This is a genomic window from Enterobacter sp. 04-C-12-SI-ECC, assembly GCF_047530715.1.
Taxonomy (GTDB): Bacteria; Pseudomonadota; Gammaproteobacteria; order Enterobacterales; family Enterobacteriaceae; genus Enterobacter; species Enterobacter bugandensis.
Genome location: NZ_JBLKDI010000003.1, coordinates 223,566 through 335,696, shown reverse-complemented (window position 1 = coordinate 335,696; position 112,131 = coordinate 223,566). Strand labels below are relative to the sequence as shown.

The 112,131-nt window shown below is 55.4% G+C and carries 115 protein-coding genes, 2 tRNA genes and 2 pseudogenes (2 of these 119 running past the window's edge); 67 read left to right on the top strand and 52 right to left on the bottom strand.

Features of this window, described 5'->3' with window-relative positions; translation table 11 throughout:
- From ACMWL8_RS07620 to uspE, 7 genes are all read left to right on the top strand, one after another.
- Positions 1–1,264: the 3' portion of a M20 family metallo-hydrolase gene (locus ACMWL8_RS07620; protein WP_045261471.1), read on the top strand. The gene continues 47 nt to the left of window position 1, outside the view; the window shows 1,264 of its 1,311 coding nt (coding positions 48–1,311); its start codon lies off the left edge, out of view; it ends in the stop codon at positions 1,262–1,264.
- Entirely contained in the window at positions 1,264–2,709 is a 1,446-nt protein-coding gene (locus ACMWL8_RS07615) for a M20 family metallopeptidase (protein ID WP_045261472.1), read from the top strand. The genes ACMWL8_RS07620 and ACMWL8_RS07615 overlap by 1 nt, the downstream gene beginning before the upstream one ends.
- A gap of 41 nt (positions 2,710–2,750) precedes the next feature.
- Positions 2,751–4,277, top strand: a complete 1,527-nt coding sequence (gene abgT, locus ACMWL8_RS07610) for a p-aminobenzoyl-glutamate transporter (RefSeq protein ID WP_045261473.1) — start codon at positions 2,751–2,753, stop codon at positions 4,275–4,277.
- Positions 4,278–4,287: 10 nt separating this feature from the next.
- On the top strand, positions 4,288–4,803 hold the full coding sequence (gene ogt, locus ACMWL8_RS07605; protein ID WP_045261474.1) for a methylated-DNA--[protein]-cysteine S-methyltransferase: 516 nt from the start codon (positions 4,288–4,290) through the stop codon (positions 4,801–4,803).
- A gap of 183 nt (positions 4,804–4,986) precedes the next feature.
- Positions 4,987–5,739: a fumarate/nitrate reduction transcriptional regulator Fnr gene (gene fnr / locus ACMWL8_RS07600; RefSeq protein WP_006174991.1), complete on the top strand. Its 753-nt coding sequence runs from the start codon at positions 4,987–4,989 to the stop codon at positions 5,737–5,739.
- Positions 5,740–5,885: 146 nt separating this feature from the next.
- A complete protein-coding gene (locus ACMWL8_RS07595) occupies positions 5,886–6,068 on the top strand; it encodes a hypothetical protein (protein WP_224224379.1) in 183 nt (60 codons plus the stop codon).
- A gap of 109 nt (positions 6,069–6,177) precedes the next feature.
- Complete coding sequence (gene uspE, locus ACMWL8_RS07590) at positions 6,178–7,128, top strand: universal stress protein UspE (protein ID WP_028012944.1); 951 nt, start codon at positions 6,178–6,180, stop codon at positions 7,126–7,128.
- 40 nt (positions 7,129–7,168) lie between these two features.
- Here the strand turns inward: uspE and ACMWL8_RS07585 are convergent, their stop codons facing one another.
- The 3 genes from ACMWL8_RS07585 to pntA all read right to left on the bottom strand — a co-directional run bounded on the left by ACMWL8_RS07585 (position 7,169) and on the right by pntA (position 11,313).
- Positions 7,169–8,278: a mechanosensitive ion channel family protein gene (locus tag ACMWL8_RS07585; protein WP_045261475.1), complete on the bottom strand. Its 1,110-nt coding sequence runs from the start codon at positions 8,276–8,278 to the stop codon at positions 7,169–7,171.
- A 106-nt stretch (positions 8,279–8,384) separates the two neighbouring features.
- Positions 8,385–9,773, bottom strand: a complete 1,389-nt coding sequence (gene pntB, locus ACMWL8_RS07580; RefSeq protein WP_045261476.1) for a Re/Si-specific NAD(P)(+) transhydrogenase subunit beta — start codon at positions 9,771–9,773, stop codon at positions 8,385–8,387.
- A 10-nt stretch (positions 9,774–9,783) separates the two neighbouring features.
- Positions 9,784–11,313, bottom strand: coding sequence for a Re/Si-specific NAD(P)(+) transhydrogenase subunit alpha (pntA, locus tag ACMWL8_RS07575; protein WP_028012942.1), 1,530 nt, complete (start codon positions 11,311–11,313; stop codon positions 9,784–9,786).
- Between the two features lie 535 nt (positions 11,314–11,848).
- Here pntA and ydgH point away from each other — a divergent pair.
- The 3 genes from ydgH to folM all read left to right on the top strand — a co-directional run bounded on the left by ydgH (position 11,849) and on the right by folM (position 15,122).
- Entirely contained in the window at positions 11,849–12,793 is a 945-nt protein-coding gene (ydgH, locus tag ACMWL8_RS07570) for a DUF1471 family protein YdgH (protein WP_028012941.1), read from the top strand.
- A gap of 184 nt (positions 12,794–12,977) precedes the next feature.
- Entirely contained in the window at positions 12,978–14,360 is a 1,383-nt protein-coding gene (locus tag ACMWL8_RS07565) for an amino acid permease (RefSeq protein ID WP_028012940.1), read from the top strand.
- 39 nt (positions 14,361–14,399) lie between these two features.
- Complete coding sequence (gene folM, locus ACMWL8_RS07560; protein ID WP_045261477.1) at positions 14,400–15,122, top strand: dihydromonapterin reductase; 723 nt, start codon at positions 14,400–14,402, stop codon at positions 15,120–15,122.
- Here folM and ACMWL8_RS07555 read toward each other — a convergent pair.
- The gene (locus tag ACMWL8_RS07555) at positions 15,119–15,454 is read right to left on the bottom strand and encodes a GlpM family protein (RefSeq protein WP_014883596.1); all 336 of its coding nucleotides are present in this window, start codon (positions 15,452–15,454) and stop codon (positions 15,119–15,121) included. The genes folM and ACMWL8_RS07555 overlap by 4 nt on opposite strands.
- 128 nt (positions 15,455–15,582) lie before the next feature.
- Here ACMWL8_RS07555 and rstA point away from each other — a divergent pair, with 128 nt between their 5' ends.
- Positions 15,583–16,299: a two-component system response regulator RstA gene (rstA, locus tag ACMWL8_RS07550; RefSeq protein ID WP_028012938.1), complete on the top strand. Its 717-nt coding sequence runs from the start codon at positions 15,583–15,585 to the stop codon at positions 16,297–16,299.
- Positions 16,300–16,543: 244 nt separating this feature from the next.
- Positions 16,544–16,804, top strand: coding sequence for a hypothetical protein (locus ACMWL8_RS07545; RefSeq protein WP_045261478.1), 261 nt, complete (start codon positions 16,544–16,546; stop codon positions 16,802–16,804).
- Positions 16,805–16,979: 175 nt separating this feature from the next.
- Here ACMWL8_RS07545 and ACMWL8_RS07540 read toward each other — a convergent pair.
- Positions 16,980–17,126 (bottom strand): annotated as a pseudogene (locus ACMWL8_RS07540) (AraC family transcriptional regulator); the annotation flags it as partial.
- Positions 17,127–17,452: 326 nt separating this feature from the next.
- Here ACMWL8_RS07540 and ACMWL8_RS07535 point away from each other — a divergent pair.
- Positions 17,453–17,839 (top strand): hypothetical protein, encoded by a 387-nt coding sequence (locus ACMWL8_RS07535; RefSeq protein ID WP_045261479.1) that lies wholly within the window; start codon positions 17,453–17,455, stop codon positions 17,837–17,839.
- 42 nt (positions 17,840–17,881) lie between these two features.
- Here ACMWL8_RS07535 and ACMWL8_RS07530 read toward each other — a convergent pair.
- Positions 17,882–18,055: pseudogene (locus tag ACMWL8_RS07530) on the bottom strand (KilA-N domain-containing protein); the annotation flags it as partial.
- Between ACMWL8_RS07530 and ACMWL8_RS07525 the strand changes: the two are divergent.
- From ACMWL8_RS07525 to tus, 3 genes are all read left to right on the top strand, one after another.
- Positions 18,052–18,342: a tyrosine-type recombinase/integrase gene (locus ACMWL8_RS07525; RefSeq protein ID WP_082071024.1), complete on the top strand. Its 291-nt coding sequence runs from the start codon at positions 18,052–18,054 to the stop codon at positions 18,340–18,342. The pseudogene ACMWL8_RS07530 and the gene ACMWL8_RS07525 sit on opposite strands and share 4 nt — an antisense overlap.
- Before the next feature lie 29 nt (positions 18,343–18,371).
- Entirely contained in the window at positions 18,372–19,670 is a 1,299-nt protein-coding gene (gene rstB / locus ACMWL8_RS07520) for a two-component system sensor histidine kinase RstB (RefSeq protein WP_028012933.1), read from the top strand.
- 73 nt (positions 19,671–19,743) lie between these two features.
- On the top strand, positions 19,744–20,673 hold the full coding sequence (gene tus / locus ACMWL8_RS07515) for a DNA replication terminus site-binding protein (protein WP_045261482.1): 930 nt from the start codon (positions 19,744–19,746) through the stop codon (positions 20,671–20,673).
- Here tus and fumC read toward each other — a convergent pair whose 3' ends face one another.
- Entirely contained in the window at positions 20,674–22,068 is a 1,395-nt protein-coding gene (gene fumC / locus ACMWL8_RS07510) for a class II fumarate hydratase (RefSeq protein ID WP_028012931.1), read from the bottom strand.
- 137 nt (positions 22,069–22,205) lie between these two features.
- Positions 22,206–23,852, bottom strand: a complete 1,647-nt coding sequence (gene fumA, locus ACMWL8_RS07505) for a class I fumarate hydratase FumA (RefSeq protein WP_028012930.1) — start codon at positions 23,850–23,852, stop codon at positions 22,206–22,208.
- Positions 23,853–24,051: 199 nt separating this feature from the next.
- Between fumA and manA the strand changes: the two genes are divergently transcribed.
- Both manA and ACMWL8_RS07495 read left to right on the top strand, forming a co-directional pair.
- A complete protein-coding gene (gene manA, locus ACMWL8_RS07500) occupies positions 24,052–25,227 on the top strand; it encodes a mannose-6-phosphate isomerase (protein ID WP_028012929.1) in 1,176 nt (391 codons plus the stop codon).
- Between the two features lie 99 nt (positions 25,228–25,326).
- Positions 25,327–26,859 carry a YdgA family protein gene (locus ACMWL8_RS07495; RefSeq protein WP_045261483.1) on the top strand — a complete coding sequence of 511 codons (1,533 nt, stop codon included), beginning with the start codon at positions 25,327–25,329 and terminating at the stop codon, positions 26,857–26,859.
- Positions 26,860–26,896: 37 nt separating this feature from the next.
- Here the strand turns inward: ACMWL8_RS07495 and ACMWL8_RS07490 are convergent, their stop codons facing one another.
- Both ACMWL8_RS07490 and ACMWL8_RS07485 read right to left on the bottom strand, forming a co-directional pair.
- Positions 26,897–27,751, bottom strand: coding sequence for an alpha/beta fold hydrolase (locus tag ACMWL8_RS07490; protein ID WP_045261484.1), 855 nt, complete (start codon positions 27,749–27,751; stop codon positions 26,897–26,899).
- Between the two features lie 15 nt (positions 27,752–27,766).
- Positions 27,767–28,747: an MBL fold metallo-hydrolase gene (locus ACMWL8_RS07485; RefSeq protein WP_045261485.1), complete on the bottom strand. Its 981-nt coding sequence runs from the start codon at positions 28,745–28,747 to the stop codon at positions 27,767–27,769.
- Positions 28,748–28,854: 107 nt separating this feature from the next.
- Between ACMWL8_RS07485 and ACMWL8_RS07480 the strand changes: the two genes are divergently transcribed.
- Positions 28,855–29,751: a LysR family transcriptional regulator gene (locus ACMWL8_RS07480; protein ID WP_045261486.1), complete on the top strand. Its 897-nt coding sequence runs from the start codon at positions 28,855–28,857 to the stop codon at positions 29,749–29,751.
- A 1-nt stretch (position 29,752) separates the two neighbouring features.
- Here the strand turns inward: ACMWL8_RS07480 and ACMWL8_RS07475 are convergent, their stop codons facing one another.
- Positions 29,753–30,781 (bottom strand): Mal regulon transcriptional regulator MalI, encoded by a 1,029-nt coding sequence (locus ACMWL8_RS07475; RefSeq protein WP_028012924.1) that lies wholly within the window; start codon positions 30,779–30,781, stop codon positions 29,753–29,755.
- A gap of 177 nt (positions 30,782–30,958) precedes the next feature.
- Here ACMWL8_RS07475 and malX point away from each other — a divergent pair, with 177 nt between their 5' ends.
- The 3 genes from malX (at position 30,959) to add (ending at position 34,870) form a co-directional block, all read left to right on the top strand.
- Positions 30,959–32,551, top strand: a complete 1,593-nt coding sequence (gene malX, locus ACMWL8_RS07470; RefSeq protein ID WP_045261487.1) for a maltose/glucose-specific PTS transporter subunit IIBC — start codon at positions 30,959–30,961, stop codon at positions 32,549–32,551.
- Between the two features lie 48 nt (positions 32,552–32,599).
- A complete protein-coding gene (locus ACMWL8_RS07465) occupies positions 32,600–33,772 on the top strand; it encodes a MalY/PatB family protein (RefSeq protein WP_045261488.1) in 1,173 nt (390 codons plus the stop codon).
- 96 nt (positions 33,773–33,868) lie between these two features.
- On the top strand, positions 33,869–34,870 hold the full coding sequence (add, locus tag ACMWL8_RS07460) for an adenosine deaminase (protein ID WP_045261489.1): 1,002 nt from the start codon (positions 33,869–33,871) through the stop codon (positions 34,868–34,870).
- Between the two features lie 54 nt (positions 34,871–34,924).
- On the opposite strand, the gene ACMWL8_RS07455 is transcribed toward add, so the two are convergent.
- On the bottom strand, positions 34,925–35,965 hold the full coding sequence (locus ACMWL8_RS07455; protein WP_045261490.1) for an oxidoreductase: 1,041 nt from the start codon (positions 35,963–35,965) through the stop codon (positions 34,925–34,927).
- A gap of 241 nt (positions 35,966–36,206) precedes the next feature.
- On the opposite strand from ACMWL8_RS07455, the gene blr reads away from it, so the two are divergent.
- The 12 genes from blr (at position 36,207) to gstA (ending at position 46,374) form a co-directional block, all read left to right on the top strand.
- The gene (blr, locus tag ACMWL8_RS07450; RefSeq protein ID WP_414751577.1) at positions 36,207–36,332 is read left to right on the top strand and encodes a division septum protein Blr; all 126 of its coding nucleotides are present in this window, start codon (positions 36,207–36,209) and stop codon (positions 36,330–36,332) included.
- Between the two features lie 233 nt (positions 36,333–36,565).
- Positions 36,566–36,781 carry a transcription modulator YdgT gene (gene ydgT, locus ACMWL8_RS07445; protein ID WP_013096896.1) on the top strand — a complete coding sequence of 72 codons (216 nt, stop codon included), beginning with the start codon at positions 36,566–36,568 and terminating at the stop codon, positions 36,779–36,781.
- Positions 36,782–36,867: 86 nt separating this feature from the next.
- The gene (locus ACMWL8_RS07440; protein ID WP_023311379.1) at positions 36,868–37,308 is read left to right on the top strand and encodes a DUF2569 domain-containing protein; all 441 of its coding nucleotides are present in this window, start codon (positions 36,868–36,870) and stop codon (positions 37,306–37,308) included.
- A gap of 76 nt (positions 37,309–37,384) precedes the next feature.
- Complete coding sequence (gene rsxA, locus ACMWL8_RS07435) at positions 37,385–37,966, top strand: electron transport complex subunit RsxA (protein ID WP_028012919.1); 582 nt, start codon at positions 37,385–37,387, stop codon at positions 37,964–37,966.
- A complete protein-coding gene (rsxB, locus tag ACMWL8_RS07430) occupies positions 37,966–38,544 on the top strand; it encodes an electron transport complex subunit RsxB (RefSeq protein WP_008500565.1) in 579 nt (192 codons plus the stop codon). Before rsxA ends, rsxB begins: the two co-directional genes overlap by 1 nt.
- On the top strand, positions 38,537–40,558 hold the full coding sequence (gene rsxC / locus ACMWL8_RS07425) for an electron transport complex subunit RsxC (RefSeq protein ID WP_045261491.1): 2,022 nt from the start codon (positions 38,537–38,539) through the stop codon (positions 40,556–40,558). The genes rsxB and rsxC overlap by 8 nt, the downstream gene beginning before the upstream one ends.
- Entirely contained in the window at positions 40,559–41,611 is a 1,053-nt protein-coding gene (rsxD, locus tag ACMWL8_RS07420) for an electron transport complex subunit RsxD (RefSeq protein WP_028012916.1), read from the top strand.
- A gap of 10 nt (positions 41,612–41,621) precedes the next feature.
- Positions 41,622–42,242, top strand: a complete 621-nt coding sequence (gene rsxG, locus ACMWL8_RS07415) for an electron transport complex subunit RsxG (protein ID WP_045261492.1) — start codon at positions 41,622–41,624, stop codon at positions 42,240–42,242.
- 2 nt (positions 42,243–42,244) lie between these two features.
- A complete protein-coding gene (locus tag ACMWL8_RS07410; protein ID WP_023617347.1) occupies positions 42,245–42,931 on the top strand; it encodes an electron transport complex subunit E in 687 nt (228 codons plus the stop codon).
- Complete coding sequence (nth, locus tag ACMWL8_RS07405) at positions 42,928–43,563, top strand: endonuclease III (RefSeq protein WP_028012914.1); 636 nt, start codon at positions 42,928–42,930, stop codon at positions 43,561–43,563. Before ACMWL8_RS07410 ends, nth begins: the two co-directional genes overlap by 4 nt.
- 591 nt (positions 43,564–44,154) lie before the next feature.
- A complete protein-coding gene (gene dtpA / locus ACMWL8_RS07400; RefSeq protein ID WP_028012913.1) occupies positions 44,155–45,663 on the top strand; it encodes a dipeptide/tripeptide permease DtpA in 1,509 nt (502 codons plus the stop codon).
- A gap of 105 nt (positions 45,664–45,768) precedes the next feature.
- Entirely contained in the window at positions 45,769–46,374 is a 606-nt protein-coding gene (gene gstA / locus ACMWL8_RS07395; RefSeq protein WP_028012912.1) for a glutathione transferase GstA, read from the top strand.
- 60 nt (positions 46,375–46,434) lie between these two features.
- Here gstA and pdxY read toward each other — a convergent pair whose 3' ends face one another.
- The 5 genes from pdxY to anmK all read right to left on the bottom strand — a co-directional run bounded on the left by pdxY (position 46,435) and on the right by anmK (position 51,017).
- On the bottom strand, positions 46,435–47,295 hold the full coding sequence (pdxY, locus tag ACMWL8_RS07390) for a pyridoxal kinase PdxY (RefSeq protein ID WP_041910326.1): 861 nt from the start codon (positions 47,293–47,295) through the stop codon (positions 46,435–46,437).
- 66 nt (positions 47,296–47,361) lie between these two features.
- Positions 47,362–48,636 (bottom strand): tyrosine--tRNA ligase, encoded by a 1,275-nt coding sequence (gene tyrS / locus ACMWL8_RS07385; protein WP_028012910.1) that lies wholly within the window; start codon positions 48,634–48,636, stop codon positions 47,362–47,364.
- Between the two features lie 125 nt (positions 48,637–48,761).
- Entirely contained in the window at positions 48,762–49,418 is a 657-nt protein-coding gene (gene pdxH, locus ACMWL8_RS07380) for a pyridoxamine 5'-phosphate oxidase (protein WP_028012909.1), read from the bottom strand.
- Positions 49,419–49,475: 57 nt separating this feature from the next.
- Complete coding sequence (mliC, locus tag ACMWL8_RS07375) at positions 49,476–49,799, bottom strand: C-type lysozyme inhibitor (RefSeq protein WP_045261493.1); 324 nt, start codon at positions 49,797–49,799, stop codon at positions 49,476–49,478.
- Between the two features lie 93 nt (positions 49,800–49,892).
- A complete protein-coding gene (gene anmK / locus ACMWL8_RS07370) occupies positions 49,893–51,017 on the bottom strand; it encodes an anhydro-N-acetylmuramic acid kinase (RefSeq protein WP_045261494.1) in 1,125 nt (374 codons plus the stop codon).
- A 255-nt stretch (positions 51,018–51,272) separates the two neighbouring features.
- On the opposite strand from anmK, the gene slyB reads away from it, so the two are divergent.
- Together slyB and ACMWL8_RS07360 are read left to right on the top strand one after the other, a co-directional pair.
- Positions 51,273–51,740, top strand: a complete 468-nt coding sequence (gene slyB, locus ACMWL8_RS07365; RefSeq protein ID WP_028012906.1) for an outer membrane lipoprotein SlyB — start codon at positions 51,273–51,275, stop codon at positions 51,738–51,740.
- Between the two features lie 196 nt (positions 51,741–51,936).
- A complete protein-coding gene (locus ACMWL8_RS07360; protein ID WP_047368413.1) occupies positions 51,937–53,298 on the top strand; it encodes a GGDEF domain-containing protein in 1,362 nt (453 codons plus the stop codon).
- A gap of 37 nt (positions 53,299–53,335) precedes the next feature.
- Here ACMWL8_RS07360 and slyA read toward each other — a convergent pair whose 3' ends face one another.
- Positions 53,336–53,776 carry a transcriptional regulator SlyA gene (slyA, locus tag ACMWL8_RS07355; RefSeq protein ID WP_045261496.1) on the bottom strand — a complete coding sequence of 147 codons (441 nt, stop codon included), beginning with the start codon at positions 53,774–53,776 and terminating at the stop codon, positions 53,336–53,338.
- 186 nt (positions 53,777–53,962) lie between these two features.
- Here slyA and ACMWL8_RS07350 point away from each other — a divergent pair, with 186 nt between their 5' ends.
- Genes ACMWL8_RS07350 through ACMWL8_RS07340 form a run of 3 tightly spaced genes read left to right on the top strand, consistent with a single transcriptional unit; the run spans position 53,963 to position 57,095 of the window.
- On the top strand, positions 53,963–54,199 hold the full coding sequence (locus ACMWL8_RS07350; RefSeq protein WP_028012903.1) for a DUF1656 domain-containing protein: 237 nt from the start codon (positions 53,963–53,965) through the stop codon (positions 54,197–54,199).
- Positions 54,200–54,201: 2 nt separating this feature from the next.
- Positions 54,202–55,062 (top strand): HlyD family secretion protein, encoded by an 861-nt coding sequence (locus ACMWL8_RS07345; RefSeq protein ID WP_045261497.1) that lies wholly within the window; start codon positions 54,202–54,204, stop codon positions 55,060–55,062.
- Positions 55,062–57,095, top strand: a complete 2,034-nt coding sequence (locus tag ACMWL8_RS07340; RefSeq protein ID WP_045261498.1) for an FUSC family protein — start codon at positions 55,062–55,064, stop codon at positions 57,093–57,095. The genes ACMWL8_RS07345 and ACMWL8_RS07340 overlap by 1 nt, the downstream gene beginning before the upstream one ends.
- On the opposite strand, the gene sodC is transcribed toward ACMWL8_RS07340, so the two are convergent.
- The 3 genes from sodC to ACMWL8_RS07325 form a co-directional block, all read right to left on the bottom strand.
- Complete coding sequence (sodC, locus tag ACMWL8_RS07335; RefSeq protein ID WP_028012900.1) at positions 57,074–57,592, bottom strand: superoxide dismutase [Cu-Zn] SodC; 519 nt, start codon at positions 57,590–57,592, stop codon at positions 57,074–57,076. The genes ACMWL8_RS07340 and sodC overlap by 22 nt on opposite strands.
- A gap of 80 nt (positions 57,593–57,672) precedes the next feature.
- Positions 57,673–58,569: an aldo/keto reductase gene (locus ACMWL8_RS07330; protein WP_045261499.1), complete on the bottom strand. Its 897-nt coding sequence runs from the start codon at positions 58,567–58,569 to the stop codon at positions 57,673–57,675.
- A 48-nt stretch (positions 58,570–58,617) separates the two neighbouring features.
- Positions 58,618–58,857, bottom strand: coding sequence for a DUF1289 domain-containing protein (locus ACMWL8_RS07325; protein WP_028012898.1), 240 nt, complete (start codon positions 58,855–58,857; stop codon positions 58,618–58,620).
- Between the two features lie 149 nt (positions 58,858–59,006).
- On the opposite strand from ACMWL8_RS07325, the gene eptA reads away from it, so the two are divergent.
- The 5 genes from eptA to rnt all read left to right on the top strand — a co-directional run bounded on the left by eptA (position 59,007) and on the right by rnt (position 63,678).
- Entirely contained in the window at positions 59,007–60,632 is a 1,626-nt protein-coding gene (eptA, locus tag ACMWL8_RS07320) for a phosphoethanolamine transferase EptA (RefSeq protein WP_045261500.1), read from the top strand.
- Between the two features lie 41 nt (positions 60,633–60,673).
- Positions 60,674–61,273 (top strand): TetR/AcrR family transcriptional regulator, encoded by a 600-nt coding sequence (locus ACMWL8_RS07315; RefSeq protein WP_028012896.1) that lies wholly within the window; start codon positions 60,674–60,676, stop codon positions 61,271–61,273.
- Positions 61,274–61,326: 53 nt separating this feature from the next.
- Complete coding sequence (locus ACMWL8_RS07310; protein ID WP_045261501.1) at positions 61,327–62,424, top strand: alkene reductase; 1,098 nt, start codon at positions 61,327–61,329, stop codon at positions 62,422–62,424.
- A 100-nt stretch (positions 62,425–62,524) separates the two neighbouring features.
- Positions 62,525–62,932 carry a lactoylglutathione lyase gene (gloA, locus tag ACMWL8_RS07305; RefSeq protein WP_013096923.1) on the top strand — a complete coding sequence of 136 codons (408 nt, stop codon included), beginning with the start codon at positions 62,525–62,527 and terminating at the stop codon, positions 62,930–62,932.
- 95 nt (positions 62,933–63,027) lie between these two features.
- Positions 63,028–63,678 carry a ribonuclease T gene (gene rnt, locus ACMWL8_RS07300; protein ID WP_028012894.1) on the top strand — a complete coding sequence of 217 codons (651 nt, stop codon included), beginning with the start codon at positions 63,028–63,030 and terminating at the stop codon, positions 63,676–63,678.
- 44 nt (positions 63,679–63,722) lie between these two features.
- Here the strand turns inward: rnt and grxD are convergent, their stop codons facing one another.
- Positions 63,723–64,070, bottom strand: coding sequence for a monothiol glutaredoxin 4 (gene grxD, locus ACMWL8_RS07295; protein WP_003832760.1), 348 nt, complete (start codon positions 64,068–64,070; stop codon positions 63,723–63,725).
- Positions 64,071–64,408: 338 nt separating this feature from the next.
- Between grxD and ACMWL8_RS07290 the strand changes: the two genes are divergently transcribed.
- Both ACMWL8_RS07290 and sodB read left to right on the top strand, forming a co-directional pair.
- Positions 64,409–65,182: a C40 family peptidase gene (locus ACMWL8_RS07290; RefSeq protein WP_045261502.1), complete on the top strand. Its 774-nt coding sequence runs from the start codon at positions 64,409–64,411 to the stop codon at positions 65,180–65,182.
- 122 nt (positions 65,183–65,304) lie between these two features.
- Positions 65,305–65,886: a superoxide dismutase [Fe] gene (sodB, locus tag ACMWL8_RS07285; protein WP_028012892.1), complete on the top strand. Its 582-nt coding sequence runs from the start codon at positions 65,305–65,307 to the stop codon at positions 65,884–65,886.
- A 37-nt stretch (positions 65,887–65,923) separates the two neighbouring features.
- Here the strand turns inward: sodB and ACMWL8_RS07280 are convergent, their stop codons facing one another.
- Together ACMWL8_RS07280 and ACMWL8_RS07275 are read right to left on the bottom strand one after the other, a co-directional pair.
- A complete protein-coding gene (locus tag ACMWL8_RS07280; RefSeq protein WP_045261503.1) occupies positions 65,924–67,090 on the bottom strand; it encodes an MFS transporter in 1,167 nt (388 codons plus the stop codon).
- Between the two features lie 163 nt (positions 67,091–67,253).
- Positions 67,254–67,343 (bottom strand): YnhF family membrane protein, encoded by a 90-nt coding sequence (locus ACMWL8_RS07275; RefSeq protein ID WP_020688313.1) that lies wholly within the window; start codon positions 67,341–67,343, stop codon positions 67,254–67,256.
- A gap of 297 nt (positions 67,344–67,640) precedes the next feature.
- On the opposite strand from ACMWL8_RS07275, the gene purR reads away from it, so the two are divergent.
- Positions 67,641–68,666 carry an HTH-type transcriptional repressor PurR gene (gene purR, locus ACMWL8_RS07270; protein WP_008500597.1) on the top strand — a complete coding sequence of 342 codons (1,026 nt, stop codon included), beginning with the start codon at positions 67,641–67,643 and terminating at the stop codon, positions 68,664–68,666.
- A gap of 17 nt (positions 68,667–68,683) precedes the next feature.
- Here the strand turns inward: purR and punR are convergent, their stop codons facing one another.
- A complete protein-coding gene (gene punR / locus ACMWL8_RS07265; protein ID WP_028012890.1) occupies positions 68,684–69,595 on the bottom strand; it encodes a DNA-binding transcriptional activator PunR in 912 nt (303 codons plus the stop codon).
- A gap of 114 nt (positions 69,596–69,709) precedes the next feature.
- On the opposite strand from punR, the gene punC reads away from it, so the two are divergent.
- Complete coding sequence (gene punC, locus ACMWL8_RS07260; RefSeq protein WP_126300210.1) at positions 69,710–70,900, top strand: purine nucleoside transporter PunC; 1,191 nt, start codon at positions 69,710–69,712, stop codon at positions 70,898–70,900.
- A gap of 297 nt (positions 70,901–71,197) precedes the next feature.
- Positions 71,198–72,346 carry a cyclopropane fatty acyl phospholipid synthase gene (gene cfa, locus ACMWL8_RS07255; protein ID WP_045261535.1) on the top strand — a complete coding sequence of 383 codons (1,149 nt, stop codon included), beginning with the start codon at positions 71,198–71,200 and terminating at the stop codon, positions 72,344–72,346.
- 31 nt (positions 72,347–72,377) lie between these two features.
- On the opposite strand, the gene ACMWL8_RS07250 is transcribed toward cfa, so the two are convergent.
- Positions 72,378–73,019 (bottom strand): riboflavin synthase, encoded by a 642-nt coding sequence (locus ACMWL8_RS07250; RefSeq protein WP_028012887.1) that lies wholly within the window; start codon positions 73,017–73,019, stop codon positions 72,378–72,380.
- Positions 73,020–73,244: 225 nt separating this feature from the next.
- Between ACMWL8_RS07250 and mdtK the strand changes: the two genes are divergently transcribed.
- The 4 genes from mdtK to ACMWL8_RS07230 all read left to right on the top strand — a co-directional run bounded on the left by mdtK (position 73,245) and on the right by ACMWL8_RS07230 (position 76,643).
- Positions 73,245–74,618, top strand: a complete 1,374-nt coding sequence (mdtK, locus tag ACMWL8_RS07245; protein ID WP_045261536.1) for an MdtK family multidrug efflux MATE transporter — start codon at positions 73,245–73,247, stop codon at positions 74,616–74,618.
- 153 nt (positions 74,619–74,771) lie between these two features.
- Positions 74,772–74,848 (top strand) — tRNA-Val (locus ACMWL8_RS07240).
- 4 nt (positions 74,849–74,852) lie between these two features.
- A tRNA-Val gene (locus ACMWL8_RS07235) sits at positions 74,853–74,929 on the top strand.
- Between the two features lie 118 nt (positions 74,930–75,047).
- Positions 75,048–76,643 (top strand): FAD-NAD(P)-binding protein, encoded by a 1,596-nt coding sequence (locus ACMWL8_RS07230; protein WP_045261537.1) that lies wholly within the window; start codon positions 75,048–75,050, stop codon positions 76,641–76,643.
- Between the two features lie 28 nt (positions 76,644–76,671).
- Here the strand turns inward: ACMWL8_RS07230 and ACMWL8_RS07225 are convergent, their stop codons facing one another.
- Together ACMWL8_RS07225 and ACMWL8_RS07220 are read right to left on the bottom strand one after the other, a co-directional pair.
- Complete coding sequence (locus ACMWL8_RS07225; protein WP_028012884.1) at positions 76,672–77,307, bottom strand: carbonic anhydrase; 636 nt, start codon at positions 77,305–77,307, stop codon at positions 76,672–76,674.
- Between the two features lie 72 nt (positions 77,308–77,379).
- Complete coding sequence (locus ACMWL8_RS07220; protein ID WP_045261538.1) at positions 77,380–78,162, bottom strand: MBL fold metallo-hydrolase; 783 nt, start codon at positions 78,160–78,162, stop codon at positions 77,380–77,382.
- A 125-nt stretch (positions 78,163–78,287) separates the two neighbouring features.
- Here ACMWL8_RS07220 and ACMWL8_RS07215 point away from each other — a divergent pair, with 125 nt between their 5' ends.
- A complete protein-coding gene (locus ACMWL8_RS07215) occupies positions 78,288–78,428 on the top strand; it encodes a hypothetical protein (RefSeq protein ID WP_003857665.1) in 141 nt (46 codons plus the stop codon).
- Positions 78,429–78,464: 36 nt separating this feature from the next.
- On the opposite strand, the gene ACMWL8_RS07210 is transcribed toward ACMWL8_RS07215, so the two are convergent.
- The 3 genes from ACMWL8_RS07210 to ACMWL8_RS07200 form a co-directional block, all read right to left on the bottom strand.
- Positions 78,465–78,644 carry a LuxR C-terminal-related transcriptional regulator gene (locus ACMWL8_RS07210; RefSeq protein ID WP_045261539.1) on the bottom strand — a complete coding sequence of 60 codons (180 nt, stop codon included), beginning with the start codon at positions 78,642–78,644 and terminating at the stop codon, positions 78,465–78,467.
- Positions 78,645–78,660: 16 nt separating this feature from the next.
- Positions 78,661–80,067: a DUF1996 domain-containing protein gene (locus ACMWL8_RS07205; protein WP_045261540.1), complete on the bottom strand. Its 1,407-nt coding sequence runs from the start codon at positions 80,065–80,067 to the stop codon at positions 78,661–78,663.
- A 144-nt stretch (positions 80,068–80,211) separates the two neighbouring features.
- Positions 80,212–80,379, bottom strand: coding sequence for a hypothetical protein (locus tag ACMWL8_RS07200; protein WP_052683041.1), 168 nt, complete (start codon positions 80,377–80,379; stop codon positions 80,212–80,214).
- Between the two features lie 241 nt (positions 80,380–80,620).
- On the opposite strand from ACMWL8_RS07200, the gene ACMWL8_RS07195 reads away from it, so the two are divergent.
- Genes ACMWL8_RS07195 through ACMWL8_RS07180 form a run of 4 tightly spaced genes read left to right on the top strand, consistent with a single transcriptional unit; the run spans position 80,621 to position 83,685 of the window.
- Positions 80,621–81,451, top strand: coding sequence for an ABC transporter substrate-binding protein (locus ACMWL8_RS07195; protein ID WP_071993779.1), 831 nt, complete (start codon positions 80,621–80,623; stop codon positions 81,449–81,451).
- Positions 81,452–81,453: 2 nt separating this feature from the next.
- On the top strand, positions 81,454–82,269 hold the full coding sequence (locus ACMWL8_RS07190; RefSeq protein ID WP_045261541.1) for an amino acid ABC transporter ATP-binding protein: 816 nt from the start codon (positions 81,454–81,456) through the stop codon (positions 82,267–82,269).
- Positions 82,269–83,015 carry an amino acid ABC transporter permease gene (locus ACMWL8_RS07185; protein WP_045261542.1) on the top strand — a complete coding sequence of 249 codons (747 nt, stop codon included), beginning with the start codon at positions 82,269–82,271 and terminating at the stop codon, positions 83,013–83,015. The genes ACMWL8_RS07190 and ACMWL8_RS07185 overlap by 1 nt, the downstream gene beginning before the upstream one ends.
- Positions 82,999–83,685: an amino acid ABC transporter permease gene (locus tag ACMWL8_RS07180; RefSeq protein ID WP_045261543.1), complete on the top strand. Its 687-nt coding sequence runs from the start codon at positions 82,999–83,001 to the stop codon at positions 83,683–83,685. The genes ACMWL8_RS07185 and ACMWL8_RS07180 overlap by 17 nt, the downstream gene beginning before the upstream one ends.
- On the opposite strand, the gene fumD is transcribed toward ACMWL8_RS07180, so the two are convergent.
- From fumD to ACMWL8_RS07160, 4 genes are all read right to left on the bottom strand, one after another.
- Positions 83,666–83,875, bottom strand: coding sequence for a fumarate hydratase FumD (fumD, locus tag ACMWL8_RS07175; RefSeq protein WP_028012876.1), 210 nt, complete (start codon positions 83,873–83,875; stop codon positions 83,666–83,668). The two genes, ACMWL8_RS07180 and fumD, sit on opposite strands and share 20 nt — an antisense overlap.
- 109 nt (positions 83,876–83,984) lie before the next feature.
- Positions 83,985–84,797, bottom strand: coding sequence for a MetQ/NlpA family ABC transporter substrate-binding protein (locus ACMWL8_RS07170; RefSeq protein WP_028012875.1), 813 nt, complete (start codon positions 84,795–84,797; stop codon positions 83,985–83,987).
- 23 nt (positions 84,798–84,820) lie between these two features.
- Entirely contained in the window at positions 84,821–85,489 is a 669-nt protein-coding gene (locus tag ACMWL8_RS07165; protein WP_028012874.1) for a methionine ABC transporter permease, read from the bottom strand.
- Positions 85,482–86,504: a methionine ABC transporter ATP-binding protein gene (locus ACMWL8_RS07160; RefSeq protein WP_045261544.1), complete on the bottom strand. Its 1,023-nt coding sequence runs from the start codon at positions 86,502–86,504 to the stop codon at positions 85,482–85,484. Before ACMWL8_RS07160 ends, ACMWL8_RS07165 begins: the two co-directional genes overlap by 8 nt.
- Before the next feature lie 400 nt (positions 86,505–86,904).
- On the opposite strand from ACMWL8_RS07160, the gene ACMWL8_RS07155 reads away from it, so the two are divergent.
- From ACMWL8_RS07155 to lpp, 4 genes are all read left to right on the top strand, one after another.
- A complete protein-coding gene (locus ACMWL8_RS07155) occupies positions 86,905–88,275 on the top strand; it encodes a pyridoxal-phosphate dependent enzyme (protein ID WP_045261545.1) in 1,371 nt (456 codons plus the stop codon).
- 11 nt (positions 88,276–88,286) lie between these two features.
- Complete coding sequence (locus ACMWL8_RS07150; RefSeq protein ID WP_045261546.1) at positions 88,287–89,432, top strand: trans-sulfuration enzyme family protein; 1,146 nt, start codon at positions 88,287–88,289, stop codon at positions 89,430–89,432.
- Between the two features lie 377 nt (positions 89,433–89,809).
- Positions 89,810–91,222, top strand: coding sequence for a pyruvate kinase PykF (pykF, locus tag ACMWL8_RS07145; protein ID WP_014883536.1), 1,413 nt, complete (start codon positions 89,810–89,812; stop codon positions 91,220–91,222).
- 309 nt (positions 91,223–91,531) lie between these two features.
- Positions 91,532–91,768: a murein lipoprotein Lpp gene (lpp, locus tag ACMWL8_RS07140; protein ID WP_001082307.1), complete on the top strand. Its 237-nt coding sequence runs from the start codon at positions 91,532–91,534 to the stop codon at positions 91,766–91,768.
- 60 nt (positions 91,769–91,828) lie between these two features.
- Here lpp and ldtE read toward each other — a convergent pair whose 3' ends face one another.
- The 9 genes from ldtE to ACMWL8_RS07095 form a co-directional block, all read right to left on the bottom strand.
- A complete protein-coding gene (gene ldtE / locus ACMWL8_RS07135; RefSeq protein ID WP_028012870.1) occupies positions 91,829–92,842 on the bottom strand; it encodes a L,D-transpeptidase LdtE in 1,014 nt (337 codons plus the stop codon).
- 97 nt (positions 92,843–92,939) lie between these two features.
- The gene (gene sufE, locus ACMWL8_RS07130) at positions 92,940–93,356 is read right to left on the bottom strand and encodes a cysteine desulfuration protein SufE (RefSeq protein ID WP_045261547.1); all 417 of its coding nucleotides are present in this window, start codon (positions 93,354–93,356) and stop codon (positions 92,940–92,942) included.
- A 13-nt stretch (positions 93,357–93,369) separates the two neighbouring features.
- A complete protein-coding gene (gene sufS / locus ACMWL8_RS07125; RefSeq protein ID WP_028012868.1) occupies positions 93,370–94,590 on the bottom strand; it encodes a cysteine desulfurase SufS in 1,221 nt (406 codons plus the stop codon).
- Complete coding sequence (sufD, locus tag ACMWL8_RS07120) at positions 94,587–95,858, bottom strand: Fe-S cluster assembly protein SufD (protein ID WP_045261548.1); 1,272 nt, start codon at positions 95,856–95,858, stop codon at positions 94,587–94,589. The genes sufS and sufD overlap by 4 nt, the downstream gene beginning before the upstream one ends.
- A complete protein-coding gene (sufC, locus tag ACMWL8_RS07115) occupies positions 95,833–96,579 on the bottom strand; it encodes a Fe-S cluster assembly ATPase SufC (protein WP_041910384.1) in 747 nt (248 codons plus the stop codon). Before sufC ends, sufD begins: the two co-directional genes overlap by 26 nt.
- 9 nt (positions 96,580–96,588) lie before the next feature.
- A complete protein-coding gene (gene sufB, locus ACMWL8_RS07110; protein WP_028012865.1) occupies positions 96,589–98,079 on the bottom strand; it encodes a Fe-S cluster assembly protein SufB in 1,491 nt (496 codons plus the stop codon).
- 8 nt (positions 98,080–98,087) lie between these two features.
- The gene (sufA, locus tag ACMWL8_RS07105) at positions 98,088–98,456 is read right to left on the bottom strand and encodes a Fe-S cluster assembly scaffold SufA (protein WP_041910386.1); all 369 of its coding nucleotides are present in this window, start codon (positions 98,454–98,456) and stop codon (positions 98,088–98,090) included.
- 312 nt (positions 98,457–98,768) lie between these two features.
- Complete coding sequence (locus tag ACMWL8_RS07100) at positions 98,769–99,497, bottom strand: MerR family transcriptional regulator (RefSeq protein WP_045261549.1); 729 nt, start codon at positions 99,495–99,497, stop codon at positions 98,769–98,771.
- A gap of 188 nt (positions 99,498–99,685) precedes the next feature.
- Entirely contained in the window at positions 99,686–100,906 is a 1,221-nt protein-coding gene (locus ACMWL8_RS07095; protein WP_045261550.1) for a diguanylate phosphodiesterase, read from the bottom strand.
- A 338-nt stretch (positions 100,907–101,244) separates the two neighbouring features.
- On the opposite strand from ACMWL8_RS07095, the gene ycgZ reads away from it, so the two are divergent.
- The 4 genes from ycgZ (at position 101,245) to fdhF (ending at position 104,456) form a co-directional block, all read left to right on the top strand.
- Positions 101,245–101,484 (top strand): regulatory protein YcgZ, encoded by a 240-nt coding sequence (gene ycgZ / locus ACMWL8_RS07090; protein WP_008500634.1) that lies wholly within the window; start codon positions 101,245–101,247, stop codon positions 101,482–101,484.
- 4 nt (positions 101,485–101,488) lie between these two features.
- The gene (locus ACMWL8_RS07085; protein ID WP_045261551.1) at positions 101,489–101,809 is read left to right on the top strand and encodes a hypothetical protein; all 321 of its coding nucleotides are present in this window, start codon (positions 101,489–101,491) and stop codon (positions 101,807–101,809) included.
- A gap of 29 nt (positions 101,810–101,838) precedes the next feature.
- Positions 101,839–102,117, top strand: coding sequence for a biofilm/acid-resistance regulator YmgB/AriR (locus ACMWL8_RS07080; protein ID WP_045261552.1), 279 nt, complete (start codon positions 101,839–101,841; stop codon positions 102,115–102,117).
- Between the two features lie 188 nt (positions 102,118–102,305).
- Positions 102,306–104,456, top strand: a complete 2,151-nt coding sequence (gene fdhF / locus ACMWL8_RS07075; protein WP_045261553.1) for a formate dehydrogenase subunit alpha — start codon at positions 102,306–102,308, stop codon at positions 104,454–104,456.
- Between the two features lie 67 nt (positions 104,457–104,523).
- On the opposite strand, the gene ACMWL8_RS07070 is transcribed toward fdhF, so the two are convergent.
- The 8 genes from ACMWL8_RS07070 to ACMWL8_RS07035 form a co-directional block, all read right to left on the bottom strand.
- Positions 104,524–105,165 carry a LuxR C-terminal-related transcriptional regulator gene (locus ACMWL8_RS07070; RefSeq protein ID WP_045261554.1) on the bottom strand — a complete coding sequence of 214 codons (642 nt, stop codon included), beginning with the start codon at positions 105,163–105,165 and terminating at the stop codon, positions 104,524–104,526.
- 3 nt (positions 105,166–105,168) lie between these two features.
- A complete protein-coding gene (locus tag ACMWL8_RS07065) occupies positions 105,169–105,855 on the bottom strand; it encodes an EAL domain-containing protein (RefSeq protein WP_045261555.1) in 687 nt (228 codons plus the stop codon).
- A gap of 42 nt (positions 105,856–105,897) precedes the next feature.
- Positions 105,898–106,407, bottom strand: a complete 510-nt coding sequence (locus ACMWL8_RS07060; RefSeq protein WP_045261556.1) for a fimbrial protein — start codon at positions 106,405–106,407, stop codon at positions 105,898–105,900.
- 12 nt (positions 106,408–106,419) lie between these two features.
- A complete protein-coding gene (locus tag ACMWL8_RS07055; protein WP_072049707.1) occupies positions 106,420–106,929 on the bottom strand; it encodes a fimbrial protein in 510 nt (169 codons plus the stop codon).
- Between the two features lie 11 nt (positions 106,930–106,940).
- Positions 106,941–107,867, bottom strand: a complete 927-nt coding sequence (locus ACMWL8_RS07050) for a spore coat protein U domain-containing protein (RefSeq protein WP_072049708.1) — start codon at positions 107,865–107,867, stop codon at positions 106,941–106,943.
- Positions 107,868–107,875: 8 nt separating this feature from the next.
- Entirely contained in the window at positions 107,876–110,416 is a 2,541-nt protein-coding gene (locus ACMWL8_RS07045; RefSeq protein WP_045261557.1) for a fimbria/pilus outer membrane usher protein, read from the bottom strand.
- A gap of 40 nt (positions 110,417–110,456) precedes the next feature.
- Positions 110,457–111,134: a molecular chaperone gene (locus ACMWL8_RS07040; protein WP_028012853.1), complete on the bottom strand. Its 678-nt coding sequence runs from the start codon at positions 111,132–111,134 to the stop codon at positions 110,457–110,459.
- A 61-nt stretch (positions 111,135–111,195) separates the two neighbouring features.
- On the bottom strand, positions 111,196–111,714 hold the full coding sequence (locus tag ACMWL8_RS07035) for a fimbrial protein (RefSeq protein WP_028012852.1): 519 nt from the start codon (positions 111,712–111,714) through the stop codon (positions 111,196–111,198).
- A gap of 407 nt (positions 111,715–112,121) precedes the next feature.
- Here ACMWL8_RS07035 and ACMWL8_RS07030 point away from each other — a divergent pair, with 407 nt between their 5' ends.
- On the top strand, positions 112,122–112,131 hold the 5' end (the start) of the coding sequence (locus ACMWL8_RS07030) for a winged helix-turn-helix transcriptional regulator (protein WP_028012851.1). Its footprint extends 653 nt past the window's final position; the window shows 10 of its 663 coding nt (coding positions 1–10); its start codon is at positions 112,122–112,124; its stop codon lies off the right edge, out of view.

Here is a 112,131-nt window from a genome sequence, read left to right as displayed (position 1 = left end):
CGCATGGCGTCGCGATTTTCACCATTTTGCGGAATCCGGCTGGGTAGAGTTCCGTACCGCCGCAAAGGTCGCGGAAACTCTTGACTCCCTGGGCTACGAACTGGCGATGGGTCGCGACGTGATCGATGCCGAAAGCCGTATGGGGCTGCCCGATGACGCCACCCTTTCGCGAGAGTTTGCCCGTGCGCGGTCACAGGGCGCGCCTGAGAAATGGCTGGCACCGTTTGAAGGCGGATTTACCGGCATTGTGGCGACCCTGAATACCGGACGACCGGGCCCGACGCTGGCGTTTCGCGTCGACATGGATGCCCTTGATTTAAGCGAAGCGCTCGACGACAGCCATCGCCCGTTCCGCGACGGTTTTGCCTCCTGCAACGCGGGAATGATGCACGCCTGCGCGCACGACGGCCACACCACCATTGGCCTGGGGCTGGCAAAGGTGCTTAAGCAGAACGAAGCGCAGCTCAACGGTACCGTCAAGCTGATCTTCCAGCCTGCCGAGGAAGGCACCCGCGGCGCGCGCGCCATGGTCGCCGCCGGGGCGCTGGACGGCGTGGACTATTTTACCGCCATCCATATTGGTACCGGCGTCCCTGCCGGAACGGCGATCTGCGGCAGCGATAACTTTATGGCAACCACCAAGTTCGACGTGAACTTTACCGGCGTTGCCGCACACGCGGGCGGCAAACCGGAGGATGGACGTAACGCCCTGCTTGCCGCCGCGCAGGCCGCCCTCGCCCTGCACAGCATCGCCCCGCACAGCGAAGGCGCTTCCCGCGTCAACGTCGGCGTGATGCAGGCGGGTAGCGGCCGCAACGTGGTGCCCGCAAATGCACTGATTAAGGTTGAAACCCGCGGCGAAAGCGAAGCAATAAACCAGTATGTCTTTGAACGTGCGCAGGCTGTCATTACCGGCGCGGCCGCGCTCTATGGCGTGAGCGCGGAGATGCGCCTGATGGGGGCCGCCACCTCCAGCGCGCCGACGCCGGCCTGGGTTGATTACCTGCGTGAACAGGCGAGCCAGGTATCGGGAATTGTGCACGCAATCGATAAGGTGAAAGCGCCAGCAGGCTCTGAAGACGCCACGCTGATGATGGCCCGCGTGCAGCAGAACGGCGGCATGGCGTCGTATATGGTGTTCGGCACGGATTTGAGCGCCGGACATCACAACGAAAAATTCGACTTCGATGAGCAGGTCATGGCTGTCGCCATTGAAACGCTGGCGCGAACTGCGCTCAATTTCCCGTGGACGCGAGGTGTGTAATGCAGGAGAACTACGCTTTTATTGCCGATGCCATCGACACGCGATGTCAGACGCTAACCGATATTGCCGACGCGATTTGGGATCATCCCGAAACCCGCTTTGAAGAGTTCTGGTCCTCCAGACGGCTCGCTGACGAGCTGGAAGCCGAGGGCTTTACGCTGACCCGCGAGGCAGGCGGTATCCCAAATGCCTTTATCGCCAGCTTCGGCAGCGGAAAACCGGTTATCGCTCTGCTGGGCGAGTACGACGCGCTGGCCGGGCTAAGCCAGCAGGCGCACTGCGCGACGGCGCAATCCGCCACGCCGGGGGCGAACGGCCACGGCTGCGGGCATAACCTGCTGGGTACCGCGGCGCTTGCGGGCGCGGTGGCGGTAAAAAGCTGGCTGGAGCAGCACGGCGGCAGCGGAACGGTGCGTTTTTACGGCTGTCCCGGTGAGGAAGGCGGCTCCGGGAAAACCTTTATGGTACGTGAAGGTTTGTTTGATGACGTTGATGCCGCCGTCACCTGGCACCCGGAGGCCTTTGCCGGGATGTTTAACGTCAGCACGCTCGCCAACATTCAGGCGGCCTGGCGTTTTCACGGCGTGGCGGCGCATGCGGCCAACTCGCCCCATTTAGGGCGCAGCGCGCTGGACGCCGTGACGCTGATGACTACCGGCACCAACTTCCTTAACGAGCACATCATAGAGAAAGCGCGCGTCCATTACGCCATCACCGACACCGGCGGGATTTCGCCCAACGTGGTGCAGGCGCAGGCTGAAGTGCTGTACCTGATCCGCGCCCCGGAGATGGCCGACGCGCAGCAGATCTACCAACGCATCGAAAAAATTGCCCAGGGCGCGGCAATGATGACCGAAACCACCGTCGAATGCCGCTTTGATAAAGCCTGCTCCAGCTACCTGCCGAACCGCACGCTTGAGGCTGCGATGTACCGCGCGTTGCAGCACTACGGCACGCCGGAGTGGACCGATGAAGAGCGCGACTTTGCCCGCGAAATCCGCGCCACGCTGACGCCAAACGATCTGCAGAACAGCCTGAAAAACATTGCCGCCACGGGGGGAGAAGCAGGCAAAGCTTTTGCCCGCCGCCATCAGGAGACGCTGCTGGTGGATGAAGTCGCGCCCTATGCCATCACCGATAACGTGCTGGCGGGTTCAACAGACGTGGGTGACGTCAGCTGGAAAATGCCGGTCGCCCAGTGCTTCAGCCCCTGCTTTACCGTCGGCACGCCGCTGCACACCTGGCAACTGGTGGCGCAAGGACGAACCTCCATCGCCCACAAAGGCATGCTGCTGGCCGGGAAAGTGATGGGCGCAACCGCACTCAATCTGCTGCAGGATGCAGACCTGCTGAAAACATGCCGTGAAGAGTTCGAACAACAAATAGAAGAAAAACCGTACGCGTGTCCGATCCCACCGGGCGTGACTCCGTCACCTTTAAAATAAAAAAACACAACACAACAACACAACACTCCCGAGGAACGCCCATGAGTATGTCATCCATACCTTCGCATTCCCCATCCGGTAAGCTCTATGGCTGGGTTGAAAGGATCGGCAATAAAGTGCCGCACCCTTTCCTGCTGTTTATCTATCTGATTGTGATTTTGATGGTTGCCACCGCCGTGCTCTCGGCCTTTGACGTCAGCGTGCGCAGCCCGGCAGACGGCAGCCTGGTGGCGGTGAAAAACCTGCTTAGCGTTGACGGGCTGCACTGGTTTTTACCGAACGTCATCAAAAACTTCAGCGGTTTCGCTCCGCTGGGGGCCATTCTGGCGCTGGTGCTGGGCGCCGGGCTGGCTGAACGCGTGGGCTTGTTACCCGCGCTTATGGTAAAAATGGCGTCCCACGTCAGCGCGCGCTATGCCAGCTACATGGTGCTGTTTATCGCCTTCTTCAGCCACATTTCATCCGATGCCGCGCTGGTGATTATGCCGCCGATGGGGGCGCTGATCTTCCTCGCCGTCGGGCGCCATCCCGTGGCGGGTCTGCTGTCGGCCATTGCGGGCGTGGGCTGCGGGTTTACCGCCAACCTGCTGATCGTCACCACCGACGTGCTGCTCTCGGGCATCAGCACGGAGGCGGCGAAAACCATTGATGCGGCCATGCACGTCAGCGTGATCGACAACTGGTACTTTATGGCCAGCTCGGTGATTGTCCTGACGATTGTCGGCGGGCTGATAACCGATAAGATCGTCGAGCCGCGTCTGGGCAAATGGGAAGGCCGTAGCGATGAAAAGCTGGAGACGCTGAGCAAAGAGCAGCGCTTCGGCCTGCGCGTGGCCGGGCTGGTCTCGCTGGCGTTTATCGCGCTGGTGGCGCTGATGGTGGTGCCGGAAAACGGCATACTGCGCGATCCGGTTAAGCATACCGTCCTGCCGTCGCCGTTTATTCAGGGCATCGTGCCGCTGATTATTCTCTTCTTCTTTGTCGTTTCGCTCGCCTACGGTATCGCTACCGGCAAAATCCGCCGTCAGGGCGATCTGCCGCAGCTGATGATCGAGCCAATGAAAGAGATGGCGGGCTTTATCGTGATGGTATTCCCGCTGGCGCAGTTTGTGGCGATGTTTAACTGGAGCAACATGGGCAAGTTTATGGCCGTGGGCCTGACCGACGCGCTGGAGGCTGCCGGATTAAGCGGCGTACCGGCGTTTGTCGGCCTGGCGCTGCTGTCATCCCTGCTGTGCATGTTTATTGCCAGCGGCTCCGCCATCTGGTCAATTCTGGCGCCGATCTTCGTGCCGATGTTTATGATGCTCGGGTTCCACCCGGCGTTTGCCCAGATCCTGTTCCGCATCGCGGACTCCTCGGTGATCCCGCTGGCGCCCGTCTCACCTTTCGTTCCGCTGTTTTTAGGCTTCCTGCAGCGCTATAAGCCCGAGGCCAGACTGGGTACCTACTATTCGCTGGTTTTACCCTACCCGCTTATCTTTTTAGGGGTATGGCTGGTGATGCTGGTGGCATGGTATCTTGTCGGCCTGCCGATTGGGCCGGGGATATACCCGAGGCTAAATTAAAGGATTGAAAATGCTGAGATTACTCGAAGATAAAATTGCGACGCCGCTCGGGCCGCTGTGGGTGATCGCGGACGAGCAGTTCTGCCTGCGCGCCGTTGAGTGGGAAGAGCACAGCGACCGCATGGAGGAACTGCTTGATATTCATTACCGCGCACAAGGTTATGAACGCATCAGCGCCACCAACCCGGGCGGGCTGAGCGACAAGCTGGCGGCGTATTTTGAAGGCGATCTCAGCATCATTGACACTCTGCCAACCGCCACGGCAGGTACCCCTTTTCAGCGCGAAGTGTGGCGGGCGCTGCGGTCGATTCCGTGCGGGCAGGTCATGCATTACGGCCAGCTCGCGGAGCAGCTAGGCCGCGCAGGCGCCGCACGCGCGGTGGGTGCCGCCAATGGCTCTAATCCGGTCAGCATTGTGGTGCCCTGCCATCGGGTCATTGGCCGTAACGGCACCATGACCGGCTATGCCGGTGGCGTGCAGCGTAAGGAGTGGTTACTACGTCACGAAGGGTATCTCTTGCTGTAGATCCCAGGCTTTTTGTGCTTAATTTTCTTCCGGTTAGGCTAAAAATCCATAATCAAGCTGTGGAATTTCAAGAAGATGGCAACACGTTGCCGTCTCTTGTCCTTATTGAGGGTTTGTCAGGCTTACGTACTTACCAAAAAGATGTTAAAATTGACCAATATCAATTAAGGCTTGAGCAAACCTATGATCCCGGAAAAGCGAATTATACGACGCATTCAGTCTGGCGGTTGTGCTATCCATTGCCAGGATTGCAGCATCAGCCAGCTCTGTATCCCGTTTACCCTGAATGAGCATGAACTCGATCAGCTTGATAATATCATCGAGCGCAAAAAGCCGATTCAGAAAGGGCAGACGCTGTTTAAAGCGGGAGACGAACTGAAATCGCTCTATGCTATCCGCTCTGGCACCATCAAGAGCTACACCATCACCGAACAGGGTGACGAGCAGATCACCGGCTTCCACCTGGCAGGCGATCTGGTGGGCTTTGATGCCATCGGCACTGGTCACCACCCGAGCTTTGCTCAGGCACTCGAAACCTCGATGGTTTGCGAAATTCCGTTTGAAACCCTGGACGATCTGTCCGGTAAGATGCCTAACCTGCGTCAGCAGATGATGCGTCTGATGAGCGGTGAGATCAAAGGCGATCAGGACATGATTCTGCTGCTTTCCAAAAAGAACGCAGAAGAGCGCCTGGCCGCGTTTATCTACAACCTCTCCCGCCGCTTCGCCGAGCGCGGTTTCTCGCCGCGTGAGTTCCGTCTGACCATGACCCGTGGCGATATCGGTAACTACCTGGGCCTGACCGTTGAGACCATCAGCCGTCTGCTGGGTCGTTTCCAGAAGAGCGGAATGCTGGCCGTTAAGGGTAAATACATCACTATCGAAAACGGCGAAGCGCTGGCCGTTCTTGCCGGACACGCCCGCAACGTGGCGTAACTCTCCGCCTGTTGATAACCAGACTGATAAATTCACGTGATTTATTGGTCTGGTATCATCGCTTCCGCTTTAAGACATTTTCACCGTAGCACGTCCCCATACAGCGCCTGAAAGGTTGTCGTTGAGGTTATGAATTGAGAGAAAGTTTGTTTTTCGTTTCAGTCGTGATCGCCTCAGTGACCTTTATCTTCATCTGGATCATGCTTGTCGGTCCGATGAAGGGGGAGGAAAAAACCTACGTTCAGGATTCCACGACCTTTGCGATAGCGGTGATGGTGCTGCTGTTCATTGCGTTTATCGCGGTGACATCCACCGTGCTTTTCCTCTGATAAATTTTCATGAATTATTGATCTGGCAAAAGCTCCCCTCTGTTTCATTCAGGATATATAGGTTACTCTTTTAATTACAGACTGTGGTGACAGTAGTAAGGAGACCTGTATGGCCAAGTATCAAAACATGCTGGTAGCTATCGATCCGAATCAGGACGATCAGCCGGCATTACGACGTGCTGTGTATTTACATCAACGGATTGGTGGCAAAATCAAAGCGTTTTTGCCGATCTATGACTTCTCGTATGAGATGACCACCCTTCTGTCGCCTGACGAGCGCACCGCTATGCGTCAGGGCGTCATCAGCCAGCGTACCGCGTGGATCCGTGAACAGGCGAAGTATTACCTGGAAGCGGGCGTGCCTATTGATATTAAAGTGGTCTGGCATAACCGACCTTTTGAGGCCATTATCCAGGAAGTGGTTGCCGGTGGGCACGACCTGCTGCTGAAGATGGCGCACCAGCACGACAAGCTGGAGTCCGTAATCTTCACTCCGACCGACTGGCATTTGTTGCGTAAATGCCCTTGCCCGGTCTGGATGGTGAAAGACCAGCCGTGGCCTGAAGGCGGGAAAGCCGTTGTGGCGGTGAATCTCGCGAGCGAAGAGGATTATCACAATTCGCTCAACGAGAAGCTGGTGAAGGAGACCATCCAGCTTGCCGATCAGGTTAACCATACCGAAGTGCATCTGGTGGGCGCCTATCCGGTTACCCCGATCAATATCGCCATTGAGCTGCCGGAATTTGACCCTAGCGTCTATAACGACGCGATCCGCGGTCAGCACCTGCTGGCGATGAAAGCGCTGCGCCAGAAGTTCAGCATTGACGAGAACATGACGCACGTGGAAAAAGGGCTGCCTGAAGAGGTGATCCCGGATTTAGCCGAACATCTGCAGGCCGGGATTGTGGTGCTGGGCACCATTGGCCGGACCGGTATCTCTGCTGCCTTCCTCGGCAATACCGCCGAACAGGTGATCGACCATCTGCGCTGCGACCTGCTGGTCATCAAGCCGGATGAGTATCAGACGCCGATTGAGCTGGACGACCCGGAAGACGATTAACGTAAACATCAAAGCCCGCCGCTCCGGCGGGCTTTTCTCATCAGCTCTCCATTACCGGCTTCGGCTGTTCACCTGACTCATCCTGCATCCACGGCGCGTGCAATACCATGCTGGGCAGCGCCAGCTTAATCTCCTGGGCGTTCAGCCCTTCAAGAATACGGATATTGATCTCCTGCTGGATGTCCATGTATTTATTGTAATCCGCGGTATTAACGATATGGACGACTTCAAACGTCAGGCGGTCGCGGTCAAATCCCAGAAAATGGGCACGATCGAATTTTGTCTCGCCGACATCGGTAATGATCTGCCGGACCATATCCCCCACGTAGCGCAACTTATCGGGCGGCGTGTCGCTGGCTACGCCAAAGGTAAAGACGATGCGACGCGTCTGCATGCGTTTGTAGTTGTGAAGCGTCTGCTGAAGCAAAATGGCGTTACCGCAGACGATCTGCTCCCCGCTCAGGCTGCGGATGCGGGTCGTTTTCAGGCCAATGTGCTCTACCGTCCCCGCCACGTCGTTGAACACCACAAAATCGCCAATTTCAAACGGCTTATCAAAGCCAATAGAGAGCGAGGCAAACACGTCGCTGAGGATCGTTTGTACGGCGAGGGCGATGGCAATACCCCCTACCCCAAGGCTGGCAACCAGAGCAGTGATGTTGACGCCCGCGTTAGCAAGGATAGACAGCAGCATCACTGACCAGACGATGGCACGGAGAATAAGCCCCGTGATCACCAGCGTGACCGGGTTTTTATGGCTTCCGGGCGCCAGCATGACGTGACGAAGCCACGACACCACCCCCTGATCCATCCACAGCGCCACCTGGATGGCGAAAACCAGGAACCAGGCGTGGCTCACGGTGCCAAAGAGATGATCCGGCAAGTCAACGAAACGCAGGCTGAAGAGCAGCGCCACCACAAACAGCAGGAAGCGGCTGGTGCGGTTAAGCATATCGGTCAGGATAAAACGCATCCGGTTGGTGGTCGGGTGCTTGTCGCCCCAGGTGGTGATGCCTTTCTTAACGAATGCGATCAGGCGCGTTAGCAGCCAGTACACCAGCAGCGTCACAAAGACAACCGTGGCGGCGCCTATCCAGAATGTCGGCGTCATCATCAGCGCGATGATGTCGAAGCGGGACAGAAATTGCATTACACCTCCTCGTATTACACAAAGGGTAAAGTATAGACAGAGGAGAAACGCTGGCCGCAGAAATAGGAAAACCGCCCCGAAGGGCGGTTTGTCAGGAGAAAGCGAATTACAGCGCTTTCAGAATCGCATCCACGCTGGCTTTGGCGTCGCCAAATAGCATATGGGTATTCTCTTTGAAGAACAGCGGGTTCTGCACGCCAGCATAGCCGGTGTTCATCGAGCGTTTGAAGACAATGACGTTCTGCGCCTTCCACACTTCCAGAACCGGCATCCCGGCGATTGGGCTGCGCGGATCGTCCTGTGCCGCCGGGTTAACGGTGTCGTTAGCACCAATTACCAGCACGGTGTCGGTGTCGGCGAAATCATCGTTGATCTCGTCCATCTCCAGCACGATGTCGTATGGCACCTTCGCTTCCGCCAGCAGTACGTTCATGTGGCCCGGCAGACGTCCGGCCACCGGGTGAATACCAAAGCGAACTTTGATACCGCGCGCGCGCAGCTTCTCGGTGATTTCCGCCACCGGATACTGCGCCTGCGCCACCGCCATACCGTAGCCTGGGGTGATGATCACAGAATGCGAGTTTTTCAGCATTTCTGCGGTGTCTTCCGCGCTGATCTCACGGTGTTCACCCACTTCTTCGTCAGTGCCGGTAGAAGAACCGTCAGAACCGAAGCCACCGGCGATAACGCTGATGAACGAACGGTTCATCGCCTTACACATGATGTAAGACAGGATGGCACCGGAAGAACCGACCAGCGCACCGGTGACGATCAGCAGGTCGTTGCTCAGCATAAAGCCCGCAGCCGCCGCTGCCCAACCGGAGTAGGAGTTCAGCATCGAGACAACCACCGGCATATCCGCACCGCCGATGGACGCCACCAGATGCCAGCCAAACGCCAGCGCGATGATGGTCATCACCAGCAGCGCCAGTACCTGCAGGCCCACGCTTTCGGTACGCACGAAGACCACCAGGAGCACAAACGACACCACCAGCGCCGCCAGGTTCAGCTTGTGACGGTTAGGCAGCATCAGCGGTTTAGAAGAGATCTTACCGCGCAGCTTGCCGAACGCCACGATAGAACCGGTGAAGGTTACTGCACCGATGAAGATACCGAGGAACACTTCGGTCAGATGAATGTTGACCAGAATCGGCTCCATGCCCGGTTCGTGATACAGGTAGCTGTTGAAGCCCACCAGCACCGCCGCCAGGCCCACGAAGCTGTGCAGAATCGCCACCAGCTCCGGCATCTCGGTCATTTCAACGCGCTTCGCCAGGCGAATACCAATCGCGCCGCCGATGATCATCGCCACCAGGATCCACGCCACGTTGCCGGTATCCGGCCCGAAGATGGTGGCAATCAGCGCAATCGCCATCCCGGCGATACCAAAGTTATTTCCCTGCTGAGACGTTTCGTGTTTGGAAAGCCCCGCCAGACTGAAAATAAACAGGATTGCAGCAACAATGTATGCGGCTGTAACTAATCCTCCAGACATATGCTACCCCTTAGCCTTTACGAAACATTTTCAGCATGCGCTGAGTCACGGTGAAACCACCGAAAATATTGATACTGGCGATCAGCACCGCGATAAAGCTCAGGAAGCTGATCCAGCCGCCGTGTCCAATCTGCAGCAACGCCCCTACCACGATGATCCCGGAGATAGCGTTGGTCACCGACATTAGCGGTGTATGCAGCGCATGGGAGACGTTCCACACCACGTAGTAACCCACAACGCACGAGAGTGCAAAGACGGTAAAGTGGCCGAGGAACTCTTTCGGCGCGACGTCAGCCAGCCAGCCGAACAGAATAATGACCAGCGCCATGATGGCGTATTTGCGCCACGGAGAAGCCGGTTTAGCCGGTTCTTTTGGCTCGGGTGCCGCTTTCGGCGCAGCCTGGGGCTGGGCTGAAACCTGAATAGGCGGCGCAGGCCAGGTAATTTCACCTTCGCGAACGACGGTGACGCCGCGCACCACCACATCGTCAAAATCGACGGTGATGTTGCCGTCTTTCTCTTTGCAAAGCAGTTTCAGCAGGTTAACCAGGTTGGTGCCGTACAGCTGAGACGACTGGGTTGGCAGGCGGCCAGGCAGGTCGGTATAGCCGATCACCTTAACGCCGTTAGCGGTCGTGGTCACCTGATTGGCAACGGTATACTCGCAGTTACCGCCGTTTTGCGCCGCCAGGTCGACAATCACGCTGCCCGGCTTCATGGAGTCGACCATCTCGCGGGTGATCAGCTTCGGCGCCGGTTTACCCGGAATAAGCGCGGTGGTAACAATAATGTCGACGTCTTTCGCCTGCGCGGCAAAGAGTTCCATTTCGGCTTTGATAAAGGCTTCGGACATCACCTTCGCGTAACCATCACCGCTGCCCGCTTCTTCCTTAAAGTCCAGCTCAAGGAATTCGGCCCCCATGCTCTGGACCTGTTCCTTCACTTCGGGACGGGTGTCGAACGCGCGCACGATAGCGCCCAGGCTGTTTGCCGCACCGATTGCGGCAAGACCCGCCACGCCCGCGCCAATCACCATCACTTTCGCCGGTGGGACTTTCCCCGCCGCGGTGATCTGGCCGGTAAAGAAGCGTCCAAATTCGTGAGCGGCTTCAACAATGGCGCGGTAGCCGGCAATGTTTGCCATGGAGCTCAGCGCATCCAGCGACTGCGCGCGCGAAATACGCGGCACGGAGTCCATCGCCATCACGGTCACGCCACGGGCCGCCAGCTTCTCCATCAGTTCAGGATTTTGTGCAGGCCAGACGAAGCTCACCAGCGTGGTGCCTGGATTCAGCAGCGCAATCTCACTCTCTTCCGGCGCGTTGACCTTCAGAATCACGGGCGACTGCCAGACTTCAGCACCGTCCACCACTTCCGCGCCAGCCTGAATAAAGGCTTCGTCATCGAAACTCGCCAGCTTGCCTGCGCCGCTTTCAACCGCGACGGTAAAACCCAGCTTAAGCAGTTGCTCCACCGTTTTCGGTGTTGCCGCTACGCGGGTTTCATTGGCTAACCGTTCTTTTGGTACCCCAATACGCATAGTTTTCCCTTCCATCGGTTTTTGATGATGGTTTGTCGATAAATGCCCGCGGTTTGTATCAATTTTCGCCAGCATGATAGCGACGAGAAATGAGTAACCCCGCAAAATAAAACAGTAACAAACTGTCTATAACCTACTGAAAATAGCGCTTGTGATCTACCGCCAGAAAACACTATTTCTTACTTTATCTGTGAAAAATAAGCGATCGGCGTCACTGACAGTGATATTTACCTTAAATTCATCGCCAGAACCGATAAATCGCGCAAGCGAAGCGGTAAAAACATGATATAGCGCCATAAGAGAACAAGTTATTAACATTAAATTAACTTGTAAAAGTCATATGCTTTATCAGTTTTGCTTGTCAAACGCCTGTTTTTTCAACATATCACTAAATGTTATCGAATTCGGTAATTGAGTGAGCACAGGCAGTGAAAAATGGCGCAGACAGCGACGGGTTTTAAATGCCATAATCGGGGCCGTCTCAAATAAACAACAATACCAGTACATGGTTTGCGCAAGGCGAAGGATTATTTTTATGAAGCTTAAGAACACACTCCTGGCGTCCGCACTTCTCTGTGCGACCGCCCTGTCTGCGAATGCCGCAACAGAGTTAACGCCAGAGCAAGCGGCAGCGTTAAAACCTTTTGACCATACGGTCATTGTGGGTCGTTATAATTCTATTGGCGATGCCGTCGCCGCCGCATCAAAAGCCGCGGATAAAAACGGGGCGGCCTCCTTTTACGTAGTTGACCAGTCCGATTACGGCAACAGCGGTAATCAGCGCGTGACCATTGCGCTGTATAAAGATAATGCACCAAAGGCTGACGCGCCGAAAAACCGCGTGATCAACGGTATCGTTGAGCTGCCAAAAGACCAGGCCATTGAGCTGGAACCTTACGACACCGTTACCGTTCAGGGCTTCTATCGCAGCCAGCCAGAAGTGAACGATGCCATCACCAAAGCCGCGAAAGAGAAAGGTGCCTACTCTTTCTATATCGTGCGTCAGGTGGATGCTAACCAGGGCGGCAACCAGCGCATTACCGCATTCATCTACAAAGAAGATGCGAAAAAACGCGTTCTGCAGAGCCCGGATGCCATCCCTGCGGATTCTGAAGCGGGTCGCGCGGCGATAGCCAAAGGCGGCGAAGAAGCGAAGAAAGTTGAAATTCCGGGCGTAGCGACCTCTGCGGCGCCAAGCGCTGAAGTGGGCCGTTTCTTTGAAACGCAGTCCACGAAAGGTGGCCGTTACTCCGTGACGCTGCCGGACGGCACCAAAATTGAAGAGCTGAACAAAGCCACTGCCGCGCAGATGGTGCCGTTCGACAGCATCAAGTTTACCGGCAACTACGGCAATATGACGGAAGTCTCTTATCAGGTCGCGAAGCGTGCGGCGAAGAAAGGGGCGAAGTATTACCACATCACCCGCCAGTGGCAGGAACGTGGTAACAACGTGACCATCAGCGCCGATCTGTACAAGTAACAAAACCGTTGATGAAAGGCGGCGCAATGCCGCCTTTTTTGTTACTTTTTTTGAAAATCTGCCACACATCATTGCATGCTTTCGTTACACTCCGTAAAATCCCGCGCCTTAGTGTGATCCACCATTTTTATGCGCCTTAGCGAAATAATTATTCTGGATTGGGACTTTTCATAACAGGAAGCCAATGGAAAAGAAACTTGGCCTGAGTGCTTTAACTGCACTTGTATTGAGCTCAATGCTGGGCGCGGGCGTATTCAGTTTACCGCAGAACATGGCGGCCGTCGCAAGCCCTGCCGCCCTGCTCATTGGCTGGGGCATTACCGGTGTCGGGATATTGCTGCTGGCGTTTGCCATGCTGTTGCTGACGCGCATTCGCCCGGATCTGGATGGCGGCATTTTCACCTATGCACGTGAAGGTTTCGGCGAGCTGATCGGCTTCTGTTCCGCCTGGGGCTACTGGCTGTGCGCGGTCATCGCCAACGTCTCTTATCTGGTGATTGTCTTCTCGGCGCTCAGTTTCTTTACCGATACCCCTGAGCTGCGCCTGTTTGGCGACGGTAATACCTGGCAGTCTATCGTCGGCGCCTCGGTGCTGCTGTGGATTGTTCACTGGCTGATTTTGCGCGGTGTCCAGACCGCCGCCAGCATCAACCTGGTGGCGACGCTGGCGAAGCTGGTGCCGCTTGGCCTGTTTATCGTGCTGGCCTTCATTGCGTTCCGTCTCGACGTGTTTTCGCTTGATTTCAGCGGCATTGCGCTGGGCGTTCCGGTCTGGGAGCAGGTGAAAAACACGATGCTGATTACCCTGTGGGTATTTATCGGCGTTGAGGGTGCCGTCGTGGTTTCTGCCCGCGCGCGTAATAAGCGCGATGTGGGCCGCGCCACGCTGCTGGCCGTCCTGGCGGCGCTGGGCGTGTATCTGCTGGTGACCCTGCTGTCGCTGGGCGTGGTGGCGCGTCCTGAACTGGCCGAAATGCGTAACCCGTCCATGGCAGGACTGATGGTGAAAATGCTCGGCCCGTGGGGCGACGTGGTGATTGCCGCAGGGCTGATCGTCTCCGTCTGCGGCGCTTACCTGAGCTGGACCATCATGGCGGCTGAAGTGCCGTTCCTGGCCGCGACGCACAAGGCGTTTCCACGCCTGTTTGCCCGTCAAAACCAAAATAATGCGCCATCAGCCTCACTCTGGCTGACCAACATCAGCGTTCAGGTCTGTCTGGTGCTGATCTGGCTCACAGGTTCAGACTATAACACCCTGCTGACCATCGCCTCGGAGATGATTCTGGTACCCTATTTCTTAGTGGGTGCGTATTTGTTAAAAATCGCCACGCGTCCGGCGCACTATGTTGTGGGCGTAGGGGCCTGTATTTACGGCCTGTGGTTGTTGTATGCTTCCGGGCCGATGCATCTGCTGCTGTCAGTTGTGCTGTATGCGCCGGGTCTGCTGGTGTTTATCTATGCCCGCCGCACGCATCAGCTGGAGAACGCGCTGAAACGCCGTGAAATGGCCTTAATCGGGCTGTTACTGGTTGCTGCCGTACCGGCAACCTGGATGTTAATGGGATAGCACTGTCTTTCCCATTGTTGAACTGTAAAGGAGAATACGATGGGAAATGCACCGCTTCGCCCAATACTGATCACCGGTGGAGGCCGCCGTATCGGCCTCGCCCTCGCCCATCACTTTCTCAACCTTCGCCATCCGGTCATTGTCAGCTACCGTACGGAATACCCGTCGATTGAGGGGCTGCGCAAAGCCGGAGCGGTCTGCATTCAGGCTGATTTTTCCACCGACGAAGGCATTCTGGCCTTTGCCAAACAGGTTAAATCCACCGCGACGGGGTTGCGTGCCGTGATCCATAACGCCAGCGCATGGTGTGCCGAGAAGCCCGGCACGTCCCTCAGCGATACGCTCTCCGCCATGCTGCAGATCCACGTTAACGCCCCTTATCTGCTTAACCACGCGCTGCAGGATCTGCTGCGCGGCCACGGGCATGCGGCGGGCGACATTATTCACTTTACCGATTATGTGGTGGAGCGCGGCAGCGACAAGCATATCGCCTACGCGGCCAGCAAAGCCGCGCTGGATAACATGACGCGCTCCTTTGCCCGCAAGCTCGCGCCCGAGGTAAAGGTGAACGCCATCGCCCCGGCGATGATTTTGTTTAACGAAAACGATGATGCGGAATACCGCCAGCAGGCGCTGAATAAGTCGCTGATGAAAATTGCCCCAGGCGAAAAAGAGGTGATCGACCTGGTGGATTATCTCCTCACCAGCTGCTACGTCACCGGCAGAACCTTTGCCGTGGACGGCGGCCGCCCGCTGCGCTAGTGAAAGCGGCTCCAGAAGAAGATTAACACCCAGGCGCTGAGCCCCCAGCAGACCACTGCCCCGCCCAGCGCCAGGGGAAGCCGCAGAAAACCGGTGAAATACCACAGGGAAAGCAGGTAGAGAAAGTACGGAATGATTGACCACATGCCAAACACGATGGTCGTGCGTAGCGCTTCCGTACCCCGCTCAGAGGCCACAATATAGTGGGCAATCAGCGCAAAGGTCGGGAACAACGGGATCAGCCCGGCAATATAGTAGTTTTTGGTTTTTGCCAGAATGCCAATAAGTAAGACCACCAGCGCCCCCAGCGCGGCTTTGATCACCAGCCCCATATTTTTTCCTATAACAATCAAATAACAAGAAACGTCAGAATAACGGAAGCGGCGTTAATTTTGAAAGATTAATGGAAGGTTAAGGTTCCGCGGTGTATTTTGGCTTTTTTCACGAAAACAGACGCTGTATGAATAAGATTGTATATGTTGAAGACGAACCCGAAGTCGGGCAATTGATCGCCGCCTATCTGGGTAAACATGATATGGACGTCATTGTTGAGCCTCGCGGCGATCGTGCCGAAGAGGTGGTCGTCCGTGAAAACCCGGATTTAGTGCTGCTGGACATCATGCTGCCAGGCAAAGACGGCATGACGCTCTGCCGGGACCTGCGCGCCCGCTGGGATGGTCCTATCGTTCTGCTTACCTCACTGGACAGCGATATGAACCATATTCTGTCGCTGGAGATGGGCGCCAATGATTACATTCTGAAAACCACACCGCCTGCCGTCCTGCTGGCCCGCCTGCGCCTGCATTTGCGCCAGCACGCCAGCATCGAACGCGAAGCGCCCGCGCCGTCCCTGACGCCGCACAAAGCGTTGCGCTTCGGTACGCTGTCTATTGACCCGGTTAACCGCCAGGTCCTGCTTTCCGGCGAGCTTATCGCCCTTTCTACCGCAGACTTTGACCTGCTGTGGGAGCTGGCCACGCATGCCGGGCAAATCATGGACCGCGACGCGCTGCTGAAAAACCTCCGTGGAGTGAGCTATGACGGTATGGATCGCAGCGTTGACGTGGCGATTTCGCGATTACGCAAAAAACTGCAGGATAACGCCACCGAGCCCTACCGCATTAAAACCGTGCGTAACAAGGGTTATCTGTTTGCCCCACACGCCTGGGAAACCTGATCGTCGGATAGGATAATCTGCGCGAATTGAAGGCATTGCGCGAAAACGCCCTCCTTTCGCGCATTTATTTTTACGTTTGCGCAACATTTAACTTGCTAAGCACGCAAACTATTCCATAATTAGCTTCTCGACTCTCCTGTCTTCAGCTCATCCCGCACTTGCGATCGTTTTACTCATTTTCGCCGTGAAGCTTTCACGACATCGCTCCCAGAAATCTTGAAATGAGGATTTAAGCCCATGAATTATGTATAGCTACGGTCAGGTAGAAGCGATAAAAATCAATCTTGAGTGGATTGTTAATCAGGCAACCCTTAACCACACCTCCCCCTCACGCACCGATCAAAAAGCGCTCTTTGACCTGCTGGAACTCATCCAGTCTTACGAAATACTGCTGGATCTCATCAGCGAATACGGGGCGGATGTGATTGATACGCACATTGCGGAAGGCCTGGCCGTGACCGAAAAATTCATCGCCAAGGTAAAAAACAGCACGAAAGCCATATAACACGCTCGACAGACGTGAAAAACCCGAAGGGTTTTCATGTATATTCTGCACATAGCGTTTTTTCGGTGAGATCCAATGAAAAAGCTGTTTGTGCAGTTTAGTGTGCAGAAAACCTTCAATTTACTGGAAAGGCTATAGCTTCTCTCCCGTTCGCAAAGCTATTAACGGCTCGTTACAACGCATCTGCCTCTACGATTATTTGGGGATGCCTGGCGGAAAGGGTTTTCGCACATGCCCAATGCGTGGTCACTCTTTTTCCATTTAGCTTTCCGGTGAGCGCCAGGAGTAATGCCCCCGTACAAACTTAACCAAACCGCTTGCTGCATAAGTTTGTAAAAAATTCAACACTTTCAGAAACAAACGCGCGCATCAGATTGATCATTTCAAAATTACCAGCAGTTAAATCGATTCCCTTACAGGTTTAATGCATCTGTCGATGTAAGTCATGAATGTCTATTTATCCACTTAAGGGAATAGCCGGTGATTTATCCGCTGTAGGGATATCTCTTTTAAATCCACTTACAAATGCGCTCGTGTTGGAAGAATTTCATGTATGGTATTCTTTAGTTGTTTATATTTAGTACATTGCCCACAGTAGTTACATCCTATGCTCAATTACATTGTCATTAATTAGTTAGCGAGATAAGAATGAAATCAAATGTAAAGTATACTTTTCATCACTTCGGCATCCCGTTACAGGATGGCGTTTTTGAAGGTGCATACAGCGAAAAAGCCGGGATGTATACAGTTGATAACCCAGGTCAGTTTCGTGTGCAGTGGCATAGATTTAAAGACAGTTCTCCACTCCACAATCTGATAAAAACTGTGCCTCACGTCGCCTTCAAAGTGGACAACCTGCTAAGAGCTATCGAAGATGAAGAAGTAATTCTTGGTCCCTATGAGCCCATTGACGGTTTCTTTGTTGCCATGATTAATGACAATGGCGCACCGATTGAACTCATAGAAACTACACTCTCTGATGATGAAATCTGGGGAAGAGCAAGGTCCGGTCAAGGCGACCTTTACAGGAAGTAATTTTATCCGGGAGCCGTTGTGAAAAGGGCTCTCTGTGAATACTTATTTGAAGCCTGGCAAATAAATCTGAACTTCGCTCATCATCCACTCACGAGCCACATGAAGAAATTGTTTCCTACCACCAGCTTCCCACCGGGCCATTTTGCTGGCGCAATGACTAACCTCTTTCGTTTCGGTATTAATAATATGATCAAGCTTGTTCAGCCGAGAAATTGCTTCAAAACAGAAAGAGAAGACAGGCCTACCGAACGATAAAACGATCGGGCATTCGCCGCAGACGCCCCTATCAGCTGCGTCATACATACGCGTGCTGGATGTTGTCGGCAGGTGCTAATCCTGCTTTTATAGCGAATCGGATGGGTGATGAGAATGCAGAGATGGTCTTCCATGTATACTCTGCGAGGATAAATGTTCTCGATAGCGATCAGGTACCATTTTTGAATCAGCGCTTTGGCGGATATGCAAGTGCCCCTATAGTGCCCCTGAAGGTAAAAACAAAGTAGTTAATTACTTGATGTCCCGGTGATATTTAATGAAAAAGCTGTTTGTGCAGTTTTATCTTTTACTGTTTGTCTGCTTCCTGGTGATGACCATGCTGGTCGGCCTGGTTTATAAATTCACCGCCGAACGTGCGGGCCGGCAGTCGCTGGACGATCTGATGAAAAGCTCGCTGTATCTGATGCGCAGCGAGCTGAGAGAGATCCCGCCACACGACTGGGCGAAAACCCTGAAAGAGCTGGATCTCAATCTGTCATTCGATTTACGCATTGAGCCGTTAAAAGATTTCGATCTGGACCCGCCCGCCATGCAGCGTCTGCGCGACGGGGACATCGTCGCGCTGGATGAGAAATACACCTTTATCCAGCGCATTCCGCGCAGCCATTATGTGCTGGCCGTCGGGCCGGTGCCCTATCTCTATTATCTCCATCAGATGCGCCTGCTGGACATGGCGCTGATGGCCTTTATCGCCATTTCGCTCGCATTTCCGGTCTTTATCTGGATGCGGCCCCACTGGCAGGACATGCTGAAGCTGGAATCCGCCGCGCAGCGTTTTGGCGAGGGGCATTTTACTGAACGCATTCACTTCGACAGCGGTTCCAGCTTTGAGCGTCTGGGCGTGGCCTTTAACCAGATGGCCGATAACATCAACGCCCTAATCGCCAGTAAGAAGCAGCTTATCGACGGAATTGCGCACGAGCTGCGCACGCCGCTGGTTCGCCTGCGCTACCGTCTGGAGATGAGCGAGAATCTGACCGAGGCAGAGAATCAGGCGCTTAACCGCGACATTGGCCAGCTTGAAGCGCTGATTGAGGAGTTGCTGACCTACGCGCGTCTCGACCGCCCGCAAAACGAGCTGAACCTCACCACGCCGGATCTGCCCGCCTGGCTGCAAACCCACATTGATGACGTTCAGAGCGTAAATCCGCAGCGCACGCTGTTGACGCGCGTCACGCCGGGTGACTACGGCGCGCTCGATATGCGCCTGATGGAGCGCGTGCTGGACAACCTGATGAACAACGCCATGCGCTACAGCGAAAGTACGCTCCAGATTGGCCTGGATTTGCAGGGCAACCGGGCCAGCCTGACGGTGGAGGACGACGGACCGGGAATTGCCCCGGAAGCGCGAGAAACCGTGTTTGAACCGTTTGTCCGCCTCGATCCCAGCCGCGATCGCGCCACCGGCGGATGCGGCCTGGGGCTGGCGATTGTCTACTCTATCGCGCAGGCGATGGGCGGCACGGTGCATTGCGAGGAGAGCGAGCTCGGCGGCGCACGCTTCTGTTTTAGCTGGCCGGTGTACCATAACATCGCCCTTCCCGTCCCTGCCTGACCTCAACCGCACGCTGGCCTGACCCGGCGTGCTGTGCTATATGATAAGTATGTTGTAACTAATGAGTGTGTTTATGGCGAACTACGATCTCATCGAACGGCTTAACGGCACGTTTCGGGAAATAGAACACGAACTCCTGACCCTGACCGAGCGTTTGCAGGCCTGCCGCCTGCTGGCCGCGCGCGTCTTTACCCTGCCGGATGTGGCTAAGGGAGCCGAGCACGATCCGCTGGACACCATCGAGGTCGAACAGCACATCGGCAGCGCGGCCCTTGAGCTGGCGCTAAAACACTATCGTCGCCTGTTTATCCAGCAGCAGTCAGAAAACCGAAGCAGCAAGGCCGCCGTGCGCCTGCCGGGGGTCATCTGCCTGCAAACCGATGCGACATCGCGCGAAGCGCTGGAAAGCCAGATTGCGCATATCAACACCCTGAAAGCGGCCTTTGAAAAGATCATCACCGAAGAGTCCGGCCTCGCGCCTGCCGCGCGGTTCGAGTGGGTGCACCGCCAGCTTCCGGGGCTGATTACCCTGAATGCCTATCGAACGCTGACGGTACTGCGTCACCCCGCTACGCTGCGCTTCGGCTGGGCGAATAAGCACATCATTAAAAACTTCACCCGGGATGAGATTCTGGCCCAGCTGGAAAAAAGCCTGAAGACGCCGCGCACCGTCGCGCCGTGGTCGCGGGAGCAGTGGATTGAGCGCCTGGAGCAGGAGTACCACAGCATCGCCTCGCTGCCGGTGGATGCGCACCTGAAGATAAAGCGCCCGGTGAAGGTGCAGCCTATCGCTCGCGTCTGGTATTCCGGTCAGCAAAAACAGGTGCAGTATGCCTGCCCGACGCCGCTGATTGCGCTTTACGATGCCGATCAGGGCGCGGTGGTACCCGATATCGGGGAACTGCTGAATTACGATGCTGACCATGTTCAGCACCGTTACAGACCTCAGGCGCAGCCGCTACAGCTGATTATTCCTCGGCTGCACCTGTACGTGGCGGGATGATTATTTCAGGCTACCGACCATCGCTTCCGGGCGAACCCAGGCGTCAAACTCCGCCTCCGTGAGATAGCCCAGCGCCAGGGCGGAGGCTTTCAGCGTCAGCCCCTCTTTATGCGCTTTTTTGGCGATCTCGGCGGCCTTGTCGTAGCCAATATGGGTATTGAGCGCGGTGACCAGCATCAGAGATTCATTGAGCAGCTGGCTGATGCGTTCGCGATTGGGCTCAATCCCTACCGCGCAATGCTCGTTAAAGCTCTCCATCCCGTCCGCCAGCAGACGAACAGATTGCAGCACGTTGTGGATCACCATTGGGCGATAGACGTTCAGCTCGAAGTTGCCGGACGCACCGCCCATGTTGACGGCCACGTCGTTGCCCATCACCTGACAGCAGAGCATGGTCATGGCTTCGCACTGGGTCGGGTTCACTTTACCCGGCATGATGGAGCTGCCCGGCTCGTTTTCCGGGATGCTGATTTCACCGATGCCGCAGCGCGGGCCCGAGGCCAGCCAGCGCACGTCGTTAGCAATTTTCATCAGCGAGGCCGCCAGCCCCTTCAGCGCGCCGTGGGTGTGGACCAGCGCATCGCAGGTCGCCAGCGCTTCGAACTTGTTGGGCGCCGTGACGAACGGCTGTCCGGTGATGGCAGCAAGCTCCTCCGCCACGCGCACCGCGTATTCTGGATGGGTGTTTAACCCGGTACCGACCGCCGTCCCGCCGAGCGCCAGCTCCGCCAGGTGCGGCAGGCTGTTCTCGATATGCTTCAGGTTGTGTTCCAGCATCGCCACCCAGCCGGAAATCTCCTGGCCGAGCGTCAGCGGCGTGGCGTCCTGCAGGTGCGTACGGCCAATCTTGACGATGTCGCGGAAGGCCTGCGCTTTCTCGTTAAGCGTGGATTTGAGCACGTTGAGCTGCGGGATAAGCTGCTCGCGAATGGCGATTACCGCCGCCACGTGCATCGCCGTCGGGAAGACGTCGTTAGAGCTCTGGCTTTTGTTGACGTCATCGTTCGGGTGGACCTTACGTTCCATGCCGCGCACGCCGCCCAGCAGCTCGCTCGCCCGGTTCGCCAGCACTTCGTTCATGTTCATGTTGCTTTGGGTGCCGGAACCGGTCTGCCAGATAGCAAGGGGAAATTCGTCAGGATGCTTGCCCGCCAGCACTTCGTCTGCGGCGTTGATAATGGCGGTGGCTTTATCGGCGTCCAGCAGGCCCAAATCCTGGTTCACTTTCGCGGCGGCGCGTTTGGTCAGCGCCAGCGCCTGAATCAGCGAGACGGGCATTTTTTCGGTCGAAATACGGAAGTGCTCCAGCGAACGCTGGGTTTGCGCGCCCCATAGCTTGTCGGCCGGGACGTCGATGGCGCCCATCGAGTCTTTCTCATGGCGTACCGTGGTCATTACTTTCTCCTTGATAACAAAAGAGGGATTGCTCACATGCTTAAGGGATAAGTATTGATGACTTCTGAGAAACGGTATGGCGCTTTGTGCGCTCTTTTTGATGTCGGGTGGCGGCTGCGCCACCCGGTTTTTTCAATTTACTTCACGCACGCCGAACACTGGGACGACTGGATCTGCTTGAAGAAGTCGTTGCCTTTGTCATCCACCAGGATAAACGCCGGGAAGTCTTCCACTTCAATTTTCCAGATCGCTTCCATACCCAGCTCCGGGTATTCCACGCACTCCAGGCTCTTGATGCTGCCCTGCGCCAGTACCGCCGCCGGGCCGCCGATGCTGCCGAGGTAGAAGCCGCCGTGCTTGTGGCACGCGTCCGTCACCTGCTGGCTGCGGTTGCCTTTCGCGAGCATGATCATGCTGCCGCCGTTGGCCTGCAGCTGATCAACGTACGAGTCCATACGCCCTGCCGTGGTTGGGCCTAACGAGCCGGAGGCATAGCCTTCAGGCGTTTTCGCCGGGCCCGCGTAGTAGATCGGGTGATCTTTAATGTACTGCGGCAGCCCTTCGCCGTTGTCCAGACGCTCCTTCAGCTTCGCGTGCGCAATGTCGCGGCCCACGATGATCGTGCCGTTCAGGGAGAGACGGGTCGAGACCGGATACTGAGAAAGCTGCGCCAGAATCTCCTTCATCGGACGGTTCAGGTCAACGCGAACCGCTTCCCCCTCACCCGCTTTGCGCAGCGCTTCCGGGATGTATTTGCCTGGGTTATTTTCCAGTTTTTCGATCCACACGCCTTCGCGGTTGATCTTGGCCTTGATGTTGCGATCCGCAGAGCAGGAGACGCCCATCCCGACCGGACAGGATGCACCGTGGCGCGGAAGACGGATCACGCGCACGTCGTGGGCGAAGTACTTACCGCCAAACTGCGCCCCGAGCCCCAGATTACGCGCCTCTTCCAGCAGTTCCTGCTCAAGCTGCACGTCGCGGAACGCCTGACCGTGCTCGTTACCTTCGGTTGGCAGGCCGTCGTAGTATTTGGTCGAGGCCAGTTTGACTGTCTTCAGCGTGCTTTCAGCCGAGGTACCGCCAATCACGAACGCGATATGGTACGGCGGGCACGCCGCGGTGCCGAGGGTGCGCATCTTCTCAACCAGGTAGTTCTTCAGCTTGCCCGGAGTGAGCAGCGCTTTGGTTTCCTGGTAGAGATAGGTTTTGTTGGCCGAACCGCCGCCTTTGGCGATGCAGAGGAATTTGTACTCGTCACCGTCGACGCTGTAGAGGTCAATCTGTGCTGGCAGGTTGGTGCCGGTGTTGACCTCTTTGTACATATCCAGCGCCGCATTTTGCGAGTAGCGCAGGTTGTCTTCGGTGTAGGTGTTGTAGACGCCGTGAGCCAGCGCCGCTTCGTCACCGCCGCCGGTCCAGACGCGCTGGCCTTTTTTACCGACGATGATCGCCGTGCCGGTATCCTGGCAGGTTGGCAGAATGCCTTTCGCCGCGATATCGGAGTTACGCAGGAACTGCAGGGCAACGTACTTGTCGTTTTCGCTGGCTTCCGGGTCGCTCAGAATATCGGCAACCTGCTGCTGATGCGCGGGGCGGAGCATAAAGGAGGCATCGTGGAAAGCGTGCTGCGCCAGCAGCGTCAGCGCCTGCGGATCCACCTTGAGGATCTCTTGTCCTTCAAACTCAGAGACGGAGACGTGATCGCGGGTTAACAGGTAATACTCGGTCTGATCCTTACTGAGGGGGAAAGGATCCTGATAATGGAAGGGTTTATTCGACATTGTTCTCTCACTTACTGCTTCGGTCTGTTTATTCAGGGCAGATGTTCCGCTGCCCGGCTTAAAAGCGAGTCAGCTTATCCTACACAATTTTTTAACAAAAACTGAGACTAGTACGACTTTTTACATCCACAGGTTACTTCCACGTGGTTTATTGCTTTAATACACGGCGTTAATTCCACATTTGAATCAGGGCTTGATAATGCAAAAACTCATTAACTCAGTGCAAAACTACGCCTGGGGAAGTAAAACTGCGTTAACGGATCTCTACGGTATCGCGAACCCGAACAACCTGCCGATGGCGGAACTGTGGATGGGGGCGCACCCGAAGAGCAGCTCAAAAATTGAAGACGCCAGCGGCCAGGTACGCAGCCTGCGTGACGTGATTGATGCCGATAAAGCCGCACTGCTGGGCGACAAGGTGGCTCAGCGCTTTGGCGAACTGCCGTTCTTGTTTAAGGTGCTGTGCGCCGACCAGCCGCTCTCCATCCAGGTTCATCCGAACAAAAAAGCGTCTGAAATCGGCTTTGCCAAAGAGAACGCGGCGGGCATCCCGCTGGATGCCGCCGAGCGTAACTACAAAGATCCTAACCACAAGCCGGAGCTGGTGTTCGCGCTGACCCCGTTCCTGGCGATGAACGCGTTCCGCGAGTTTTCAGAGATTATCTCCCTGCTGCAGCCAGTCGCGGGTGCCAACAAGGCTATTGCCCACTTCCTCGAAAACCCAAACGCGGACGCGCTCAGCCAGCTGTTTGCCAGCCTGCTGAATATGCAGGGTGAAGAGAAATCTCACGCGCTGGCGGTGCTGAAAGCGGCCCTGAACAGCCAGCAAGGGGAACCGTGGGAGACCATCCGCCTGATTTCCGAGTTTTACCCTGACGACAGCGGCCTGTTCTCCCCTCTGCTGCTGAACGTGGTGAAGCTGAACCCGGGCGAAGCGATGTTCCTGTTCGCGGAAACCCCGCACGCCTACCTGCAGGGCGTAGCGCTGGAGGTGATGGCCAACTCTGACAACGTGTTGCGCGCGGGCCTGACGCCGAAATATATCGACATCCCTGAGCTGGTTGCCAACGTGAAGTTCGTGGCGAAGCCTGCCGCGGAGCTGCTGACTCAGCCGGTGAAAAACGGCGCAGAGCTGGACTTCCCGATTCCGGTTGAGGATTTTGCGTTCTCCCTGCACGACCTCAATCAGACGGAAACGACAATCGCACAGGAAAGCGCGGCGATCCTGTTCTGCGTCGAGGGCGAAGCAACGCTGCGCAAAGGCGAGCAGCGTCTGGTTCTCCAGCCTGGCGAGTCAGCATTCGTTGCAGCCAATGAGTCCCCGGTCAGCGTGAGCGGCACCGGTCGCCTGGCGCGCGTTTTTAATAAGCTTTAAGCACTTACTGAATTTTTTAACAACTCTTGCTAAGCTAGTTGAAGGCTTAATATCTCCGGGCGGTTTTTACCGCCTGGTTTCATTTTAGGGATAGTCGCAATGAAAAAATCGGTCGTAGCGGTTGGAGTGATTGTAGCGTTAGGCGTGGTCTGGACGGGTGCCTCCTGGTTTACCGGGAAACAGCTGGAAGGCCGTCTGGCGGAGATGGTGGCGCAGGCTAACGGAGAAATTAAGCGCAGCGCGCCGGAGGCGGGTCTGGAGCTGAGCTACCAGAACTATCAGCGCGGCGTGTTCACCAGCCGCATGCAGCTGGTGGTGAAGCCGGTGGCCGGTGTGGCAAACGGCTGGCTGAAGCCGGGACAGAGCGTGGTGCTGGATGAAGTGGTAAGCCACGGTCCGCTGCCGCTGGCGCAGCTAAAGTCGTTTAACCTGATCCCGTCCATGGCGTCCGTTCATACCGTACTGGTGAATAACGACGTCACTAAACCGCTGTTTGACCTGGCGAAGAATGAATCACCTTTCGACATTAACACCCGTATTAGCTACTCCGGTGATACCAGCTCTGATATCGCGCTGAAAGCGCTGAACTACGAGAAAGAGAACGAAAAAGTCGCCTTCAGCGGCGGCCATTTCAAACTTGATGCGGATCGGGACGGCAACGTCTTCTCCATGACGGGTGAAGCGGAAAGCGGCCTGGTCAACGCCGTGAACGAATATAACCAAAAAGTTCAGCTCACCTTCAACAACCTGAAAGCCGACGGCAACAGCCGTATGACCGACTTTAAAGAGCGTATCGGCGATCAGAAGCTCTCCGTGGATAAAATTGCTATCGCAATTGAAGGAAAAGAGATGGCCGTGCTGGAAGGCATGGACGTTAACGGTCAATCCGACGTATCCAAAGACGGTAAGAGCATCAATACCCAGCTGGATTACACGCTGAAGAGCCTGAAAGTGCAGAATCAGGATCTGGGCACCGGCAAGCTGTCGCTGAAGATCGGCAATATCGACGGCCAGGCATGGCACGAATTTAGCCAGAAATACAGCAAAGAGAGCCAGGCGCTGCTGACCGACGCCGCGCTGCAGCAGAACCCGGAAGTGTACCAGCAGCAGGCGATGGCGGTGCTTTTCAATAACCTGCCAATCCTGCTGAAAGGCCAGCCGGTGGTCACCGTTGCGCCGCTGAGCTGGAAAAACAGCAAAGGCGAAACCAGCTTTAACCTGTCGCTGTTCCTGAAAGATCCTGCAGCCGCCACGGGTGAACCGCAGACGCTGGCGCAGGAAGTGGATCGCAGCGTGAAGTCGCTCGACAGTAAGCTGACCATCCCGATGGATATGGCGACCGAGTTTATGACCCAGATTGCGAAGCTGGAAGGCTACGGCGATGAAGATGCCGGCAAGCTGGCGAACCAGCAGGTGAAAGGTCTGGCGGCGATGGGTCAGATGTTCCGCATCACCAAAGTGGAAGACAACACCATTTCCACCAGCCTGCAATATGCCAACGGCCAGGTAACGCTGAACGGCGACAAAATGCCGCTGGAAGAGTTTGTTGGCATGTTTGGTATGCCGACGCTGGGAATGCCGGAACCGGCTGAACCCGCAGCGCCAGCCGTACCGGCGGCACCGCAGCAGTAAGCAGAAAACCCCTCGCAAGAGGGGTTTTTTATTGCCCTTATCCTATCCATCCCTCCAGGAAATCCAGCAGCAAGGCGTTAACTTTCTCAGGCTGTTCCTCCTGAGGAAGATGGCCGCACTCGTCGATACCCTGCGCCCGCAGGTTATCCGCCATTTCAGCCCAGACGCTTTGCATATCGAAAAGCTTGCCGACCGCGTGAAAATCATTGCCCCACAGCGACATTACCGGACAGGCGATTTTCACGTCAGCGTCGGCAAGATCCTGCGCCACGTCTTCCGCGTTGGCGCGGTAGTCAGCCATCGCGCCTCGCACGGCTCCGGGCGCCTGATACGCGCGAACATAGGTGTCGAACGCCTCGCCGCTGATGGTTGACGGATCGTAGGTCCAGTCCGAGAAAAAGTGGCGCAGCCAGATATTTTCACGTCCTGCAATCAGCGCTTCCGGCAGATCGGGCACAAGATGGAACAGGAAGAACCAGTATGCGCGGGCGATGGACGCATTCAAATCGCGCGCCACGATACGCGTTGGCACGTTATCCATGACCACCAGACGATCCACCAGCTCAGGGTAATCTTTTGCAAACCGCGTCGCGACGCGCGCCCCGCGATCGTGCCCCACCAGCACCGCCTTCTGTAACCCCAGCGCACGCATTAGCTCCCGGATGTCCCGGGCCATGTTACGTTTATCATAGCCAGAAGCCGGTTTATCCGTTTCGCCATATCCTCGCAAATCCGGCGCGATGACGCGGTAGTGCCGGGACAATACAGGTATCTGGTAGCGCCAGGCATAGTTTGTTTCAGGAAAACCGTGCAGAAGAATAACCGGCGCGCCTTCACCCTCTTCAACCACAAACTGGCGAATGCCGTTTGCCGTTACGGTGTAACTTTTCATATTCGTAACCTCACTTTATTTCAGCAGAGGCACGTTGGCCGCACGTTGATAAGGACCGTAATTTATAGGGTTCCAGCTATAGCCCTGCTGCCAGGCGGTGATATGCCCAATACCGGGGAAAGGCAGATGCGCAGCGGCCATCCACTCGCCGTCTTTTGCCAGGGCGTTAAATTCCTGCGCCCGGGACGAGATGGCTTTTTTCGAATCGACATCAAAGCGAATAGACACTTCAGGATGCGGGAACTGGACGGCTGGCGCATGAATCAGATCCCCAATGAAGTTAATAGCCGTCCCCTGCGACGCAAAGCGATAAACGGTACTGCCGGGCGTATGGCCAACGGCATAGGCCGTCTGGACTTCCGGGATCGGCGAAGCTGGCGGAACGAAGGTTTTAAGATGTCCGGTGGCTTTATACTCAGACAATGCTTTTCGGGCGATAGCAAAATACTCTTTCGCATTAGCCGGCGCGCTCGCTTCTTTTGCAGGATCAAGCCAGTAGTCGGCCTCCCCCTGCGGTACGTAGATGGTGGCATTGGGGAACAACGCTTTACCGTCTGCATCGCTCAGGCCACACACGTGGTCAAGATGCAGGTGAGTCAGGAAAATGGTATCAACCTGCTCGGGACGATAGCCTGATGCTTTCATATTGTTAACCAGCTGGCCGGCCGTTTCCGGCACGCAGTGCCCCGCTCCGCTGTCAATCATGACCAGATGTTTACCGGTATTAACCAGGAAAGCGTTAAAGGCGGTCGGCATGCGTTCGGCATCGATTTTATGCTGAGCCAGCAGTTTACGAACCTTGTCGTCTGAAAGACCGTGGAGTAATGACGGCGAAAGGTCGTTATAGCCGTCGAACAGCGCCGTGACCTCATATTCCCCTACCGCCAGACGATAATAGCCTGGGACCTGCTGCTTCACCTGTGCAGGTGCGTCAGCCCAGGCGGCACTTACCAATAACAGGCTGCTGAATGCCAGAACCGTTTTCAACTTTTTCATCTTCACTCCAGATTGGTATTTTTCAGGTTGTGAAGAGACTATGGCAGCGTAACGATAAATACTGTAGATATGTACTTTGATAAGTCAACATAACGAAAAGCGATATAATGAAACTGGAAGACGTTGAAGTGTTTGTCGAAGCCATTAAGGCGGGTAGCCTGGCGGGCGCCGCGCGTCGGCTCTCAATGAGCGCCATGGCGGCGTCACGCTCTCTTAACAATCTTGAGGCTGAGCTGGGGGTCAGGCTGGTGCATCGCACCACGCGATCCCTCTCACCCACCAGCGATGGTGACGTTTTTTTGCCTCATGCGCAGGCGTTGCTGGAAGATAAAAATAACGCGCTGGCCGATCTGTTTCCTGATGGTACGCACCTGTCCGGACGCCTTCGCATTACCGCCTCAGCGGCGTTTGGACGCAAGATCGTTGCACCGATGTTGCCGCTGTTTATGCAGCAACATCCTGCCCTGCAGGTCGACCTGCTGGCAACCGATGAGCAAATTGATATTGTCGGGAAAGGCATAGACGTGGCGTTACGCATTGCACCGCTGCGCGATAACCGGTTAGTTGCACACCGCATCTGTGATAACCCCCGCGAGCTTTGCGCCAGCGCGGAGTATCTCGCCGCGTACGGTTCACCGAAATTGCTTAACGATCTGGCTGGGCATAGCTGCCTGACCACCTCAGATACGACACACTGGTCATTTGAAAAGGGTGAACAGCGCTACAAACAAAAGGTGTCAGGCCGATTCTCGGCTAACTCTATTGAGGCGATTTTCGAGGCTTGCCTGGGGGGACTCGGCATCGCAAATTTATCTCGCTGGTACGTAGAGCCTGCCATTGCTGAGGGTAAACTCGTGCGGATCGTCCTGGAAGATGCTCAGCCGGAATCGCTGGCCATTTGGGCGGTTTACCCGACCTCCCGGCTGATCCCGGCAAAAGTACGAAAATTTGTAGAAGCCCTGGAGACACATCTGACGCTCAACCCGCTAACGCAGCAGAGCTGAGTTATTTCACCGTCACCAGCCGCGCCGCCACAATCTGGTGCCCGGACTGGACATCCGTGTTGTCGATGCGCTGCATAATTCTGTCTGCCAGCGTGTAGCCCATCTCCCGCGCAGGGGTGGTAGCCCAGACGATGGGGAGATCGTCCAGCGCGTTTTCACCAACGTCCGCGAACGCCCCTAACGCCACCTGATGGCCGAAGAAGGTTTCCACCCCGCCCTCGCCGCTCTGACGCCCGGCGCGGATCAGGCCAAACCAGGCACCCATGGCAATCACATCGTTGTAGCAAATCACGGCGCTGATCGTCGGATTGCTTCGCAGCAGCGCGCCTATCGCTTCCGCCGCTTTCTTCTGGCTGGATTCACACTCCACGACCCATTCGCTGTGGAACGGCAGGCCGTATTTAATCAGCGTCGCGCAGTAGCCGCCGACCCGCTCGGCGCGCGTCAGGGAGGAGCTTTTCCCTCCCAGCCAGGCAATGCGCTGATGCCCGCGGCGAATAAGATGTTCGGTCAACATTTGCGCGGCCTGCATGTTATCCGGGCGCAGCGTATCGGCCTCGTCCAGATAGCTGGCGCGCGAGGCGAACACCAGCGGCACGCCTTTTTCGGCGGCACGCTCGCACAGTTCGCTACCCACGCCCGACGCTCCGGCGACGATCACTCCGTCAACCCCCTGGGTCAGCAGCATATCGAGACGGGAGAGAAGCTGTCCGGCCTCGCGCCCGCCGTGCAGCAGAAAGACCATCCGCCCCTGCGCTTCCAGCGCTTCGGTTAACCCGGCGGTCAGCTCCGCATAGAAAGGTGACGTCAGGTCGCGGACAATCAGGCCAATCACCCCGCTTTGCCCGCCGCGCAGCGCCGACGCCTGACGGTTACGCACAAAGCCCAGCTGTTCAACCGCCTCGTTCACCCTCTGGCCGGTTGCGGGCGAGATGCGCCCTTTACCACTGAGCACGAGAGAAACGGTGCTGACGGAAACCCCCGCCGCCAGCGCGACATCGTTGATGGTGACTTTTTTCGCTACAGCCATGTGTCAGCGTGACTCCCTGAAATGAGATCGGTAAAACGTTTTATCAATACGTTATCTTTATACTACCAGTCAAAGCCTGAGAATGTGATTTAGCGCGCACTAAACTTTGATAAAACGTTTTATCTTCTCGCAGCATTGAAGCAGGCAAACTGATTTTAACAATAAAGGAGTCGTTTTATGACGGCGAAAACAGCACAAAAAATATCGCTGTGGGAGTTTTTCCAGCAACTGGGTAAAACCTTTATGCTGCCCGTGGCGCTCCTCTCGTTCTGCGGGATCATGCTCGGGATCGGCAGCTCGCTGAGCAGTAAAGACGTCATCACGCTGATCCCGTTCCTCGGTGCTCCCGTGCTGCAGGCGATCTTTATCTGGATGAGTAAGGTCGGCTCCTTCGCGTTTAGCTTCCTGCCCGTGATGTTCTGCATCGCCATCCCGCTGGGCCTGGCCCGCGAGAATAAAGGCGTCGCGGCGTTTGCCGGGTTTGTGGGTTACGCCGTGATGAACCTGGCGGTTAACTTCTGGCTGACCGCGAAAGGCATTCTGCCGACGACCGATGCTGCCGTGCTGAAGGCCAACAACATTCAGAGCGTGATTGGCATCCAGTCTATTGATACCGGGATCCTCGGAGCGGTGATCGCCGGGGTCATTATCTGGATGCTGCACGAGCGCTTCCACAATATCCGCCTGCCGGATGCCCTGGCCTTCTTCGGCGGTACCCGCTTCGTGCCGATTGTCACCCTGGTGGTCATGGGTCTGTTCGGCCTGATCATTCCGCTGATCTGGCCGGTCTTTGCGATGGGCATCAACGGCATTGGCCGCATCATCAACGGCGCGGGAGATTTTGGTCCGATGATCTTCGGCACCGGCGAGCGTCTGCTGCTGCCGTTCGGCCTGCAGCATATCCTGGTGGCCCTGATTCGCTTCACCGAAGCGGGCGGTACCATGGAGGTGTGCGGTCACGACGTGAGCGGTGCGCTGACCATCTTCCAGGCGCAGCTGAGCTGTCCGGCTACCCACGGCTTCTCTGAAAGCGCCACCCGCTTCCTGTCTCAGGGTAAAATGCCGGCCTTCCTCGGCGGCCTGCCGGGTGCCGCGCTGGCGATGTACCACTGCGCGCGCCCGGAAAACCGACATAAAATTAAAGGGCTGCTGATCTCCGGCGTGATTGCCTGCGTCGTGGGCGGCACCACCGAGCCTATCGAATTCCTGTTCCTGTTTGTTGCGCCGGTGCTATATCTCATCCACGCGCTGCTGACCGGCCTGGGCTTTACCGTGATGGCGGTGCTGGGCGTCACCATCGGCAACACCGACGGCAACGTGATTGACTTCGTGGTGTTCGGGATCCTGCACGGCCTGTCAACCAAGTGGTATCTGGTGCCGGTCGTGGCGGCTATCTGGTTCGCGGTGTACTACGGTATCTTCCGCTTCGCCATCACCCGCTTTAACCTGAAAACGCCGGGCCGCGATACCGATACCGCCACCAGCGTTGAGCAGGCGGTGGCCGGTACCGTGGGCAAATCCGGGTATAACACCCCTGCCATTCTGGCTGCGCTGGGCGGTGCGGATAACATTACCTCGCTGGATAACTGCATCACCCGCCTGCGTCTGTCGGTGGCGGATATGTCAAAAGTGGATACCAACGCCCTGAAAGCCAACCGGGCCATCGGCGTGGTACAGTTAAATCAGCATAATTTGCAGGTGGTTATCGGCCCGCAGGTTCAGTCGGTGAAAGATGAGCTGGCAACCCTGATGCGAACAGTAGAAGCCTGATGCCTCAACCCCCTCTCATGAGGGGGTTTTACTTTAAGGATTAACGTCATGTTTGATTTTTCTACCGTCGTGGATCGTCACGGCACCTGGTGTACGCAGTGGGACTACGTCGCCGACCGCTTTGGCGCGGTGGATCTGCTGCCCTTCACCATCTCGGATATGGACTTCGCCACCGCCCCCTGCATTACCGACGCGCTGCATCAGCGCATCAACCACGGCGTGCTGGGCTACAGCCGCTGGAAAAACGACGAGTTTCTTGCCGCTGTTGAGCACTGGTTTCGGCAGCGCTTTAACAGCCGCATTGATAAAGAAACCATCGTTTATGGCCCTTCCGTCATCTACATGGTGTCAGAGCTGATCCGCCTCTGGTCAAAGCCCGGTGACGGCGTGGTGGTCCACACCCCGGCGTACGATGCGTTTTACAACGCCATTGGAGGCAATGCGCGTCAGGTTGTGGCCGTTGAGATGGAAAAGCAGGCGGCTGGCTGGCAGGGCAATATGGCGGCGCTTGAAACGGCCCTGGCGAAACCGGAAAACAAAATTCTGCTGCTGTGCAGCCCGCAGAACCCGACCGGCAAGGTCTGGACGCCGGATGAATTGACGCAGATGGCGGAACTCTGTGAGCGCTATGACGTGGCGGTTATCAGCGATGAAATTCATATGGACATGGTGTGGGGGGCGCATCGCCACACCCCGTGGAATGCTGTAGCGCGCGGCAAATGGGCGCTTCTCACCTCCGGCTCGAAAAGCTTTAATATTCCGGCGCTGACGGGCGCATACGGCCTGATCGGCGATGAAGAGAGCCGTAACGGCTATCTCAGCGCGCTAAAAGGACGAGATGGGCTCTCTTCCCCTTCCGTGCTGGCGCTGACGGCCCATATCGCCGCCTATCAGCAGGGAGAGCCGTGGCTGGATGCCTTGCGGCGTTATCTGGAAGAGAATCTGTTGTATATCGCACAGGAATTAAACAGTGCTTTTCCGAAACTGAACTGGCAGCCGCCGGAAGCAACCTATCTCGCCTGGATTGACCTGCGCCCGCTGAACATTGACGACAGGGCACTGCAAAAAGTGCTGATCGAGCAGCAAAAGGTCGCCATCATGCCGGGATATACCTACGGGGAAGAGGGAAATGGCTTCGTGCGCTTAAATGCAGGCTGTCCGCGCAGCAAGCTGGAACAAGGGGTGCAGCGCCTCATCGCCGGGATCAACACGCTCCTGTAATTTGTTTGCGCAACGGAATATTCCCTTGCGCAAATAGCTTTTTACCCCGTTTTGTTTTTATAATATGGCGCACTTTAACCCGAAAAGAGTGCGACCATGATTGATACACGCCTGCCCTTAACTGATATTCATCGTCACCTTGACGGTAACATTCGTGCCCAAACCATCCTCGATCTTGGCCGCCAGTTCAACTTAACGCTTCCCGCTCAGACGCTTGAGTCGTTGATCCCACACGTACAGGTTACCTCCAATGAACCAGACCTGGTCAGCTTCCTGAGCAAACTCGACTGGGGCGTGAAGATGCTGGCGTCGCTGGATGCCTGCCGCCGCGTGGCGTTTGAGAACATTGAAGACGCGGCCCGTAACGGCCTGCACTACGTTGAGCTGCGCTTCTCGCCGGGCTATATGGCGATGACCCACAGCCTGCCCGTTGCAGGCGTGGTGGAAGCCGTCATTGAAGGCGTCCGTGAAGGGTGTAAAACCTTCGACGTTCAGGCCCGCCTGATCGGCATTATGAGCCGCACATTCGGCGAAGCCGCCTGCCTGCAGGAGCTGGAAGCGCTGCTGGCGCACCGCGATGCCATCACCGCCGTCGACCTTGCCGGCGACGAACTGGGCTTCCCCGGCAGCATGTTCCTCTCCCACTTCAACCGCGCGCGCGATGCCGGCTGGCACATTACCGTCCATGCGGGTGAAGCAGCGGGCCCGGAAAGCATCTGGCAGGCCATCCGCGAGCTGGGCGCCGAGCGTATCGGCCACGGTGTGAAGGCGGTAGAAGATCGCGCCCTGATGGATTTCCTGGCGGAGCAGCGCATCGGCATTGAGTCGTGCCTGACGTCCAACATTCAGACCAGCACCGTGGCAACGCTGGCGCAGCACCCGCTGAAAACGTTCCTTGAGCACGGCGTGCTGGCCTCTCTGAACACGGACGATCCGGCGGTTCAGGGCGTGGATATCATCCACGAGTACAACATCGCCGCACCGCAGGCGGGCCTGAGCCGCGAGCAGATCCGCCAGGCGCAGATCAACGGGCTGGAGATCGCCTTCCTTACGCCTGCAGAGAAGCAGGCGCTGCGGGATAAGGTGGCAACCGCGTAAACCCTTTGCCGGGTGGCGGCTAGGCCTTACCCGGCATACAAAAGCATTTAAAACTTATGCCAGACAGAGCGTGGCGCGATGTTTGGCAGATTCGATCCCCAGCTCAATCAGCTCCATAATCTGAATCGCCTGGCTGGCCGGAACCGGGTTCTCCCCCGTTCCGTTCAGCGCATCGCGGATGGCAGCATAATAAGCCGGATAGTTACCCGGGATCGTTAACAGGTTTTCCTCAACCAGCTCCTCACCTTCCGTCCGCGTCACGACGCCGTCGCGCATATCATAGCCCCAGTCTTCCTGCGGCAGACGTTCACCGTTTTTGAGGCGATCTTCCTGCGGATCGAGGCCAAACTTCACGTAGCTCCCGCGCGTGCCGTGGATGATATAGCGGGCAGATTCCGCGGCCGCGACCATCGTGCCGTGCAGCACAATCCGCCGCTGCGGGTAACTCAACACCGCGTGGAAGTAATCCGTTGTCTGCGCCCCGGGCCTGAGCTGAGCCAGATCGACCGTCATGCTCACCGGCAGCCCAAACAGATTCACGGCCTGGTCCAGCAGATGCGGGGCTAAATCGTACCAGATGCCGCTGCCCGGACCGGCCTGCTCGCGCCAGCGGTTTCTCACCTGCGGACGGAAACGGTCAAAATGCGATTCAAAAAAAACGATCTCTCCTAACGTGCTTTCCCCGAGAAGCGTTTTAACCGTCAGGAAGTCGCTGTCCCAGCGGCGGTTATGGAAAACGGACAGCACTCTGCCCAGGCTTTTTGCCAGCGCCTCCAGCTCACGCGCCTGTGACAACGTCACGGTGAAGGGTTTATCAACAACGACGTGCTTCCCGGCTTCCAGCGCGGCTTTCGCCAGCGGGAAGTGCGTGTCGTTCGGGGTGGGAATAACAATTAAATCGATATTCGGATCGTTGAAAAGGTGTTTAGGCTCGGAGACAACCGGCACTGCGGGCCAGTCAGCGTGGACTTTGGCGGCGTCGCTGCTGGATACCGCCGCCAGCGCCATTCCCGGCGTTCCGGCTATCAGAGGCGCATGAAACGTTTTGCTCGCGTACCCGTAGCCTATAAGCCCGACGCGGATGTTATCACTCATCGTGTTGTCCTCTTTTTGCGTTTCTTATTTCATACTGGCCTTTCTGGCATTGCCCTCATTAATAATGAGCCATGGCGCTTAAAATAGCAGGCTGTACCGGCTATTTTTGTTACATAGTATTAACCTTCTGATTTTGTTTAAGGGAATCGTTCCCAAAGCGCTTGCCGTCAGAGAAACAGCGCTGTAACATTTGCGACCTGTATTTATGGATAAATTACAACAGTGAATCATGGCATCAATTATTAATCGAATCATTGAATTAGCGGGATGGATTGTTCTTGGGGTTTCGGTCATTTTGCTCGGCGTAGCCAGCCATATTGCTAACTACCAGCCGCCGGAGCCTGCTGCCGTCACCCATCCTAAGTAACCGGTTGCTGCTTTAAAGAGTGACATAATGTGTCAGTTTCGTATTGCCAGCCCTGGTGAACGCGGTTAACCTTCTCTTCCAGGCATCACCTTCGGTGCCTGAATTTCAGCAAAGAAAACTCCTAATTTCGTCGCGTTATCTGAGTGGGCTGTTTACGTCTGTATTAATCCGTTTATTATTCGACCGAATTACCTTAACTGGTATTACTCACTTTTATATGGAAAATTATTAATATGACAGTTCAGGACTATTTATTAAAATTTCGCAAGATCAATTCGCTTGAGAGCCTGGAAAAACTGTTTGACCATCTGAACTACACCCTGTCGGATAATCAGGACATTATCAATATGTATCGCGCCGCTGACCATCGCCGTGCGGAGCTGGTCTCCGGCGGACGCTTGTTCAACGTCGGCGAGGTGCCGAAGTCCGTATGGCGTTACGTTTTATAAGAAAGTAGCCATCCGCGCGAAATGTTATATACTCTCCGCCCTGCAAACTGGCTGTACAACATTTCGCGCAGATAATGGGAGAGTTCATGACCGCAACGCCTGGAGAACGCATCGGAGGCTGGTTAATCGCCCCACTGGCATGGCTGCTGGTTGCCTTATTAAGCGCATCGCTTGCGCTGCTGCTTTATACCACCGCATTGATTACCCCTCACGCTATTCAGACCCTGATGTCGCAAAGCGTGCTGAATATAGCGATGTGGTTTGTGTCGTTCGTTTTCGCGATTGGGATGTGGTACTACACCCTGTGGCTGACTATCGCTTTCTTTAAGCGCCGCAAGAGTGTGCCTAAGCACTACATTATCTGGCTGCTCATTTCGGTTCTGCTGGCGGTTAAAGCGTTTGCTTTCTCGCCCGTGTCTGACGCGCTTGCTGTCCGCCAGCTGCTTTTCCCGTTACTGGCTGCGGCGCTGCTGGTGCCCTATTTCAAACGTTCGACGCGTGTGAAAAACACCTTCGTGAACCCGTAATAACCTTACAGATAACCTGTTGTCGCCTGCCCCGGTTTGTCCGATAATAGGCGGCTTTTTTATTTCAGGCTAAATAATGACCGATTACTTACTGCTCTTTGTCGGCACCGTGCTGGTTAACAACTTCGTTCTGGTGAAGTTCCTTGGCCTGTGCCCGTTTATGGGCGTGTCCAAAAAGCTGGAAACGGCGATGGGCATGGGGCTGGCGACGACCTTCGTCATGACGCTGGCGTCCATCTGCGCGTGGTTGATTGACACCTGGATCCTCATCCCGCTGGGGTTAATCTATCTCCGCACGCTGGCGTTTATTCTGGTCATTGCGGTGGTGGTGCAATTTACCGAAATGGTGGTGCGTAAAACCAGCCCGGCGCTCTATCGCCTGCTGGGTATCTTCCTGCCGCTGATCACCACCAACTGTGCGGTGCTTGGCGTGGCGCTGCTGAACATCAACCTTGGCCATAACTTCATGCAGTCGGCGCTGTACGGCTTCTCCGCCGCTGTCGGTTTCTCATTTGTTATGGTGCTGTTCGCGTCGATTCGCGAACGTCTCGCAGCAGCGGATATCCCTGCGCCATTTCGCGGTAATGCCATTGCGCTGGTGACCGCGGGTTTAATGTCTCTGGCCTTTATGGGCTTTAGTGGTCTGGTGAAGTTGTAATGAATGCTATCTGGATTGCCATCGCCTCTATCAGCGTCCTGGGGTTGGTGTTTGGCCTTATCCTGGGCTACGCCTCCCGCCGTTTCGCGGTAGAGGACGATCCTGTTGTTGAAAAAATTGATGAGCTTTTGCCGCAAAGTCAGTGTGGACAGTGCGGCTACCCGGGCTGCCGCCCTTACGCTGAAGCGGTAGGCATTCAGGGTGAAAAAATTAACCGCTGCGCGCCCGGCGGCGAAGCGGTGATGCTGAAAATTGCCGCCCTGCTTAACGTCGATCCGCAGCCCGTTGATGGCGATGCGGACGTGCAGGAGCCGGTCCGTGCCCTTGCGGTGATCGACGAAGCAAACTGCATCGGCTGCACCAAATGTATTCAGGCCTGTCCGGTCGACGCCATTGTTGGCGCAACGCGCGCCATGCACACCGTGGTGGCAGACCTGTGCACCGGCTGTAACCTCTGCGTGGCCCCCTGCCCGACGCAATGTATCGAGCTGCGCCCGGTTGAAACGACTACCGAAAGCTGGAAGTGGGATCTTCAAACCATTCCGGTTCGCAATATTCCTGTGGAACAACATGCTTAAGTTATTTTCTGCTTTCAGAAAAGAGAAGATTTGGGACTTTGACGGCGGTATCCATCCGCCAGAGATGAAAACCCAGTCCAACGGCACGCCGCTGCGTCAAATTCCGCTGGCGACTCGTTACGTCATGCCGCTCAAGCAGCATATTGGCGCTGAGGGCGAGCTGTGCGTGAAAGAAGGCGATACGGTGCTGCGCGGTCAGCCGCTGACCTTCGGACGCGGACGTATGCTACCGGTACACGCCCCTACTTCCGGGAAAGTGGTGGCGATTGCCCCTCATACGGTGGCGCATCCTTCCGCGCTGTCGGAACTGAGCGTGATTATTGAAGCCGACGGCGAAGATCGCTGGATTGACCGTGACGGCTGGAGCGACTACCGCAGCCAGAGCCGCGAAGCGCTCATTGAGCGTATTCATCAGTTCGGCGTCGCGGGGCTTGGCGGCGCGGGCTTCCCGACCGGCGTCAAGCTGCGCGGCGGTGGCGATAAGATTCAGACGCTGATTATCAACGCCGCCGAGTGCGAGCCGTACATCACCGCCGACGATCGTCTGATGCAGGATTGCGCCGCCCAGGTGGTGGAAGGCATCCGCATCCTCGCGCATATTCTGCAGCCGCGGGAAGTACTGATTGGTATCGAAGACAATAAACCGCAGGCCATCTCAATGCTGCGCGCCGTGCTGGCCGGTAGCCATGATATCGCCCTGCGCGTCATTCCGACCAAGTACCCCTCTGGCGGCGCAAAACAGCTGACGCAAATCCTCACCGGCAAGCAGGTCCCGCACGGCGGACGCTCGTCGGATATCGGCGTGCTGATGCAAAACGTCGGCACCGCTTACGCCGTCAAGCGTGCGGTGATTGACGGCGAGCCGTTGACCGAGCGCGTGGTAACGTTGACCGGAGAGTCTGTCTCTCGTCCGGGTAACGTCTGGGCGCGCCTCGGCACGCCGGTGCGCCATCTGCTGGAACAGGCTGATTTTTGCCCTGCCAGCGACCAAATGGTGATCATGGGCGGTCCGCTGATGGGCTTTACCCTGCCGTGGCTCGACGTTCCGGTAGTGAAAATCACCAACTGCCTGCTCGCCCCTTCCCCAACCGAAATGGGGGAGGAGCAGGAAGAGAAAGGCTGCATTCGCTGCAGCGCCTGTGCCGATGCCTGCCCGGCGGATCTCCTCCCGCAGCAGCTGTACTGGTACAGCAAAGGCCAACTGCACGATAAAGCCAAAGCCCATAACCTGGCCGACTGCATCGAATGCGGCGCCTGCGCCTGGGTCTGCCCAAGCAACATTCCGCTGGTGCAGTACTTCCGCCAGGAGAAGGCCGAGATTTATGCCATCTCCATGGAAGAAAAACGCGCCGCGGAAGCCAAGGCACGTTTCGAAGCGCGTCAGGCGCGTCTCGAACGTGAGAAGATGGCTCGTCAGGAGCGACACAAGCAGGCCGCCGTTCAGCCTGCCGGGAAAGATCAGGATGCAATCAACGCCGCACTGGCGCGCGTTCGCGAGAAAAAAGCCAGTGCCGCCCAGACGCTGGTGATCCAGGCCGGTGAAAAACCGGATAACAGCGAAGCGATTGCCGCCCGCGAAGCGCGTAAAGCTGCGGCCCGCGCCCGTCAGGCGGAAAAAGCGCAAGCGGCGCAGCCGGAAGCTGAAATCGATCCACGCAAAGCCGCCGTTGAGGCGGCAATAGCCCGTGCCAAAGCGCGCAAGGCCGGGGAGCAGCCTGTGGTGGTTGAACAGGAACCGGTCGATCCGCGTAAAGCTGCCGTTGAAGCGGCGATTGCCCGCGCCAAAGCGCGCAAAGCAGCGCAGCAGGCGCCAGCCGCAGAACCTGAAGCACCGGTCGACCCACGTAAAGCCGCCGTTGAAGCGGCGATAGCACGCGCCAAAGCGCGCAAAGCAGCACAGCAGGAAGAGCAGCCGCAGGCCGCCAACGATGACCCGCGCAAGGCCGCCGTCGCCGCCGCCATTGCGCGCGTTCAGGCAAAGAAAGCCGCACAGCAAGCCGTAAACGAGGATTAAATGGTTTTCAGAATCGCAAGTTCCCCTTACACCCACAATCAGCGCCAGACCTCGCGCATCATGATGCTGGTCTGCCTGGCGGCGCTACCGGGCATTGCCGTTCAGTGCTGGTTTTTCGGCTGGGGAACTCTGTTCCAGATAGCTCTTGGATGCGCCAGCGCCGTCGCGGCGGAAGCCCTCGTGCTGAAGCTGCGCAAGATGGCGGTTTCCCGCATCCTGGCCGACAACTCCGCGCTGCTGACCGGCCTGCTGCTGGCCATCAGCATTCCCCCGCTTGCCCCGTGGTGGATGGTGGTGCTCGGCACCGTGTTTGCCGTGATTATTGCCAAACAGCTCTATGGCGGCCTCGGTCATAACCCGTTTAACCCGGCGATGATTGGCTACGTGGTGCTGCTGATCTCCTTCCCGGTGCAGATGACCAGCTGGCTGCCACCGCACGAGATTGCAGCCACGGTTCCCGGCTTTATGGATGCTCTGCAGGTGATCTTTACCGGCCATACGGCGCTGGGTGCTGATATGAACGCGCTGCGTATGGGCGTGGACGGTATCAGCCAGGCGACGCCGCTCGATACGTTTAAAACGTCCCTGCACGCCGGGCACAGCGTTGAGCAAATCATGAAGTCCGCCATCTACAGCGGCGTGCTGGCGGGAGCCGGCTGGCAGTGGGTCAACCTGGCGTATCTGCTGGGCGGCCTGTTCCTGTTGCAGCAGAAAGCCATCCGCTGGCATATTCCGGTCAGCTTCCTGGTAACGCTGGCAGTCTGCGCCACGCTGGGCTGGGTATTCTCTCCTGAATCGCTGGCCAGCCCGCAGATGCACCTGCTCTCCGGCGCGACCATGCTGGGTGCCTTCTTTATCCTGACGGATCCGGTGACGGCCTCAACGACTAACCGCGGACGCCTGATCTTCGGCGCGCTGGCTGGCCTGCTGGTTTGGCTCATCCGCAGCTTCGGTGGCTACCCGGACGGCGTGGCCTTTGCCGTCCTGCTCGCCAATATTACCGTTCCGCTCATCGACTATTACACGCGTCCGCGCGTGTACGGCCATCGCTAAGGGTTTCGCCATGTTAAAAACGATGCAAAAACACGGCGTCACGCTGGCTGTCTTCGCCGCGGTCCTGACGGGGCTGACGGCACTGGTTAATGCGCTGACCAAAACGACCATCGAAGAACAGGCCTCGAAGCAGCAAAAGGCGCTGTTCGATCAGGTGATCCCGTCCGATTTCTACGATAATGACCTGCAAAAAAGCTGCTTTGTGGTAGACGCGCCGCAGCTTGGGAAAGGCCCGCACCGCCTCTTTATCGCCCGCAAAGGGGATAAACCGGTCGGCGCGGTGATGGAAGCGACCGCGCCTGACGGCTATTCCGGCGCCATTCAGCTGCTCGTGGGCAGCGATTTCTCCGGTACCATCCTGGGCACCCGCGTGACGGAACATCATGAAACGCCGGGCCTGGGCGATAAAATCGAAACCCGTCTGAGCGACTGGATTTTGCACTTTGCCGGTAAAGTGATCCATGGTGAAGATGACACCGCGTTTGCGGTGAAGAAAGACGGCGGCGAGTTTGACCAGTTCACGGGCGCAACCATCACCCCGCGGGCGGTGGTAAACGCTGTAAAACGAGCCGGGCTGTACGCTGAAACGCTGCCCGCGCAGATCAACAATCTTCCGGCCTGTGAGGAGTAATCATGAGCCAGGTTAAAGAGGTTATTGTCCAGGGATTGTGGAAGAACAACTCCGCGCTGGTACAGCTTCTGGGTATGTGCCCCCTGCTGGCGGTGACATCCACCGCCACCAACGCGCTCGGTCTGGGTCTGGCAACCACGCTGGTATTGACCCTGACCAACCTCTCCATATCTGCCCTGCGACGCTGGACGCCGTCGGAAATTCGTATTCCGATTTACGTCATGATCATTGCGTCGGTGGTCAGTATCGTCCAGATGCTGATTAACGCCTACGCGTTTGGTCTGTACCAGTCGCTCGGGATCTTCATTCCTCTTATCGTCACCAACTGTATTGTGGTCGGGCGTGCGGAAGCGTTCGCGGTGAAAAACAGCCCGGCCATGTCGGCGCTGGATGGTTTTTCCATTGGCATGGGCGCCACGTGCGCCATGTTCGTGCTGGGCTCGCTGCGTGAAATCCTCGGCAACGGTACGCTGTTCGACGGCGCAGATGCGCTGCTGGGCGGCTGGGCTAAAGCGCTGCGCGTTGAGGTGTTTCACACCGATACGCCGTTCCTGCTGGCGATGCTGCCGCCCGGCGCGTTTATTGGCCTCGGCATGATGCTGGCAATAAAATACCTGATTGATGAGAAACGTAAGCGCCGCGCGGCTGAGCGCAGCGTTTTGGAAGGGACACCCGAGAAGGCCTCATGAATAAAGAAAAGCGCATTGCGATCCTGACCCGTCTGCGGGACGAGAACCCGCACCCGACGACGGAGCTGAATTTTACCTCCCCGTTTGAGCTGCTGATCGCGGTGTTGCTCTCTGCGCAGGCGACCGACGTGAGCGTCAATAAAGCCACTGCCCTGCTCTATCCGGTCGCCAATACGCCGAAGGCCATGCTGGAGCTGGGCGTGGAAGGCGTGAAGTCCTATATCAAAACCATCGGCCTGTTTAACAGCAAAGCCGAGAACGTAATTAAGACCTGTCGGATCCTGCTGGAACAGCACGGAGGCGAAGTACCGGAAGATCGCGCCGCGCTGGAAGCCTTGCCGGGCGTGGGGCGTAAAACCGCGAACGTTGTGCTCAATACCGCGTTTGGCTGGCCGACCATCGCCGTTGATACGCATATATTCCGCGTCTCAAACCGGACCAACTTCGCCCCAGGGAAAAATGTCGAGCAGGTAGAAGAGAAGCTGTTAAAAGTGGTTCCTGCCGAATTCAAGGTTGACTGCCACCACTGGCTGATTTTGCACGGTCGTTATACCTGCATAGCCCGAAAGCCGCGCTGCGGCTCCTGCGTTATTGAAGATCTCTGCGAATATAAAGAAAAAGTCTATCCCTGACCGTCATAATCCCTTGCCAAAAGAAGGGCTACCGTTCGTTCTTCTTTTGGCCGTTATTTGTCCGCTCTTACTTTCTTCTGACTTGTCACTTGTTCGGCTCTATAACGCTCAAACAGGTTAATACTTTTTTCATAGCCAAAAATTTCTATACATCTGTGATCGCGATCACTCTGATAACGTCATGTTGATTTTTTGTAGTCAAAGTCATCGCAAACCCTTTGCCGGGCAAGATTTAAATGCGTTTAGCCGGAAGATAAGACCAGCTATTTTTCAGAATATGGGCTATATCACTACAACAAGCGGCAAATAGCAGAACATATCGCCAAAACCCCATCGCACTGGGTGTATACCAGTCGAAAAAACTACCTTTAGTTATCGTATAAAATTTAACGCTAAATAACATTTGTAGAAACCGACAATTATACCGTTCAAGATATATGTAACAGATTATTACAAACGTATTGCCAGACGGGGCAGGATAGTGAACATTACCCGCCGTTTCTCCTCCCAATATAACTATAAGGCGGATGGGCTACGGCCATCACGCTATGAACACCCCCGTTAATATGGGATGTAAAAAAAGAGGTATATGTGTCGACTGCAAACAATAAACCAACAGATGAAAGCGTGAGTCTGAACGCTTTTAAACAACCGAAAGCGTTTTATCTCATCTTCTCTATCGAGTTATGGGAGCGTTTTGGTTACTACGGCCTGCAAGGGATCATGGCGGTTTACCTGGTTAAACAGCTGGGTATGTCCGAAGCCGATTCCATCACGCTGTTCTCCTCCTTTAGTGCCCTCGTTTACGGTCTGGTTGCTATCGGCGGCTGGCTGGGTGATAAAGTTCTCGGTACTAAGCGCGTCATTATGCTGGGTGCCATTGTTCTGGCTATTGGCTATGGTCTGGTTGCATGGTCAGGACATGATGCGGCTGTGGTCTACATGGGCATGGCAACCATCGCCGTGGGTAACGGCCTGTTCAAAGCGAACCCGTCTTCCCTGCTCTCAACCTGCTACAGCAAAGATGACCCACGTCTGGACGGTGCATTTACCATGTACTACATGTCCATCAACATCGGTTCCTTCTTTTCCATGCTGGCAACCCCATGGCTGGCCGCGAAATTCGGCTGGAGCGTGGCGTTTGCGCTGAGCTTCGTGGGTATGCTGATCACCGTGGTAAACTTCCTGTTCTGCCGCAACTGGGTGAAAGACTACGGTTCAAAACCTGACTTCGAGCCTGTCCACATGGGCAAGCTGCTGGCTACCATCGTGGGCGTTGTCGTCCTGGCGGCGATCGCCACCTGGCTGCTGCACAACCAGGGTATCGCTCGTGCCGTTCTGGGCGTAGTTGCGCTGGGCATCGTGGTCATCTTCGCGAAAGAAGCGTTCGCTATGAAGGGTGCAGCCCGTCGTAAGATGATTGTGGCGTTCATTCTGATGCTGGAAGCGATTATCTTCTTCGTGCTGTACAGCCAGATGCCAACCTCTCTGAACTTCTTCGCTATTCGTAACGTTGAGCACTCTATCCTGGGTATCGCATTCGAACCCGAGCAGTTCCAGGCGCTGAACCCCTTCTGGATCATGATCGGTTCCCCGATTCTGGCCGCAATCTATAACAAGATGGGCGATCGTCTGCCAATGCCGCACAAGTTCGCGGTGGGTATGGTGCTCTGTTCTGGTGCGTTCCTGGTGCTGCCGCTGGGGACAAAGTTTGCGTCCGACGCCGGTATCGTGTCCGTTAACTGGCTGATCCTGAGCTACGCGCTGCAGTCTATCGGCGAACTGATGATCTCCGGTCTGGGTCTGGCGATGGTTGCACAGCTGGTTCCACAGCGTCTAATGGGCTTCATTATGGGTAGCTGGTTCCTGACCACTGCCGGTGCGGCGATCATCGCCGGTAAGATCGCAAACCTGATGGCTGTGCCAGAAAACGTGACCGATCCGCTGCTCTCCCTGAACGTCTACGGTACCGTGTTCATGCAGATTGGTATCGCTACGGCGGTTATCGCGGCGCTGATGCTGCTGACCGCGCCGAAACTGAATCGAATGACTCAGGACGACGACAAGACGGCGGAAGCGAACAAAACCGCTACCGCGTGATATTTGAGAGAAACGACAGAACAGAAGCCGCTAAGAGATTAGCGGCTTTTTTTTTGTCCCTTCGCGCACTAACATAGCTGAAACCTCAGCAAAAAGGAGTTACCGATGAAACTGTTCTACAAACCGGGCGCGTGCTCTCTTGCTTCCCATATCACCCTGCGCGAGAGCGGCAAAGATTTCACGCTGGATGGCGTTGATCTGATGAAAAAGCGCCTTGAAAACGGGGATGACTTTTTTGCGATTAACCCAAAAGGGCAGGTTCCGGCCCTGCTGTTGGATGACGGAACTCTGCTGACCGAAGGCGTGGCGATTATGCAATTCCTGGCGGACAACGTACCGGATCGCCAGCTCCTTGCCCCTACCGGCAGCGTCGCACGTTATAAAACGCTGGAGTGGTTGAACTATATCGCCACCGAGCTGCACAAAGGTTTTACCCCCCTCTTCCGCCCGGATACGCCGGAAGAGTACAAGCCGACCGTGCGAGCTCTGCTGGAGAAAAAGCTGCAGTATGTTAACGAATCGCTGAAAGACGATCAGTGGATTTGTGGTTCACGCTTCACCATTGCCGACGCGTACCTGTTTACCGTACTGCGCTGGGCGCGTGCGGTTAAGCTGAACCTGGAAGGGTTGGACCACATCGCATCGTATATGGCGCGCGTGGCGGAGCGTCCAGCGGTGGCCGCGGCGCTAAAAGCGGAAGGGTTGAATTAAGCGAGCCGTCTGTGTTGCCGGGTGGCGCTGACGCTCACCCGGCCTACGAACTCTGAACGATTATAGCCGTGTGGCGCTGAAATAGTGCTCCGGCTTCGCGATACGATCCTGTGCCGCGACCACCTGCAGTTCATATTCCTGCATCTCTTTCGTCGCAATCATGATTTCGTACACCGCTGCCGTCACGTGCTCCAGCGCGTCTCTCACCGTTGCACCCTGCAACAGTTTCACCAGCAGCAGTCCGCTGGTCACATCACCCACGCCCACCGGCTGACGCGTGCCGAAATCCACCAGCGGACGGCTGATATGCCATGCGTCATCTTTCGTCACAAGCAGCATCTCAAAACGCTCCTGGGTCAGCCCTGCGCGGGCGAGATGTTTTACCAGCACAATCTCCGGCCCCTGGGCTATCAGCTCGCGAGACGCGCGTACAGCCTCTTCTACGCTGTTAACCGGATGCTCGCAAAGGATCTCCAGCTCAATCAGGTTGGGCGCAATGATATCGCTGGCGGGCAGCGCATGGCGAACGTGAAATTCCGCTACGCCAGGCGCCACAATGCAGCCTTTCTCCGGGTGTCCCATGACGGGGTCGCAGAAATATTTTGCCGCCGGGTTTGCCGCTTTCACCTGACGCACGATGCCGAGGATGTGTTCCCCCTGCTCCGCTGAGCCGAGGTAGCCGCTCAGAACGGCGTCGCAGCGCTTGAGCTGGTCGATATCCGCAATACCCTGCACAACCTCTGTGAGATGCGAAGGCGGCATCACGCAGCCGGTCCATTTGCCGTATTGCGTGTGGTTAGAGAACTGCACGGTATTGAGAGGCCAGACGTTGGCACCGAGGCGGCGCATCGGGAATTCCGCTGCGCTATTGCCAGCATGTCCAAAGACAACGTGGGACTGAATGGCGAGGATGTTCTTCATCTTTTTCTTACCAAACCCTGAACAAACAAAAAGGGCGTGGTTTCCCACGCCCCTCGAGACTTTTACTTACTTCCAGCAGACCAGACAGTAGTTTTTCTTACCGCGGCGCAGCAGCGTGTAGCGGCCATACAGACGATCGCCGTCAACGAAGGTGTATTCCGGATCAGCCTGCTTTTCACCGTTGATGGTGATAGCGTTGGAGGCGATGGTTTTACGCGCCTGACCACGGGAAGGCTGGAGCTCAGAGTCCACCAGCGCCTGCATCAGGTCAGCTCCTTTCTCCATCTCAACCATCGGCACGCCGTCCTGCGCCAGCTGTTCGAAGTCAGCTTCGCTCAGATCGCTCAGCGTACCGTTGAACAGGCTTGCGGTGATGCGTTTTGCCGCGGCCAGGCCCTCTTCACCATGAACCAGTTTGGTCACTTCGTCCGCCAGCACGTACTGGGCACGCGGCGCTTTACCGCTGTTCTTATCTTCCTCTTCCAGCGCATTGATCTCGGCAATGTCCATGAAGGTGAAGAACTTCAGGAAGCGGTAAACATCGGCATCCGCCGTGTTGATCCAGAACTGATAGAATTTGTACGGGCTGGTTTTCTTCGGATCGAGCCATACCGCGCCGCCTTCGGTTTTACCGAATTTGGTGCCGTCTGCTTTGGTGATCAGCGGAACGGTCAGGCCGAAGACCTGGTTCTGATGCAGACGACGGGTCAGGTCGATACCGGAGGTGATGTTCCCCCACTGGTCAGAGCCGCCGATCTGCAGAGAGACGCCGTGCAGCTTGTTCAGGCAGGCAAAGTCATAGCCCTGCAGCAGGTTGTAGGAGAACTCGGTAAAGGAGATACCCTGATCGTCACGGTTCAGACGCTGCTTGACCGCTTCTTTGTTAATCATCTGGTTAACAGAGAAGTGCTTGCCGATGTCACGCAGGAAGGTCAGCACGTTCATGCCGCCAAACCAGTCGTAGTTGTTAGCAGCAATGGCAGAGTTATCACCACAGTTGAAGTCGAGGAACGGTGCAACCTGTTTGCGGATCTTATCCACCCACTCCTGCACGGTATCTTCGGTGTTCAGCTTACGCTCCGCGGCTTTAAAGCTCGGGTCACCAATCAGACCGGTCGCGCCGCCCACCAGGGCAACAGGCTTATGGCCCGCCATCTGGAAGCGTTTCAGGCATAACAATGGAACAAGATGCCCCAAATGCAAGCTGTCAGCGGTGGGATCGAAGCCGCAATAGAGCGCGATCGGGCCTTGCGCCAGTCGCTCTGCTAACGCTTCCTCGTCCGTCACCTGGGCCACGAGGCCCCGCTCTTGCAATTGTTTAATCAAGTTACTGCTTGCCATCAAATTCTCCATGTATAAACGACTGCACCTTTGCCGGTACACGACTTTTCGCCTGATGCGAAAGGACCATAGAATAAAGCGCAAGCGCGGTGTGCGCTAGCGCTTAAATCAACAAATTTCGGGGATTACGGGGCCAGTCTGTCGATTTTCCAGCCGCCATTCTCGCGCTGGTATAAAAAGCGGTCATGCAGGCGATGCTCACCGCCCTGCCAGAATTCCATCTGCTCAATCGGAATGCGGAAGCCGCCCCAGAAGCTCGGCAGCGGAATTTCCCCCTGCTGGAACTTCTGTTTCAGCTCCAGGAATTTACTTTCCAGCACGCCGCGGGCAGAGATCCGGCTGGACTGTTTTGACACCCAGGCGCCAATCTGGCTGTCGCGCGGGCGGCTGTGGAAATACTTCACCACCTCAAGGGTCGAGAGACGTTCCGCTTTCCCGGTGACCATCACCTGACGTTCCAGCATATGCCACGGGAACAGCAGGCTGATGCGCGGGTTGTTTTCTAAGTGGTGCGCCTTGCGGCTGCCCAGATTGGTATAGAACACCAGCCCTTTCTCGTCGTAATGCTTAAGCAAGACGATGCGCTGATACGGTTGACCGTTTTCATCTACCGTCGCGACGACCATGGCCGTTGGGTCGGCCAGCTTCGCGTCGCAGGCCTGTTTCAGCCAGCGCTCAAAAAGCACGAGGGGTTCAGCGGGAAGATCCTGGCGACGCAGGCCGCCTTTGGTGTATTCACGGCGCAGATGCGCAATTTGCTGCAGTTCGTCGTTATCTGACATGGCGTTAGCTGATCTTGAGATTGGGTGGCGCTATTGTGCGCCGCCCCTGTAAAAATCTCAACGCTTCGGATTTTCAAGCTGGCAGTTGTTCAGCACAATGCGGTCGCGTTTGTAGACCGTGGCGCTGTCGCCTTTCGACCAGAATACATAGATGCCGTCCGAATAACGCGCCCCGGAGGCCGAGATACCCTGCTTAAGGGTTAGCAGCTTGTTATCGTAAACGAAGCTGGCTTCCTGACGCGGGTTATTCAGCTTCACGGTCAGCGGTTTTTCATCGCAGCGATACTCCAGCGTATCGGTCTGCATGCGCTCAAGGAACTGGTTATAGACGCTGCATCCTGACAGCAATAAAGGCGCGGCAATAAGAAGAACTTTTTTCATGGGCGTATTCCGAAGACTTTCCTGGTCCTGGAGGACATGGCTGCCCCCCTGTTTTATTCCATTCTAACGACGAGGCGCCGCGCTGAATTTCAGTTAACTCTGATTATGACGAGGATTTGCAGGGAAAATCGCCCCGAGGACGCTGGCCTCGCGCGCGCCGGTTACCGACGGCAAATTCCCTGGCAGCCCGGCGATGGTGCGCCAGGCAAGCCAGGCGAAAGCCAGCGCTTCCATATCATCCCCGCTGATGCCGGCCTCGTCCGTCGTGGTCACCTCCGTGCCCGGCAGCAGCCCGGCAAGACGCGCCATCACCAGCGGGTTTCTGCTTCCCCCGCCGCACACCAGCAGGCGTTCGCAGCCGCCGCTGAGCAGCACTTGCTCAGAGATCGACACGGCCGTTAATTCGGCAAGCGTCGCCTGGACATCCTGCGGGGCGAGTGCCGGGAACAGCGCAAGCTGGCGCTCGAGCCAGCCAAAGTTGAAGTATTCTCGTCCCGTGCTTTTCGGCGCCGGTAAGGCAAAATAAGGGTCGCTGAGCATGGACTGCAGCAGCGGGAGAACCACTTTACCCTCGCTCGCCCACTCGGCGTTTTTATCGTACGGTTGACCGCACTGCCGCCAGATCCAGGCATCCATTAACATATTCCCCGGGCCGGTATCGTAGCCGCGAACGGGCTGCCCCGGAATAAGCATCGAGAGGTTAGCAATCCCGCCTATGTTGAGCACCATGCGGCGTTCTGTAGGGTGCGCCAGCAACGCCTGATGGAAGGCAGGCACCAGCGGCGCGCCCTGGCCGCCAAGCGCAATATCGCGGCGACGAAAATCCCCGACGACCGTTACGCCCGTCTTCGCCACAATCTGGTTGTTATCGCCGATTTGCAACGTATGCGGCGCGTCGCCAGTCGGCTCATGCCAGACGGTTTGTCCGTGACACCCGATGGCGACCACATCCTGGGGACGAAGGTGTTCTTTTTGCATTAACGCCTGCACCGCATCCGCAAACAGCGCCCCCAGCCGAACATCAAGTTGACCAAGCTGGGAGAGGGTTAACTGCTGCCCCTGACAGATGCTCAGAATGTCCTCTTTCAGCGAATGGGGGATTGGCCAGGTCAGGCTCGCCTGCTGTGCCACCATATGTTCGTCAATGGCGGCCAGAACGACATCTACCCCATCCAGACTGGTGCCCGACATCACACCAATGTAGCGACCCGATTTCATGCGCTTTCCTTACGTTGCGTGGGCTAAGGATATCCACTCAACCATAAACAGCGCTCCTTTGCCATCCGACGATAATATTTTTTAACAATGTCTTGCCGGTATGGCGAGTGGCTCCTGTTTATGTCTCGTTAAGTCAAATTCAAGTACAATTTTCTTATTGTTAGTGCAAAGATATGAACTATGGCTCTTTATGCCATATAATTTAGCCATAACGGATGCCTCCAGATGGGCGTTTTTGGTGAACAGGAGATTCAAATGATTGTACGTGTACTGGGCGTTTCGCTGATTGGTTTAACCCTGGCTGGCTGTGTGAACGACAGCTCGCTGTCTGGCGACGTTTACAGCGCTTCTGAAGCAAAACAGGTTCAGAGCGTGACTTACGGTACCGTTGTTAACGCCCGTCCTGTGCAAATTCAGGGTGGTGATGAAAACAACGTGATGGGCGCAATCGGCGGTGCTGTACTGGGTGGTTTCCTGGGTAATACCGTTGGCGGCGGCACGGGCCGTTCTCTGGCAACCGCAGCGGGCGCTGTAGCGGGTGGTGTCGCGGGTCAGGGCGTTCAGGGCGCGATGAACAAAACCCAGGGCGTAGAGCTGGAAATTCGTAAAGACGACGGCAGCACCATTATGGTTGTTCAGAAGCAGGGCAATACCCGCTTCTCTGCGGGTCAACGCGTCGTGCTGGCGAGCAACGGCAGCCAGGTTACCGTTTCTCCGCGTTAATTAAAAATGGATGTGGTCATCAGGCCACATCCATTTACAATATATATCACCCTCACAAATATATTTACATAATACATTCATCCCATACATTATTAAACGCGCCATATATTGTTTCTGCGCAAAGTATTTAGCGTGCTAATTGATTAAACTCTTCGCAATCATCTCTTCATAATTATTTTAATTTGTAAAACTTTATATGCTTGCGAATAGTCGTTCTGTAAAAGGTCGTTATATCTCGTTCTGTTTCGGTTGCTTTGTCGTCATCGGAATATTACAGGCTTTATTTTCAAAACTGGTTGACTGGGTTCCGTCCTTTTCGCCTCTTTTGTTCCCCACACTCACCATTTTTTTACTCGTGTTTCACCTGTTTATTGCCTGTTTTATGGCAATGAAATACTGGTGTGATAAGCGGCGGCTCTATCTGATTGCCATCTCATTTGCCTTTGCCGGTTCGGCCTTGCTGATGGTCGGAACATTGACCAGCTTTCCGGCGTGGCTGGATCTCTATCAGTTCAACGTTGTGAACTACAACGATGCGATGATCTACTATATGTTCCGCCACCTCTTAATGGCGGTGCTGATGATCGTTTCGGCATTACTTTATCCCACGCGCAATCTGCCCCTTTCACGGTTGGCGCATATCATCATCGTTAGCGGTTCATTTCTTTTTACCGCATGTATGGTGATTCTGGCCTGGATGTATTCCAGCCATTCCCCATTTTTATCCCTCGATCTGGTTGATAATGAAACGCGGCAGTTTATGGTTCTCTGGAGCCACAGCATTAATATTTCATTAATCGTTCTCTGGGTCGTGACACTAGCCACGCTGATGTTTATTACGCGCGTGCGTAATCTGTTCTGGGTAGGCGGTAATTTTCTGTGTGTCTGCTATGTCGTCACGCTCTCTATGCTGTTGGTAGGCGGACATGCAGAAGATATATCCTGGTATCGCGCCCGATTATTTGAAACCGTCGCGACGCTGATTATTATTTTTGTGCTGCTCTATGATGTCTTCAGGTTGTATCGTGACTCCCATTTGAAGTATCAGCAGTCGTATCAAAATTCGATTCGCGATCCGCTCACGCGCCTTTATAACCGCAGCTATTTTTATGAATCGTTAAACCAGGCGCTGGGCATCGCCAAACCCAGCCGCCCGGTTTCGGTTATCGTCAGCGATCTCGATCGTTTCAAGCGTATCAACGACAACTACGGTCACCTGCAGGGAGATAAAGTCCTGCAGTTTGTCGCCAATCTGCTGATGGACTCCGTACGTCCGCAGGATATCGCAGCGCGAATCGGCGGCGAAGAGTTTGTCCTGATGCTGGCAAACACCTCCGCAGAAGACGCATATCAGGTGGCAGAGCGCATTCGGTTGAAGCTAAGCGGTTTTGATAAAATTAGCAGCGAGGGTCAGTTACCAGAGCCGATTACCATCAGCATGGGTGTGTTTACGGCAACCTCTTCGTCGGTAAGCGCAGAAGCGTGCGTGGAAAGTGCCGATAAGGCGATGTATGAAGCGAAAGAGACGGGCCGTAACCGCGTCGTTGTCTTTAAGTAAAAACAAGGCCTTGCAGATGCAAGGCCTTGTTGTCTGGTCAGTCGCGAGACTGTAGCTCGTGAATGTTTTGCTCAAGGCGCGCAATGAGGCTGATGAGCATTTCCAGCTCCGTCGGTGAAACGCCTGAAAGGATTTCACCGCGCGTTTTGGTGATCACCGCTTCCATTTCAGTGATGATAGGCTCCGCTTTCTCCGTCAGCTTAATGCGCTTGGCGCGACGATCGCTGGCGCAGGTTTGCCGGGAGATCAGTCCCTTCTCTTCCAGTTGGTCAAGCGTGCGCACCAGCGACGGTTGCTCAATGCCTATCGCTTTAGCCAGTTGAATTTGCGACTGGTCGGGCGGCAGCTGATGAATGTTGTGCAACGTGACCCAATGCGTCTGCGTCAGTTCCAGAGGTTTCAGGCGATGGTCAATCAGAGCACGCCAGACGCGTACCAACCTTGCCAGATCAGAACCTAATGGCGATTCCAATTTCATCTCCTTATAATTAGCTTGCTAAGTTATTATACTGATTTTAGAATAGTGTGCAGCATTTGTATTGGCAAAACAAATGCAATACTGCATTCATTGGACTCAAAAGTATGACTTACACTGAATTATGATGCTTCTTCATACTCAGACAAGCCAACGCGGCATTCTGTTCACTGCAAAGGATTTCTGCCTGTGATCTTTTTTCATCGCTCAGAAGGTTTACCCCTTCAGGACCTGATCTTCGGTGCGTCAGTCTACTTTCCTCCTCTGTTTAAAGCCGTGCTGGTGGGCTTTGTTCTCTGGCTCATCGCGCATCGCCTGCTTCGCGACTGGATGTACTCCGGCGAAATCTGGCACCCCATGCTGATGGATCTCTCCCTGTTTGCCCTCTCCGTATGCCTGGGCCTTGCTGTTCTGATCGTGTGGTGAATATGCCTCTGAAAACGCTGAAGTACTTTTCCACCCTGTTCGTTCTTGTCCTCGCCCTGGCTGCTGGCTGGTGGTTGTGGAATTATTATATGCAGTCCCCCTGGACCCGTGATGGCAAAGTTCGCGCTGAGCAGGTCAGCATCACCCCCCAGGTCTCGGGAAGTATCACAACGCTGCTGGTTAAGGATAACCAGTACGTTAAAAAGGGAGAGGTGTTATTCCGCATCGACGACACCCCGTATCACATTGCGATTCTGAACGCCCAGGCGCAGCTGGCTAAAGCCCAGTCTGACCTTGCAAAGGCCAATAATGAGGCCAATCGCCGCCGTCACCTGTCGAAAAACTACATCTCCGCGGAAGATTTAGATACCGCCAATATCAACGTCAAGGCCATGCAGGCGAGCGTCAACGTGGCTGAAGCCACGCTGAAGCAGGCGCAGTGGGAATTAACCCAAACCGTGGTCACCGCCCCCGTCGACGGATGGGTGACCAACCTCTCCGCCCGGGTGGGAAATTATGCCACCGCCGGTCAGCCGGTTTTTGCTCTCGTCGACAGCCACTCGTTCTACGTCGTGGGCTATTTCGAAGAGACCAAGCTTCGTCATATCCGTGAAGGCGCACCCGCCGCCATAACGCTGTATAGTGGCCCGCAAAAGTTACAGGGTCACGTTTCCAGCATTGGCCGCGCCATTTATGATCAAAGCGTTGAAACGGATTCCGGGCTGGTGCCGGACATCAAGCCGAACGTACCGTGGGTGCGCCTTGCTCAACGCGTGCCTGTGCGCGTGGAGTTTGACCGTTTACCCGAGGACATCACGCTGGTTTCCGGCACCACCTGCACTGTCTCTATCGGAACCCGTTAATGAAGCTACAGGCGCTCTCCTGGCAAAACACGCCGTGGATGAAAGCGACGCGCCCCCAGTGGCGCTACGCGCTGCGTAACGGCATTGCCATGTGCCTGGCGCTGACTGTCGCCTATTATCTGAACCTGGATGAACCCTATTGGGCGATGACCTCCGCGGCGGTGGTAAGCTTCCCCACCGTTGGCGGGGTGATCAGCAAAAGCCTTGGCCGTATCGCAGGTAGCCTGCTGGGCGCCACCGCGGCGTTAATTATCGCGGGCCACACGCTGAACGATCCGTGGCTGTTCCTGCTGAGCATGGCGGCATGGCTGGGTTGCTGTACCTGGGCCTGCGCCCATTTCACCAATAACGTGGCCTATGCTTTCCAGCTAGCGGGCTATACCGCCGCCATTATCGCCTTCCCGGTCGTCAACGTGCTCGAAACCACAGAGCTATGGGATATCGCACAGGCGCGCGTCTGCGAAGTCATTGTCGGGATCCTCTGCGGCGGATTTATGATGATGATCCTGCCCAGCACCTCTGACGGCACTGCGCTTATCACTGCGCTGAAAACCATGCATACCCGGCTGCTGGAACATGCGAGCCTGCTGTGGCAACCGGATACCAGTGATGACATCCGCCTCGCGCATGAAAAGGTTATCGGGCAGATCCTGACCATGAATCTGTTGCGAATTCAGGCGTTCTGGAGCCATTACCGTTTTCGCCGTCAAAACACGTTGCTTAACTATTTGCTGCACCAGCAGCTGCGCATGACCAGCGCTATCTCCAGCCTGCGCCGAATGCTGCTCAACTGGCCGACACCGCCAGAAAACACCCGCGCGGTAATCGAAACCCTGCTCGCGGCGCTCGCGCGACCGGATGCGGACATCTATACCGTCGCGAAGATCATCGCCCCGCTCGCTCCGGTGGATGAGTTTGATTATCGCCATCGCGCCTTCTGGCAGCGGCTGAATTACTTTTGTCGGCTATACCTGCGCAGCAGCCGCTGGATTAAGGCGGTAGAGAATGCTACCCCGGTCACGGAGTTCGCCGTTCCCGGCAGCCCGGCTCTCGCACGTCACACCGATTATCTGGAAGCGCTGTGGAGCGGTTTTCGCACCTTCAGCGCACTGATGCTGGTGGGGGCGTGGAGCATTACCACGCAGTGGGAGTCAGGCTCGGCGGCGTTAACGCTTGCCGCTATCAGCTGCGTGCTTTACTCCGTCGCGGCCTCGCCGTTTAATTCGCTTACGCTGCTGCTGCGAACACTTGTTTTGCTATCACTGTTCAGTTTTGTGGTGAAGTTTGGCCTGATGGTGCAGATAAGCGATCTCTGGCAGTTTCTGCTATTCCTGTTTCCGCTGTTAACTACGATGCAGCTCCTTAAGCTGCAAATGCCGAAACTGGCGGGTCTGTGGGGGCAGCTGATTGTCTTTATGGGCTCGTTTATCTCCGTGACGAATCCGCCGGTGTATGATTACGCCGCTTTTCTGAATGACAACCTGGCAAAGATTCTTGGTGTCGGGCTGGCGTGGCTGGCCTTCGCGGTGTTGCGTCCCGGCTCTGACGCACGCAAAAGCCGTCGACATATCCGTGAATTGCGCAGAGGGTTTGTCGACCAGCTCAGCCGCAAGCCGCATCTGCAAGAAAGCGAGTATGAATCGCTGGTTTATCACCACGTTAGCCAGTTAAATAACAGCCAGGACGCGCTGTCCCGACGCTGGCTGCTGCGCTGGGGGGTGGTGCTGTTGAACTGCTCGCACGTGGTCTGGCAGCTTCGCGCATGGGAAACGCGCTCCGATCCGCTGTCGCAGGTACGTGATGTGTGTATCTCTCTGCTACGCGATGTGATGAGCGAGCGCGGCGTTCAGCAGCGGCCTCTGGAGGCCACGCTGGCTGAACTGCAGCGGATCTGCGACACCCTTGCCCGGCATCATCTTCCCGCAGCCCGCGATTTGGCCTCGATAATCTGGCGCCTGCACTGCTCGCTGTCGCAGCTGGAACAGGCGCCCCCGCCAGGAACGATTGGGGATCAGATTACGCCGCAGGCATAGCGCGCCCCGCCGCCGCCAAGCGGTTTAGGCTGATCGGACATGTTATCGCCGCCCACATGGATCATCAGCGCTTTGCCTTTAACCTCATCCAGCTTTTTCAGCCGCGGGGCCACGACCGGATCCGTGGCTTTACCGTCATTGTTTACCACCAGCACCGGCAAGTCGCCCAGGTGTCCCATACCTTCAGGCCCTTCATGTTTACCTGAATTCTGCGGGTCAAGGTGGCCCCCTGCTGCTTCCGCTGCCGACGGTTTACCCTCTTTCATGGCTGGCTGACAGCTCCCTTTGGCATGAACATGGAAGCCGTGTTCGCCCGGCGGGAGTGCTTTAAGATCGGGTGCAAATTCCAGCCCTTTATCGGTCTCGGTGATTTTCACCGTCCCGATGGACTGACCCACACCCTGTGAGGTGACGAGATTCATTTCTACTTCGTCGCTGGCTGCCTGCGCCCCTGCGCAAACAACCAGCGTGACCAATGCCAGAGTAAAACGCTTCATATGACCTCCGCGGGTTATTTTTTGCCCCTTAAGTGTATACCAGGGGCACAGATTTCACCGGAAAGTCACCTTCTTGCGGTTTAAGGCACGTCGTAACCCAGCGCGGCCTTGCGGATGAGGAACCACTGCTGGCGGGTCATCTGCAGCTCTTCGGCGGCCAGCGCGGAACGGACGCGTTCAATTTTCCCGGAGCCAATAATCGGCAGCGGTTTTGACGGCAGACGCAGGATCCAGGCGTAAACCACCTGCTCTATGCTCTGGGCGTTCAGCTCGCGGGCGATGGTTTCCAGCTCATTGCGCAGCGGCTGGAACGCATCATCATTAAACAGGCGTCCACCGCCGAGGCACGACCAGGCCATCGGGCGAATGCGCAGCTGCTGCAGCTGGTCGAGCGTACCATCCAGCAGCAGCGGCTGATGCACCGGGGAGATCTCAACCTGGTTAGTGGCGAGCGTAAACGGCAGACGAGACTGAAGCAGGGCAAACTGGGCCGGGGTAAAGTTGGAGACGCCGAAGTGACGCACCTTCCCGCTCTGATGCAGACTCAGGAAGGCTTCCGCCACCTCGTCGGCATCCATGAGCGGGTCTGGTCGGTGAATCAGCAGCAGGTCGATATGATCGGTTGCCAGATTGACCAGCGACTGCTCGGCGCTCTTGATGATATGGGCGCTGTCGGTGATGTAGTGGCCGAGGGCATGCTCCGGTTTGGCCGTGGTGGCAATACCGCATTTGGTAACGATCTCCATGCGCTCCCGGAGTGCCGGAACCAGCTTGAGCGCCTCGCCAAAGGCGGCTTCACACTGATAGCCACCGTAAATATCCGCATGATCGACGGTTGTTACCCCTAAATCGATATGCTCTTCAATAAAGCTTGCCAGCTGGAGGGGGGACATATTCCAGTCCATCAGGCGCCAGTAGCCCATCACAAAACGGGAGAATTCTGGCCCCTGGGGGGCAAGGGTAATACGCTGAACCATAACATTTTCCTCAAGGACGTGATGTCATGAGTATACGCAATTACCGCATTAAAACAGTGAAGGTTGCTGGGGTTCTTCGGTCTCAGAGGCTTTGTTTGCGCGGATTTTGCGCAGAAGTCGCTGTCTGCAGAGGCGCAGCACATCCTGCTTTTGCGTGTCGCTGAAGTTTTGCCAGTTAAAACGCTCGTCACGGGTACGCATGCACCCGCGGCAATAACCACGTTCATCTGACTGACAAATCCCCCGGCACGGGCTCTGGATGGGGAAAAACTCCAGTTGCTCTGCCACACTCACCTCCGGTTAACCTCTCTCACCTACAGTGAAGACGCTAAAAGCGCCGCGTGCAAGGGCTTTACCACAGTTTTGTGGCATTAAGGTTTCACTAATCTTCCCTCTTTATACTCGCCACATCATGACAATGACAGGTTTTACGATCGATGTGGTTAAGTAAAAAGTTACAATGTAACGACATAAAATTTACTCTGGGCTGTGCACTCTTTTTTACTCTGCTTAACGGGCTGTTTATCCAGCGCAGCTGGGCCATTATTGCCCCTGCGCATCTGCACGATATTCTCTTCGCCGCATCCGTGCCGGTGGTGCTGTTTTGTGGCTGGGTCATTGTATTTAGCCTGCTCAATATCCCGTATATCCGTAAGCCGCTGATGATCGTCTTAACTGTCGGTTGCGCTGCGGCAACTTACTTTATGTTTACCTACGGCGCGGTCATCGATCAGAACATGATTGTGAACGTGTTCGAAACTAACTCCCAGGAAGCCACCGCGCTGGTGACCCCGCAGATGATTCTGTGGATTGTCATAGCCGGTCTTGTTCCATCCCTGGTGCTGGCGCTGACCCGCATTCGTACCGGCAAATGGTGGTACGCCCTGCTGACGCGTGTTGCCGCGATGCTCGGTGCCCTGCTGGTGATTATTCTTATCGCCGCGGTATTTTATAAAGATTACGCGTCGCTGTTCCGCAATAACAAAAGCATCGTCAAAATGGTCACTCCGGCGAACTACGTCAGCGCCGTGGTGAAATACAGCAAGATGCGCTGGTTTGCCGGCGATCAAACGCTGGTGCGGATTGGCGAAGATGCGCACAAAGGCGCGCTGATAACGGGTCAGCAGAAGAAAACCGTTCTGGTGCTGGTCATCGGCGAAGCGTCGCGCGCGGCGAACTACTCCCTCAATGGCTACGGGCGTGAAACCAACCCGGAGTTGAAAAAGCAGGATGTGATTAACTTCCCGCAGGCCTCCTCGTGCGGCACTGAAACCGCTGTATCCGTTCCGTGCATGTTCTCCGGTATGACGCGCAGCAAATACGATGCCGACCTGGCGCACCATCAGGAAGGGCTGCTCGACGTGCTCAACCATGCGGGTATCAACCTCCTGTGGCGCGACAACGACGGTGGCTGTAAAGGTGCCTGCGATCGTATTCCCCATACCGACATGACGCAGTGGAAGCTGGATCAGTTCTGCAAAGACCAGTCCTGTATTGATGACGTGAATTTCTACCACCTGGACAACGTGCTGGACGGTCTGAAGCAGGACACGGTGCTGGTTATCCACCTGATGGGCAGCCACGGCCCGGCGTACTATCGCCGTTACCCGGATAATTTCCGTAAATTCACCCCCACCTGCGACACCAACGAAATTCAGGATTGCGACCATCAGGCGCTGATGAACACCTATGACAATACCATCCTGTATACCGACAGCATGGTCAGCAAAACCATTGATGCGCTGAAAGCCCGTCAGGCGAACATGAACACCGCGCTGATTTACCTCTCGGATCACGGGGAATCGCTCGGTGAAAGCGGTATTTATCTGCACGGCACGCCGTACATGCTGGCGCCGGAGCAGCAGACGCACATTCCGTTTATGTTCTGGCTGTCCCCGGACTATGCGAAAAACTTTGGCATCAACGCGCAGTGTTTACGCGACCACGCAGCAAAAAATACGGTTTCGCAGGACAATTTATTCTCGACCGTGCTGGGCATGATGGACGTTAAATCAAGCGTTTATCAGCAACAGTTGGACATTCTGAATGCGTGTCGCCGGTAACAGCGCTTGCATTAGACCGAACGGTCTATTAGAGTGAATCCATGAGCAGAAATACTGAACACGACACGCGAGAACATCTCCTTGCGACCGGCGAGCGGCTGTGCATGCACCGCGGCTTCATCGGTATGGGGTTGAGCGAGCTATTAAAAACCGCTGAGGTACCGAAAGGGTCGTTCTATCACTACTTTCGGTCCAAAGAGGCCTTTGGCGTGGCGATGCTGGAGCGGCACTATGCTGCTTACCACCAGCGCCTCGCGACCCACTTCGCCACGGGGGAAGGCAACTATCGGGATCGTGTACTGAACTACTACCAGGAAACGCTGAACCAGTTCTGTCAGCAGGGCATTATCAGCGGATGCCTGACGGTTAAACTCTCTGCCGAAGTGTGCGATCTCTCAGAAGATATGCGCACGGCAATGGATAAAGGCGCCAGCGGCGTTATCGCCCTGCTGGCGCAGGCGCTGGCGAAGGGGCGCGAAGAAAATACGCTCGCCTTCCCCGGGGATCCCTTAACGCAGGCTCAGGTGCTCTACTCCCTCTGGTTAGGCGCCAACCTGCAGGCTAAAATTTCTCGCAGTGCCGTGCCGCTCGAAAGCGCGCTGGCACATGTGATAAGTACGATTACTGCGCCTGGCGCTTAGCAGGCGTTTTTATTTACGTTATTACTAGTCGACTGGTCTACTCAGGAGTCGTTATGTCAGCTGAAAAATTATTTACCCCCTTAAAAGTGGGTGCCGTCACCGCGCCAAACCGCGTGTTTATGGCTCCGCTTACCCGTCTGCGCAGCATTGAGCCGGGTGATATCCCAACCCCACTGATGGGTGAATACTATCGTCAGCGCGCCAGCTCTGGCCTGATCATCACTGAAGCCACGCAGATTTCTGCTCAGGCCAAGGGATATGCGGGTGCGCCGGGGCTGCACAGCCCGGAGCAGATCGCCGCATGGCAGAAAATCACCGCGGGCGTTCACGCTGAAGACGGTCGCATTGCGGTCCAGCTGTGGCATACCGGTCGTATCTCCCACAGCAGCATTCAGCCTGGCGGTCAGGCACCGGTTTCAGCGTCTGCCCTGAACGCGAATACCCGCACCTCCCTGCGCGATGAAAACGGTAACGCGATCCGCGTCGACACCTCTACGCCACGCGCGCTGGAGCTGGATGAGATCCCGGGTATCGTGAACGATTTCCGTCAGGCCGTGGCCAACGCCCGCGAAGGCGGTTTTGACCTGGTTGAGCTGCACTCCGCTCACGGTTACCTGCTGCACCAGTTCCTGTCACCGTCGTCTAACCATCGCACCGACCAGTACGGCGGCAGCGTCGAAAACCGCGCCCGCCTGGTGCTGGAAGTGGTTGACGCCGTTTGTCAGGAGTGGAGCCCGGACCGTATCGGTATCCGCGTCTCCCCAATCGGTACGTTCCAGAACGTCGACAACGGTCCGAATGAAGAAGCGGACGCGCTGTATCTGATTGAAGAGCTGGCGAAGCGCGGCATTGCCTATCTGCACATGTCCGAGCCGGACTGGGCCGGCGGTAAGCCTTATACGGAAGCCTTCCGTCAGAAAGTGCGCGAGCGCTTCCACGGGGTGATCATCGGTGCGGGTGCTTATACCCCTGAGAAAGCCGAAGATCTGATTAATAAAGGGCTGATCGACGCCGTGGCGTTTGGCCGCGACTATATTGCCAACCCGGATCTGGTTGCTCGACTGCAGCAGAAAGCGGCCCTGAACCCGCAGCGTCCTGAGAGCTTCTACGGCGGCGGCGCGGAAGGCTACACCGACTACCCTTCACTGTAATCTCGCCATTGTTCATTGATAGCGGCGACACTTCGCCGCTATACTAAAACATCGTTTCTGTTCAAAAAAATAGTCTATTCCATTGGTTAATGAGGAAATTATGCGCCTACTTCACACCATGCTGCGCGTTGGCGATCTGCAACGTTCTATCGATTTCTACACTAACGTCCTGGGCATGAAGCTGCTGCGCACCAGCGAAAACCCGGAATACAAATACTCGCTGGCGTTCGTGGGTTACGGCCCGGAAACGGATGAAGCGGTCATTGAACTGACCTACAACTGGGGCGTGGACAGCTATGAGCTGGGCACCGCCTACGGCCATATCGCGCTGGAAGTGGACAACGCGGCCGAGGCGTGTGAACGCATTCGCAGCAACGGCGGTAACGTCACGCGCGAAGCCGGCCCGGTAAAAGGCGGCACCACCGTTATTGCCTTTGTAGAAGATCCGGACGGTTACAAGATCGAGCTGATTGAAGCCAAAGACGCGGGTCGCGGTCTGGGCAACTGATCCCTCAGGGCGCAACATGCGCCCGTAGTTTTACTGCATCACCCTGCAAAATTTGCCATAATGCGCACTGCTTTTTCCCCTTGTAAGAGACCCTGATGTCCGATAACGCTCAATTTAGCGGTCTGTGCGACCGTTTTCGTGGTTTTTATCCCGTTGTCATTGATGTAGAAACAGCCGGATTTAACGCTAAAACCGATGCGCTGCTCGAAATTGCCGCCATCACGCTGAAGATGGATGAACAGGGCTGGCTTACACCGGACACCACGCTGCATTTCCACATTGAACCTTTCGAAGGGGCAAACTTACAGCCGGAGGCGCTGGCGTTTAACGGTATCGATCCGCATAACCCGCTGCGTGGTGCAGTCAGTGAATATGATGCGCTGCACGCCATATTTAAAATGGTGCGTAAAGGCATGAAAGAGAGCAACTGCAGCCGCGCCATCATGGTAGCCCATAACGCCACCTTCGATCACAGCTTTACCATGGCAGCAGCCGAACGCGCGTCGCTCAAACGCAACCCTTTCCACCCGTTCGTGACCTTCGACACCGCCGCGCTAAGCGGCCTGGCGCTGGGACAAACGGTTTTATCCAAAGCCTGCATTACGGCGGGTATACCGTTTGACGGTACCCAGGCGCACTCCGCCTTATACGATACGGAGCGCACCGCAGAGCTGTTCTGTGAGATCGTCAACCGCTGGAAGCGTCTGGGCGGCTGGCCGCTGCCGATGGGCGACAGTGAAGAATAAAAAAAAGCGACCTCTTCAGGTCGCTTTTTTATTAACGCAGAAAATTATTCAGCGTCCGGCTCTTCCGTTTTGTACTTCGCCGCCGTCTCTTTGATCAGCTGCTGCAGTTCGCCGCGCTGATACATCTCAATCAGGATATCGCAGCCGCCCACCAGCTCGCCGTCTACCCACAGCTGCGGGAAGGTCGGCCAGTTAGCGTATTTTGGCAGCTCAGCGCGGATGTCCGGGTTCTGCAGGATATCAACGTAAGCAAAACGCTCACCACAGGCTGACAGCGCCTGAACCGCTTGCGCGGAGAAGCCGCAGCTTGGCAGCTTCGGAGAACCTTTCATATACAGCAGAATCGGGTTTTCAGCGATCTGGCGCTGGATTTTTTCAATAGTGGTGCTCATGTCTTGCTTCCTTTAACTTCTGTTACGGCAGTAGTCTGACATTGTAGCGGGTCAGGCTGGCATCGGAAAATAACATTTTCGTCACGTTTATATATTTTACCCCGACTCCACAAAAGTTGCATTGCAAATGGTGTTTACCCCTTCGCCCGTCAGGGTTTTGCTTAGGGAGTGAACAATTGTGCGTCAGAACGATGAATTTTTTTGCACTTGCTAACGAAACACGTTTTTAGATTGAAAAATGCTATTAACTTCTCGGGTTTTTATGGATTAGAATCGACGGGCTTTGTAAATCACACGCGGGTATTATTGATGACCTGCATATATCAGGGGACTGCCCAGTGGCGCGGATAACTAAAATCTCGATCACGCTCTGTGCTTTACTGTTTACATCACTCACGTTAACGCCAGCGGCAAACGCCTCTCAGCAGGCGCGGCAATCTGCTGTACAAAAAAGCCATCTGGTTAAAGCCGCAGAACGTAAGAAAAAAACCAGCAGCAAGAACGACAAGAAAAAAACCACCGCTCAGACTAAACAAACCGCTTCCAGCAAGACGAAAACAAAATCTTCCCGCACTACCCGCACCGCCAAAAATAAAGCTTCACAGACCGCCGCTAACCTCGTAACAGAAAAATGCATTACCCGTAAAGGCCATAAAGCAAAATGCACGAAGGTAACAAAGCTGGCGGATGTGCATAAAGTGCGTGTGCAAAAAGCGCAAAAAACCGCGATGAATAAACTGATGGGGCAGATTGGCAAACCTTATCGTTGGGGCGGCAGTTCACCGCGTACCGGTTTCGACTGCAGCGGCCTCGTCTATTACGCCTATAAAGATCTGGTTAAATTCCGTATTCCACGTACCGCCAATGAGATGTATCACCTGCGCGATGCGTCACCGGTTAACCGGGGTGAGCTGGAAAACGGCGACCTGGTCTTCTTCCGCACGCAGGGTCGCGGTACGGCTGACCACGTGGGCGTCTACGTCGGCAACGGGAAATTCATCCAGTCTCCGCGCAGCGGTCAGGACATTCAGATCACCTCGCTCAGTGAAGATTACTGGGTACGTCACTACGTCGGCGCGCGTCGCGTCATGACGCCAAAAACCATTCGTTAATCCCTGCCCTGCCGCATCTGCGGCAGGGTAAGTTCCTCTTTTGCATACCCTTTCAATTTGCTATCCTGTCCTTGTTGTCTGTAGGGTTATTGGCAACACAAAATACAATAAGGAGAGAAGCAATGTCGTTCGAATTACCTGCACTACCGTATGCAAAAGACGCCTTGGCACCGCACATTTCTGCGGAAACCCTGGAATACCACTACGGCAAGCATCATCAGACGTACGTCACTAACCTGAATAACCTCATCAAGGGCACCGATTTTGAAGGCAAAACGCTGGAAGAGATCGTTCGCAGCTCAGAGGGTGGCGTTTTTAACAACGCGGCTCAGGTGTGGAACCACACTTTCTACTGGCACTGCCTGGCGCCGAATGCCGGTGGCGAACCTGCCGGTGAACTGGCAGCCGCCATCAACGCCGCCTTTGGCAGCTTTGCTGAGTTTAAAGCGAAGTTTACCGATGCCGCCATCAAGAACTTCGGTTCTGGCTGGACGTGGCTGGTAAAAGAGGCGGATGGCAAACTGGCTATCGTGTCCACGTCTAACGCGGGCACCCCGCTGACCACCAGCGCTACGCCGCTGATGACCGTGGACGTGTGGGAACATGCTTACTACATTGATTACCGCAACGCGCGCCCGAACTACCTGGAGCACTTCTGGGCCCTGGTTAACTGGGACTTTGTCGCGAAGAACTTCGCCGCGTAAGAGACACGCAGAAGGGGTAACCCTTCTGCGTTTTTGCTTATTCAGCCGTGCAAACCGCTTCAGGCTGTTTACGGCCGGACATCATCACCAGCAGCAGGCCGAGCGCGGCAATAATCGCCCCCATCACCGGCACAAAACTGTACCCCAGACCGCCTGAAATCACGGCGCCTCCGGCGGCGGCACCCAGCGCATTGCCGAGATTAAATGCCCCGATATTCACGGAAGACGAGAGACCCGGCGCCTCATGGGCGACACGCATCACGCGCATCTGCAGCGGCGGCACCACGGCAAAGGTGGCAGCGCCCCAGACAACCATCGCAATCGCCGCACCGAATTCATTCTGCGCCAGCCACGGGATCGCGACCATAATGACAATCAGCAGGGTTAAAAAGCCCTTCAGCGTGCCGCTCACGGAACGGTCGGCAAATTTCCCGCCGAGATAGTTGCCAATCGAGAAGCCCACGCCAATCAGCACCAGCATCGCGGTAACAAAGAGTGGCGTTGCGTGGGTAATGTCGTGTAAGACCGGCGAGATATAGGTATAGAGGGTAAACATCGCCCCTGCCCCGAGCACGGTGGTAAGCAGCGCGGAGAGCACCTGCGGGCGCACCAGCACCGACAGCTCTCTGCGTACGTCAGGGCGTTCACCCGCGCTGCCTTTTGGCAGGGAGAAGAACAGCGCCACCATCGCGACCACGCCCAGTCCGGCCGTCGCCAGGAAGGACATCCGCCAGCCAATGACCTCACCCAGCCAGGTTGCCGCGGGAACACCGCCGATGTTAGCGATGGTCAGCCCCATAAACATGGTGGCCACGGCGCTGGCCTGCTTGTGTTTTGGCACCACGCTTGCGGCCACGACCGAGCCCAGGCCAAAGAAGGCACCGTGGTTGAGGCTGGTCAGAATGCGCGACAGCATCAGAGTGGTGTAATCCGGCGAAATGGCCGAAAGCACGTTGCCCAGGGTGAAAATCGCCATCAGGAAAATCAGCGCATTGCGGCGCGCACGGTGCGAAAGCAGAAGCGTCATCAGCGGCGCCCCCACCATCACGCCGATGGCGTAGGCGCTGATTAACATCCCGGCGGCCGGGATCGAGACGTCCACGCCCCGGGCGATAACGGGCAGTAACCCCATCGGGGAGAATTCAGTGGTGCCAATCCCAAAAGCGCCAATCGCCAGGGCCAGCAGGGGAAAATTGATTTTCATGCGTCAACTCCGGATGCCGTGTCATGTGGTGACACAGAACAAAGAAGCGGAAAGCATGACATCAATCACAAAAAATGAGAAGTTAACAAAATGGCAAAAGATTTTTGCCAGAGAAGTAACAATCGGAGCGTTCGGGAGGGAGAAGGCTCTCCCCCCGCGTAAATCAATGCAGCGCAGCCGTCAGGCCAGCCGCCACAATCAGCGCCAGCACAATAACGGTGGTGAACAGCGAAAACTTCAGATCGGAACTCATCAATTTTTCTCCTTTTAATCCCCCCACGAAAAGTGAGCTTGCTCATTTTTGCACAGTTTACGTCAAAAATCTTCCTGGATTTAAGCTGATAAACACTTTACCTCTTCCCCTTTTCATCAAGATAGGCCAAAATTCCACGCTAAATTTATTAGCGTACCGGCCATTGACCCCCTCCTGACGTCCCGTGTCGTTTTCCCGGCGTGCCGCAATTCAAAATTGCGTGATAAGGGTGAGAGAAGGCAAACGTTTACCTTCAAGTTTTTCAGGAGTTTAGGATATGGTCTGGAGTGACATTTAATGGCAACAATTAAAGACGTAGCAAAACGCGCAAACGTTTCCACTACAACCGTATCACATGTAATTAACAAAACCCGTTTTGTGGCGGAAGAGACGCGCAACGCCGTCTGGGCAGCGATCAAAGAGCTGCACTACTCGCCAAGCGCGGTTGCGCGCAGCCTCAAGGTTAATCACACCAAGTCTATTGGTCTGCTGGCGACCAGCAGCGAAGCGGCCTATTTTGCCGAGATCATCGAAGCGGTAGAAAAAAACTGCTTCCAGAAAGGCTATACCCTGATTCTCGGCAACGCCTGGAACAGCATTGAAAAACAGCGCGCCTACCTGTCGATGATGGCGCAAAAGCGCGTGGACGGCCTGCTGGTGATGTGTTCAGAGTACCCGGAATCCGTGCTGTCGATGCTGGAAGAGTATCGCCATATTCCTATGGTGGTGATGGACTGGGGCGAAGCGCGCGCCGACTTCACCGACTCCGTTATCGATAACGCCTTCGAAGGCGGTTACATGGCGGGCCGTTATCTGATCGAACGCGGCCACCGCGAGATTGGCGTGATCCCGGGCCCGCTGGAACGCAACACCGGCGCGGGCCGCCTGGCCGGTTTTATGAAAGCGATGGAAGAAGCGCTAATCACCGTGCCGGAAAACTGGATCGTGCAGGGCGACTTTGAGCCGGAATCAGGCTACCGCGCGATGCAGCAGATCGTCTCCCAGCCTCACCGTCCAACCGCCGTTTTCTGCGGGGGCGATATCATGGCGATGGGCGCCCTCTGTGCGGCCGACGAGCTGGGTCTGCGCGTACCGCAGGACATCTCCGTGATCGGATATGACAACGTGCGCAACGCGCGCTTCTTCACGCCAGCGTTAACCACCATTCACCAGCCGAAAGATTCACTGGGTGAAACCGCCTTCAATATGCTGCTGGACAGGATCGTCAACAAGCGTGAAGAGTCGCAGTCCATTGAAGTTCACCCTCGCCTCATCGAACGCCGTTCCGTTGCGGATGGCCCGTTCCGCGACTACCGTCGTTAATTTCATTGCGGAGCCAGTCAGTCTGGCTCCCGCAGCCACTCCCGGTTAAGCGTTTCGCTGTCCCCCAGATAGTCCAGCAGCCAGGCCATCGCCGGCGAGACATCATTTTGTTGCCAGGTGAGGCAGCAGGCCGCATCCGGGAACGGATTCTCCAGCGTTAGCTCAACCCACTCACCGGTGTCGATTCGCGGACGTGCAAAATGGGCGGGCACCATGCCTACGCAGAGCCCGGCGCTGAGGCACGTCGCCGACGATCCCCAGTCAGGGGCGACAACCCGCCGCTGGTTGTCCAGCAGCCAGGTAATTCGCTTCGGCAGCGAGCGGGAGGTATCCTCCAGCACCAGCGACGGCCAGCTCCGCAGCGTATCGTCGCTCAGCGGCCCTTCGGTCGCCGCCAGCGGATGATCGCTTGCCACCACGCATTTCCAGCTCAGCATCCCCATATCGCGAAAGGCGTAACGTCCCCCGACCGGGATCGCCTGGGTCGCGCCAATCGCCATCTCTACCCTGCCGTCCGCCAGCGCATCCCAGACGCCGTTGAACACCTCCTGCGAGACCCGCAGTTCTACGTCAGAGAAATGCCGATAAAAATCGACAATCATCTGCCGGGTGCGCTCGGGCTTAACGATGTTATCCACCGCAATGGAAAGGTGCCCCCGCCAGCCGTTCGCGATCTGCTGGCACTGCTCGCGGGTGATCTGCATTTTTTTGATAACAGAACGCCCTTCCTTTAAAAACCACGCCCCTGCGGGCGTTAATTCCACATCACGATGCCGCCGTTCAAACAGCGGTACCGCCAGCCACTCCTCAAGCTGTCGCACCGTATAGCTGATGGCCGAAGGGACGCGGTGCAACTCCTGCGCCGCTCCGCTAAAGCTGCCGTTACGCGCGACAGCATCGACCACTTCAAGAGAATAATCTGACCACATTTTCTGCCTGCAAAAAATTTGAATGCACCCGTCAAATATTAGCGTTTCACAAGCCGCTTTGCACTCCCTACACTCTGCGCCAACGTACACCTGCCTCCTCAGGAGAATAAAAGAATGCAACCCAGGAAAGGATTTTTAGTCTGGCTCGGCGGCTTAAGCGTGCTGGGCTTTTTGGCCACCGACATGTACCTGCCGGCGTTTGCCGCGATGCAGGAAGACCTGCAAACTCCTGCCGCGGCCATCAGCGCCAGCCTGAGCCTGTTCCTTGCCGGTTTTGCTTTCGCACAGCTGCTCTGGGGACCGCTCTCGGATCGCTTCGGTCGTAAACCGGTGCTGCTGCTGGGGCTGGCCATTTTTGCCGTGGGCTGCCTGGGGATGCTATGGGTGCGCGATGCTACCTGGCTGCTGGTGCTGCGGTTTGTTCAGGCGGTCGGCGTCTGCGCCGCAGCCGTGACCTGGCAGGCGCTGGTCACCGACTACTACCCCGCGAACCGCACTAACCGTATTTTCGCCACCATTATGCCGCTGGTGGGGCTCTCACCGGCCCTCGCCCCGCTGCTGGGCAGCTGGCTCCTCGCGCACTTTGACTGGCAGGCCATCTTTGCCACGCTGTTTGCCATCACGCTGGTGCTGATGCTGCCGGCGTTCGCCCTCAGGCCCGCGCATAAAAAAGAGGCGCACGCAGACGCGAAGCCGATTACCTTCACCTCCCTGCTGAGCGCGAAAGCGTATCGCGGCAACGTTCTGATCTATGCCGCCTGCTCAGCGAGCTTCTTCGCGTGGCTGACCGGCTCGCCGTTTATTCTGCACGATATGGGCTATAGCCCGGCGGCCATTGGCCTGAGCTACGTTCCGCAGACCATCGCGTTCCTGGTGGGCGGATACGGCTGCCGCGCGGCGCTGCAAAAATGGGAAGGCCAGCAGATGCTGCCCTGGCTGCTGGTGCTCTATGCGCTGAGCGTCATCGGCACCTGGGCCGTTGGCTTTATTCCGGGCGCGGGTCTGGCCGAAATATTGATTCCATTCTGCGTGATGGCCATCGCGAACGGGGCGATCTACCCTATCGTTGTGGCGCAGGCGCTACGTCCATTCCCGCAGGCGACAGGCCGCGCGGCTGCGCTGCAGAACACCCTGCAGCTGGGGCTGTGCTTCCTGGCAAGCCTGGTGGTCTCCGCGCTGATTGCCACGCCGCTGGTGACGACGACCAGCGTGATGCTGGCTACCGTTGCGCTGGTGGCGTTGGGTTATCGCATGCAGGCCTCCGCGCAGGATGAGAGCACGCAGGTAGAAACCTCGCATGCCTAATCGCGCCAGAAACTATGTTAATTTTCAGTGATTAGGTTGCTAAGAATTTTCTATTGAATCACCAAATTTTGAGGCCTATACTAAATTTGGTTCGATTAAATACGATAAATATTATGTGTTAACGGGAGCCGGAGTGCTCCCGTTTTACCATGGAAGGCATTTCGGCAAGGGTTATCTCCCTTCCTCTGTTCTACGTCGGATACTAGCCTCGCGGTATTTACCGTGAGATTTCTCACAAACCAAAAAAGCGTCTACGCTGTTTTAAGGTTCTGATCACAGTAGGGTGATGGAGAAGCTATGAGTTCATCGTGTATAGAAGAAGTCAGCGTTCCGGACGATAACTGGTCCCGGATCGTCAGTGAACTGTTAGGTCGGGCAGGCATCACTATCAACGGATCATCCCCATCGGATCCTCAGGTTAAACATCCCGATTTTTTTAAACGCGTGTTGCGCGAGGGGTCGCTAGGCCTGGGGGAAAGCTATATGGACGGCTGGTGGGAATGCGAACGGCTGGATACTTTTTTCGCCAGCGTGCTGCGTGCTGGTCTGGAAAAACAGCTCCCCCGTAATCTTAAAGACACCCTGCGTGTCGCCTCTGCCCGTCTCTTTAACCTGCAAAGTAAAAAGCGTGCCTGGACCGTCGGCAAAGAGCATTACGATCTCGGCAACGATCTGTTCAGCCGCATGCTGGACCCCTTCATGCAATACTCCTGCGCCTACTGGAAAGAGGCGTCGACGCTTGAAGAGGCTCAGCAGGCCAAGCTGCGCCTGATTAGCGAGAAATTGCAGTTGCAGCCCGGTATGCGCGTGCTGGATATCGGCTGCGGCTGGGGCGGGCTGGCGTATTTTATGGCGAAGCACTACGGCGTCAGCGTGGTCGGCGTCACCATTTCCGCTGAACAGCAAAAAATGGCGCAGGAGCGGTGCCTGGGGCTTGATGTGGATATCCGCCTGCAGGATTACCGGGATCTGAACGAACAGTTTGACCGGGTCGTTTCCGTGGGCATGTTTGAGCACGTCGGGCCGAAAAACTACGACACCTATTTCGAGGTGGTGGACCGTAATCTGAAACCGGACGGTATTTTCCTGCTGCACACCATCGGCTCTAAGCGGACCGACAATAACGTTGACCCGTGGATCAACAAATACATCTTTCCGAATGGCTGTTTACCGTCCGTACGCCAGATTGCCAACGCCAGCGAATCCCATTTCGTGATGGAAGACTGGCATAACTTCGGCGCGGATTACGACACCACGTTAATGGCGTGGCATGCACGTTTTCAGGAAGCCTGGCCTGAAATTGCGGACAACTATTCTGAACGATTCAAGCGGATGTTTAGCTATTATCTGAATGCCTGCGCGGGGGCGTTTCGCGCGCGAGATATTCAGCTCTGGCAGGTTGTTTTCAGCCGTGGGATTGAACACGGCTTGCGGGTCGCACGCTAGAAAAATAACCCCGGCCAGCCGGGGTTATTTTTTATTCTTCTTCTACAGCTTTAATTATTGCGGCTTCTTTTGCGGCCAGCACGCGCTCAACGGTATCTACAACCGCCTGGGTTTGCGGATCGATTTCGATATTCACGCGATGCCCCAGTTTTTTCGAACCCAGCGTGGTGCGCTGCAGCGTCTCGGGAATTAAATGCACGCAAAAACGCGTCGGAGTAACTTCTCCCACCGTCAGACTAATCCCATCAATGCCAATAAACCCTTTATAGAGGATGTATTTCATTAATGAGGGGTCCTGCACTTTAAACCAGATTTGACGGTTATTTTCTGATGTAACGATTTTCGCCACTTCGGCGGTGGTCATGATGTGCCCGGACATCAGATGGCCGCCAATCTCGTCGCTGAACTTCGCCGCGCGCTCAACGTTGACGGTGTCCCCCACCACCAGCTCGCCCAGGTTAGTAATACGCAGCGTCTCTTTCATTAAATCAAAGCTAATCTGGTTACCATTAATTTCGGTGACGGTCAGGCAGCAGCCGTTATGGGCAACCGAGGCGCCGGTTTCGATGCCGTCGAGCATATATTCCGGCAGCTCTACAACATGAGTACGAAAATTAGGTTTTTCATCAATGGACACCACTTTGGCGGTGCCCTGCACAATACCAGTAAACATGCTTACAACTCCTGTTTTTTCCGGACGGTGGTGACACCGTTTAATCCCACCACAATAACAGTTGGAAAAACAGGTTGCCAGCGGAGCGCATTTTCTGGCGATTTTTTCACTAGATAAATAGCTAAAGCCCGCTACAATAGCTGGCACCCCCCTGCATTTTCTTCTTGCTGCCCGTTTCGGCGGCTTTTTTAGTCTCTCATATAACTACAAAATAAAGGTGTTCACGTGCAGAAGTACATGAATGAAGCGCGCCAGCTATTGGCACTGGCTATACCAGTGATCGTCGCGCAGGTGGCCCAGACCGCAATGGGATTTGTGGATACGGTAATGGCGGGTCGCTACAGCGCCACCGATATGGCGGCCGTTGCCATCGGCACGTCAATCTGGCTGCCGGCCATCCTGTTCGGCCACGGTCTGCTGCTCGCCCTCACCCCGGTTATCGCTCAGCTTAATGGCTCGGGTCGTCGCGAGCGTATTGCCCATCAGGTCCGCCAGGGTTTCTGGCTGGCAGGGTTTGTCTCTGTGCTGATTATGGTCGTGCTCTGGAACGCGGGTCATATCGTCCGCGCCATGCACAATATTGACCCGGCGCTGGCAGACAAAGCCGTGGGCTATCTGCGCGCCCTGCTCTGGGGTGCGCCCGGCTACCTCTTTTTCCAGGTCGCCCGTAACCAGTGTGAAGGGCTGGCGAAAACCAAGCCCGGCATGGTGATGGGCTTTATCGGCCTGCTGGTGAATATTCCGGTGAACTACATCTTTATCTACGGCCATTTTGGAATGCCGGAGCTGGGCGGCGTCGGCTGTGGCGTGGCGACGGCTGCGGTTTACTGGGTAATGTTCTTCAGTATGATCGCTTATGTGAAACGCGCCCGTTCAATGCGCGATATTCGTAACGAGAACAGATTCAGCACGCCGGACTGGAGCATCATGACGCGCCTGGTGCAGCTAGGCTTGCCGATTGCGCTGGCCCTGTTCTTTGAGGTGACGCTCTTTGCCGTGGTTGCCCTGCTGGTCTCCCCGCTGGGGATTGTTAACGTGGCCGGACACCAGATTGCGCTCAACTTCAGCTCCCTGATGTTCGTCCTGCCGATGTCGCTGGCCGCGGCGGTGACGATCCGCGTTGGCTTCCGCCTGGGACAGGGCTCCACCCTGGATGCGCAAACGGCCGCGCGCACCGGGCTGGGCGTCGGTGTTTGCATGGCCATCTGTACGGCGCTGTTTACGGTGGCGCTGCGCGAGCAGATCGCCCTGCTCTATAACGACAACCCGGACGTGGTGGCGCTGGCTTCGCACCTGATGCTGTTGGCTGCGGTGTATCAGATTTCTGACTCCATCCAGGTGATTGGCAGCGGCGTATTGCGCGGATATAAAGACACGCGTTCGATCTTCTTTATTACCTTTATCGCCTACTGGGTGCTGGGTCTGCCTACTGGCTACGTGTTGGCGCTGACCGATCTGGTCGTTGATCGCATGGGGCCGGCCGGATTCTGGATGGGCTTTATCATCGGACTGACGTCGGCGGCGATCATGATGATGATGCGCATGCGCTTCCTGCAGCGCCAGCCGTCAACGGTAATTTTGCAGCGCGCTGCGCGTTAACTACGCAGTAGCCGCCAGCTGGCGGCTACTTTCTCTTCACTTTGCGCGGTAATGAAGCAATCGCGTGAAATCAGAGAGAAAAATGCATTTTCCCTCTTGCCTCCTTGATGCTGTGCCGCTAATATTCGTCCCCGTTGTCACCTACAACACGTTGCGTTCATAGCTCAGTTGGTTAGAGCACCACCTTGACATGGTGGGGGTCGTTGGTTCGAGTCCAATTGAACGCACCATTCTGCGTCCGTAGCTCAGTTGGTTAGAGCACCACCTTGACATGGTGGGGGTCGGTGGTTCGAGTCCACTCGGACGCACCATTTCAGTCCTGAAATGGTGCAAATTCTCTCCTTTTACCCTGAATTTTCTTAATCGCTTATTTTCATCATTATTCTCCTGCTACGCTTTTCTTATGGAATAAATACAGGAAGCGCGTCAATGAAGAATATCGCGATTATCGGCTCCGGCCCCACAGGGATTTACACCTTTTATCATCTGCTTAATAACAGCACCCCGCTCTCCGTATCCGTCTTCGAACAGGCCGATGAAGCCGGCGTGGGCATGCCCTATAACGACGACGATAATTCCCGGCTGATGCTGGCGAACATTGCGAGCATAGAAATCCCGCCCATTTTTATGACCTACCTCGACTGGCTCAAGGAACAAAGTGACGCCCATCTGGCGCGCTTTAAGGTTGATAAAGCCAGCCTGCATGACCGGCAGTTCCTGCCCCGACTCCTGTTGGGAGAGTATTTTCGCGACAGCTTGCGTTCAATCGTGAAAGAGGCAAAAAAGCTGGGGTTCCAGGTTACGGTCCATGAATCCGCGAAGGTAACGGACATCATCCCCTCGACAACCGGCGTAACGCTTTCCGTCAACGACACCACTTTGCCCGATCGGTTCGATCTGGCGGTTATCGCCACCGGCCACGTCTGGCCAGATGAGGAGGAAGCCACGCGCACGTTCTTCCCCAGCCCGTGGTCGGGGTTGATGGACGCCAGCATTCCCCCTTGCCGCGTGGGCATTATGGGAACGTCGTTGAGCGGTCTGGACGCGGCTATGGCGGTGGTAATGCAGCACGGTGAGTTTCGTGACGGTAAATTCCTTCTCGACAAGGGCAGCGAAGGGTTAAACATTACGCTGATGTCCCGCACGGGCATTCTGCCGGAAGCCGATTTTTACTGTCCAATCCCTTACGAACCGCTGTCGGTATTGACCGAATTCGTGGTTGAACGCGAGATAGCCAAAGGATCGGACGGCCTGCTTGACCGCATATTTTTCCTGATGGTGAAAGAGCTCGAGCTCGCTGACCCGGCGTGGTGCGAGAAAATTTCTCTGCGTAACCAGGATGCCGACAGCCTTCGTGAGGCATGGTTTGAGGACCGTAAACGGCACGGCCCCTTTACCTGGGCGGAAGAGAACCTCAGCGAGGTTGAACGCAACAAACGCGAACGGCGCACCGTGGCCTGGCGCTATACCGTCCTTCGACTGCATGAGGTAGTTCAGGAGATTGTGCCCCACCTCAACGACGACGACAGAGAGCGCTTTAAGCAGGGCCTCGCCCGCGTGTTTATCGACAACTATGCCGCCATCCCGCCGCAGTCTATCCGCAGGCTGCTTGCGCTTCGCGAGGCCGGCATCATTAGCGTGGCGGCGCTTGGCGATGATTACACGCTCGACGCTGGCAGCGATCGGACGGTAATTACCACCAAAGAGAGCGTTTATCGTTTCGACGTGTTTATTGACGCGCGCGGGCAAAAGCCGCTCAAAACAAAGGACTTGCCTTTCCCGACGCTGCGTAAACAGCTGGCAGAGACGGGCGACGAGATACCCGACATTGGTGATGATTACACGCTTAAAGCGCCTGAAACGGTTCGCGGGCGCATTGCTTTCGGTGCGATACCGTGGCTGATGCACGATAGTCCCTTCGTTCAGGGGCTGGCGGAGTGTGCGGAAATTGCAGAGGCGATGGCGAAGGCGGCTGAAAAACCTGCCTCGGGTAGACGGCGTCGGTTACCGTACGTGGAGAAATGACAGGGCTTCCATGCCCTGCTATCGGTAATTACTCGAAGAAGACCTCCGGGTTTTCCGACAGCGATACGAACGTTTTGGTGTTCTTATCCAGGGCAAGGATTTTGCCGCTTTCAATGTCATACACCCAACCGTGCAGACGAAGCGAGTTATTACGCAGGCCCACCGCGACGGACGGATGGGTCTTGATGTTGCTCAACTGCGCAAACACGTTCTCCTGCACCATCGCATTCACTTTATCGATAGGCTTGTCCCAGCTTTTCTTCTCTACCACGGCTTTCGCCGCGTCGGAATAGCGCAGCCAGTGCGATACGGCTGGCATTGGCTCCAGGTTGGCGTTATCGGCAATCGCCTTCATCGCGCCGCAGTTGGAGTGGCCGCAGATCACGATATCCGTCACGCCCAGCGCCACCACCGCGTACTCGATAGTTGCAGATACGCCGCCCGGCTCCGGCCCGAAAGGCGGGACAATGTTGCCAGCATTACGAATGACAAAAAGCTGTCCCGGCTCTTGCTGGGTGACCAGTTCAGGAACCAGACGGCTGTCGGAGCAGGAGATGAACAGCGCTTTGGGATTCTGGCTGGACGCTAAACTGCGAAAGAGCTCTTTACGTTGCGGGAAAATCTCTTTTTGAAAGCTGAGAAAACCTTCAATGATATGTTGCATAGCAATTTCTCTTTTATCTGTTTTCGTTTAGGTATGATCGCGATCACACTCGTAAAGTTTACCCACCGTACTTTACCGGAGACAAGCAATATATTTCTGGCCCGACCGCTGCACGATGTTGTCGGCGTTCGCCGGGATGTTTTGCCCTTCGAACGCGCCGTAAAGACGAGCGAACGATTTTCCCGCCAGGCGCCGGGTAACGTCCTCAACCGTACGGGCAGGCAGCGGGAGCATATTCGGGTAGCTCCACATAAACGACACCGCATCTTTCCCCGGGGTGACCTGCAAAATATCCCCCGCCAGCAAAACGCCCTCGTCCTCCTGCCAGTGCAGTACCGTTCCGCCCGCAAAATGGCCGCCGAGACGTAGCAACGTGACGGACGGCCAAATCTCCAGCGCCTCCCCCTCCCAGAAATGAATCGCCGGGCTGTTGCGCATCACCCATTCGCGGTCGCTGGCGTGCAGGTAGACCGGCGCATCGAAAGCCGCGGCCCACTCCTGCATCGTGGTGTAATAGTGCGGATGCGAAATCGCAATGGCGTGAAGGCCACCGAGCGCAGTGATGAGCGTTTGGGTTGCGGGATCAAGGTTGGCAATGCAGTCCCAAAGAATATTGCCGTGCGGGGTGCGCAGAAGGAGCGCCCTCTGGTTAATCGCAAAAGCGGGAACCGTTTTGATACTGAACAGCGCGGGCTCCAGCTGCTGCCATTTATTCACGTGCGTGGCCGTCACCGTCGCGTAATCAATCCACGCCTGACCGCTGACCGGGACATACTGGCGTTCATCCTCGCAAATCGGACATCTCTCCGGCTTTCCATCATAGGAGGTACCGCAGGTTTTACAGAGTGTAATCATGAGCGATCCTCGGTGATAAAGCACTGAGTATGGCAGGGATTATCCTTATGTGCTGCGAGGTACATTGCCGACGTTTTTTACCCTATACTGTGCCAGTATCAAAAACCGAACAGAGCAGGTGCAACATGGAAATTGATCTCGATAACTTAGTTTTTAACGGTCTGGATGAAGCGGAAGAGCGTAACGCGGAACGTCTGGACGACGCGGATAAAAAAGCGCAGGCGATCGTTGCCGACGACGACTGCGGTGATGCCTGCAAGATTTGATAAAAAAAGCACCGGTAAACCGGTGCTTTTTTTATATTACTTTTTCAGCCCGTCAATGGCCGCCGCACGGTGCGCTTCCACGGTTCTCGGGGAAAGATTCAGGCGTGCAGTCACCTCTTTATTACTGCACCCTTCCAGCAGTACGGTCAGGGTAACCAGAATGCCCTTCTCATTTTTCAGGCTGTCGACATTACCAGTTAACGTTGATGAGAACAAAAAAACGCGGGCGTAATCAGACCTCAGGCGTTTTGCTAAAGCCGGTCAGCATCAGGATCAGGCTTTGCGGGGAAGACGCCGTCTCAAACTGGTAGTGATTTCCCTGACGATCGCCGCCGATGTACCACGAAATCTCGGTTTTCCCTTCTGCCAGCGCCTTGCGCACCGCTTTATCCACGTCCACCATCCGGTATTCGCGGGAGTGGTTAAGGTAAAGCACCGCATCCGAACGATAGTTACAGGCTGGCCGCGACTGCCAGCTCACGCTGGCCGGATCCCAGTCGTTGCTTGCCGGATAGAAGAAAATTTGATCCGCGCCGTTGGTTTCCACTTTCCCGCCATAAATCCGCACGCGGTATTTAAACTGCGAAGGATCCTGTCCGGCAGGCAGCGGGGGAATGTGAAACTTCACCAGCGACAGCGTTTCGCTGTTTTTGGTGCGCCCGCCGTTCTGCCAGTTATCCTGCACCAGCAGGGCCTGGGGCTCTGGCTGGGTCAGCGCGGGCTCCAGGCTGCTGAGCCAGACGCTGGCCTTCGCTTTTGAATAACCATACGGAACGGTGGTGCCGCAGTCCAGACCGCGGTTCATGCACAGGTCGGTCATAAAGCGCGCGGCGTCTTCCGTCCAGCCGTTCATAAAATCAGCATGCGCCGTATACAGGCTCCCCCACCGCTCTTCACGCTCGTTGCCGTGCATGATGGGGTCGAGAGAAAGCTGCGCTTTGCTGGTATCGAGCGAGCTAATCGTCGGGAGCACGTACGCAATGTTCATGTTCACGGTGGGAATTTTCACCGGGAAGTCGGACGGGCACTGCCCTTTGGTGTCGTAGGTGGCGTTGGCCAGACCGTGAGCGGGCTTAAGATTTACCCCGTCCCAGCAGTTCGGAAACTGAATGCCGATATTAAACTGCACGGCATCGTTCGCCTTGCGTAAGCCGCAGACCTCACCCGTTTTGGTGGTGTAGCCCTTGCCGTTAGCGCACAGGAAGGTGATATGTGGATTCGGCGCGGTGCCGTGATGATCGCCCGCCAGCAGCGACAGCCCCGCCGGGAACGGGTGCAGCGGCCAGGCGTCGACGTTCGATGCCTGATAATAGGTTTTTTGATAGGCGGGTTTGACCACCGTTCCGTCAGGCAATTTCAGAGAGGGTGCCCAGTAGGCCGAGCTGTCTGCTTTGTTATCGCAGGTGGTCTTTTCATCTTTACGCAGCGATTCACGGCTGGAGAAGGCATCCGTTTGCACGTTGCCAAAAAAATCGTGCAGCATGGCCTCGTTGGGCATGCCGTGCATCATAATGGCATCGTCGCCGAGCGTGTGGGAGTAACCGCAAACGACGTGCGCCTGTGGCGCAGCGTGCGCCGCCTGCATGGCAATCAGTAGTGCGGTGGCAGAAAGTGCCGGGGTTAATACTGTCCGTTTCATTATCATCTCCTTCTGAGAAAGGAGATATTGGTATCAAAACGGCCAGGGTTTACCGAGGATTTGCCCGCGTATTTTTCCGTTCATCCCTGCTTTACACGGATCACGCACAGTTCATTCCAGTACGTTTCGCGCGTGCGGCGAAGTTCAGCGTGACGTTTTATCATGGAACCACTCCGGGTCGATGTTAGCGACGTCCACGCCATACAGGCTGGCAACAGGCAGTATTGACTCCTGAACACGCTGCGCGCTGTTCTCCGCATTCGCTGGCCGGGTCGCAAAAAACCGCCGTAGCGTGCCGATCCATTTTTTCATTGCCTTTACCCCTCTCGCTTCACCAGCCCTGAGTTAAGCACGCGTTTCCTGGCCGCGGAAATATCAATTCCGGCAGTCAATGTGCAGGAAGTGCAAATAGCTCCTTACATTTACCTGCCGGTAACACACTGTTCACTAATGCTTTTTTGTATAGAGCAAAGAACATTTTCTTATTTGGCGATAGCTTTTGCTTATGGGAGCGTAACGGTGCAAAACAAAAACAACGGGACGAACGATGACTATGGCAGCAAAGATGAAAAGGTTTAAAAAAGGGACGGCAGTTCTGGGATTACTGGCCGCCGGGAGCCTGTTTTCAGCGCAGGCGCTGGCCGATCGGCTGGAAGATATTAAGGCCGCGGGGGTGGTGAAAGTCGCCACGTTTGACGCCAACCCACCGTTTGGCTCAATTGATGCAAAAACGCACGAGATCGTGGGTTACGACGTGGACTTTGCCAAAGCACTGGCAAAATCACTCGGCGTGAAGCTTGAACTGGTTGCCACCAATCCGGCCAACCGAATTCCGCTGCTTCAGTCCGGTAAAGCAGACCTGATCGTAGCGGATATCACCATCACCCCGGAACGCGCGCAGGTGATTGACTTCTCCACCCCCTATTTCGTGACCGGACAACAGTTCCTGGTTCCCGCCAAATCGCCCGATAAGCTGGATGAATACAGCCGGGCGCGCATTGGCGCGGTCAAAGGCACCACGGGTGAACAGGCGCTCCACCAGCGTTTTCCGCAGTCCCGCGTGCTGGCTTATGACGACATTCCTCTGGCGCTGACGGCGCTGCGCAACGGCAACGTGCAGGCCATTACCCAGGACAGCACAATTCTTGCAGGCCTGCTGGCACAGGCCCCGGATAAAGCGAACTTCAAAATCCTGCCCGATCTGCTCAGTAAAGAAGAAATTGGCGTCGGGGTGAAGAAAGGTGAAACAGCGCTGCTGAAAGCCGTTAACGATGAGCTGGTTAATCTCGAGAAGAACGGTCAGGCGGCAAAAATCTATGACGTCTGGTTTGGCCCAAACACGCCCGCTCCACAGCCTCGCGCCTTTAAAATAGAAGCCAGGTAATTATGCTCTCAGGTTTATTTTCCCACTCCGCGGCCGGTGCCGCGGATTTTTCACATCTGGAACAGGCCAGCGTTGAGTTTCGTCACGTGGACAAACGCTACGGCGACCATCAGGTTTTACGCGACATTAACCTCACCATCACGCCCGGTGAAGTGGTTGCTATTCTCGGCCCTTCCGGTTCGGGTAAATCAACGCTGATCCGTCTTATCAATCAGCTTGAAACCCTGAGCGGCGGGGAAATCCTGGTCGACAGCAAGCCGACCGGGCAGCTTTCCGGCAGCAGGCTGCGTCAGCTGCGCAGCCGCGTTGGATTTGTGTTTCAGCAGTTCAATCTGTATGCCCACCTCACCGCCAGCCAGAACATCACCCTCGCACTGGAGCATGTGCACGGCTGGAAGCCGCAGCCAGCTCAGGAGCGCGCGCTGGCACTGCTGGAGAAGGTCGGAATGCAGGAAAAGGCTCACCACCTCCCCGCTGAGCTTTCCGGCGGCCAGCAGCAGCGCGTGGCGATTGCCCGCGCCCTGGCCTCGTCGCCGCAGATCATCCTCTTCGACGAGCCGACGTCGGCGCTCGATCCGGAGATGATTGGCGAAGTGTTATTCGTCATGAAAGCCCTTGCCCATAGCGGGATCACCATGATTGTCGTGACTCATGAGATGCAGTTCGCCCGGGAAATTGCCGACCGGATTGTCTTTATCGACGGCGGGCAGATTCTTGAAACCGCGCCGCCGGGGCAATTTTTCAGTCAACCGTCGCATCCCCGGGCGCAGCGTTTCCTGCAAAAAGTGCTGAACCCGCTGCACCAGGAGCACCTCTGATGCCCGCCCTCGACTGGCAGGGCGTGCTGGCCGGACAGCCTCTGCAGTGGATACTCTCCGGATTTCTCACCACCCTGTGGGTGACGCTGGCGGGGGGCCTGATCGCCAGCCTGCTTGCACCGTTCTTTTTGCTCCTGCGTCTTTCCGGTGGACGCATCGGGAATGCGGTCGTCAGCGGCTGGGTATCGCTGTTTCGCAATACGCCGCTGTTGGTCCAGCTGCTGTTCTGGTATTTCGCCGCCTGGAACGGGTTACCGCAGGGCTTTCGAGACGCGGTGAATGCGGATCACAGCTGGTCAATTCTGCCCGGCGACGTCTGGTGGTTTACCCCTGAGTTTTTATGTTCTGCCTGGGGGCTGGGCGTCTTTACCTCGGCATTTTTAATTGAGGAAGCGGCATCGGGACTGCGTTCTGTTCCTGCCGGACAGCAGGAAGCGGCGCTGGCGCAAGGGTTCTCCTCGTGGCGTTTATTTCGCTACATCCTTCTGCCGCAGGGGCTCGCCAACGCCTGGCAGCCCGTTGTCGGCCAGTACCTCAATTTGATGAAGCTCTCCTCGCTCGCCAGCGGGATTGGCTTCGCTGAGCTAACCTACCAGGTCCGGCAGATTGAAAGTTACAACGCCCACGCCATGGAGGCGTTTATCGTCGGTACGGTGCTCTATTTGCTTACCGGCATTGTCATGGGGATGGTGCTGGTGCGCGTCGGTCCGCATTCAGGGAGGAAAAAAGATGGTTGCAGGATTTAACGTTATTGTCGAAAACCTGGATTATCTGCTGTGGGGACGAACGGCAGCGGGTGAACCCGGCGGCGTACTGCTTTCGTTGCTGATGGCCGCAGGGGCCGCCCTGCTTGCGCTTCCCGGCGGCGTGACGCTGGCGTGCCTCGCCTGGCGCTATCCTGGGCTGGTGCGCAGGGGGCTTTTTCTGTGGGCGGAGTTGATTCGCGGTATTCCCCTGATTTTTGTGATTTTCTGGATGTGGTACCTGTTGCCGCTGATCACCGGCGGGGATCTGCCGGGGGCGCTGACCGTGACGCTGGCGCTGGCCTGGTTTACGGCGGCATCGGTGATGCATTCGGTTTTTGCCGGGCTCAGGGCGCTCCCTGCGGGTCAAAACGAGGCCGCGCTGTCTCAGGGGTTCAGCACGCAGCAAATCCTGTGGCGCGTGCTGCTGCCGCAGACGCTGAGAAATATTTTGCCGTCGCTGGTGGGAATTTTTATCAGCCTGCTGAAGGATACGTCGCTGGCATTCATCGTCAACGTCCCGGAGCTAACCACGGTGGCGGGACAGGTCAACAACCGGGTGCAAATCTACCCGGCGGCCATCTTTATTTTTACGGGTGCGGTCTATTATCTGCTCTGCTGCTCGCTTGAACAGGTCGCGAAACGCTGGCGCGTTAGCCGGCCAGCGCCTTAACCACCGTTTCCATCGCTTCGGTTGTCAGTGCGCTGCGCTTGATGCGCTGGTTCGCCAGCGCCGTGCGCAGCACGCCCGCAATGACAATATGCTTCGGCTCCTGCCCTAAATCACGCATCTCCAGCACCACCTTTCCGACCACCCGGCACATCTCCTGGTACAGCGCTTCATCTTTGGTCACGTTACCCATCGTCATCACTCCATTGCCTGTTAAACGTTGAGCTTAAATGATTCTCCCGCCGGATACAAAAAGAAGCCCGGCGAGGATCTCGCCGGGCTTCATCTGGAAAATCAAATAATTAGTTGTTTACTGGAATGACCGCGCCTTTGTATTTGGTGCGGATCCAGTCCTGAATCTCTTTGGAGTGCAGCACGTTCACCAGCGCGACGATGTCTTTCTTCTTCTCGTCGCCACGATGCACGGTAATGATGTTGGCGTACGGGTTGTTTTCACCGCTCTCGACCGCAATCGGGTCGTGAACCGGATCCAGACCGGCGTCTATCGCATAGTTGGCGTTAATCACCACCGCGTCGCCTTCGTCGTTGTTGTACATCTGCGGCAGCAGGGACGCTTCCACGTTCGGCGTGAACTTCAGTTTTTTCGGGTTCTCAACGATATCGCTGATGCGCGCCGTCACTTTGTCGATGCCCGGCTTCAGCTTGATCACGCCCTCTTTTTCGAAGATGGAGAGAATACGGCCTTCCTCGGAAACCGCATCACGCATGATGATCTTGCCGCCTTCCGGCAGGTCCTTCAGGGATTTGTATTTTTTTGAGTAGATGCCGATTGGCTCAATGTGGATCGCGCCCGCACTGACAAAATCGTAGTCTTTATCGCCCGCATGATCTTTCAGCACGCTGTTCAGGTAAGGAATGTGCTGGAAATAGTTCGCGTCGATGTCATGACCCGCCAGCGCAGTGTTCGGCAGAATGTAGTCCTGGAACGGTTTAATCTCCAGGTCGATACCCTGCTTCGCCAGAATCGGCTTGGCCTGCTCCAGAATTTCGGCGTGCGGCGTGTTGGATGCGCCCACGGTCAGGGTGTCGGCCCAGGAGGCGAAGCTCAGGGCGCTCAGGGTTGCGGCGGCAATCAGTGTCAGTGTCTTTTTCATGATGTGGTTCCTGTGTGTATTTATTAGCGTTTATCTAACAGTGAAGTAATGACATCGCCGCAGAACTGGATAATGAAAACGATGATTAAAATGGTCACCGTTGCCACCAGCGTGACGTCACCATGGTTGCGCTGGAATCCTTCCAGATAAGCCAGATTTCCTAAACCGCCGGCACCAATCACCCCCGCCATGGCGCTGTAGCTCACCAGCGCAATCAGCGTCACCGTAATACCTGATACCAGTGCAGGTGATGATTCCGGCAGTAAAACCCGAAACACGAGCGTGCTCAGCCGTGCGCCCATCGAGCGCGTGGCTTCTATCACGCCTTTATCCACTTCACGCAGGGCAATTTCCACCAGGCGTGCGTAGAACGGTGCGGCACCCACGATCAGCGCCGGCAGCGCCGCGTTGGCACCAAGAATGGTGCCGACGACGGTCTTGGTGAACGGGATCAGCAGAACGATGAGAATGATGAACGGAATCGAGCGGAACACGTTCACCACTATCGAAATGACGCTGTAGACCGTGCGGTTGTGGAACAAGCCACCGCGCGCGGTTAAAAAAAGCGCCAGGCCCAGCACGATGCCCAGAACAAAGGTCGCCACGCCGGAAAGCGCGGTCATGTACAGCGTCTCCAGCGTTGCCGCCCAGAGCTGATCCCACTTGAGATGCGGAAAGAGATTCTCAGACATGTTTAATTACCTCGCCTTCAATATCGCTGTGCTGCAGGTCGGCGAGGATATTGTTCAGTTGTTCATCGGATGCCGCCACGTGGACCCAGAGCTGCCCGAAAACACCGTGGGCGGTCTGCGTCATTTTTCCGTGCAGGATGTTAAACGGCAGGCCGTAGCGCAGGGTGAGTTCCCCGACAATCGGCTTGTGCGTGCTGTGTCCGGTAAAGGTCAGCCTGATCACCGTGCCTTCCAGATCGTTTGCCAGTTCGGTATTGAAGGTCTCTTCCTCGGCGTACTGGCTCACCTGGCGGACAAACTGCTGCGTAATCGGCTGCTGTGGATGGGTAAAGACGCTCAGCACGTCGCCCTCTTCCACCACTTTGCCGTTCTCCATTACCGCCACGCGGTCGCAGATTTTGCGCACCACGTGCATCTCGTGCGTGATCAGCACGATGGTGAGTTTGAAGCGGCGGTTAATGTCCAGCAGCAGATCGAGGATCTGATCGGTGGTCTGCGGGTCGAGCGCGGACGTAGCCTCGTCGCAGAGCAGCACGTCGGGGTTGTTGGCCAGCGCGCGCGCAATCCCCACGCGCTGCTTTTGCCCGCCGCTCAGCTGCGACGGGTACGCATTTTCGCGTCCCTTCAGGCCAACCAGCTCCACCAGTTCGGCGACGCGCGCCTTAATCTTCGCTTTTGGCACACCGGCAATTTGCATAGAGAAAGCAATGTTCTCACTCACCGTGCGCGACCACAGCAGGTTGAAGTGCTGAAACACCATGCTGATCTTCAGGCGCGCCTGGCGCAGCGCTTCACCTTTTGCGGCGGAGATATCCTGCCCGTTAATGGTGACGCTCCCGGCGCTAGGTTTCTCCAGACCGTTCAGCAGGCGAATCAGCGTGCTTTTCCCGGCGCCGCTGTAACCGATAATGCCGTAAATCTGTCCCTGCTCTATCGTCAAATTGACGTTATCAACGGCAGTCAGCGCGACCTTTCCGTTGTCAAAAACCTTCGAAATATTCCTGAGTACGATCATTCTTATTCTTTATCCGTTTCGCGCATGGCTGTTTAGCAGTATGGATGTCCAAACGATAGTAAACAGGCGTTATCAGGTTTTAAATGACCAAAAAGGAATTTGTTATAACTATCGGAAATAAACAGCGGATTAAGTGGGTGGGAAGCATTTAGACCAATTTCAGCAATGATTATCTGCCGGATGCATATCTGCTGGCGGATGCGCGCAAAAAACGGTCATTTTTACAGCGTTTTATCCCGATATAGCCGTCCCCACATCCAGACAACTTTACGTCTTGCTTTCCTGACATCCAAAAACGGTATTTATATTCCTTTCCGTTCTAAACGGCAGTGAATGGTTCTTTATTGAGAAAATTTCACCGCCCTATCATCCCGTCATGACATCCCGAAAGGAAAACATCATGACGATTTACCACTCCGTCACCGAACTGATTGGCCGCACGCCGCTGATCCAGTTGCATAAGCTTGATACCGGTCCCTGCTCGCTGTTTCTGAAGCTGGAGAACCAGAACCCCGGCGGCTCGATTAAAGACCGCGTTGCGCTGTCGATGATTAACGAAGCGGAGCGTACCGGCCAGCTGCAGCCGGGCGGCACGATTATTGAGGCCACGGCGGGCAATACCGGCCTCGGCCTGGCGCTGATCGCCGCCCAGAAAGGCTACTCGCTGATCCTCGTAGTGCCTGACAAAATGAGCCGCGAGAAGATTTTCCACCTGCGCGCGCTGGGTGCCCAGGTGGTGCTGACCCGCTCGGACGTGAATAAGGGCCACCCCGCCTATTACCAGGATTACGCCCGGCGTCTGGCTAACGAGCTGCCCGGCGCGTTTTACATCGACCAGTTTAATAACGTAGCCAACCCGCTGGCACACCGCACCACCACGGCACCGGAGCTGTACGAGCAGCTTGACGGCAGAATTGACGCCATCGTGGTCGGCGTCGGCTCAGGTGGTACGCTCGGTGGCCTGCAGGCGTGGTTCGCCGAGCACTCTCCGCACACGGAGTTTGTCCTGGCTGACCCGGCCGGATCCGTTCTCGCTGACCAGGTGGAAACCGGACGCTACCACGACGCGGGCTCCTGGCTGGTCGAAGGCATTGGCGAAGACTTTATTCCGCCGCTGGCCCACATTGAAGGGGTGAATCGCGCCTGGCGCATCACCGACCACGAAGCCTTCGCCACCGCGCGCGAGCTGCTGAAGACGGAAGGCATTCTGGCGGGCTCCTCCAGCGGCACGCTGCTGGCGGCGGCGCTGAAGTATTGCCAGGCGCAGACCACGCCGAAGCGCGTGGTGACCTTTGCCTGTGACAGCGGCAATAAGTATCTATCGAAGATGTTTAACGACGACTGGATGCGCCAGCAGGGGCTTATCACGCGCCCTCAGGCGGGGGATCTCTCCGACTACATTGCCCTGCGCCATGATGAAGGCGCTACCGTCACCGCCGCGCCGGACGATACGCTTTCCACCGTGCTGGCACGCATGCGCCTGTATGACATCTCTCAGCTGCCGGTCCTGGAGAACGGCAAGGTGGTGGGCATTATCGACGAGTGGGATCTGCTGCGGCATATCGGCGGCGACGGCGACCGCTTTACCCTGCCGGTCACGGCGGCCATGACCCGTCAGGTGGAATTTCTTGATAAACGTGCCCCGGAGAGCGCCCTGCACGCCATCTTCGACCGCGGTCTGGTGGCCGTGATTAACGACAATGACCATTTTCTCGGCCTGATTACGCGCAGCGACGTCCTGACCGCGTGGCGCAATCGTCTACAGCAATAAAGGATTAAACGATGAAAAACCTGGCAACCCTGAGCGTCCACAGCGGCGCATTCAACGACCCGCACGGCGCCGTCATGCCGCCGATTTACGCCACGTCGACGTTTGCGCAACCGTCACCGGGCGAGCATACCGGCTATGAATATTCCCGCAGCGGCAACCCAACGCGCCATGCGCTGGAAACCGCCATCGCCGAACTGGAGGGCGGCACGCGCAGCTACGCCTTTGCTTCCGGTCTGGCGGCCATCTCCACGGTGCTCGAACTGCTGGATAAAGACAGCCATATCGTCGCCATTGATGACGTTTACGGCGGGACGTATCGCCTGATTGAAAACGTGCGCAAACGCAGTACGGGCCTGCAGGTCAGCTGGGTTAAGCCGGACGACTTAGCCGGGCTTGAGGCCGCCATTCGCCCGGAGACCCGCATGGTGTGGGTCGAAACGCCGACCAACCCGCTGCTGAAGCTGGCGGATCTGACGGCCATTGCGGCGATCGCCCGTCGTCATAACGTTATCAGCGTGGCGGATAACACGTTCGCATCGCCGGTGATCCACCGCCCGCTGGCGTCCGGTTTCGATATCGTGGTGCACTCCGCCACCAAATACCTTAACGGGCACTCTGACGTGGTGGCCGGGCTGGCAGTGGTGGGAGATAATCCGGCGCTGGCGGACCAGCTTGGCTATCTGCAAAATGCGGTCGGTGGTGTCCTGGATCCGTTCAGCAGCTTCCTGACCCTGCGCGGTATCCGCACGCTTGCGCTGAGGGTAGAAAAGCACAGCAGCAACGCGCTGGAGATTGCGCAATGGCTGGCGCAGCATCCTCTGGTCGAAAAAGTGTTCTATCCCGGCCTGGAATCGCATCCGCAGTACCAGCTAGCCCGCACCCAGATGGCGCTCCCCGGTGGCATGATTTCCGTCGTGGTGAAAGGCGATGCGCAACGCGCCAGCGAGGTGATTCGCAACCTGAAGCTGTTCACCCTCGCGGAAAGCCTGGGCGGCGTGGAGAGCCTGGTGAGCCAGCCTTACAGCATGACGCACGCCTCGATTCCGCTGGAACAACGGCTGGCAAACGGCATTGTGCCGCAGCTGATCCGCCTGTCGGTGGGGATTGAAGATCCGAAAGACCTGATTGCCGACCTCAGCCAGGCGCTGCAAAAATAAGCAAACGGCGGCAGGTCGCTCACCTGCCGCCAAAAGTTGTCATCATGGCTTAACGCCTTGATAACAATATTATGTGAAACGGCATTGATTAATTCTGAAACACCGTTTCCATTTTCCTTTTATCTTAAAATTAGCGTATAATGCGCGCCAAATCCCTGGTGAATGGTTTCAGCGCTTGGAATACAAAAAACAACGTACAACTTCTCCTCTCCTTCGTTGGGCTGTCACTCAGGCACACTTTCTTCTGCACGCTCATTTGATGTCTCCTATCCTTAGTGCGTGTCATATACTCTTTTGCAACACAGGTTTGACTCCGCGGCGGTGCGCCCCCGGAGCGAGATTTCCATATCCTTCCCAACTTAAAGACTAAGACTGTCATGAAAAAGACGAAAATTGTTTGTACTATCGGCCCGAAAACCGAATCCGAAGAGATGCTGAGCAAAATGCTGGACGCCGGCATGAACGTGATGCGTCTGAACTTTTCCCACGGTGACTACGCAGAACACGGTCAGCGTATCCAGAACTTGCGCAACGTGATGAGCAAGACCGGTAAAAAAGCGGCGATCCTGCTCGATACCAAGGGTCCGGAAATCCGTACCATCAAACTGGAAGGCGGTAACGACGTCTCTCTGAAAGCGGGCCAGACCTTCACCTTCACTACCGACAAATCCGTTGTTGGTAACAGCGAAATCGTTGCGGTCACCTATGAAGGCTTCACCAGCGATCTGTCCGTGGGTAACACCGTGCTGGTCGACGATGGTCTGATCGGTATGGAAGTGACCGCTATCGAAGGTAACAAAGTTATCTGTAAAGTGCTGAACAACGGCGACCTGGGCGAAAACAAAGGCGTTAACCTGCCGGGCGTTTCTATCGCGCTGCCAGCACTGGCGGAGAAAGACAAACAGGACCTGATCTTCGGCTGCGAACAAGGCGTTGATTTCGTTGCGGCGTCCTTCATCCGTAAGCGTTCCGACGTGGTTGAAATTCGTGAGCACCTGAAAGCCCACGGCGGCGAGAAGATCCAGATCATCTCCAAAATCGAAAACCAGGAAGGCCTGAACAACTTCGACGAAATCCTCGAAGCGTCTGACGGCATCATGGTTGCTCGTGGCGACCTGGGCGTTGAAATCCCGGTTGAAGAAGTGATCTTCGCCCAGAAGATGATGATCGAGAAATGTGTTCGCGCGCGTAAAGTGGTTATCACCGCCACGCAGATGCTGGACTCCATGATCAAAAACCCACGCCCTACCCGCGCTGAAGCAGGCGACGTGGCGAACGCCATCCTCGACGGTACCGATGCAGTAATGCTGTCCGGTGAATCCGCGAAAGGGAAATACCCTCTGGAAGCGGTCGGCATCATGGCGACCATCTGCGAACGTACTGACCGCGTGATGACCAGCCGTCTGGACTTCAACAACGACAGCCGCAAGCTGCGCATCACTGAAGCAGTATGCCGCGGTGCGGTAGAAACCGCTGAGAAACTGGAAGCGCCACTGATTGTTGTTGCGACCCAGGGCGGTAAATCTGCGCGCGCAGTGCGTAAATACTTCCCGGATGCCACCATCCTGGCCCTGACCACCAACGAAACCACCGCACGTCAGCTGGTGCTGAGCAAAGGCGTGGTTGCGCACCTGGTCAAAGAGATCGCCTCTACTGACGATTTCTACATTCAGGGTAAAGCAATGGCTCTGGAAAGCGGTCTGGCGCAGAAGGGCGACGTGGTTGTAATGGTTTCTGGTGCTCTGGTACCAAGCGGAACAACCAATACTGCCTCCGTTCACGTGCTGTAATAATTCACGAACGAATTAAATTTGATAAAAAGCGCCCAATGGGCGCTTTTTTTATTCCCGGCATTAGCCAAATTCATTCAAAAAGCAAATCGGGTTTTTCTATTTAAATGCGATTTATCTAAGATGAATCCGATGAAAAATGCCTTTTTTTACATAGCTTTTTACTCAAAACGCACTGATTCGATGCTTCTTTGAGCGAACGATCAAAAATAGGCGTATTCCCATCAAAAAAATATTCTCAACCCAAAAAAGTTTGTGTAATACTTGTAACGCTACATGGAGATTAACTCAATCTAGAGGGTATTAATAATGAATCGTACTAAACTGGTACTGGGCGCGGTAATCCTGGGTTCTACTCTGCTGGCTGGTTGCTCCAGCAACGCTAAAATCGATCAGCTGTCTTCTGACGTTCAGACTCTGAACGCTAAAGTTGACCAGCTGAGCAACGACGTGAACGCAATGCGTTCCGACGTTCAGGCTGCTAAAGACGACGCAGCTCGCGCTAACCAGCGTCTGGACAACCAGGCTACTAAATACCGTAAGTAATAGTACCTGTTAATAAAATGGCGCACATTGTGCGCCATTTTTTTTGCCTGCGTCAAACTGCTACTGCGTTACCTTTTCCCCTTCCTCTTCTGCTACCGCAGCAGACACCCGGCTGTTCTGCACTGACAACACGCTATTGCTGGCCGACGGGCCGCTACCCGCGGATACGACAACCGGGATCCCGGCACGGCGCGCCAGGGCTTTATCAATTAACGCCTTATCGCTTCCGGCCTGAGAAACAAAAGTGGCAAAGTCTGCCGAGTGGGTAATGGGCGAAATCTGCGGGTTCTCGCCCTCCACCTGCGCCAGCGGACGGTGGACCTCAATATAACGTTTACCGTCCGGCTCAACCGAGAATTTCACCGGCTCGTTGATGATCTGTACCCGCGTGCCGACCCGCACCTGTTCAAACAGGGCTTTAATATCCGGGGCGTTCATTCGCATGCAGCCGGAACTGACGCGCAGACCTACGCTGTCCGGCGCGCTGGTGCCGTGAATAAGATATTCCCCATTACCAATTCCCAGACGCAGCGCATAGCGCCCCAGCGGGTTATTTGGCCCCGCCGGGACGACGGGTGGCAATTTAATTCCCTGGGCCAGGGAACGCGCTCTGATGCCCGCCGTTGGCGTCCAGGTTGGATTAGGGATTTTTTGGCTGACGCGGGTGGTGCTCACCGGCGTTTCCAGCCCCAACTGTCCGATGCCGAGCGGGAAGACTTGGACAATATTTTCTCCCGGTGGGAAGTAGTAGAGCCGAAGCTCGGCCAGGTTAACCACAATGCCTTCGCGCGGGGTATCCGGCAGCAACATCTGCGACGGGATCGTGATAACGGTGCCCGGCGCCGGGTTTACTGGCGCAATAGTATTGTTCGTTTCAAGGATCACCTGCGCCGCCGTATTAAACCGACGGGCGATAGTCTGAAGCTTATTATCCCCTTCCTGTATCGTGTAGGTTTGATTTTGCCCAATCAGACGGCTGCCTGCGGGCGGCAACGGATAGTCCATCGCGCGGGCCGAATTAAACGTACCGAGCGAACTGAGGAGTAAAAGAGTTATTAGAGACGCGCGCTTCATGCTGAGATTCCTTATTCACTGGCAGGATGCCAGAAAGCTGAAAAACCAGCGAGGCGGGAACCACCTCGCGAAACAGAATGAATGCTGTTCTGTAAGTCTAGCTAAGGATTGCAGCTTTGGCGCGAATGGCGCGAATCATCGCTTCCAGCCCCTGGGAGCGGGACGGGGTGAGGTGTTGGGTCAGGGCCATTTTTTCAAACCACGGGCGGACATCGAACGCGACGATATCCTGCGCCGACATCCGGTGGTAAAGAATAAAGACGACCGCAATCAGCCCTTTTACAATGGCAGCATCGCTGTCGCCGTGCAGGGCGATAGTGCCGTCGTCAGACTGCTCCATCACAATCCACACCTGGCTCTGGCAGCCCTGAATAATGTTTTCCGGGTTATGCGCCTCTTCACCGAGCTGCGGCAGACGCTGCCCCAGCTCGATGATATAAAGGTACTTCTCTTCCCAGTTTGCACAGCGCCCAAAGTTGCGCAGCAATTTGTCTCTGTCCGGCAGTTCTGCCATCTTGTGCCTCTTCTTAGCCCAGCAGCTGGTGAATGCGCTTAAGCCCCGCCACCAGCCTGTCGACCTCTTCCATTGTGTTATACATCACCAGCGATGCGCGGCACATTGCCGGCACCTGGTAAAAAGCCATCAGCGGCATGGCGCAGTGGTGGCCGGTACGGACGGCCACGCCGTAGTTATCGAGGAAGCTGCCCACGTCATAGGCGTGGTGTTTCCCCAGGTTAAAGGCAATCACGCCCTGCCGGTCAGCCGGGCCATACAGGGTAAGGTCAGGCACGCTGGCAAGCTCCTGCAGCGCGTAGTGCATCAGCAGCTGTTCGTACTCCTGAATGGCGTCGAGGCCGATTGCGGAGACGTAAGACACCGCCGCCCCCAGGCCGATAATCCCGCCAGTGTTGGGGGTGCCCGCCTCGAAGCGCCAGGGCGCACGGGCGTAGGTCGTCCCTTCCGTCAGGCTGACGGTGGCGATCATCGATCCGCCCCCTTCCCACGGCGGCATCGCCTGCAGGATGTCCTCTTTCACATACAGCACGCCAATCCCGGTCGGGCCATAGAGCTTATGCCCGGAGAATACGTAGAAATCGCAGTCCAGCGCCTGCACGTCCACCGCGTGGTGCATCACCGCCTGCGCGCCGTCAATCAGCACCTTCGCGCCGGCCTGATGGGCTTTTGCGATAATCTCTGTCACTGGGTTTTCGGTGCCCAGCACGTTAGAGACCTGGGTGACCGCCACCAGCCGCGTTTTATCGTCCAGCAGGGCGTCAAGCTGCTCCAGCTGCAGCGTGCCATCGTCGTTCAACGGAACGACCCGCAGCTGCGCGCCGACACGCTCGCAGAGCATCTGCCACGGCACAATATTGGCGTGGTGCTCCATCTGGGTGATGATGATGTTATCCCCCGCGCGCACCTGGGCGTTGCCCCAGCTGTTGGCGACAAGGTTAATCCCCTCGGTTGTGCCGCGCACAAATACCAGCTCTTCCGGCAGGCGTGCATTGAGGAAGGCTGCAATTTGCGTGCGCACGTTTTCCATGCGCTGGGTCGCCTCGGCGCTCAGGGTATGAATACCGCGATGCACGGCGGCGTAGCCGTGGCGATAGAACTCGGCTTCCGCATCCACCACCTGATTCGGCTTCTGCGCGCTGGCCGCGCTGTCGAGATAGGCCAGCGGCAGGCCGTTCACTTCACGGGTCAGAACCGGGAAATCGGCCCGCACTTTCTCTACGGGAAAACTCATGCTTCGCCTCCGGGCAGACGCTGACCAATGCGGGCCAGCACCTGCTGCTTCAATACGCCATCGTGCAGCGCTTCCGTAAGCTCCGCCGCAAAGGCGTAGATGATCATTTTCTGCGCCGCCTGCTGGTCGATGCCGCGCGAGCGCAGGTAGAACATCTGCTCGTCGTCGATCCGACCGACCGTCGCGCCGTGGCTGCATTTTACGTCGTCGGCGTAGATCTCCAGCTGCGGCTTGGTGTCCACTTCCGCCAGGCGCCCCAGCAGCAGGTTGTTGTTGGTCATCTGCCCGTCGGTTTTGATGGCGTGCTGGGCGACGTTAATCAGGCCGTTAAACACCGCCCGCCCTTTATCGCTGACGATGGTTTTGTGCAGCTGGCGGCTGTTGCAGTAGCCTTTGTTGTGCTCAAGCCAGGTGCGCGTGTCGCACACTTCTGCCTTCACCGGCATCGCCAGGCTGTTGATGCGCAGCGTAGTGTTTTCACCGTTAAGCTGCGTGCTGGTGTTGTGGCGCAGCACCACGCCGCCGAGCAGAAAGCTGTGGCTGAACGCCGCGGCATCCAGGCCCAGCAGAAGATCGTTATGGGCAAAATGGTGGCTCTGCGGATTCTCAAACGCCAGCTTAATGTGGTGAAGCTGCGCATTGGCGGCAACGTTCATCGTCAGCCGCGACCCGGTAAAGTGGCGGGTCTCGTTGAGGCTGACGTAATGTTCGATTACCGTGGCCTCCGCCCCCTCCGCCAGCTCAAGGTGATGGCGATAGTGCGCGGTGTTGATCTCATCGCCCTCCACGCCCTGTGTGATGTGCATCAGCAGCAGCGGTTTTGCCGGACGCTGGTTACGCTTGACCTGAATATGCGTCACGCTGCGGGCCAGGCTCTCGGTCAGGTGGAGGAAGACTTCCGGCTGAACCGGGGTGCTCAGGCTCTGGCGGTCGTCGTTAATGACGATATCGAACCCGCTATCCCGGGCGTCATCACTCAGTTCTGGACGCCAGACGCCGTCGACAAAGACCAGACGCACCGCATCCACCGTCAGCGCCAGATCGTCGCGCCGGGCCGGGTCAATCTCCGCCAGACGCGTCACAAACTCGCCGTTCAGCAGGCCGTCGAGTGGGGTGTATTTCCAGTTCTCATGCTTCCGCGTCGGCAGGCCGAGGCGCAGCATCTGCTGCAGGTGCTGCTGCGCCTGCTCGGAGCGCGTATTACCCTGCTCCTCAAACAGCCGGTGCCACTGCTGGAGCGCATTACTGCTGTTCGGTAAGCCAGCCATAGCCCTGCTCCTCCAGTTGTTTAACCAGCGTAAAATCACCGGATTTCACAATACGTCCCTGGTAAAGCACGTGGACATAGTCCGGCTTGATGTAATCCAGAATGCGCTGGTAGTGGGTGACAATAATGAACGAGCGCTTGCCGTCGCGCAGGGAATTCACCCCATCGGCGACAATCTTCAGGGCGTCGATATCCAGACCGGAGTCGGTCTCATCCAGAATGCACAGCTCGGGCTCCAGCACCGCCATCTGCAGGATATCGTTACGCTTTTTCTCGCCGCCGGAAAAGCCGACGTTGACCGAGCGGGTCAGCAGGTCTTCCGGCATTTTTAGCAGTTTGATCTTCTCTTCCATGAGATCCTGGAAGTCGAAGCGATCCAGCGCCTCCTGGCCGCGATACTTGCGCACTGCATTCAGCGCCGTCTGGAGGAAAAACTGGTTGCTGACGCCCGGAATTTCAACCGGGTACTGGAAGGCCATAAAAATGCCCTCACCCGCGCGGTCTTCCGGCGACATCTCCAGAAGATCTTTGCCGTTAAATTCGACCGAGCCGCCTGTCACTTCGTAATCTTCGCGTCCCGCCAGCGTCGCTGAAAGCGTACTTTTCCCGGAGCCGTTTGGCCCCATGATGGCGTGAACTTCACCCGGCTTGACGTCAAAATTGAGACCGCGCAGGATCGCTTTCTCTTCCACGCTAACCTGTAAATCTTTAATGCTTAACATGTGCTTTCCTTAACCGACGCTGTGTTCAAGACTAATGGCGAGGAGTTTTTGTGCTTCAACGGCGAATTCCAGCGGCAGTTCAGAGAACACGTCCTTACAGAAGCCGTTCACAATCATCGAAATGGCATCTTCTTCGCTGATGCCGCGCTGCAGACAGTAGAAGAGCTGATCTTCTCCAATGCGTGACGTGGTCGCCTCGTGCTCCAGCTGAGCCGTGTTGTTGCGACACTCCACGTACGGGAAGGTATGCGCCCCGCAGTCGGCACCGATCAGCATTGAATCACACTGGGTGAAGTTACGCGCGTTGGTGGCCGTCGGCATGATTTTCACCAGCCCGCGATAGCTGTTCTGGCTATGCCCGGCGGAGATCCCCTTCGAGATAATCGTCGATTTGGTATTTTTCCCAATGTGGATCATCTTGGTGCCGGTATCGGCCTGCTGATGCCCGCTGGTCAGCGCCACCGAGTAAAACTCACCGATGGAGTTATCCCCGCGCAGGATGCAGCTCGGGTATTTCCAGGTAATAGCGGAGCCGGTTTCCGACTGCGTCCAGGACATTTTGCTGTTTTCGCCTTCGCACAGCGCACGCTTGGTGACGAAGTTCAGGATACCGCCGGTATTGCCGTCGCCGGGGAACCAGTTCTGCACCGTGGAGTATTTCACCTCGGCGTCTTTGTGAATGATGACCTCAACCACCGCCGCGTGCAGCTGGTAGCTGTCGCGCACCGGGGCGGAGCATCCTTCGATATAGCTGACGTAGCTGCCTTCGTCCGCTACCAGAATGGTGCGTTCAAACTGTCCGGTTTTTTCGGCGTTGATGCGGAAATAGGTGGAGAGCTCCATCGGGCAGCGCACGCCTTTCGGCACGTAGATAAAGGTGCCGTCAGAGGCTACCGCGGCATTCAACGCGGCGAAGAAGTTATCGTTGCTCGGTACCACGGTGCCGATGTACTTTTTCACCAGATCGGGATGGTCATGAATAGCTTCGCCAAAGGAGCAGAAAATGATCCCCTGCTCGGCCAGCTTCTCGCGGTAGGTGGTCGCGACCGAGACGGAGTCGAAAATGGCGTCCACCGCCACCTCTCTCCCCTCGCGCACGGGCACGCCCAGCTGGTTAAACGCCTCTTCAACCTCTTTGCTCAGGAAGCTGTTCTCGGCACCGGTCTGCTGGACCGCGCCGGGCTGCGAGGCGCAGGTATCGTCACAGCTGCCGCAGGAGGGCGCGGAGTAGTAGCTGTAATCCTGATAGTTCAGCTTGTCGTAGTGGGCTTTCAGCCAGTGCGGCTCTTCCATCTCCAGCCAGGCGCGGAATGCGCTCAGGCGAAATTCGAGCATCCACTCGGGCTCGTTACGTTTGGCCGAAATGGCGCGCACCACATCTTCATTTATGCCTTTCGCCAGCTCGTCGGTCTGCAGCTGCGTGAAAAAACCCTCTTTATAGTTGAGGTGTCCGCCGCTCCAGGTGTTTACATCACTCGTTGCTTCAGTATTACGAGACATAGTACCGCCTATACCCCAAAGCTTTCGCCGCAGCCGCATTCGTTCTGGGCTTTCGGGTTATGAAATTTGAATAACTGGTTTAAACCTTCCCGCACGTAATCCACTTCGGTTCCATCGATAAACGGCATCGCCTGCAGCGCGACGTACAGCTTTGCGCCGTCGGTTTCAAACACCAGGTCATCTTTTTCCGGTGCGGTGACGGTATCCAGCACGTAGCCAAAGCCCGCGCAGCCGGTCTGCTTAACGCCTAAGCGCACGCCGAGAATGTCGGGATTTTTTGCCACCAGCTCGTGGATATGCGCCGCCGCCGCAGGCGTGAGCGTTAATCCACGCCAGGCAAAATCGGCAGGATTGAAGGTTTCTGAATGCAGTTCCATAGGTCCACCTCATCTGATTAGCCATCAGGGCATAACACCATGTTAGTGATAACGATTATCACTTCAACCCTCTGTCAGCAGGGGCATTCGGCTAAACCGCCCTTTTTGTCTACTTTTATTAAGCATAGACCCTGTCAGAAGATGCGGGCGGGATGGATTTAATTGTTCAATGCATTGATTAATAATGCATTTCGTCGTGGCATTTGTGGCGGCGAGGTGGAAAATAAAATATGCATCGGAAATGCCTATTTTTGGGATAGCTTTTGTGCGAAAAGTGGCAAAAAGAAAAAAGGCCCTCAAGGCCTCTTATACTCAATGATGAAATGAGACAGCAAAACCCTGTTCGCGCCAGTGGTCGAGCTGTTCCTGCTGTCGAGGCGTTGGCGATTTTCCGGTCCAGACGAAGATTTTTTGCCCCGGGAAGAGTTCCGGGCGCGGCGAATCAATCGGTTCAGCCAGGACGTCAATGTGCCAGCCCTTCTGTGCTAAGCGCGCGGCTTCGAGCCACAAATGGGTGCGGTCGTCGCACTCCCAGCCAATTAGCAGAGCGTCTTTACCGGCTTTCTTGCGGGATTCCGCCAGGCTCGCAATCGCAAATTCAATCAGGACTCCGTCGAACAGGCTCGCCATGTGACGTACGGTATTTTGGTCCTGGTTCATTCGCTGACGGACGGGCGAAATAATATTGTCAATCAGGGCGTCTATCGGGTGATCCCGGCGGAACTCACCGATTTTGGCGCGCAGCTTTGCCGGGCTGGCATAACGCAGAACGGTCATCATCTCTTCCTGGAACGAGACCCAGTTACCCTGAGTCAGGACTTCTTTATTTTCCAGCAAAGCTTTTACTTTTCCGACCGAAACGCCACTTTTCATCAGGCGTTTGATCTCTTCAATACGCAGGATATCTTCATCGTCAAACTGACGATGGCCCCCTTCGCTGCGCTGCGGCTTCAACAATCCATAACGTCGCTGCCAGGCACGCAGCGTAACGGGGTTGATACCGCATCGTTCGGCCACTTCGCCGATACTGTAATAGGCCATTAACTCCCTCACGCTCAGAACTTCCATACCTAACTGCACCAACCTTATCAGATTGTACAAACCATTTGTATAACTAAGACCGCATTTTGAACGGGTGAATGGCTTACGACGCCATCCACCGGTTAATACATTGTTGTATAAAATTTGCCGTTCGTACAGTTACGTCTTCCAGATTGTGTACAGCATTATCACAATTCGAACTTTTTCTCCGGCCACGCAATGGCTGGAATACCGCCGTGGCGGGGGCTAGCAAAAAGATGCCCCTGGAACTGGGAAATCCCCGCAGATTCCAGCCACATCCACTCTTCCGCCTTCTCTACTCCTACCGCGCAAAACTGGATTTCAAGCGAGGAACAGCATTTGATAATCGCCTGAATGATGGCCTGCCGGGGGCCACTTTTGTGCACGTTCGCGACCAGATCGCGATTAATCTTAATTCTGTCGGGCTGGAATTGGGCCAGCAGCTGCAGCCCGGCAAAACCGGCACCAAAGTGATCGATCGTCACGCTGATACCCGCACTTTTTAACTGCCTGACCGAATCCGTAAATTCATCAAAACGGGAAATGGCTTCGCTCTCGGTGAACTCCACCACGATCTGTTCAGGTACAAAACCGTTTGCTTCAATTGCGGTGAGTAGAAAGTCCACGGCGTTGGGAATGTTAACCAGCGTCATAGGCAGCAGGTTAAGGGATAACGTCTGATCCTGTAACCCCAGCGCGCTGGCCATCGAGAGCGCCACCTGCTTGCTCTGCAAATCAGACGCGTACACTTCGTCATGCGGAAGGCTGGCGAAATAGGCCTCCGGCGAGTCGCCGGACGGGGTGCGCAGAAGCGCCTCCCAGGAGACAACCTGCTGCATAAACGGATCGACTATCGGCTGGAACGCGAAGCTGCAATCCGCCCCTTTCGCGACCACCTCAGGCTGCGCGGACAGGCGCGTCTCTTCGCGAACGAACTCCCATGAGTCCGCAGGCGGCAGTTCAAAGTAGTTCGCTTTTTCCGTGGCCTCGACAAAGGTGCGGAAAAACTGCAGAGGACGGTCGTTATAGGTCAGCTGATAGCGTGTCGTCCCCTTATTGAGCACCTGCTGTAGCACCTCGTCCCTGTCGAAGTGGCGTAAATCAAAAAGCTCCATGCCCACGTTGCCAAAACGCCGGACGGGGCCGTGATCGCGCATCAGCTCGACCACGTTATGGTGGCGCGGGTCGTTGCAGATCTGCTCATAGATAGCCGAAACGTGCTCAACCGGCCCTTCCAGCAGTTGAAAAAAATGTGTGCCGTTAAAGAGCAAGATCCCCGTGACATTGGATTGCCGATTTTTACGATTTGCAGCAGCGACCATTGATTCCAGCGCCTTCACTGGAACGTCCTCGCAGATATGACTGCGGTAAATGATGGTTGTGAGCATGCTATTCCTGAGGTTAGGGTTTTGGCCACGAAGGATGTGGATAATGTTCATTTATAGCACACTAATTGCCTGACAAATAATTTACATCTCAACCATTTACGGCAGTTAATGAGCCTTTTTTACTCGGCTGTACAACTTACCAGCATCCGCGCTTTTTGTACAATATATCCTGCATCGTTACCGTATCACCTCAACATAATAACTACATGAAAATTAAGTAATTTATAAAATATATCGTAAAAAATCTAAAAATTTGTACATTTTCGATGTACAGATTTGAAAATTATGTATACCTTAAATGTAACGTTACTGATTACAAAATTTTACAGGAGCGAAACATGCAGCAGAAAGGTTACGTCGCAGATTCCGCAGCAGCAATCGCACAGTACTTCGAAAAAGCCGCGCTTCCTACTCAGCAGGAAACGCTGGGCCAGGTGGTTGTTGAAATTCTCAGCGACGGGCGAAACCTTAATCGCAAGTCGCTTTGTACGAAGTTGCTTAGTCGCCTCGAAAAAGCCGATGGCCCGGAAGAGGAAGAGCATTACCACATGCTGCTTGGTCTGCTCTTCGAACGGTAAGGATATGAATAGCAGTAACGCAGACCGACTGATAGACCAGCTTATCGGTGAAGCCGTTCTCTCACTTCTGAAAGAGCGGGGACCGGTGACCACTGAAGGCTTGCTACAGCGTCTGCGGGTTATGAAAGAACATGAAAAGGATCCCCAGCGGCGGGAGACACTTGCGGTGGTGATTGCCGAGATCGGCTCAAACAGCACCGCCTTTACACGTCGCAGAACCGCGCATGGACGAACGAAAAGAGAGGGATCTCTCAATGATAATCGAGACAATGTCGTGCCGTTATTTGGAAGTGGAAAACCGTCCGATCCCAAAAAAATACATTGACTGCAATTTAACAGCTACGGTGAGAACAAATGAGACAAAATATTCAGCTTCAACCCGAATTCCACTCTGCTTTTTTAGACAGTGCGCTAGCGGAATATTTCCGTCACGCAGGCGATCGTTTTGCTGAAGAGTCCGCTATTTTTTCTACTGCAGTTCGCTGTGTTCTGGCCTCCGAAGGTCATATTTCCAATAAAGCCATCATCCTCTGGCTCATTCAAACGCTGGAAGCCACTCACGACGTGGTTCAGGCGGATGTGATTCGCAAGACGCTGGAAATCGTGGTGGGTTACACGATGGACGATCTTTGAGTTCTGCTCGCCGCGCCCCCTAACGTGTCATCGTCAAAACTGACGAACAGTCTGACGATGACATGCGCCCTCCCCCATAACACCCCGTAAAATACGCAAAGCCAACCTGGCACGGTTCCTGCTTACCTTCTCATACGGGACTGGATTTCCAGTCAACTTTGCTTCATTTCTTAACAGGTCTGTTATTGATGAAAAAGATCGCCAGCGTCTGCCCGTACTGCGGAGCAGGCTGTAAATTGAACCTTGTCGTTGAAAATAACCGTATCATCCGTGCCGAAGCGGCAGAGGGGGTCACAAACCAGGGCACCTTATGTCTGAAAGGATTTTACGGCTGGGACTTCCTTAACGATACCCGCCTGCTCACCCCACGCCTGACCCAGCCGATGATCCGCTACCGCAAGGGAGAGACATTCACTCCCGTTACCTGGGAAGAGGCTATCCGCTACACCGCCCGGAAGCTCAGCAGCATTAAAGCCCAGTTCGGCCCGCGTTCGATTATGACCACCGGGTCGTCGCGCGGTACCGGGAATGAAACCAACTACGTGATGCAAAAATTTGCCCGCGCGGTGCTGCGCACCAACAACGTCGACTGCTGCGCGCGCGTTTGTCACGGTCCTTCCGTCGCCGGACTTCAGGAGACCCTCGGCAACGGTGCAATGAGCAACTCTATCAACGATATTGAACACTCCAAATGCCTGCTGGTATTTGGCTATAACTGCGCAGACTCCCACCCTATCGTCGCCCGGCGCGTGCTAAAAGCCCGTGAAAACGGCGCGAAAATTATCGTCTGCGACCCGCGCCGCATCGAAACGGCGCGCATTGCCGATCAGCATCTGCAATTGAAGAACGGTAGCAACATGGCGCTGGTGAACGCCTTTGGCTATGTGCTTCTGGAAGAGGAGCTGTACGACAAGAACTACGTCGCGCGGTTTACCGAAGGACTTGAGGCCTATCGGCAGACGGTGAAAGAGTATGCCCCAGAGCGCGTAGAACACCTCACCGGCATCCCCGCCCGCGACGTTCGTCAGGCAATGCGCACCTTCGCGGCGGCCCCTTCCGCCACCGTAATGTGGGGAATGGGCGTGACTCAGTTTGGCCAGGCCGTCGATGTCGTCAAAGGGCTTTCCAGCCTGGCACTGCTGACCGGCAACCTCGGCCGCCCTGCCGTCGGTGTCGGTCCCGTGCGCGGGCAAAACAATGTTCAGGGCGCCTGCGATATGGGCGTTCTGCCGAATATGTTCCCCGGCTATCAGGATGTGACCGATCCGGCTGTCCGGCAGAAGTTCGCCGATGCCTGGGGGATCGACGTGAATAATATGGACGATCGCGTCGGGACGCGCATAACCGAGGTGCCTCACCTTGCGCTGGAAGGCAAGGTCAAAGCCTATTACATCATGGGGGAAGATCCGCTGCAGACGGAAGCCGATCTCGGCCTGGTCCGCAGCGGTTTCGAGGCGCTCGATTTTGTCGTGGTTCAGGACATCTTTATGACCAAAACGGCGGAAGTGGCGGACGTTCTGCTCCCTGCCACCTCATGGGGCGAACACGGCGGCGTTTTTACCTGCGCCGACCGGGGTTTCCAGCGTTTTGGCCAGGCTATTGAGGCCAAAGGCAACGTGAAGCGCGACTGGGAGATCATCAGCCTGCTCGCCACCGAGATGGGCTATCCGATGCATTACGACGATAACCAGCAGATCTGGGATGAAATGCGCGAGCTGTGCCCGCTCTTCTACGGCGTGACGTATGAAAAAATGGGCGAGATGGGCCACGTGCAGTGGCCGTGCCCGACGCTCGATCACCCCGGCACGCCGTACCTCTACAAAGATAATCAGTTCGATACCCCGAGCGGTAAAGGGCAGCTCTTTGCCGCACCGTGGCGCGCGCCGGCCGAGACGCCCGATGATGATTATCCGCTGGTACTCTGCACGGTACGCGAAGTTGGGCACTACTCCTGCCGCTCGATGACGGGTAACTGTGCCGCGCTGCAAAGCCTCGCCGATGAGCCGGGACGAGTGCAGGTGAATCCTGCCGATGCGGACAGACTAGGTATTAGCGACGGTCAACTGGTCTGGGTACGTTCGCGCCGGGGTAAAGTGATCACCCGCGCCAGCATTAGCGAGCGCATCAACGCCGGGGCGGTCTATATGACCTATCAATGGTGGATTGGGGCCTGCAATGAGCTGACGCAGGATAATCTCGACCCCGTATCAAAAACGCCGGAGACAAAATATTGTGCGGTGCAACTGGAGGCCATTGAGGATCAGCGCTGGGCGGAGGACTATGCGGCGTCGGCGTATCAGTCCATGAAGTCGCGGCTGATGAGCGCGGCGAACGTCTGAGGAACAGCGTAAATAGCATCAGGTTTACCCGGCACCAGAATGATCATCTTTTTGGCCGGGTAATTCCCTAATGAAACAGATCTAATGCATCACGAAACAAATTGGGGTTACAGCGCTTTTCAAGCAAGCGGTTCAGGAGTTCCAGCAACTCATGCTCACTGCTCAGGTTAAACTTATGCATAACCGCATACTTATGGGCATAGATCGTCTTTGGCGTAAGCATCATCTCCCTGGCTATGTTTTTGACGGATTCCCCCTTGAAAAGACCGGCCATAATATTGAGCTCACGCTGTGATAACGTTTTATGCTTACAGCTTAAACAGGCTTTTGAAAGGACAGGGATAACAGGCGCACTGTATGCACTCCAGGCCTGGCGCAATACCCTCTTCAACAGATAGAGTGACGCTGAGCGCGACACAAAAAAGGTCTGCTGAATGCAGAGCGGTAAAAACGATGACGATGGCTCTTCCGCTTCGGTAATACCAATTATGACGCATTTACGCGCGCATTTTAATTCCGGGAAACAGGTATAATGTTCGCCCTTGCTGAACGCATAAACGATTATTCCCGCCCGAGCAATATTCTCCACATCATAGCCATTGAGAAAATTGACTTTTTTTGTACATTCATTGTTAAAAAAATCTTCAACAAATGACCTGAGGCTATGGTGATATAAAAAATCATCTTCTTTAATTAAAACATTTATCATTTATCAGACCGAGACATAATCGACATTCAACTTTTTTTCAGGCCAAAGAAATCCCTGCATTAAATTGCATCCAGTATTCTGAGCCAAAGAAAACAGATCGTTATTTTCGATGCCTTCAATAAGCACCTGATCTACCATCATAGCGCAGTAGGCTATCATTGATTGTAAGGCCCGGGGAGTCAATCTGTTTTCCCATAAGCTCTTTTTATCTACTTTAACACCATCAAATATGCAAATACGCTCACCCAGCGGCGCTAAATGCTCACTTCTAACATCATCCAACCATATCTTTGCACCTGTTTTTTTTATTCTCTGATGCATTATATCAAAACTCTCTCGCTCTTCATTTGTTAGCAAAATAAAATTGCACGGATCTTGTACCTCAATAACGATACCAGAACGCAGGCTGGGCAATATTTCACTGACCAATTCTGATTGGCATAATAATCTTGCGGGGACGTTAATAAAATAGTCACCATCCTCTTCACACAGAGGAATTATACGCAACTGCCAGCGCAGCAAACGAGAGCTTGCATTTAAAGACATCTTTTCAAAAAACGTTTCGCAATCAATTCCCTGACGTAAGGTACTTAGCATCTCCCAAGCCTTTATCTTCTTTTCCTGTGAAGAATAGATAGGCTGGAACCGAACACCGCATATAGCATGCTCAAGCAAGGAATTAATCAACATGGATGTCTCAAACTTATTATTTTAAAAAAGATATTTCAGCCGTTACTGATAAGTAAAATCTACATTCATTACTGCCTGGAATGTTCCGGCAGTGGAATTTCCTTGTGGCGTATACATTCTCGCTGACAACGGGAATGTCGAACTGCGCGTGCTGCTGTCGACATCCACCTGCATTGTGCTGTTCACGCTATACGCTGTCGCATGATCCCTGCTGGCAATACGTAATGCCACATTGTTGCTGGTCCCGCTGTTTTTCCATGCCGTGGGATCTTGCGTATCTGCATTACCGGTAAATTTGGCCGTTACGCTGCTGGTGCCAGCAGGACAGTTTTGCACCAGCAGATCAAAATCAGACCAGACGGCACCGTCACCGGCATTTATGAGATTCTGCTTGGTTTCTTCCCCCAGATTGACCACTTTAGAAACGGTGCCCGTGTCTACGACACACGGGCTTGCAATGACCTGGCCAGTGACATTAATTGTTGTTTCGGCCCACGTCATCAAAGGGGCTGAGCTCAGGAGTGAAGAAAATAAAATAATCTTTATATTCATATCATTGTGCCTTCACTGATAGCTCATCGTGAGAACGATAGCCGTATTAATTGAACCTGGCGTTGTAGTACCATCAATCGAATACGCATTAACCTTGAGGGGAATCGACGCTGTACGGTCGCTTTGAACAGATTTAAACAAAGTACATCCTGGCCCTAAAGAATCACCTGTTACGCCATCATACAAAGCAATATACACATTTCCTGCCGTGCCCATATTCTCATAGAGATTAGGCGCATCATGGGATGCAGAACCATCAAAATCTGCTCTGACAGTACTGGTACCATTCGGACAGTTTGTCACTGACAGTGTAAATGGCACTGGCGTTGATGCAGCCCCCGGCGTCGAGAGTGCTGTTGCTTGTATATTCCCTAAATCAACATTAAGGCTGTTCGATCCACCATTTACGATACAGGGCGACGCTACTATATTACCGGTTACGTTAATCGTTACCGTATCTGCGGAATAGGATAACAACGGCATCATAATGTACGAAGCCAGGACTAAATACATAAATTTCATATTTTACTTCCTTATTGATACGTAATATTCAATGTCGCTGTTGCGTTGGCTGAACCGGGAGCAATATTCGGCTTCGTTTGATAATAACGAACAACAATCGGTAGCGATTCAGCGCCGCCAGTAGATTGTTTGAGTAACACGTTTCCATTAAGGTTAAGAGGTACTCCGCCATATAAAACCTGTACTCCAATACCCTGTGCAACTCCAGGCAACCCTTGGTTTGACAGTGCTAAAACACTTGTGTTTGATACATCAGGATTTTGCTGCCCGCTTAGTGAAACATTTATATTCGCACCCGGATTGCATGTTAACCCCAGGTTTTGAGTAACTTGTGCGCTACTTGACGTTGTACCTACAGTGGAGCCAAAACTCGTAGTAGGAATATTCCCCATAGGGAAACTCAACGACCCTGTATTTAGGCTGCAAGCAGTCGTGGTAATGCTACCTCCTGTAACATACCAGCTGGCTATATAAAATTGATTTACAATAGATGCGTCAGCAAGTTTGCCAGTCAGAAAATTACCTGAACCTTGAGCACCGCTTGTTCTGACAATCTCCGCTTTATAACGATATGTGCCATTTTGCGTTCCCACAAGGCTTGCACCAGTAGGGAAATAATGAATTAGATTTAAGTTCGTATCGTTTTGTGAAAGTCGCAAACCATAGCCACTGATACCTATATCATAAAGGTTGTTACCCAATGCATTGAAATACATTGCTTCCTGATAAGTATTATTAGTATCAGTGCACGTAAAGTTCATACTATAGTAACCCGTCTTTGTTGCAACGGATGTGCCGGGAAGTACATCTCTTTGTGCAATTATACTCCCAAAATTAATATTGAGGGTTTGAGTAGATGCGTTATTCGTGCATGCTGCAAAGCTCATCCCAGACCCGGCAGTGAGAATAAATAATAAAAGAAATCTAAAAACATTCATTTCCTTTCCTATCGACAGATTGTACTGACAACAGCAATGTTATTTTTTGTATCGGAAGGTTTTAAAGCATATGACGCCCTACACTGCTTATCTGTTCCTTCCCCCCACTGTGCGATAAGGTCAACATTCTCACCTAATCCTGTTAGGTAAACCTGACCATTGTCACCTACGATAAAGCCGCTATTTTTAATTCCATTGACGCTGACAATCGCCCCGAATGGAACAGGCTGACCATTACCACGTAATAACGTAAACAGCGCACGCTGGCCAACATTGGCAGTATATTCAGCGCGTACCACAGCTCCGCGGGTCGGCACGACTGTTCGCGTAGTGAGATCCAGTTCGACGTTATCGGACATGCTTTCCGGGTCGAGCACGATATCGTTTTTACGATATACGCTGACGTTATTTACCGTTGTATATCCCCGATAGTCCGTTTTCGCGCCCGTTTGGTTTCGTACCGTCAGGCCTTTCGCCCCAGGCACTTTAACCAGGACGTTCGTTTCACCCAGCGGTTGCGATAACGTCACGCCGTCAGCATGCGCAATAACCCCGCCCTGGATTCCGTAGTTCAGACGCTCATTATTCTGGTCGTAGCTGTACCCTGCCGTCACCTCACCATAGGTACCCTTGTAATCACCGTTCACGTTGCCGCTGTATCCGACATTATCGCTGCCATAGCCCTGCTGAACGTTCCAGTTCAGGGCATTGTTTTCCAGCGCGGTCCCGTTGATGCCAACCGTATGGGTCGTTCCGCTATTTTTACTGTTATTAACGCTGTAGTTTGCCCACGTCTGCGGCAGGAATTTCTCCAGCGGCACGCTAATGTTAAACGCCACCATCTGGTCTTTGTCATAGCTCGTAGGGTTACCATAGGTACCAGGCGTCCCGTTACGCGTTGAGGTATAGGTTAAACCGTAGCTGATGCCGTTCCAGAAATTGTTATACCCCAGACTCCAGGACTCCATGGCTCGCCCGGAGCTCCAGTAGTCTTCGCGGACAGCGCTGACCATGATCGAGCCTAATGAACCGCCCAGAGACTGGTTCATGGTTAGCTCCATACGGTTACGACGCCGATTCTGCATCACACCCGTATCGCCATAGGAATCAAGCACTTCCTGCATACCATAAAAGCCTTTGGTCGAATAGCGGTAGCCTGCGATGGCAAAGTTAGTGCCGGTTTCGACAAAGTTTTTACTGTAGCGGGCGCGCCAGGACTGGCCGCTATCGCTCGGCAGATTTTGCGGGCTAGACCATGCCTGAATGACGTCGACAGAAACTGCGCCGAGATCTCCCATGTTCTTGCCCATACCGGCAGCGATCGACTGGTAGTGACTCGACGTTTGACCACCGCCGTACGCCGTTAAGCCATACGGTAAGCCATAGATGCCCGTAATTTGCGCAAACGGTGTCTTGTCTACGCTACCGTTATAGGAACGATATTGCCCACCCGTGACGGCGTACTTAAATCGCCCTTCTCGCTGCAGTACGGGCAGTGAGGCATAAGGAACGGTGAATTGTTGAATGCTACCGTCAGCCTCTTTAATTGTTACCTGCAGATCGCCTGCCCCCCCGGTCGGATACATATCCGTGATCTCGAAGGCGCCAGGCGCAACGTAGGTCTGGTAAATCTCATACCCATTCTGACGGACAATGACCTGCGCATTGGTACGCGCGATACCGCGCACGACGGGTGCGTACCCTTTGAGGGAGTCGGGTTGCATATCATCATCGGAGGCCAGCTGCGCACCGCGGAACGGCATACTGTCGAAAACATCAGCAGGCGCAGTGCTGTCCCCGAGGGTCATCTGCGCTTTTAACGGAACGATCGCGCGCTGGGCGTAGGTGTAAACGCTGTCCCATTTGTCCTTGCCATCTTCATCCCGTGACCAGGTCGTGTAGTTGCGCAGACGCCATGGCCCGATATTGATTCCCGGACGCAAATTAGCGTACTGCGTGTTGCTGGTATCACTATTCCCGTTGCGCGAGCGGTTGTTGGCACCACTCAGGCTGTAGTTGAGCAGCGCAGCCGTGATTCCGTCATCCCACTGTTCTGGTGGAACGTATCCACGGGCCTGACGAGAAATGGCCGCCTGCGGGATGCTAATGAGCAGACGCTGTGCGCCAAACTGGAATTCAGTGGAGCCGGAAGGAATCGCGTGCAGATTCGCACAACGTTCGTTGTCCACCGCCAGCGCCGGGAAAAGCTCGGTTTTTACGCCCCACTCTTTCAGCTGCTCCACGGTCAGACAAGGTTCTAATTTCCCCTCATCATTGGGAGCACCAGAGGTTTTGAATTCGATATCGCGCGTATCAACAAGTTCGTTATCCAGCATCACATCGACGTGATAAGTTCCCGGCGCCTGCGAGCCCGCTTCAAACGCAGCGAGATCGGCTTTACCTCCATTTTGCGGATTATCGAGCTCAACCAGGTCCGGGTTGAAGTAATCACGCGCCATGGCATTCTGCATTGAGCCAGCAAGGGCAAATGCAATCAGTAAAGCCAATCGCGCAGGTTTAAAATTATTATATTCCCTTACTATCATCATTCACGTCACCTTGGAAACGACATTCCAAAACCAATTATTTTCACAAGCTTGCGCTTTGCACGTCACTCACCGCTCCATAATCATTAATGACTTTATAATTAACAGAGGTTGAGTTAGCGCCAGCAGGCAGCGTGAAATTCATTGATTCCCCAGGAAGTACATACGAAACATTTTCAATTTTTTTACCGCCCAGACTGATTTCATTAAAGTTAATGACATAGCTGGTTGGGTTGGTAACCTGAAGTTGATTTCCATTCCGACGCCAGGTTAACTGATGACTCAACTCCTGCGGCTGCTGAGACTTTAAGCCTGCGGGACGGTATATCAGCTTAATGCGCGTTTTAATCGCTATTTGCAGCGTATTATCTTTTTTGGGCGCTGAGGGTATCGCTTTAATATTCAGCCAGTAGAGACTTTCCTTATCCTGCGGCAAGTTGCCGGTCACCACGACACGCTCAATATTTTGCTGGCCACCATCGAGTCGATACAACGGAGGCGTGATAATAAAAGGAGCTTTCTCAGCGCCACCATTTAATGTCTCAACCCATGACTGAATAAGATACGGCGTCTTATCCGGATTGTTAACATCAATGGAAGCTTCTTTTTTATTGCCATCATAGACGACACGCGTTCCGCCAATAATAACACCAGCATTGGCGGCGGACACGCTTGCTGAAATCACTGCGCAGGCAATTAAAGTTTTGCTAAGAAAATTCATTTTACACCTCGATAAAAAAGGGCCGTATACCGGCCCTCATATATTTTTCCGGTCAGGAAGATTACTGGTAGCTAACGGAGAAGTTCGCTACACCGTTTGCTGGACCTACGCCAACAGTTGCAGACGTTGCTTCGTACTGAGCAAAGAAGTCCAGCGTGTTTGGTACAGTTTCAGCCAGGCTGTAAACGTGGGAGTTAACGCCCGCCAGCGGCAGGTCCTGGCTGTCAGCCGTCATCAGGTTAATAGCAACGCCCGTTGCGCCACCGGTTACAGCCAGCAGGTTGGAGTTTGCTGGGTCCGCAGAGCCGTCAAACTTGATGGTTGCGCCTGTTACGGTTGCCGGGCAGTCGGTCAGCACGATTGAGAATTTAGTCGCAGCAGTTTTATCGCCAGCAGCGGTAAATTCAGATTTGCTGTAACGGCCCAGATCAACGGTCTGGTTTACAGAACCCGCGTCAACGGTGCACGCTGCATCGATGATTTCACCGGTGAAATTAACGGTACCAGCAGAAGCGAATGCATTAGACATGGTCAGAGCAGCAGTCGCAGCGAAAGCAGCAGCAATAATATTCTTTTTCATGATTTGATTTCCTTAATAACTTTATAAATTACCGAAATTTAGGCAGCAACATCCAGATGGATTTAGGCCATTTATTTTTTGCGCCAGATATCTCATTTCCAACGTGCAGTAAGCAGAACGCAAAGATATTTATTCGATAACTTTGTTTTCACCCTCTCACTTGCTGAAGCGAAATTTACAGAAGTTTAATTTTTTTCGACAATTGGTTTTTAGCCCAACAGTAGACTTTAATCTTAACTATTCTTTAACACGTAAAATTTGTTTAATTGGGCTATTTCAAATTATTAAATATTTGTTAATGGTCGAGTCCATTATGAAATCAACCTATTATTTATTTATACTCCCCTCGGATAGATAATCTCTGACGCATCTTTTGACAAACATAAAGAGCGTCTGGAGGGATTAATATGAATACTA

Coding starts and splice junctions, on each gene's coding strand:
- ACMWL8_RS07615 (WP_045261472.1), top strand. CDS start 1,264: ATGCAGGAGAACTACGCTTTTATTGCCGATGCCATCGACACGCGATGT.
- abgT (WP_045261473.1), top strand. CDS start 2,751: ATGAGTATGTCATCCATACCTTCGCATTCCCCATCCGGTAAGCTCTAT.
- ogt (WP_045261474.1), top strand. CDS start 4,288: ATGCTGAGATTACTCGAAGATAAAATTGCGACGCCGCTCGGGCCGCTG.
- fnr (WP_006174991.1), top strand. CDS start 4,987: ATGATCCCGGAAAAGCGAATTATACGACGCATTCAGTCTGGCGGTTGT.
- uspE (WP_028012944.1), top strand. CDS start 6,178: ATGGCCAAGTATCAAAACATGCTGGTAGCTATCGATCCGAATCAGGAC.
- ACMWL8_RS07585 (WP_045261475.1), bottom strand. CDS start 8,278: ATGCAATTTCTGTCCCGCTTCGACATCATCGCGCTGATGATGACGCCG.
- pntB (WP_045261476.1), bottom strand. CDS start 9,773: ATGTCTGGAGGATTAGTTACAGCCGCATACATTGTTGCTGCAATCCTG.
- pntA (WP_028012942.1), bottom strand. CDS start 11,313: ATGCGTATTGGGGTACCAAAAGAACGGTTAGCCAATGAAACCCGCGTA.
- ydgH (WP_028012941.1), top strand. CDS start 11,849: ATGAAGCTTAAGAACACACTCCTGGCGTCCGCACTTCTCTGTGCGACC.
- ACMWL8_RS07565 (WP_028012940.1), top strand. CDS start 12,978: ATGGAAAAGAAACTTGGCCTGAGTGCTTTAACTGCACTTGTATTGAGC.
- folM (WP_045261477.1), top strand. CDS start 14,400: ATGGGAAATGCACCGCTTCGCCCAATACTGATCACCGGTGGAGGCCGC.
- ACMWL8_RS07555 (WP_014883596.1), bottom strand. CDS start 15,454: ATGGGGCTGGTGATCAAAGCCGCGCTGGGGGCGCTGGTGGTCTTACTT.
- rstA (WP_028012938.1), top strand. CDS start 15,583: ATGAATAAGATTGTATATGTTGAAGACGAACCCGAAGTCGGGCAATTG.
- ACMWL8_RS07545 (WP_045261478.1), top strand. CDS start 16,544: ATGTATAGCTACGGTCAGGTAGAAGCGATAAAAATCAATCTTGAGTGG.
- ACMWL8_RS07535 (WP_045261479.1), top strand. CDS start 17,453: ATGAAATCAAATGTAAAGTATACTTTTCATCACTTCGGCATCCCGTTA.
- rstB (WP_028012933.1), top strand. CDS start 18,372: ATGAAAAAGCTGTTTGTGCAGTTTTATCTTTTACTGTTTGTCTGCTTC.
- tus (WP_045261482.1), top strand. CDS start 19,744: ATGGCGAACTACGATCTCATCGAACGGCTTAACGGCACGTTTCGGGAA.
- fumC (WP_028012931.1), bottom strand. CDS start 22,068: ATGACCACGGTACGCCATGAGAAAGACTCGATGGGCGCCATCGACGTC.
- fumA (WP_028012930.1), bottom strand. CDS start 23,852: ATGTCGAATAAACCCTTCCATTATCAGGATCCTTTCCCCCTCAGTAAG.
- manA (WP_028012929.1), top strand. CDS start 24,052: ATGCAAAAACTCATTAACTCAGTGCAAAACTACGCCTGGGGAAGTAAA.
- ACMWL8_RS07495 (WP_045261483.1), top strand. CDS start 25,327: ATGAAAAAATCGGTCGTAGCGGTTGGAGTGATTGTAGCGTTAGGCGTG.
- ACMWL8_RS07490 (WP_045261484.1), bottom strand. CDS start 27,751: ATGAAAAGTTACACCGTAACGGCAAACGGCATTCGCCAGTTTGTGGTT.
- ACMWL8_RS07485 (WP_045261485.1), bottom strand. CDS start 28,747: ATGAAAAAGTTGAAAACGGTTCTGGCATTCAGCAGCCTGTTATTGGTA.
- ACMWL8_RS07480 (WP_045261486.1), top strand. CDS start 28,855: ATGAAACTGGAAGACGTTGAAGTGTTTGTCGAAGCCATTAAGGCGGGT.
- ACMWL8_RS07475 (WP_028012924.1), bottom strand. CDS start 30,781: ATGGCTGTAGCGAAAAAAGTCACCATCAACGATGTCGCGCTGGCGGCG.
- malX (WP_045261487.1), top strand. CDS start 30,959: ATGACGGCGAAAACAGCACAAAAAATATCGCTGTGGGAGTTTTTCCAG.
- ACMWL8_RS07465 (WP_045261488.1), top strand. CDS start 32,600: ATGTTTGATTTTTCTACCGTCGTGGATCGTCACGGCACCTGGTGTACG.
- add (WP_045261489.1), top strand. CDS start 33,869: ATGATTGATACACGCCTGCCCTTAACTGATATTCATCGTCACCTTGAC.
- ACMWL8_RS07455 (WP_045261490.1), bottom strand. CDS start 35,965: ATGAGTGATAACATCCGCGTCGGGCTTATAGGCTACGGGTACGCGAGC.
- ydgT (WP_013096896.1), top strand. CDS start 36,566: ATGACAGTTCAGGACTATTTATTAAAATTTCGCAAGATCAATTCGCTT.
- ACMWL8_RS07440 (WP_023311379.1), top strand. CDS start 36,868: ATGACCGCAACGCCTGGAGAACGCATCGGAGGCTGGTTAATCGCCCCA.
- rsxA (WP_028012919.1), top strand. CDS start 37,385: ATGACCGATTACTTACTGCTCTTTGTCGGCACCGTGCTGGTTAACAAC.
- rsxB (WP_008500565.1), top strand. CDS start 37,966: ATGAATGCTATCTGGATTGCCATCGCCTCTATCAGCGTCCTGGGGTTG.
- rsxC (WP_045261491.1), top strand. CDS start 38,537: ATGCTTAAGTTATTTTCTGCTTTCAGAAAAGAGAAGATTTGGGACTTT.
- rsxD (WP_028012916.1), top strand. CDS start 40,559: ATGGTTTTCAGAATCGCAAGTTCCCCTTACACCCACAATCAGCGCCAG.
- rsxG (WP_045261492.1), top strand. CDS start 41,622: ATGTTAAAAACGATGCAAAAACACGGCGTCACGCTGGCTGTCTTCGCC.
- ACMWL8_RS07410 (WP_023617347.1), top strand. CDS start 42,245: ATGAGCCAGGTTAAAGAGGTTATTGTCCAGGGATTGTGGAAGAACAAC.
- nth (WP_028012914.1), top strand. CDS start 42,928: ATGAATAAAGAAAAGCGCATTGCGATCCTGACCCGTCTGCGGGACGAG.
- gstA (WP_028012912.1), top strand. CDS start 45,769: ATGAAACTGTTCTACAAACCGGGCGCGTGCTCTCTTGCTTCCCATATC.
- pdxY (WP_041910326.1), bottom strand. CDS start 47,295: ATGAAGAACATCCTCGCCATTCAGTCCCACGTTGTCTTTGGACATGCT.
- tyrS (WP_028012910.1), bottom strand. CDS start 48,636: ATGGCAAGCAGTAACTTGATTAAACAATTGCAAGAGCGGGGCCTCGTG.
- pdxH (WP_028012909.1), bottom strand. CDS start 49,418: ATGTCAGATAACGACGAACTGCAGCAAATTGCGCATCTGCGCCGTGAA.
- mliC (WP_045261493.1), bottom strand. CDS start 49,799: ATGAAAAAAGTTCTTCTTATTGCCGCGCCTTTATTGCTGTCAGGATGC.
- anmK (WP_045261494.1), bottom strand. CDS start 51,017: ATGAAATCGGGTCGCTACATTGGTGTGATGTCGGGCACCAGTCTGGAT.
- slyB (WP_028012906.1), top strand. CDS start 51,273: ATGATTGTACGTGTACTGGGCGTTTCGCTGATTGGTTTAACCCTGGCT.
- ACMWL8_RS07360 (WP_047368413.1), top strand. CDS start 51,937: ATGCTTGCGAATAGTCGTTCTGTAAAAGGTCGTTATATCTCGTTCTGT.
- slyA (WP_045261496.1), bottom strand. CDS start 53,776: ATGAAATTGGAATCGCCATTAGGTTCTGATCTGGCAAGGTTGGTACGC.
- ACMWL8_RS07345 (WP_045261497.1), top strand. CDS start 54,202: ATGCCTCTGAAAACGCTGAAGTACTTTTCCACCCTGTTCGTTCTTGTC.
- ACMWL8_RS07340 (WP_045261498.1), top strand. CDS start 55,062: ATGAAGCTACAGGCGCTCTCCTGGCAAAACACGCCGTGGATGAAAGCG.
- sodC (WP_028012900.1), bottom strand. CDS start 57,592: ATGAAGCGTTTTACTCTGGCATTGGTCACGCTGGTTGTTTGCGCAGGG.
- ACMWL8_RS07330 (WP_045261499.1), bottom strand. CDS start 58,569: ATGGTTCAGCGTATTACCCTTGCCCCCCAGGGGCCAGAATTCTCCCGT.
- eptA (WP_045261500.1), top strand. CDS start 59,007: ATGTGGTTAAGTAAAAAGTTACAATGTAACGACATAAAATTTACTCTG.
- ACMWL8_RS07315 (WP_028012896.1), top strand. CDS start 60,674: ATGAGCAGAAATACTGAACACGACACGCGAGAACATCTCCTTGCGACC.
- ACMWL8_RS07310 (WP_045261501.1), top strand. CDS start 61,327: ATGTCAGCTGAAAAATTATTTACCCCCTTAAAAGTGGGTGCCGTCACC.
- gloA (WP_013096923.1), top strand. CDS start 62,525: ATGCGCCTACTTCACACCATGCTGCGCGTTGGCGATCTGCAACGTTCT.
- rnt (WP_028012894.1), top strand. CDS start 63,028: ATGTCCGATAACGCTCAATTTAGCGGTCTGTGCGACCGTTTTCGTGGT.
- grxD (WP_003832760.1), bottom strand. CDS start 64,070: ATGAGCACCACTATTGAAAAAATCCAGCGCCAGATCGCTGAAAACCCG.
- sodB (WP_028012892.1), top strand. CDS start 65,305: ATGTCGTTCGAATTACCTGCACTACCGTATGCAAAAGACGCCTTGGCA.
- ACMWL8_RS07280 (WP_045261503.1), bottom strand. CDS start 67,090: ATGAAAATCAATTTTCCCCTGCTGGCCCTGGCGATTGGCGCTTTTGGG.
- ACMWL8_RS07275 (WP_020688313.1), bottom strand. CDS start 67,343: ATGAGTTCCGATCTGAAGTTTTCGCTGTTCACCACCGTTATTGTGCTG.
- purR (WP_008500597.1), top strand. CDS start 67,641: ATGGCAACAATTAAAGACGTAGCAAAACGCGCAAACGTTTCCACTACA.
- punR (WP_028012890.1), bottom strand. CDS start 69,595: ATGTGGTCAGATTATTCTCTTGAAGTGGTCGATGCTGTCGCGCGTAAC.
- punC (WP_126300210.1), top strand. CDS start 69,710: ATGCAACCCAGGAAAGGATTTTTAGTCTGGCTCGGCGGCTTAAGCGTG.
- cfa (WP_045261535.1), top strand. CDS start 71,198: ATGAGTTCATCGTGTATAGAAGAAGTCAGCGTTCCGGACGATAACTGG.
- ACMWL8_RS07250 (WP_028012887.1), bottom strand. CDS start 73,019: ATGTTTACTGGTATTGTGCAGGGCACCGCCAAAGTGGTGTCCATTGAT.
- ACMWL8_RS07230 (WP_045261537.1), top strand. CDS start 75,048: ATGAAGAATATCGCGATTATCGGCTCCGGCCCCACAGGGATTTACACC.
- ACMWL8_RS07225 (WP_028012884.1), bottom strand. CDS start 77,307: ATGCAACATATCATTGAAGGTTTTCTCAGCTTTCAAAAAGAGATTTTC.
- ACMWL8_RS07220 (WP_045261538.1), bottom strand. CDS start 78,162: ATGATTACACTCTGTAAAACCTGCGGTACCTCCTATGATGGAAAGCCG.
- ACMWL8_RS07215 (WP_003857665.1), top strand. CDS start 78,288: ATGGAAATTGATCTCGATAACTTAGTTTTTAACGGTCTGGATGAAGCG.
- ACMWL8_RS07205 (WP_045261540.1), bottom strand. CDS start 80,067: ATGAAACGGACAGTATTAACCCCGGCACTTTCTGCCACCGCACTACTG.
- ACMWL8_RS07200 (WP_052683041.1), bottom strand. CDS start 80,379: ATGAAAAAATGGATCGGCACGCTACGGCGGTTTTTTGCGACCCGGCCA.
- ACMWL8_RS07195 (WP_071993779.1), top strand. CDS start 80,621: ATGGCAGCAAAGATGAAAAGGTTTAAAAAAGGGACGGCAGTTCTGGGA.
- ACMWL8_RS07190 (WP_045261541.1), top strand. CDS start 81,454: ATGCTCTCAGGTTTATTTTCCCACTCCGCGGCCGGTGCCGCGGATTTT.
- ACMWL8_RS07185 (WP_045261542.1), top strand. CDS start 82,269: ATGCCCGCCCTCGACTGGCAGGGCGTGCTGGCCGGACAGCCTCTGCAG.
- ACMWL8_RS07180 (WP_045261543.1), top strand. CDS start 82,999: ATGGTTGCAGGATTTAACGTTATTGTCGAAAACCTGGATTATCTGCTG.
- fumD (WP_028012876.1), bottom strand. CDS start 83,875: ATGGGTAACGTGACCAAAGATGAAGCGCTGTACCAGGAGATGTGCCGG.
- ACMWL8_RS07170 (WP_028012875.1), bottom strand. CDS start 84,797: ATGAAAAAGACACTGACACTGATTGCCGCCGCAACCCTGAGCGCCCTG.
- ACMWL8_RS07165 (WP_028012874.1), bottom strand. CDS start 85,489: ATGTCTGAGAATCTCTTTCCGCATCTCAAGTGGGATCAGCTCTGGGCG.
- ACMWL8_RS07160 (WP_045261544.1), bottom strand. CDS start 86,504: ATGATCGTACTCAGGAATATTTCGAAGGTTTTTGACAACGGAAAGGTC.
- ACMWL8_RS07155 (WP_045261545.1), top strand. CDS start 86,905: ATGACGATTTACCACTCCGTCACCGAACTGATTGGCCGCACGCCGCTG.
- ACMWL8_RS07150 (WP_045261546.1), top strand. CDS start 88,287: ATGAAAAACCTGGCAACCCTGAGCGTCCACAGCGGCGCATTCAACGAC.
- pykF (WP_014883536.1), top strand. CDS start 89,810: ATGAAAAAGACGAAAATTGTTTGTACTATCGGCCCGAAAACCGAATCC.
- lpp (WP_001082307.1), top strand. CDS start 91,532: ATGAATCGTACTAAACTGGTACTGGGCGCGGTAATCCTGGGTTCTACT.
- ldtE (WP_028012870.1), bottom strand. CDS start 92,842: ATGAAGCGCGCGTCTCTAATAACTCTTTTACTCCTCAGTTCGCTCGGT.
- sufE (WP_045261547.1), bottom strand. CDS start 93,356: ATGGCAGAACTGCCGGACAGAGACAAATTGCTGCGCAACTTTGGGCGC.
- sufS (WP_028012868.1), bottom strand. CDS start 94,590: ATGAGTTTTCCCGTAGAGAAAGTGCGGGCCGATTTCCCGGTTCTGACC.
- sufD (WP_045261548.1), bottom strand. CDS start 95,858: ATGGCTGGCTTACCGAACAGCAGTAATGCGCTCCAGCAGTGGCACCGG.
- sufC (WP_041910384.1), bottom strand. CDS start 96,579: ATGTTAAGCATTAAAGATTTACAGGTTAGCGTGGAAGAGAAAGCGATC.
- sufB (WP_028012865.1), bottom strand. CDS start 98,079: ATGTCTCGTAATACTGAAGCAACGAGTGATGTAAACACCTGGAGCGGC.
- sufA (WP_041910386.1), bottom strand. CDS start 98,456: ATGGAACTGCATTCAGAAACCTTCAATCCTGCCGATTTTGCCTGGCGT.
- ACMWL8_RS07100 (WP_045261549.1), bottom strand. CDS start 99,497: ATGGCCTATTACAGTATCGGCGAAGTGGCCGAACGATGCGGTATCAAC.
- ACMWL8_RS07095 (WP_045261550.1), bottom strand. CDS start 100,906: ATGCTCACAACCATCATTTACCGCAGTCATATCTGCGAGGACGTTCCA.
- ycgZ (WP_008500634.1), top strand. CDS start 101,245: ATGCAGCAGAAAGGTTACGTCGCAGATTCCGCAGCAGCAATCGCACAG.
- ACMWL8_RS07085 (WP_045261551.1), top strand. CDS start 101,489: ATGAATAGCAGTAACGCAGACCGACTGATAGACCAGCTTATCGGTGAA.
- ACMWL8_RS07080 (WP_045261552.1), top strand. CDS start 101,839: ATGAGACAAAATATTCAGCTTCAACCCGAATTCCACTCTGCTTTTTTA.
- fdhF (WP_045261553.1), top strand. CDS start 102,306: ATGAAAAAGATCGCCAGCGTCTGCCCGTACTGCGGAGCAGGCTGTAAA.
- ACMWL8_RS07070 (WP_045261554.1), bottom strand. CDS start 105,165: ATGATAAATGTTTTAATTAAAGAAGATGATTTTTTATATCACCATAGC.
- ACMWL8_RS07065 (WP_045261555.1), bottom strand. CDS start 105,855: ATGTTGATTAATTCCTTGCTTGAGCATGCTATATGCGGTGTTCGGTTC.
- ACMWL8_RS07060 (WP_045261556.1), bottom strand. CDS start 106,407: ATGAATATAAAGATTATTTTATTTTCTTCACTCCTGAGCTCAGCCCCT.
- ACMWL8_RS07055 (WP_072049707.1), bottom strand. CDS start 106,929: ATGAAATTTATGTATTTAGTCCTGGCTTCGTACATTATGATGCCGTTG.
- ACMWL8_RS07050 (WP_072049708.1), bottom strand. CDS start 107,867: ATGAATGTTTTTAGATTTCTTTTATTATTTATTCTCACTGCCGGGTCT.
- ACMWL8_RS07045 (WP_045261557.1), bottom strand. CDS start 110,416: ATGATGATAGTAAGGGAATATAATAATTTTAAACCTGCGCGATTGGCT.
- ACMWL8_RS07040 (WP_028012853.1), bottom strand. CDS start 111,134: ATGAATTTTCTTAGCAAAACTTTAATTGCCTGCGCAGTGATTTCAGCA.
- ACMWL8_RS07035 (WP_028012852.1), bottom strand. CDS start 111,714: ATGAAAAAGAATATTATTGCTGCTGCTTTCGCTGCGACTGCTGCTCTG.